A 113,408-nucleotide genomic window follows, 5' to 3' on the forward strand; every position below is an offset into this window, starting at 1 on the left:
GTTTTTACTTCCCTCGTACCTGCACGGCGCCAAGAGTCGAAAGCAGGCTTACATCGCCGGTTCGGCATTATCCGTGGCCTTTGTCGCTTTCTTTATCGGCGCCTTCTTTCCCCATGGCGAAATTACCCCTGCTGGCGACGTGACGTTTATCGAGAGCAAAAGCGACAATGTGCCTGCCGATTGGAGCGCCTATGGCCGCACGACGGAAGGAACGCGCTACGCGCCGTTCAATCAGGTGAACCGTTCAACCGTCAAAGATCTGAAACTCGCCTGGGTGTATCGCACCGGCGATTTCCGGCCGGGCGTGGACCAAAATACCCCGCTCGCGATTGATGATGTGGTGTATAGCTGCACGCCCAACGGTCTTATCACCGCTATCGATGCCGATACGGGTAAAGCGCGCTGGAAATTTGACTCGCATTCCACCTCCCCCGTTTGGCAACGCTGCCGCGGGCTTGGCTACTACAAAAATGAGGAGGTTGCGCCAGGCGCTCTGTGCGAGAAAACGATCGTTCACACCACGATCGATGCCCGCCTCATTGCGCTGGATGCCAAAACGGGCCAGAAATGCCCCGCCTTCGGTCAAAACGGTGAGGTGAATCTCGGCCAGCATATGGGGGAAGTCAAACCGGGTTATTACTTCCAAACCTCGGCGCCGACCATCGCCAGAGGGAAGATTATCGTCGGCGGCTGGGTTATCGATAACGTAATGAAAGGCGAGCCTTCCGGCGTCATCAGGGCGTTCGACGCCAAAACCGGCGAGTTGGACTGGGCGTGGGACTTAGGCAACCCGGGCATCACCAAGGCTCCGCCGGCCGGAAGCACCTATACGCGCGGCACGCCGAATATGTGGACCACCGCCGCCTATGACGACAAATTAGGCTTGTTGTATGCGCCGCTTGGCAATGCAACGCCCGACTATTACGGCATGAATCGCCCGGAAAATTCGGATGCGTACAACTCTGCCCTGGTCGCCATTGATATTGAAACAGGCCGTGAGCGCTGGAAATTCCAAACCACGCATCACGACATTTGGGATTATGACCTCGCGTCCCAACCCGCGCTGGTGGACGGTTTTGATGAGCAACATCGCCCGGTGCCCGCCCTTTTGCTCGGCACCAAACGCGGGCAGATTTTCTACCTGAACCGGGAGACCGGCAAACCGTTGGCGCAGGTTGAAGAGAAAGCCGTGCCGACGCAAGGCGCCGCAGAGGAAGAGCGCCTCTCGCCAACCCAGCCGTTCTCCGTCGGCATGCCGACCATTGGTGCCGAACGCCTGACCGAAGAAAAAATGTGGGGCACCACCCTGTTTGACCAGATGGCCTGCCGCATCCTGTTCAAACAGATGAATTACCAGGGCGACATGACCCCGATCGGCACCCGCCCAACGCTCGAGCAGCCCGGCAATTTAGGCGGACTCAACTGGGGGAGCATGTCGATTGATCCTGTGAACCATATGGCTTACATGAACGATGTGCGCATCCCGAATGTGTTTTGGTTAGTGGCGCGCGACAGCTATGAACGCGTCGCGAAGCAGTACCCGCAAAAAGTGATCGATGGCCACGGGCCTTCCCCCATGATCGGCACGCCATACGGCATGATCACGTTGATGTGGATGTCGCCGCTCGAAGTGCCTTGCAACCAACCCCCTTACGGCACGATCACCGCCGTCGATTACAAAAACAAAAAGATCGCCTGGCAGATACCGGCCGGCACCGCCGAAAAAATGGGGCCGCTGGGCATCAGATCGCACCTGCCGATGCCGGTTGGCATGCCCACCTACGCGGGCACCATGACGACCGCCGGCGGCCTGGTCTTCTTCGCCGGCTTCCAGGACTATTATCTGCGCGCCTATAACAGCAGCACCGGCAAAGAAGTCTGGAAATATGCGCTGCCGGTCGGCGCGAGCGCGACGCCGATGAGCTACGTTTCGCCTAAAACCGGCAAGCAATACATCGTTATTGTGGTCGGCGGCGCCGCGCATTCGTCAGAAACCGGCGATTACGTGATGGCGTTTGCGCTGCCTTAACCCTTTGCCCCGTTTGCCTGCGCCATCACACAGGCAAGCGGGGGCGAAGACCGGCCTTGCTCAACTGCGCTTTCTTTATCGACAGCGGCCGCCGTGGCCGCTGTTCAGCCTTGGCCGACGAGCCCGCCTGAGGGGCGGCATGCAGAAAAACCGTTTGATAACGGCGAGAAAAATTAAATCCACAAAAGGTTCACGATGGAAACATTCTTCACCATATTGATCTTATTGCTCACCGTCTCGTTGTCCGGCGTCGTGACGCGCATATTGCCCTTCCAGATCCCGCTTCCGCTGATGCAAATCATCGTTGGCGCCGTGTTGGCCTGGCCGCAGTTTGGGTTGCATATCGACTTCAATCCCGAGCTTTTCTTGATGCTGTTTATTCCCCCGTTGCTGTTCGCCGACGGTTGGAAAACGCCGGCGCAAGAGTTCATCCATTACGGCAGAGAAATCCTTTGTCTGGCCCTGGTGCTGGTGATCATCACGGTCGTCGGGGTGGGTTATCTGATTCACTTCCTGCTCCCGTCAATCCCCCTCGCCGCCGCGTTTGCCCTGGCCGCCGTTCTGTCGCCAACGGACGCCGTGGCGCTGTCCGGCATCGTCGGTAAAGGACGCATGCCCAAACCCGTGATGAGCGTAATTGAAGGGGAGGCGCTGATGAACGACGCCTCCGGGTTGGTTTCCCTCAACTTCTCCATCGCTGTCGCGCTCGGCGCGATGGCGTTTACCTTCGAGAGCGCCTTTCTGACCTTTCTTCAGGTATCGATTGGCGGGGTGCTGTGCGGCATCATTATTGTCTTTCTCTATAATCAAATGGTTAAGTTCATCCATAAATGGATGTATAACGATTCCGCCACCCAGATTATTTTCTCGCTGTTACTGCCCTTTTCCTGCTACCTGATTGCGGAAAGAATCGGCGTATCCGGCATCCTGGCCGCCGTCAGCGCCGGCATGATGATTGGCCAATCCAAAGTGAATCGCAGCATGCCGCTGGTGCGTTTACGCACCAATAATATTTGGGAAATGCTCGAGTTCGTGTTTAACGGCATGGTGTTTATTCTGCTTGGGCTGCAGCTGCCGGGCATCTTGAACTTCACCGTGGCGCAAACCGGTATCGATCATTCCATCAGCCTGAAGACGCTGCTGGCTTACGTGGTGATCATCTATTTTAGTTTGATCGCCGTGCGTTTGATTTGGCTGTGGCTGATGAAGGTCGGCAGCGCGACCCTGATGCGCAAAGATCCGCTGTTATTTTCGAAATTCAGCACGCGCGATCTGTTCGTCGCCGCCTTTGCCGGGGTGCGAGGGGCGGTGACCCTGGCGGGCGTGCTGTCAATTCCGCTGTTTCTATTGGATGGCTCGCCATTCCCGGGGCGGTATCAGCTGGTGTTTATCGCCTCGGGAGTCATCTTGCTGTCGATCGTCGTCGGCATCGTCACGCTGCCCTTCCTGTTGCGCGGCAATCTGCCGCCGGAAGAAGATCAGGAAGAGGCTTTCTCCGTTTCAGAAGCCTTGGCGAGCGCGGCGACCAAGGCCGTCAACGAAACCAAGGAAAAGCTGCTCGTCGCCCCGCCGGACGACGCCACGCCGGAACTGATTGAAGAAACGACGCGGCGGATGCTGGACGTGCTGCAACGTAAAATTCTGACCAAAGAAGACGTTAAGAATATCGTGGCGCTGAAGCGGCTGGAAAAGCAGCTGTACTTAGCCTCGTTGCACGCGGAAAGAGAAGAGCTGTACCGGCTGCGCCGCATGAAGAAAATCAGCCATGAGAAACAGAGAAAGCTGCTGCATCGCATTGATATTACTGAGGTGCTGATCGCTGAAGACAGCGTTTAAACGAGGAGATGAAGGCGGTTCGCCCCCCGCCTTCGGCGCGCGGTTGCCGGCCCAACGCCGCAATCGCGCGCCGCAATCGAACGGGAGCTCACGCCACGCCCGCCGTTCGGCTATCTGTGGTACCACGCCTTGAAATACTTCAAAAAGCTGTAGGACACCGCGTAAACGCCGGTCACGGCCCCGACCCGGCCCGCTTTCCAGGCACCGCTGAAAATGTACCACTTGAAAAATGCGCCGATGGCGCTAATCACCCCTCGGAGAATCGATGGCCTTATCGCCTTGTATTTCACCACGCGCGCCGTATAGCTGTTCAGCTTGGCAAACACTTCCTCGATTGAGAAAAAAGTGTCGTGTTTAACGTGCCCGGCCAGTATCAAGGTGGATGCGCCCCCTTCCGCCGCATCATCTACCGGCGCATCATTGAACTTCACCACCTGGCGATGAAAAAAGCGAATGGGGAAATCCGGTGACGAGACGGGATAAAGCGTTCTGACCGCCTGTCCCAACACAAACCAATCGCGACGAATGCGATAGGCGTTATTTTTGTCGGGGCCTGGGGTGCGCTTGAAAAGCCGCATCGCGTCAACCGCTTCATCATCCATGATCTCATCGCTGTCCAGGCACAAAACCCAGTCATGTCGCGCGCGGGATATGGCGTAATTCATTTGCCGGCCATGGGTTTCAAACGGGTGATAAAGAGGCTTGATATTGAAGCCGTCGCAAATGGCCAAGGTGCCGTCAGTACTGCCCGAATCCACCACGATGATTTCATCGGCGAACGCCGCCACAGGTTGCAACACGTCACGCAGCAGGCGCGATGAATTAAACGTCAATAAACACACGGAAATCCGGTTACAAAAATCCATTTTACAATCCACGACACTGAGAAAATGCAGTCCATGCCAAAAACGGCAGGCGCGCCGTGCAAAAGCGCGCACCCAAAGCGCTTCTCCTGCCCCGAGCGCCTCTTCAATTAAGTATTTAGAATATTGGCTGCCCTGTCATGCCCTGGATGATGGCATCTGACTATTTCATCAATTTCAATGAAATCAAATAGAAAGGCGGATTAAACGCGGGCGTTCACCGCACCGGCTCACGCGCCGGCGGGCGCCGAGCGCGAGAGCGGCGCTTGGCGGCGCTTTGGTTTTGTTATAACGTATCAAAAAAAGCAAAGGGAAGACGACGATGAAAATCCAGCTGTCGCTGCTGTTTCTCAGCCTGTTGGCCGGCAAGGCTGCGGCGTTTCAGTCAAAAGTGCCCGAGCCGCGCACCGAACAGGCGCGTGCGGCGGAACAGAACATCGAAAATCTGTTTTACGGCTTTCACGCTATGGACGCCCAGCCGGTGAATATCGGCCGCTGTGAGGCGGTGCCGGTGGCCGGATGTCAGTGCGCCTTCTGCACCCAGCTGCGGCAGGCCGGGCGCTGACGCTTTTATTCCAGCGCATACTGCACGATCAGCTGCCCTTTCTTCATCTTTACGCCGGTAATCGCGATCGCGCCCACCTCGCCCAACGTGGCGACATGCGTGCCGCCGCAGCCGTAGGCGGGCAGATCGCCGAAACCGATCTGGCGCATCCCGTCCACCGCCTGTTGGCGACGCGGCAAATCGGCGGCGATCAGGCGCGCCAGCTCCGCGTGTAAAAACGCCGCCTCCAGCGTCTGTACGTCCGGCCCCGGCGTGAACGTGATGCGCCCTTCTCCCGGCCAATGATGCGCTTTCATCGGCCGCCAACCGCGGGTTTCCCCCAGCCAGCCGATCAGATGGCCGCCGGAGTGCCAGCGGGCGTGCAGCCGGCGTTGCGCTTCGTCGACCTGCATATTGACCGGCCCGATCGGCAGCGGCGCCGCGGTATAGTGCAACACCCTATCCCCCTGCTGCTGCACCCGCAACACGGCGACGCCGTTCAACGCTCCCACGTCGGCCGGCTGCCCGCCGCCCTGCGGGTGAAACAGCGTGGCGTCCAGTTCCACGGCGTAAGCGCCCGCCTCGGCCGGCTCACAGCTCAATACCTGCGCCTGGCCCTGTAAATCGTCGCTGTAGTAATAACGTCGCTCGGTCATCATTTTTCTCCTCGGTTCGAAGAGCCATTATATTCATGTCATAATCGGAGCATAATCCGTCGCCATCACAATGGACCTTTGCGTCATGAGCACAAATCTTTCTTACGCGCTGTTGGCCGAAATGGCCGTTTTCGTCCAGGTCGTGGAGAGCGGCAGCTTTTCCGCCGCCGCCCGCAAACTGGGCGCTTCACCTTCCGCCGTCAGCCGCAGCGTGGCGAAGCTCGAACAGGCGCTGGCGCTGCAGCTGCTGCATCGCACCACCCGTAAACTGCGGCTGAGCGAAAGCGGCGAAGAGGCGTTTGCGCACTGCCGCACCCTGCTGGCGGCGGCCGACGCGGTGATGGCGATCGGCGGGCGCGGCGCCGCAGAGCCCGAAGGGCTGGTCAGCGTCAGCGTGCCCAAGGCGGTAGGCCGTTTCGTGCTGCATCCGCACATGCCGGAGTTCCTGCGACGTTATCCGAAGGTGGACGTGAGGCTGCGGCTGGAAGATCGTTATATGGATCTGATCGACGACCGCGTCGATCTGGCGCTACGCATTACCGATCGCCCGTCGCCGGGCTTGATCGGCCGTCAGCTGATGCGAATAGACCACCTGCTGTGCGCCACGCCGCACTATCTGGCGCAGCACGGCGCGCCGCAGCACCCGCACGATCTGGCGGCGCACAGCTGCATCTATCTGGGAGAAACGCCGAGCGACGCGCAATGGAAGTTCCGCCGCAGCGGCAAAACGGTGACGGTCAACGTGCGCGGCCGCTACGCCGCCAACCACACCGGCGTGCGGCTGGACGCGGTGAAACGGCATATCGGCATCGGCAGCCTGCCGTACTTTACCGCCCGCCAGGCGCTCGACGAGGGCGAGATCGTGCAGGTACTGCCGGAATGGGATTTCCTCAGCAGCTATCACGGCGGCCTGTGGTTGCTTTACGCGCCCAACCAGTATCTGCCGCCCAAACTGCGGGTGTTTATCGACTATCTCGTCGCCTGCCTGGCGCAGGAGCCGCAGCTAAAGCGCCTTGCGTAGCGTGATGTTGATGCGGTGCGGCCCCACCAGCGAGTGGTAGCCTTCCTTGACCGGCAGGATGCCGTGGAAACAGAGCCGCGACGGGCCGCCCCACACCACCACGTCGCCGTGCGCCAATGGGATGCGCCGCGCCCGGTCGCTGCGTTGCAGCCCGCCGAACTGAAACACTGCCGGCAACCCGAGCGACACCGAGACGATCGGCGCGCCGAAGTCGTGCTCGTCTTTATCCTGATGCAGCGACAGCTTGCTGCCCGGATCGTAACGGTTCATCAAACAGGAATCCGGCACGAAGGGGCCAAAGCCCGCCTGCTGCGCGGCTTCGTCCGCCAACGCCATCAGAATAGGCGGGATCGGCGGCCAGCGTTTGCCGCTGCGCGCGTCGCGTTCCGAGTAACGGTAGCCGCGGCTGTCGCTGGTCCAGCCGTTGCCGCACCAGCTCATCGCCACCGACATCACGTGCCCGCCGGGGGTGGTCAAATGCTGCCACGGCACCTGCGCCACCACGCCCTGCACCGCCGCCAGCAGTGCCGGCCCGTGATCGCGCACAAAGCCGTGCATCACCACCGCGCCGGGGGCGATCTCTTCACGCCACGGCGGCGGCAGCGCGTCTTCAAAAAGATCGATTGTCATCGCCAAAACCTGTATGAATACACAGCATTCATTGTAACCCGCCGCCGCCGATTGTCCAGCGCCCGGCTGCGCCATTGTCGTTGGCGGCAAATTTCTCTACAGTAGCCGCCATAAAATCAATCACTCACCAGGAATGCGTGTGATTAAGGGCATCACTCTTTCGGTCGTCGCCTCCATCTTGTTCGGCGCGATGTATTACTTCACCTCTACCCTCACCCCGCTGAACGGCGAACAGGTCTACGGCTGGCGCACGCTGCTGACGCTGCCGTTCCTGACGCTGTTCATGGCGCTGTCCGGCGATTGGCGCAAGGTGAGCGACACGCTGGTCGGGATAGGCCAACGGCCGCCGCGTCTGCTGGGCCTGCTGCTCACCTCGGCGCTGCTGGGGGTGCAGCTGTGGCTGTTCCTGTGGGCGCCGCTGCACGGCAAGGCGCTCGACGTGTCGCTCGGCTATTTTCTGCTGCCGCTGACCATGGTGCTGGCGGGCCGTTTGATCTACCGCGATCGGCTGTCGCTGCTGCAAAAACTGGCGGTGGCGTGCGCCGTGGCGGGGGTGGGCAATGAGCTGTATCAGGCGGGCGGCGTATCGTGGCCGACGCTGGTGGTGGCGCTGGGGTATCCGCTCTACTTTATTTTGCGGCGGCGTTTCGGCACCGACAATCTCGGCGGCCTGTGGTGCGAGCTGACGCTGATGCTGCCGGCGGCGGCCTGGTTCGCCTTCGGCGACGGCGGCGCGGCGGCCCTGCAGATCAATGCCGAGCTGTATTGGCGCATTCCGCTGCTCGGCGTCATCAGCGCCGTGGCGCTGGTGTGTTACATCCTCGCCAGCCGCATGCTGCCGTTCAGCCTGTTCGGCCTGCTGAGCTATGTGGAACCGGTGCTGCTGGTGCTTGTCGCGCTGCTGCTCGGCGAGAGCATCAGCCAAAGCGAATGGCCAACCTATCTGGCGATCTGGCTGGCGGTGCTGCTGCTGGCGGCGGAGGGCGCGCGGCACCTGCTGCGCCGCCAGCGGGTCTGACTCAGGCGGCCAGCGTGGCGCCGCCGTCGATCACGATGTCCTGCATGGTGATGTGGCTGGCCAAATCCGAGGCCAGAAACAGCACCGCGTTGGCGATTTCGTCCGGACGCGCGATTTTACCCAGCGGGATCCCCAGCTTGAACATCTCGGGGAAGCCGGCGATGGTGCGTTGCTGCGCATCGTCGGTCTGCCACATGCCGCGCTGCATCGGCGTGTCGGTCGAGCCCGGCGACACCAGATTGCACCGCACGCCGAACGGCGCCATCTCCAACCCCACGCAGTGGTTCAGGCTGGTCAGCGCCGCCTTGGAGGCGCAGTAGGCCGCCATCTGCGCGCGCGGCACGTGCGCGGCGTTGGAGCCGATGCTGACGATCGCCCCGCTGCGCTGCGCCTTGAAGTGCGGCAGCACGGCGCGGAACAGGTAAAACGCCCCCGAGGCGTTGACGTTGATGCACTGGTGCCAGTCATCCACGCTCAGATCTTCGGTATTGCCCATGCGCAGAATACCGGCGGCGTTGACCAACACGTCCAGTCGCGGGTTCTCCGCCAGCTGTTGGCGGCACACCGCCTCCACCTGCTCAGGCCGGCTGATGTCCAACGTCACGCAGGGGTAAGGCAGATCCGGATTGGCGAATTCTCGGTCAAACCCCACCACCTCGGCGCCCTGGGTTAAAAAGTGGCGGGCGATCTGCTCGCCGATGCCGCGCGCCGCGCCGGTCACCCACACGCGTTTGCCGGTGAAATCCATCTGAATGCTCATGCGCGCACCGCCATCCGGGCGCACCGCCGGGTCATGTTGTTGTTCATCGTTGTCTCCTGCGAAAGGCTATGACGCGGCGCGGACTGCGCCGCAAAGAGGCCTACAGCGCGCCGCTGTTCAGGCCGAAAGCGTTGAGCATGGTGCCCAGTTTGGCGGTGGTTTCCATCCACTCGGACTGCGGCGTCGAGGCGGCGACGATGCCCGCGCCGGCGAACAGCCGCACCCGGTTGCCGCGCAGCAGCCCGCTGCGGATGACGATCGCCCACTCGCCGTCGCCGTTGGCGTCGCACCAGCCGACAATGCCGCTGAACAAGCCGCGATCGTGCGGTTCCAGAGCGGCGATCAGCTGGCGGGCGCTTTCGGTCGGGAAGCCGCACAGCGCCGGCGTCGGATGCAGCAGGCAGGCCAGCTGCATCACGTTGAGATTCGGGTTCAGCAGCTCGCCGCGAATGCGGGTGGACAGGTGCCACATGGTGCCGGTGCTGAGCAGCGACGGGCCGCTGGGTACGCTCAGGGTGGCGCACAGCGGCGCCAGATGCCGACGAATATCGTCGATCACCAGCTTGTGTTCGTATTTGTCTTTGGTCGAGCGCATCAGGCGCTCGCTGCCGAGGCGATCCTGCTGCGGATCGTCCTGCCGGCGCGCCGAGCCCGCCAGCGGATTGGTGTGGATCTCGCCGCCCTGCTTGCGGATCAGCAGTTCAGGGCTGGCGCCGATCAACACGCTGCCATCGGCCAGCGGCAGGGAGAAGTGGTAACCGGTCGGGTTCTGCACCATCAGGTTATTGAGGATCCGGTGGCCGGCCACCGGTTGTTCCAGCTCGATATCGAGGATGCGCGACAGCACCGCCTTGTCCAGCTTGCCTTGTTTAAAGCGGCTGACCGCTTCCGCGACCGCGTGTTTGAATCGCGGTTCGTCTGGAATACTGGTGCAGGCGACCAGGCGATGCGGCTGTTGCAGCATCGGGCGCGCGGCGCGGATAAAGCTGTCGTTGGCGACGAATCGGCTTTCTTCAGGTATATACAGGCAGGAAGGCCGGCGCGTGTCGAACGGAATGGCGCCCACCACCACCGGGGCCGCCTGGCCGGCGGCTTTGGCGCGCGCCAGCGCCTGGCGAATATGCTGCGCCAGCGCGCTGCCTTCCTGCTCGCCGCCGAACGCCGGCGTCTCGATACGCTCAAACACGCCGTGGGCGGAGAGGGAACGGAATTCTGACCGGTACAAAAAGGTCGATTGTTCGGCGTACTCAAACCCGGAGAAGGTTTGGTTTTCTGTCGTCAGTGTCGCCACAAGACCACTCCTTTGTTGCGCCTCACCAATGATAATGTTTATGCGAATAATTATCATTAGCTGTAAAGGGTGGGTAAATTACACCGGATCCCCACCGTCGGTCAATCTCCGATGAATGAATCTTTCCGCACGCCGCGGCAAATTCGCGTTACGCCACAACAAGAAATAACACACTGTTATTATTGTGTTTTAGCAAAAAATAAAAGTCGTGACATCGTCACCTTCACGCCAAAACCGCCCGGCGAAACGCCGTCCGGCGCAGCAATGCGGCGTCAACGTGGTGAGCAGCGCCAATTCGAACGTCTGCCGCTGCGCATCCACCGCCACCATCCGCGCATCAAGAAAATCGAAATATCGGCGCACCTGCGGGTACAGCGCTTTGAACAGGCTCTCTTTGGCGGAAAACGTCAGCGTCAGCAGCTCGTTGAACGGCAGCGTTTCGCCCAGCAACGTCTCGCGCTCCGCCGGTGAAACGATCGCGCTCCACAGCTCCTCCGCTCGCGCCACGGACAGCAGCGTCTCCACATCCAGCCCAACGCCGCCCAGCCCGCTCTCTCGGTGTACGGCACACAGCGCGGTATGCGAATTATGGCTCAGCGCCCCGGCGATGCCCGTCGGCCACTGCGGCGCGCGATCTTCGCCGCGCGCCAGGGTGAAATCGGCGAAACCGAGCGGCGCCAGCAGCTGCCGCGCCAGCACACGCCCGGCCAGATACTCCGCACGGCGTTTCGGCACCGCGCGCGCCAGATGGTCCGGCAGCGCAAATCCCGCCTCGGGAAAACTGTCGTCGCGATACTCCGCCAGCGCAAACTGGCAGCGCGCCACCTGGCCCGGATAGCCGTCCGGCGTGAAAAATTCGATATTGCGGATAAAAGTGGGCAACGGCGGTATCCATGATAAGCAGGCAGGCTGAAGATGTTAGCCCCCGAAACGGCCTGCAACAATGACCCAGGGCAAAATAAATGGCGTTAAGTCCCGCGCGGAGGCGCGTTGGGCGAAGTGGGAAAAGGCCTCTCTCCCGCATTCGGGAGAGAGGCCGGGCATTACAAGATGCCTTTCATGGTCTTCTCGAAATCGCTCCAGGCGCAGAAGCCGTCTTTATCGATCGGGCAGCCTTTCAGCGCCAGCGTCACGCGCTGCGGCGGGGTTTGCAGCGTCAGCGGCGTCGCCTTGCGCAGCTGTTCGGTGGACTGATAGACGTACTCGATCTTCAGCAATTCACGGTCGTTCTGCGCGTCGCGCCAGCGCTGGAATACCAGTTTGCCGCCGATCGGCGTTTTCTCGTACTGCTGCGGCAGCTGATACGGCTGGAACTGCATGGCCGACAGCAGCGAGGCGATATTGGAGTCGTGGCCCACCAGCACCGTCAGCTTCGGCGCGTCCGGTTTACGCTCGCCCAGCAGCGCGTTGTTGATGTAGGTCAGCAGCGGCTTGGCGACGTTCTGCGCCACCACCGGCGAGGTGAACAGCGAATCCTGATAGCCGTCTTTCAACTGCGCCAGCTGCTGCCACTGGTGCGGCGTGGCGATTTTGCCCCAGGCCACCTCTTTCATCGGGAAACCTTCGTAGTACTGCAGCATAAAGGCGTCCACCAGCGAGTTGCCCACCCGCAGCGGGCCGGTGACGCCCGGCTCTTTGCCCGGCACCGCGCTCATCACGCTGGCTTCTTTGGTCAGGTCGCAGTGTTTGTCGGTCTTGCAGGCGGCGGAATCCTTGTAGTCGATGATCTTCGCCAACTGCTGATAAGAGGCATCCAGCTTCAGCGATCCCAGCGCGGCGTTCATCGCCGCCAGCGCCTGCTGGTTGAAGGCTTCGCTGGTGTCGGTGATGATCGGGTTGAAGGTCGGATCCATCTCGCCCATCTTGTCCTGATGGTGCACGCTGACGTCGCAGCCGGGGAACGCGCCGTTGCTGAAGAACTGCGCGGTGGCCACCGTGCGTTGCAGGCTGTTGGCGTAAACGTATACGCTGCCGGCGGTCGGGCAGCCTTCTTGCGGCAACAGGCCGGTCTGCTTCAGCCAGGCGTTGAAATAGTGCCCCATATACACTTCCAGCACCCCGCCCTTGGTGGTCAGCTGGCCGCCCGGCGTTTCCCAGGCCGGCCAGACCTTCGGCGTGGACTGCGCCAGCACGCTGCCGTTGTTGGCCAGCGGCGCGCGCAGGTTATGGCGGCTCATCACCAGCACCTGTTCCAGTTGATAACCGCCGGCGTCCGCCAGCGCGTTCCCGGTGAATATCAAAGGCAGGCACAGCAATAACGTTTTTTTTCTCATCCGCAGAGGCTCCCGGAAAATGATTATTTTTAAGGTGTTAGCGTTTGCCTGCGTATGATGGCGGGGTTAGTGTGACAAGTGTGTGACAGGGTTCACGGGAAAAGATCGTACCAGCGGCCACCGGGCGGCGGCCGCTGTGCGTCAACTCAGTACCACAGGCTCATGATTGGCCAGCCGATCAGCAGCAGCGCGGCGATGTACACCACGCCGAGAATGCCGCCCAGGCGCCAGTAGTCTTTCGACTTCACATAGCCGCAGCCGTAGATGATCACCCCCGGCCCGGTGGCGTACGGCGTCAGCACGCCCATGATGCCGATCGACAGCACCAACAGCATCGACAGCTGCTCCATCGGCACGCCCGGCAACCCTTTGCCGACCGCCAGGATCACCGGCAGCATGGTGGCGGTGTGCGCCGACAGGCTGGCGAACAGGTAGTGGGCGAAGTAGAACACCAGCACCAGCGCCACTACCGTCATGTTCGGCGAGAAGCCGTCCAGGTGGGTGCTCATGGTCTGGGCGAACCAATCGATAAAGCCGGAGCGCGTCAGGCCGTTGGCCATCACCACCAGCGTCGCCAGGTTAACCAGCGTATTCCAGGCGCTGGAGTATTTGGTAATGTCTTTCCACGACACCACGTGCAGCGCCAGCATCAGCGACACCGCCAACAGGCACACCGCGGTGGCGTCCAGCACCTTGCCGCCGAACACCCACAGGCACAGGCTGAGCAGCACCAGGCCGATCAGGGTGTACTCCTTGCGCGTCAGCTTACCCATTTCCCCCAGCGCGGTATTCGCCCAGGCGGCCACTTCGCTGCTGTGGGTCACGCCCGGCTTGTAGAGGTAGTAGGAGATCAGCGGCGCGATGATCAGCAGCAGCAGGCCGACCGGCAGGAACGCCAGGAACCACTGCATCCAGCTGATGTGCACCCCGGCTATCTTGCCGACGAACTCGATGCCCAGCACGTTCGGCGCGGCGCCGGTGACGAACATCGAGGAGCTGATGCTGGTGCCGACCACCATCATCCACATCAGGTAGCCGCCGATGCGGCGCGAAGAGGGATCGTTAGGGAAGGAATCGAACAGCGGCGGCAGGTTTTTCACCACCGGGAACACCGTGCCGCCGGTGCGCGCGGTGTTGGACGGCGTGAACGGCGCCAGCAGGATATCGATGATCACCACCGCATAGCCCAGCGTCAGCGTGCGCTTGCCCATGAATTTCACCAGGAACAGCGCGATGCGCCGCCCCAGCCCGGTGGCCTCGTAGCCCAGCGCGAAGATAAAGGCGCCGAACACCAGCCAGACGGTGGTGCTGGAGAAGCCTGCCAGCCCCCATTTCAGCGCCTCTTTACCGGCCTTGAAGCCCGGCTCCGCCAGTTCCTGCGCGCCGAACAGCACCCAGTTGGCGCTCAGCACGCTGACGGTCACCGCGATAAAGCTGATGGCGGTGGCCGGGATCGGCTCCAGAATCATGCCGACGATCATCGCCACAAAGATGGCGAAATAGTGCCACGCCTGCGGCGGCATGCCGTCGGGCACCGGTATCAATAACAGGATCGCGAGCACCGCCAGCGGCGCTATCGCTTTCCAGATCTTTTCCTGGGTTTGGGACATAGGGACTCTCCTGAAGGCTTGGTTATTATTCTTGGGCACCCAACTGCGCCAGCAGCCAGGTCACTATCAACAAGTCGGCGCTGCCGCCGGGGCTGAGATTGCGGGCAATGCAATCGGCATCGAAGCGCCGCAGGCGCGCCAGGCCCGCCTCCCCCGCCGAGCCGCCCTGCGCCAGCAGCAAAGCCGCCCGGCGCCGCAGCCAGCGCAGCCCGCGCAGGCCGCCGCGCGAGGCGACGTTGGTGTCATCGTTGTGGGCCATCAGCCACAGCAGGCTGTCCAGCAGCGCCCGCTGTTCGTCACCGCCGGCGGCCAGCCGTTGCCGATACAGCGGCAGCGCGCCGTCAAGCACCAACCGAAAACCGGATTCCGCCTCGCCGCGCGCGCCGCTGAGGCCATACGCAGCGAACAAGCGCTGGCCGGCGGTCTGCCCGGCGTTGTTGCATCGCAGCTCGCTGTCCACCAGCCCTCGGCACATCGCCGCCACTTCGGCGCATAACGATGCGGCGCTGATGGCCCGGCCCTGCTGCTGCAGGCGGCCGAAGGCGGCGCACAGCAACCCGAGTGAGAACACGCTGCCCTTATGGGTGTTAATGCCGCCGGTGGCGCGAAACATCTGGTTTTCACAGGCCAGGCCGAGCGGCCGCAGCCGCGCCAGCTGCCGCTCGGCCGGCAAAGCCGCGTCTTCCCGTCCGCGCTGGATAAAACGCGGCAGCCACACGCCGATGGCGCGGGCGCTGCGGTAGAAATGCCCAAGATCCATGTCGCGATGGGCACCGGTGTTATGGCGATCCACCAGCCCCGGTTTGGGCGTGAGGTTGACCTCCACCAACAGCGCGCGAAAGGCGGCGCGGGCGAAGTCGCATGCCGGCTCGGCTCGGCGGGCGGGTGGATTAATCGGCAGAGATCGCATCGTTGAACATCCTTTCCATTTCTTGCAGCAGCTGCTCGCTGCCATGCCGCCGCTGGCGGGCGCAGATCTTGGCCGGTTGGCCGCACAGCAGGCAGCGCCGCGCCGGCAGGCCGATGTCGCGGCGCGACAGGATTCGCCCCTGCGCATCCAGCACGTCGATATCCCACAGCCGGCCGATCGGGCGGCTCACCTCCAGCTGCATGGCGCAATCTTTTACCCGTTGGGCGTCGGCGCGCAGCGCCACAAACCCTTCGCAGCCGGTGGCGAGCGCCAGCGCCTCGGCCTGCGGGCTCGGCCAGCCCTGTTCGGCGCACAGCCGCAGCAGCGCCGCCCACCCGAGGTTGAAGATGCCGCGCGTCAACGCGCTGTCCTTCACCGGGCCGGGCACCACCAGCGTCAGCACCAGCAGCGTGCACTCGTGCTGCGCCAGCCACGCCTGCTGGCGCGCCTGACGGCATTCGCGGCTGGTGAGCAGCTCAGGCAGGCTGACCGCACGTTCGGCGGCCAGTTGAGGATCGACGGCGGCCATCGTTTACTCCGCCACCTGATGCACCACGTCGATCACCGAGCCGTCGCGGTAGCGCACCACCGCCACCACCTTGTCGGTAAACGCGATCGGCTGCGGTTCGCCGGTCAGCTGCAGCGCGCGGGCGCGCAGCCAGTCGATGCTCACCACCTCAAGCCCGGCCTCCCGCAGGCGCTGCGCCAGCTCCGGCCGCGCCGGGTTGACGGCGATGCCGTGGTCAGTCACCAGAATGTCGATGCTGGAGCCCGGCGTGACGCAGGTGGTCACCTGCTCCACCAGCGTCGGGATGCGCCCGCGCACCAACGGCGCGACGATGATCGCCAGCCGCGCGGCGGCGGCGGTGTCGCAGTGGCCGCCGGACGCGCCGCGCAGCACGCCGTCGGAGCCGGTCAGCACGTTAACGTTGAAGCCGGTGTCGATTTCCAGCGCGCTCAGCACCACCACGTCGAGCCGATCGACCGACGCGCCCTTGGAGCTGAAGTTGGCGTACTGATTGGCGCTGATTTCGATATGGCGCGGGTTGCGCGCCAGCGAGGTCGCCGCCGCCCGATCGAAGCTCTGCACGTCCAGCAGCTTGCCGATCAACCCTTTCTCGTGCAGATCCACCATGGTCGAGGTGATGCCGCCGAGGGCGAACGCGGCGCGAATGCCGCGGGTGCGCATCTTGTCCTCCAGGAACCGGGTCACCGCCAGCGAGGCGCCGCCGGTGCCGGTTTGCAGCGAGAACCCTTCGGTGAAGTAGCCGGAACCGGCGATCACCTCGGCGGCGCGGCGGGCGATCAACAGCTCGCGCGGGTTCGAGGTCATGCGCGTGGCGTCGGCGCCGATCTTGTCGGCGTCGCCCACCCGCTCCAGCTGCACGATCAGATCCACCCGATCCTGTGCCAGGCTGGCGGGATGATGCGGATACGGCACCAGCTGCTCGGTCAGCAGCACCACGGTGCCCGCCGCCTCGGCGTCCACCCGCGCATAGCCGAGCGAGCCGCAGCAGGCTTCTCCGCTGTAGCCGTTGGCGTTGCCGAACTCATCGCAGGCCGGCACGCCGAGGAAGGCCACGTCTATCTTCAGCTCGCCGGATTCGATCAGATTGACCCGGCCGCCGTGCGAGTGAATTTGCACCGGCTCCGCCAGCAGCCCGCGCGATACGGCGTCCGCCAGCGGGCCGCGCAGCCCGGAGGTGTAAATGCGGCTCACCACGCCGTGGCGGATATGCTCAACCAACGGCGCATGGCAGTCGGTCAGCGAGCTGGAGGCCAGCGTCAGGTTGCGGAACCCCATCGCCGCCAGCGTCTCCATCACCTGATTGAGCGCCAGATCGCCGCCGCGAAATGCATGGTGGAAGGAGATGGTCATGCCGTCCTGCAGCCCGCTGCGGCGCACCGCTTCCTGCAAGGAGTCGCACAGCTTGAGATCGCGCGGTTTACGCGCCTGCAGGTTGGCTTTGGACACGTCCTGATAGCCCGGCAGATCCGCCGGGTTGGCGAAGGTCATCAATCGTTGTTGGCGGTTCATCATGCTTCCTCCCCGTGCTGCGCCGGTTCTTCCCGTAAGCCGGACAGCGCGGCGCGCTCCAGCACCAGCCGGGCGCGTTCAATCACCGGGCTGTCGACCATTTTTCCGTTGAGCGACACCACGCCGCGCCCTTCCCGCTCCGCCGCTTCGGCGGCGTCCACCACCCGCTGCGCGTGCGCCACCTCTTTGGCGGTCGGCGCGTACAGGTTGTGCAGCAGCTCAATCTGGCGCGGGTTGATCAGCGATTTGCCGTCGAAGCCGAGCTGTTTGATCAGCGCCGCTTCCTGCAGGAAGCCGGCCTCGTTGTTGGCGTCGGAGTAGACGGTGTCGAACGCCTGAATGCCGGCGGCGCGCGCCGCCTGCAGCAGCGAGCAGCGGGCGAACAGCAGCTCGATGCCCTCCGGCGAGCGTTCGGTGCGCAGGTTGCGCACGTAGTCTTCCGCCCCCAGCGCGATGCCGATAAGACGCGGCGAAGCGTGCGCGATCGCCACCGCGTTGGTGATGCCCTGCGCCGATTCGATCGCCGCCAGCAGCCCGGTGCTGCCGACCGGCCGACCGCAGGCCGCCTCGATGGCGGCGATCTCGCGCTCCATGTCGACAACGTCCTGCGCGCTGTCGGTCTTCGGCAGGCGCACGATGTCCGCGCCGCCGCGCACCACCGCCTGCAAGTCCGCCAGGCCGTAGGCGGAATCGAGCGCATTGACGCGCACGATGGTTTCCACCTCCTGGTACAGCGGATGCTGCAGCGCGTGGTACACCAGCCGGCGCGCCGCGTCTTTTTCACGCAGGATCACCGAGTCTTCCAGATCGAACATCAGCGCATCGGCCTGATAGATAAAGGCGTTGCTGACCATCGCCGCGTTAGCGCCGGGAACGAACAGCATGCTGCGGCGCAGCCGGGTTTTATTCAGCGTTTTCATCTTTCGCCTCCCACGGCAGTTGGCCGCTCTCGCAGGCGCGCATCAGCGCGGTTTCCAGCCGGGCGCGCAGCACGCAGTCCAGCGCTCCTTTGTCGTCGACGATCACCTGCACCGGCTCCACCTCATAACGCTGCAGCACCTCCAGCAGGGTGCGGCGGATCGCCGCGCCGAACTGTTTTTCCACGCTGCTGGCGATCAACAGATCGTGCTGCGGCCCCTCGGCGGGCGCGATGCGCACCATGACATCGCTGGATTCCAGCGTGCCGGCCATTGCTTCTCGGATAATTTTCATCATTCACCTGATTGTGCGGACTCAAAAGGATGCGGGGCCGCCTTGGCCCGGCGCTGCGTTTGCAGATCCTGCAGGTAGTACAGGGTGTCCGGCGGCACCAGCGGCGCGGCGGCGTGGAAGTCCCCCGCCGCCAGCAGCTTGCGCACCCAGGAGGCGGAGATCGCCGTGCCCTGATATTGCAAACGCTCGATTTCCACCAGCGCGATCGGCGGGCTGGGCAGCGCCGGCGTTTCCAGCCAGTAGCGCATGTCGCGGTTGTACTTCGCGGTCACCGCGCAGAACGGCTCGTTGCCGACGAAGCGGTGGGTGATGCCCAGCGCGGGCGCCAGATACTGGCGGAAGATCTTCAGATCGATTTCGGTGTAACAGTCGTCGGCCACGCCCTGGTCCTTGATGAAGTAACAGGGGAAGGTGGCGCGCGAGATCACGTACTGCGAGCCTTCGTGTACCGTGAGGTTGGGGATATCGGCGGTGCCGGCCAGCACCAGCCGGCGCCGATCTTCATAGCTGAAGCGCGAGGTGTTTTCCTTCACCAGAAACAGGTGCAGCCAGTCGCAGCGCTTGGCCGCCTGACGCACCAGATACTGGTGCCCGCGGGTAAAGGGGTTGGCGTTCATCACGATGCTGCCGATGGTGTCGCCCGGCCGACGTTGGCTCGCCAGTTGGGCGGCGTAGCGCTTCAGGCGGCACGGGCTGTTTTCCATCAGCACCACGATGCCCGGCACGGTGGCGATCGGGTAGAAACCGCACTGGCGGAACAGCGGCTCGTTCTGCACCTTGGTGTAGATAAACAGCTGGGTGTGATGGCGCTCGTAAGCCAGGTTCACCAGCTCGGTCGCCAGCGCCAGCGCCAACCCTTCGCCGCGCATCAGCGGGCTGATGGCGACGCATTTGATAATATTGTCGGCGATGCCGCCGCAGGCGACCAATTTGTCGTGCTGGGTAACGGTAATAAATATTTCAACCGTGGTATCGATATTCAGATCGTTACTGCGCAAGAAGGCGCTTATTTCCGAAATCGCTTTATGATCCGATCGCTTTACCCGATTAAATACGGCATCGCCTAACATAACACGCTCTCTGGGTTAACTGGCAAACAACAAATGAAATACAAAAAGGCATTTTAATTAACATCAAAAATGGCAATTAAAACCTTAAAAACCATTAAGATAAAATCATCCTCTCGTTCGATAAACCCATGGTAAGCAGAAAAAAAACGCGGATTATTGACCTATTTCACAAACCGATCCCGGTTAATAAGTTATTTAATGTTCTTTATTTGCTTAATTAATCTTATGGTGTTTATTATTGAGATAATCTTTATTTGGCGCCGCAATTCACTTACATTCACTTAGCATTTTTATTGCAATTACGGGTCGCACTATGGAATGGCTGAACATCCTGATCGTTGAAGACGAAACGCCGCTGGCGGAGATGCACGCGGAGTTTATCCGCCAGAACGGCGGCTGCCGCCAGATTTGGCTGGCCGGCACGCTGGCGCAGGCGCGCGCCATGACCGAACGCTTCAAGCCGGATCTGATCCTGCTGGACAACTTTCTGCCGGACGGCCAGGGCATCACCCTGCTGCGCGAACTGACGCTGAGCGGGTATCGCGGCGGCATCGTGTTCATCACCGCCGCCAGCGACATGGCCACCGTGGCCGAGGCGTTGCGCTACGGCGTGTTCGACTACCTGATCAAACCGCTGGCCTATGACCGGCTGAGCCAGACGCTGCTGCGCTTCAGCCAGCGCCGCGAAGCGTTGAAGGACAAAGCGCGCCTCAACCAGCGCCGCATCGACGAGATGTTCAATACCTACGCCCGCGGCGAGCAGCAGGCGGCGCTGCCCGCCGGCATCGACGAGCTGACGCTGGGCAAGGTCCGCGCGCTGTTCGCCGAACCCGCCGCGCGGCACACCGCTGAAAGCGTTGCGCAAAAAATGGGGCTCAGCCGCACCACCGCTCGCCGTTATCTGGAGTTTTGCACCGCCGCGCAGCAGCTGCGCGCCGAGATCATTTACGGCAAGGTAGGCCGCCCACAGCGGATCTATCGCGCCGGCGAGCCGCATTAACGGTTATTTGATCGCCCTTGCAAGGTTGCGTGTAACCGCTTTACTTTTTATGCGCCGGTCAGCATCTTGGTGAGCATCACCTAGCCGACTGGACGATCGCCGATGCCTGCTGCGCCCCTAGCTTCCCTGACCGAGATCCTCGCCCGCCGTGACTGGCAAAACCCGGCCTGCACCCACTACCGCCGGCTGGAGGCCCACCCGCCGTTCGCCAGCTGGCGCACGGTGGAAGACGCGCGCGACGACGCCCCCAGCGCCAGCCGCCGATCGCTGAACGGCGAGTGGCGCTTCAGCTATTTCCCGCGCCCAGAGGCCGCGCCGGAGAACTGGCTGCAGCAGGATCTGCCGGACGCCGCCCCGCTGGCGGTGCCGGGCAACTGGCAGCTCGCCGGCTACGACGCGCCGATCTACACCAACGTGCGCTACCCGTTCCCGGTCGATCCGCCGCGCGTGCCGGAAGACAACCCGACCGGCTGCTACTCGCGCGCCTTCAGCGTCGATCCGGCCTGGCTGGCCGCCGGCCAGACGCGCGTCATCTTCGACGGCGTCAACTCGGCGTTCTATTTATGGTGCAACGGCCACTGGGTCGGCTATTCGCAGGATAGCCGCCTGCCGGCGGAGTTCGATCTCAGCCCGTGGCTGCGGCCGGGTGAAAACCGGCTGGCGGTGATGGTGCTGCGCTGGTGCGACGGCAGCTATCTGGAAGATCAGGACATGTGGCGCATGAGCGGCATCTTCCGCGACGTCAGCCTGCTGCACAAACCCGCCGCGCACCTTAGCGATGTGCGCATCACCACGCCGCTGCATGACAGCTTTACCCGCGGCGAACTGGTGGTGACGGCGCGCGCCAGCCGGCCCGGCCCGCTGCAGGTGCAGATTCAGCTGTGGCGCGACGGCGCGCGAGTGGCCGAACGCACCCAACCGCTCGGCAGCGAGATCGTGGACGAGCGCGGGGCCTATGACGATCGCGTCACCCTGCGGCTGCCGGTGGAGCGCCCGGCGCTGTGGAGCGCCGAAACGCCCGCGCTGTATCGCGCCACCGTCGCCCTGCTCTCGCCCGAAGGGGAGATTATCGAGGTGGAGGCCTATGACGTCGGCTTCCGCCAGGTAGAGATCAGCGGCGGGCTATTGAAGCTCAACGGGCAGCCGCTGCTGATCCGCGGCGTTAACCGCCACGAGCATCATCCGCGCCACGGCCAGGTGATGGACGAGGCGACGATGCGCCACGACATCCTGCTGATGAAGCAGCACAACTTCAACGCGGTGCGCTGCTCGCATTACCCCAACCACCCGCTGTGGTACCGGTTGTGCGACCGCTACGGGCTGTACGTGGTGGACGAAGCCAATATCGAGACCCACGGCATGCAGCCGATGAACCGCCTGACTGACGATCCGCTGTGGCTGCCGGCGATGAGCGAGCGCCTCACCCGCATGGTGCAACGCGATCGCAACCATCCTTGCATCATTATCTGGTCGCTGGGCAACGAGTCCGGCCACGGCGCGAACCACGACGCGCTGTACCGCTGGGTGAAAAGCCAGGATCCGACCCGCCCGGTGCAATATGAAGGCGGCGGCGCCGACACCGCCGCCACCGACATCATCTGCCCGATGTATGCGCGAGTGGATCAGGATCAGCCGTTCCCGGCGGTGCCCAAATGGGCGATCGGCAAGTGGATCGGCCTGCCGGAGGAGCCGCGCCCGCTGATCCTGTGCGAATACGCCCACGCGATGGGCAACAGTTTCGGCGGTTTCGAGCGCTACTGGCGCGCGTTCCACGCACATCCGCGCCTGCAGGGCGGCTTTGTCTGGGACTGGGTCGATCAGGCGCTGATCAAACGCGACGATCGCGGCGAAGAGTTCTGGGCCTACGGCGGCGACTTCGGCGATACCCCCAACGATCGCCAGTTCTGCCTGAACGGGCTGGTGTTCGCGGATCGCACCCCGCACCCGGCGCTGTTCGAAGCGCAGCGGGCGCAGCAGCTGTTCCGCTTCGCCTTCGATGCCGCCTCGCTGACGCTGACCGTCACCAGCGATTACCTGTTCCGCCACACCGACAACGAACAGCTCAACTGGCGGCTGGAGCTGGACGGCGTGGAGCGCGCCAGCGGCAGCCTCGATCTGGCGCTGCCGCCGCAGGGCAGTGCTAGCTTCACCCTGCTCGACCGCCTGCCGATGCTGCATCAGCCCGGCGAGCTGTGGCTGAACGTGGAGGTGGTGCAGCCGCAGGCCACCGACTGGTCCGAAGCGCACCACCGCTGCGCCTGGGATCAGTGGCGGGTGCCGCGCGCGCTGCATCCCGCGCCGCCGCCGGCGCAGGGCGTGCCGCCAATGCTGATTGAAGACGATCAGGGGCTGACGCTCACCCACGGCGACCAGCGTTGGCGCTTCGAGCGCAGCAGCGGCCACCTGACGCAGTGGTGGCAGAACGAGCAGCCACAGCTGCTGACGCCGCTGCGCGACGGTTTTGCGCGCGCGCCGATCGATAACGACATCGGCGTCAGTGAGGCGGACCATATCGATCCCAACGCCTGGGTCGAACGCTGGAAGCTGGCGGGCCTGTACCGGCTGGAGGAGCGCTGCACGCAGCTGCAGGCCGATGCGCTGCAAAACGGCGTGCGGGTGGTGAGCGAACACCAGTTCGGCGTGGACGGGCAGATTTTGCTGATCAGCCGCAAGCAGTGGCTGTTCGACGCGCTGGGCGCGGTGAGCGTGAACGTGGAGGTCGAGGTGGCCGACGCCCTGCCACCGCCGGCGCGCATCGGCCTGAACTGTCAACTGGCGACGGTGCAGCCGCAGGCGGAATGGCTGGGCCTGGGCCCGCACGAGAACTACCCGGATCGCCGCCTGGCCGCGCAGCACGGGCGCTGGCGCCTGCCGCTGGCAGATCTGCACACGCCGTATATTTTCCCCGGCGAGAATGGCCTGCGCTGCGACACCCGCAGCCTGCGCTACGGCGGCTGGCGCATCGACGGCCGCTTCCACTTCTCGCTCAGCCGCTACGGCCTGCAACAGCTGATGGCCCGCAGCCACCAGCATCTGCTGCAGCCGGAAGCAGGCACCTGGCTGCATCTGGACGGCTTCCACATGGGGGTGGGTGGCGACGATTCCTGGAGCCCGAGCGTGCACCGGGATTATCTGCTCACCGCCGGCGTTTACCGCTATCAGCTGCGCCTGCAGCGGGCGCCCGAGGGCTAAATCTGCCAAAAAACTCAACGGGTTGCGCATTCTGTAAGCAAACAGTCACAGAATGTGTAATCCGCCTTTGACATGCCGACGGCGCCTCGCTATTATTCGCCCCGTTCACACGATTCCTCTGTAGTTCAGTCGGTAGAACGGCGGACTGTTAATCCGTATGTCACTGGTTCGAGTCCAGTCAGAGGAGCCATATTTAGAGAAGCCCGCTCAGGGAAACCTGAGCGGGCTTTTTGCTGTTGGCGGGTTTGGGCTGCGGCAGGCAACCGGCTGTCTGAATGCCAACCGTATTGACAGCGAAAATACCCTTGCCCGACGAACGCCTGCGCCGCCGGCTATCACCCCGGCCCTTCACTGCCCGCGGCCAGCAGCGGCACCAGGATATCGCTAATCGGCGTAGGGATGCCCTGCAAGCGCCCATAACGCTGCACGACACCATTGCGTATGTCCCACTCCAGTGGCCGGTTGGCCTGCCGGTCGGCAAGAATAGAGGTGCCCAAATCCGCGGGCGCACGCTGAAAGCCGTCCACGATCGCCTCCGGCACGTTATCGTGAAGCACCGCACCCTGCGCGCGCGCGACGGCCAGGCATTCACGCAGATAAGCCAGGGCCAGTTGCGTTATGTCGGCGCGCGAAAACATGCCTGCGCGGCGATTGGCCAGCACCATCAGCCCCGCAGCCGCATTCTGCAACAGCTTACGCCAGGCAATCGAGAGAAAATCCGATGACAGCTCAACCGCACAGCGTGAACCGCTGAGCGCGTCGGCGATCGCTTGCGCCTGTGGCGCATCCGGCAGTGTCAGGCGCGGCGTGGCGCGTAGCCTGACGGACGCATCTTGCTCGCGCTGCGCCGGAAACCACACCACGGAGGGCAGCACCGTCGCCCCATTGACGTAAGGCGCCAGCAGAGATTGCTGCTCGACGCCGTTTTGCAGCGCACACACGACGGTGTTTTTATTGCACAACGCCGCCAGCCAGCCCGCGCTGTCGGTTACCTGCGTGGTTTTTACGGCGACAAAAACCAGATCGTAGGGATGGGCGACGGTACGCGGATCGCTTAAAACCGGCCCCGGCACCACCACTTCTCCCTCATCGTGGCGCAGAATTAATTGCGGATGGGCCGTACGCCCGCAAAGCAGCGGCGTGCGGCCCACTTCATGAAGCGCCGCAGCGATGGCGGTGCCGATGGCGCCGGGGCCAATAAGCGCAATAGTAGGGCGATCGGACATAGCGAGTCCTCCAGGTTGGATTAACCGTTCATCAGCCCGCGGTTTCTGTTACGCGCTAATGCTGATGCAGGATAAGCGGGCGCCAAGGTAAATGATACGGCGGCAAGGAGATAAACGCAGCTGTCGGAAACTATCCGGCCCCTTCCCCCAGCGAAACCCACTCTTTTACCTAAGAAGATTCCCAACCAAGCTGACGGAAATGCCTTCCTGACGCCAATACGCGGATTTACCCGCCGATTTACAGCAATAATTCTGTAAAAACAATCGATAAGCCAATCTCTCTCGCTCAGCAAGTTGCGTCTATCCTTTCGCTATGGGCGCCTGCCGCCCATCGTTCGCTGCAGATCGCGGCATGCGCGTTTCTGGCTGTTCGGGTTTCGGTTTTATTCCATCGCGCGCTTCCATTCATCATGTTGAATTTCACAGCAATCTCTCAGCAACAAGGAGTGTTTATATGGCTTACGTCATTACCGACCGAGAAAAACTGCAAGCGATTTGGGAGGCCGCCAAAGCCGGCGACTGGCCAGCGGTATATGCCGCATCCGTCGATGCGCTCACCGATCCCAACCATGCCAACCAACCTATTCAAGGCGTGGATATCGCGGTCTATACCTGGATCAAAGGCGCCTATGGCGTGAACTCGAATCAGGGGGCGTTTGCCCATTACATTCGCGACCAAACCAAGCTGCAGTATGAGCTGCGCACCGGGCATGTGCCCGATGACTGGGAGGCGCGCATTCAGAATGCCTCCGACAACATCGCCAAAAACTTCGCCAAAACGCTGTTTGGCGTCGATCTGAGCAGCGATCCCAACGCGCCGCTGCCGGATGCCCCGCCCACCAGCGCCAAAGTGCCGGACATTCACGAGGTCGGCCTGATCGACGCCGGCGCGGCGGCGTCCGAGGTGTTCACCGATGCTTCCTCGACCGGCGCCCCCAACTATTCCCCCTGGGCAGGCACCACGCTGTTCTCTTATTTAGGCGATACCTCGTTCTTTACCGAATGGGTGGCCACCAACGATACCTCGCCTTTTAAGGTCGAAAGCGGCACCTACGATTTGATTGCGGCGGCGCAGGTCTCCATGCAGATGAAAAACCTCAGTTACGTGGTTGAAACGCTGCTGGCGGGCGAAGTGCCCACCTATTTGACCACCCTCGGCATTGGCCACGAGACCATCCGCCTCGCCGCCGAAGCAGCGCGTGATTTCTACACCGAATCCTACGGCAGCAGCGTGACCGGCGGCGGCAGCCTCATTCCCGGCAAGCTGGATATCGGCTCGGCGATTTTCAACGACATTGCCGACGTGCTGTCCACGCCGAATCTGTACCGCGTCGGTACGCTGCATGACGACGATTTCACGCTGGCGTTCGGCAATATCGCCGTTAACACCGGCAGCGGCGACGACACCATCAGCGTGCCGCGCGGCTGGCAAAACAACGCCGGCAACTATGGCTGGACGGTGATCGACGGCGGCAGCGGCCACGATACGGTCGATTATTCCAGCCTGTCGCACGGGGTAAACCTGAAGTTTGACGCCCAGGGCAGCTACGGCGGACGCGGGGTGATCGAGAAAAACGGCATCGGGCTGTATGGCTTTAAGGACGGGCTGTACAACATCGAAGCGGTGAAACTGACCGACTTTAAGGACAACGTCACCTTTAACGATCGGGTGCTGACGCCGGCCAACGGCCTGGAGGTCAGCCTGGGCAAAGGCTCCAGCGAGATTCGTTTCGAGCACGGTTATACCACTGCGCCGGGAGGGAGCGCGCCGCAGGATTATCTCGGCGTGAACCTGAGCATGCTGTCCAACGATGTGCCTTTCCCCAACAGCCTGCTGAATATTCCCGTGAAGCAGACCCACAATATCTACATCGACGACAGCTTCGAGCTGGGCTTTTTACAGGCCTCCTCCCTGTCTATCGACAACCACCTGCTGGCCTTCGGCGCCGAAGGATCAAACAGCAGCTTCTCACTGAACTACAATGCGCAAACCCATACGCAGGATCTGTCGATATTCATGCAGGGCGAAAGCGCGCTCAATCAGCACGTCGTCAATATCTACAATTGGGATCAAGGATACTTTGGCATCAATCTGGAGCAGCCGGCCATTCAGCTTGTCGGTTTGCAAACCGTTACGCCGCAAGAACTGGCGGCCGCCTAAGCGAAGCCCGCCGGTTTACCGGCGGGTTGTTTACCTGCGGCGCGACGGCTCAGGCCCCATCCCGTTCCGCCACCCGCGCCAGCAACGCCCCCAGCAACGCCAGGTCGACCAGCAACGCCAGCGCGAAACAGCTCCCCCTCACGCCCGGCGCGGCGTAGGCTTGCACCAGCGAAGCGGCAATCACTACGGCCACGATAGTCACCACCGTCGTCAACCTGCACGCCACGGTGAACGCCGCTTTCACCTCCACCGCCGTGCGGTAGGCAACGCCCTGCCCCAGGCCGCCGAGGGCGAGGCCCGCCAGCAGAGCCGGCCAGTCATGGCCGCCGAACAGCATCAGCAATGTGAATAGCCATCCCACCGCCGCCAGCAAAAAGCCGTGGCGGAGAATCGCCAGCGCAGGCCGGTTCCGCAGCGGCTGCCAGCGGGCCAGTGCGGCGCCGCCGAGAAACGCCAGCGCCAATGCCGTCAGCAGCATCAGGGTCGCGCCGATGCCCTGCAGGCTCTCCGCCTCCAGCAGCAAAGCGCCCGCCGCGACCGGCACGCTGAGCGCCAGGGCGCTCGCCGCCGTTCCCGTGTGTGTCATGGCGCCCAGGGCGCCGTTGTTGATAGAAAGGCTCATCGCTCACTCCCGATAGGGTGGAAATGATGAAATAAATTCATTTCCCTGTTCACATATCAGTAGCCTATCTCTTGTATAATCGGTCAGACAAACTCATAGTTTTCAGCCTTAGATGAGAATAACTCAGCCATGAGAAAACCCCGTTTGCCGCCGCTGGGCGCGCTGCGCGCTTTCCACGCCGTGGCCGGCTGCCGCAGCTTCAAACTGGCCGCCGAGGCGCTGGGCGTGAGCGCGACGGCGGTCAGCCACCAGATCAAACTGCTGGAATCGGTGCTGGAATGCCGGGTGTGCGAGCGCAGCGCGCAGGGCGTCAGCCTGACCGAGACCGGCGAGATCCTGTATGCCGGCACCCAGCGCGCCTTTGCCGCGCTGGAACAGTCCGTCGCCCAAATCACTCGCGCCCGGCAGCCGCCGGCGCTGACCGTCACCACCACCTCCAATTTTCTCACCCACTGGCTGGTGCCGCGCCTGGCGGATTTCAAGGCGGAGTTTCCCGCCATCGATCTGCGCCTGCACACCAGCGTCGAACGGGTGGATCTCAGCCAGCGCACCGTGGACGTCGCCATCCGCTACCGCGAAACGCCGGAAAGCGATCTGCACTGCACCCTGCTGCATGAGGATCGCTTTATCGTGGTCGCCAGCCCGGCGCTGGCGCTGGCGCGCATCGAGGATTTGCAGCGGGTGACGTTGTTTCACGTGGCGCATCGGCAGGTGCCCGCCGACTCGCCGACCTGGGAGAACTGGCGGCGGCGCTACGGGCCGGAAGGGTTGAACGTGGAAGCCGGGCTGACCTTCAGCGACGAAACCCATGCGCTGCAGGCGGCGGTGGCCGGCCAGGGGGTGGTGATCGCCAGCCGGCTGCTGGCGCGCGATTTGTTGCAGCGCGGCGTGCTGGCCGCGCCGTTCGAGATGGCGTTACCCGGCGCCAACTACTATCTGGTGGCCACCGAAGAGACCGCGCAGCGCCCCGATATCATTGCGCTGCGCGAGTGGCTGCTGCGGCAAATGGCGGCAGGCTAACGGCTCTCGGGGGCAATTTCGCCCAGGCGGATCGCCACGCTGATCGCCTGCGCGGTGGTGGCGGCGCCAAGGCGCCGGCGAATGCGGCGCAGGTGGTTTTCCACCGTGCGTTCAGACAGGCCGAGCATCGCGGCGATATCCGCCTGTCGTCGGCCGATGGCGGTCCAGCTCAGCACCTCACGCTCGCGCGCCGACAGCCGGCCTTCTTCTTTGCCGGCCGCCGGTTCAAACAGCCGCCGCGCCGCCAAAAAGGCCGCCGTGCCCACCAGCGACAGCGCCAACCGCACCGGCGGCGAGGCGTCGATGCGCTCGCCTCCCAGGCTGACGGCGCCCTCCAGGCCGGCGGGGCCGAACACCGGGATTTGCACGCCGTGCAGGCCCGCGCCGCGCGGCGTGCGCACAATCCGGTAGCGCTCTCCCTGCTGCGCCCGGGTCTTGGTCCAGAAGAACGGCTCGCTGGCCCGCAGCATGTGGCGAGTCACCGGGCAGTGCCGCACGTAGGTCAGCGCATCGACCGCCTCCCCCTCGCCGAACCAGTCGCCTTCGACCCAATAGATATGCTCGATCCCCGCCTCCGCCGTGGCGGAAGCGGAAAACAGTACAAAGCGATCGAAGCCGAACGGCGCGGCGAAGGCGCGAACCCGCCCCTGAATGGCGGACAGGGTTCGCTCGTGGTCCATCGCCAACGCCGTCTGGAAAGCGCGCTGCGCGATCTCGTCGCTCATCGCGCGGCGACGTCGGCCAGCAGCGTCTCCGCCGCCAGTTTGCCGAGGTTGTTGGAAGCCAGCGGGCTGTCGCCGGTCAGCAGGCGCCGATCTTTATGCACCTTGCCGGTGATGTCGGCATTGACGATCTTCACGCCCAGCTCACGCAGGCGTTCGCCCACCAGCCAGGGCATCGGGCCGGGGATATAGCCGATGTCGATGTTGGCGCCGGTATCGAGAGCATCCGGGAACACGCACATCTCATAGCCGCGATAGAGGAAATCGTCTTTGCTCTCACCGATGCCCGCCGCCAGCAAACCGGCCGGCCCGTGGCACAGCGAGATCACGTAGCGATCGTTGTCATGGGCCCAGTGCAGCGTCTTTTTCACCTCTTCACTGAACGGGATATCATTGAGCACGCCGTGGCCGCCGGGAATGAAAACGCCGAGGTAGTTGCCGCCATCCAGATCCTTCACGACTTCCGTCAGCTTTTTCGGCTGCTTGAGTTGGCTGCGGTACTTCTCATAGGTGGCCTTGACCGCTGGGTCTTCATGCGGGAACGCCCACATCTCCAGCTTCACCGGATCGCCGGACGGCGTGGCGATGTCGATCTCGAAACCGGCCAGATCCAGGTGATACATCGGCAGCAGCATCTCGACCGGATGGTTGCCGGTGGAGAAGAACTTGCCGTTTTGCATCAGCAGGTAGCGCTCCTGCGAGGCGATCATCAGCACCTTCCACTTGCCGCCGCGATAGGCGTTCGGGTAGCTGGCGCCCGTGAAGTCGGTTTTGGACGAGGTGTACTGGCTGAGGGAGTAAGGTGATGGGAAGAACGCGTTGTCTTCCGCCACATCCGGGGTGGGATTACGATCGTTGGATACTGAATCAGTCATGATTATCTCCATATTCACCGTTGCATTTCTCTTTCAGCTTAAATAACCGCCGGCGGGGCCGCAATGAGGGATATCCCTCAATCGCCCTCGCACTGGCGGCGCTCAAGCGGGGTGCCGTAGCGCGACAATGAACGTTTCTTCGCTGACGCCGGCATATTCGTACCGGCACTTTCTCACCGGCACCTGGAAGTAGCGCTCCAGGATATCCTCTTGCAGCAAGGCGTTTTTATCGCCAAACACGCACTGTCGCTTATTCATCAGCAGGCACTTGTCGGAGATGCGATCGGCGTAATGCAGAAAATGCGTATTCAGCACGATCGTCATCTGCCGCTCTTTGGCGAGACGCCAGAGCATCTCGATCATTTTTGCCTGATTGTAAAAATCCAGGTTCGACTCCGGTTCGTCGAGGATCATGACGTCGGGGTCCGCCGCCAGCGCCTTGGCGAAATAACACATCTGTAGTTCCCCGCCGCTGATCTGATTGATGTTTTTCTGCGCCAGCGGCGCGATCTCCAGCGCGTGCAACACCGCCTGCGCCTTGGCGAAATCTTGCCGCCGCGGCCCGGCGAACCACCCCGCCTGGCGAGCGCAGCCGAAAGTGACAAAATCGAGCACGCCATACGCGAAATGCGGCGTTTTCGCCTGCGGCACATAGGCCAGTCGGGCGGGCCGATTGTCGATATGGCCGATCTGGCACACGCCTGACAAGGGCCGGCACAGGCCCGCGACATGTCTCAGCAGCGTGGTTTTACCGGCGCCGTTCGGCCCGAGCACGCTGAGGATCTCACCGCGTTTCAGATGAAAACTGACGTTGTCGAGAATGGGCTCACACCCTTTGAACCCCAGGGTCAACTGGCTAACGGTGATCATGTTTGCTGCTCATAATAAAAAGGAGGGCGAAAAGCGGCGCGCCGATCAGCGCGGTCAGGATGCCGATCGGGATTTCAGCGTAGGTGGCGCCTCTGGCGATATTGTCGATCACCAGCAAAAACAGCGCCCCGCTCAGCGCCGAAGCCGGGATCAGGCGACCGTGGTTATACCCCAATACGCTTCGCACCAAATGCGGGATCACCAAGCCGACCCACCCCACCACGCCGGCCAAGCTCACCGAGGCGGAAACCAGCAGAGAGGCGGCGATCAGCAACAGGATCTTCAGCCGGGGCGGATTCAGACCGGCGATGCGCGCCTCGTCGTCTCCCAGCGAGAGAATGTTCATATTCCACCTGAGCCGGTAGATAGTCAGGTAACACGCCGCAAACAGCGGGATCAGCCAATAAACTTGCGCTTTCGCTACCGAAGCGAAGCTGCCCATCAGCCAGAAGACGATCGCCGGCAAGGTATCCTGCGGATCGGCGACATATTTTATGACCGAGACAAACGCGATAAACAGCGACGCGATAATCATGCCGGACAAAAGCGTGGTGAGCGCATCCTGCCGGCGTTTGAGGCGGCAGATGCCGAGCACCAGCAACAGGCTCACCACGCCGAAAAGAAACGACAGCAGCGAACTCAGGGCAAAAGGCAAACTCAATAGAATGCCCAGCGCAGCGCCAAAGGCGGAGGCGGAAGACGTGCCCAGCACGTCCGGGCTGGCCAATGCGTTTTTCAGCACCGCCTGAAAGGTCGCGCCGGCGACCGCCAACCCGCCGCCCACCAGCATCACCGCCACTACCCGCGGCGCGCGCAGGTTAAAAATCACCGAATAGCGGGCCTGGTTTTCCCCCGGCATGTTCCCCTGCCATAAAATCTGCGCCACATCATGGGCCGACAAGGCGTAGCGGCCGGCAAACAGCGATGCGAAGGCGACTGCACACAGCGAAATGAACAATCCCGCCATGATCGCCGCATATTTTCCTCTGCCCGGCATCCCCAAGCTCCTCCAATGGATTAACGCTATTCAACCGTGGCGCTAGCGTTGCGCCAGCACCTCATCCAGCAACCGGTCCGGGATCGCGTAGGAGAACATCGTCCGATAATAACGACGCGTCTCCTGCCGCAGCGTCTTGTCGCTAATGTCTTCGGGCGCGTATCGGTTGATCATGAACAGCGGCAACAGTGACGTTTCCGCCGACAGGCCCCCCCAGTTGTGAATGCCCACCGGCGTCGAGAAAACCTTGCCGTTTTTCACAGCCCTGAGCGTCTCCCACGCCTGGCCGGGGATCCCCCCGTGCAGCAGCGCTTTTGCGCTGCCGAACACCACGAAAATCACATCCGGATCCCAGGCCATGATCTGCTCCATCGACACGTTGATGTACCTGCCGGCATCGCCCTTCACCGGCAAATCCCCGGCGACGTTATCCATGCCGGCCATTTTGAGATAGGTGTCGCCGTAGGTGTGCGGGCCGCTCACCTTCAGCTGCCTGCCGTCGCTTTCTTCCAGATATAACGCCCTGACGTGCTGCGCGCGGATGGCTGCGGCATAGGGGCGGATCTGCTTCAGGGTCCTTTCCCAGGCGTCTTTGAATTTATGCGTGCGCGGCAGGCCGAGGGTGTCGGCGAAGGTATTTTCCCAATACACCTGGGTGACCATCGGCTGGTATTTGGTCTTCCCGCCGGCGTCCAGATCGACCGTCATCACGCCCGCCCTTTCCAGCCGATCGTCCTGGCTTTTGCCGTAGTAATAAATGATGTCGGGCCGCAGATTCATTAACGACTCCATGTTGACCCGATAGTCCTTATTGATGAAATCGGACGTGATCCTGCCGATGTCAGGCTTCATGTCTTTCAACACATGCATATCGGCATGCATGAATGCCCAGGGGCCGACGCCGACGACGTGCCGATAGGCCGCCTCGTTGGCCAGGATCACGCCGAAGGGGCAGTTGCCGGTGATGACGATCCGCGGGTAGCTGCCGGGCAGCGTTTGCGCCGCCACGCTCTGCGGCAGCGCGGTCGCTTCCGGCTGGCTGGCGCCGGCGCAAGGCAGCATCGGCAAAGCGGCTATCGCCAGCAAGGCGGTGGCGATGAATGTCAGTTTTACGGCCATGAGGCCTCCTGCGCGCACGCGCAATGGCGCGCGTCGATGAGCGGTGTCAGGCCGAGGCGGCGATGCCGGCGGCCATGATGGTGATCCCGGCAACGAAAACGATCGCCGCGGTGGCGACCGCGCCGCCGCCGACCAACGCGGCGGTTTTTCCTTCGGAAATCTCTTTTCGCTGCAGGAAAGAGAGTTGCGACAGGGGAATGATTTTTCCGCTGTCGGCAACGATGTCTTTCGGTTCAACCTTCGCAACCGTCAGCTCGCCGCCGCTGCCGTCCTTCAGGCCGTATTTCAGCCGATCGCCGACATACACCGGCGGCTGCAACAGATAATACGGGCTATTGAGCCCCGCCTCTTTTTGTTGCAGCGCCACGTCGTGGTAGGTCGAGCAGCCGCTGAGGGAAAACGCCGCCATCCCGATAATGAGCGGCACCAGGTGGATGAATCGCATGGGAAACCTCGAACGTGCTTATTTGCTGGTTTTTAACGTAACGGCGGACTTGAAGCGCATATAGCTCACGGCCAGAGAGAGAAACGAGAACGCCGCCCCCGCCATTAAGCTGATAGTCGTCGCTTGCGCGCCGCGCATATTGAAGAAAATCGCCACTAACGCCGAACCGACGATTTGCCCGATCAACCGGGAACTGCCCAACAGACCGCTGGCGATGCTGCTGTTTTCATGAGAGACCGAGGTCATGATCAGCAGGTTGTTCGGTGATTGAAACAGGCCGAAACCGATGCCGCACAGCGCCACACGCCATACGATCGCCCCATTCGACGGATCGGCCGGCAGGTTGGCCATCAGCAGCATGCCGGCCAACAAGCAGGCGAGGCCTGACAGGGCGACGAGATTGGGATCGTATTTCTTGGTCAAATCGCCGGAAATCAACGACGACACCATGGTGGCCAGCGGCCAGGCGGTCAGCAGCAGACCGATTTCCACCACGTTTCTTTGCAGGACATTGTGGAAATAAAAAGGCAGCGATACAAAAGCCAAAAGCTGGGTGCTGTAAGACAGCATCGACATCAGCAAAGACAATGACAGCGTCGGGTTATGCAGCATCGCGACCGGGATCAGCGCGGCGTTGGCCTTTCTTTTCTGATTGATGTACAGCCACCCGGCCAGTCCGGCGAATACCGCAAAGCTCAGCGCCGCCGCCGGCAGATGGCGGGTGGTCATGCTCATCGTGCTGAGCGAGAAAGCGATAAACAGCACAAACACCAACAGGGCGCCCCCGCTGTCGAAGCCAACGCTGCGCCGCTCGCGGGAGCCCAGAAATATCATGCTCAGCAGCAGCGACAGGCAGGCGATGGGAACATTGATGGTGAACAGCCAGTTCCAGCTCGTTTGAGAAAGTATCGCCGAGGCGATGGACGGCCCGGCGGCGGCGGAAACCGACACCACCATCACGTTAATCCCCAGGCCGCGCCCCAGCAGCCTTGCCGGGTAGATCTCCTTGATCAGCGCCGCATTGACGCTGAGCACCGCCGCCGCGCCGAAGCCCTGTATCACTCGGAACGCCGTCAGCATCGCCAGCGTGTCGGAAAGCGCGCAACCCAACGAGGAGAAAGCAAACAGCACCACCCCGGCCATAAAGATTTTTTTATTGCCCACCGCTCTGCCCAGCGCCGCAAAGGGCATCAACGACGCGACGACGGCAAACTGGTAGGCATTGATAATCATGATGGAAGCCGATTCGGAAACGGCGAAATCTTTCGCGATCACCGGCAGCGCTACGTTGGCGATGGTGCTGTCGAGCATGGCGATGACCGTGCTTAACGAGACGGCGAGAACCGCGAATAGATTTAGCGTCTCTTTTTCCTGGTGTTTAAAAGTCATGTTAACGCTCCAAAAACGTGGGTGTCTTTATGCCGGCATGCCGGCGGCAAAGACGCCGTTTTTATCAATTTTTGTAATTACGTTATAACATATCATTACTGGATGGTAATAAATCTCATTTGAAATATTGGATTGCATAGTGTTTCAAAATAAGAATTAACAAATGCAATACAAATAAATCACAATATAAATACCCAATTAAATAACCATACTCGGTATAAAAAACCGGTTTATTTATAGAATGACATTAAAAGTAACAGGCGCTAACAGACAACGATGATGCCGGCATAAATTGTTATGTTATAACAAATCAACCTTCCCTTTATGCGGGTTAACCTTATGGCTAAGAAGGACCTTTTGAACACGCGCTTGTCCCGCCGCAGAATGATGCTGGCCGGGCTGGCGGCTCTGGCGCTCAATAGCGCCGTTTCTCCGCTGGCTAGCGCCCACGGCTTGCCACGCCCCAAAAAACAGGCGGGCCCTCAGGGTGCGCGAAAACGATTCCTGGTCATGTTGGATCCCGGCCATGGCGGCATCGACTCCGGCGCCATTGGCCACACCGGTTCGCTGGAAAAACATGTCGTTCTGGCGATCGCCAGAAACGTGCGGGCGCAGCTCGATCGACACGGCATCGATGCCCGCCTGACGCGCGACAGCGACGTTTTTATTCCGCTGTACGATCGAGTGGAGATCGCGCACCGGCACGGCGCGGATCTTTTCATGTCGATTCACGCCGACGGCTTTACCTGCCCCAGCGCCTGCGGCGCTTCGGTCTTTGCGCTTTCCACTAAGGGCGCCAGCAGCGCGATGGCGAAATACTTATCGAACAGTGAAAACGCGGCGGACGATCTCGCCGGCCCCCACGTCATCAAGAAAGATCGCTATTTGCAGAAGATACTGTTTGATTTGGAACAAACGGAAACCATCAAAGAAAGCCTGACGCTGGGCTCGCACCTGATCCAACATATTGCGCCCATCCATCATTTGCATGCCAAAAATACCGAACAGGCGGCCTTCGTGGTGTTGAAATCCCCGTACATTCCTTCGGTATTGGTGGAAACCTCGTTCATCACCAACCCCGAGGAAGAAAGGCTGCTGGGCACCCCTGCATTCCGAAATAAAATCGCCACCGCCATCACGCAGGGGATCGTCAGCTACTTTAAACACGTCACGCACGCTTAAGCTTCACCAGGACGGCAAGCCGGCCGGCTTGCCGCGCACAGGGACGGCGTCATCATGATAAAATGCAATCCTCGCGCTTTTTCGGCGAGCCTGTGGCTCCCGCTGCTGGCCCTGTTGCCGCGCAGCGCCTTCGCCGTGCCGCTGACGGTATCGCAACACAGCAGCCTGAATTTCTACGGCACGATTATCGCCAGACGCTACAGCGGCCAAAGCGAACGCGACGACGGCGACCGCAGCTATCTCTATTTCGGCCTGATCGGCAAAAAAAAGATCGCGCCGCGCTGGCGGGCCTACGCCCATTGGGAATATACCGTCAGCTTCGCCGACGCCACCCGAAACAGCACCCGGCTCGCCTACCTCGGCGTGCAGAACGCCGCTCTGGGCAGCCTCGATATCGGCCGCAACTGGGGCGTGCTCTATGATGTGACCGCCCTGACCGATCGCTCCCCGCTGTTCAGAGAAATGGCCTACAACTACATCGACAACTTTATGCGCGGCCGGGCGCACAACCTGCTCACTTACCGCAAACCTTTCAGCCTGTTTCAGCGGCACGCCGCCCTCGCGCTGCAGTATCAGTTCAAAGACGGCGACGATCGACAGGCGCTGGGCAAACAAAACGGCAACGGGTTCGGCGCCTCCTTCCGCTATGCGCTGACGCCGACGCTCAGCCTCATCGCCGCCGCTTCGGCGTCTCAAACCACGCAGCGGCAGCAACGCGCCGCCGGCTATCGTCGGCGCATCGATACGCTGGCCGAGGGGGTTCTCTATGCGTCGAAAAAAATCTATCTCGCGGCCGTGTTCACCCAAAGCGACAACGCCATCAGCCCGCAACAAACCGCTAACCGCGGCTCGGCGTCCAGTTATGAAGCGCTCGCCAAATACCGGCTGACGGACCATATTCAGCCCAACATCGGCTATACCCGTTTGATACAGGCCCGGGCAGGCCGCAACACCGACTTATTGAACTACGAGGAGTTGGGCGTGACCTGGTTGCTCAATAGCAACATGCAGGTGTTTATTAACTATGAATTCAATAACCTTTCTCGGCACGCCCCCGGCGTCGATGCGTCGGACAAACTCGATATGGGCATCAGCTATCACTGGTGACGCGCTGCCGCAGCCAATAAAAAGCCCCGCCCGGTGAAGGGCGAGGCTCGCTCGCGCCGATCGAGACGGTGCGAGAGGATCATGAGGGCAGAGTGATGACAGGGTGCCGAATGCGCCTGCTCATGGCGCGACGGACGCCTCAGCGCGGCGCTTGCGCGTTTTTCCACTCCCGCCAAATCGTTTCCAGCCCGGCGCGATACGTCGTGACGGCGAAGTCGGGAAAACGCTGTTTGAACTTGGTCGAGTCGAACAGGTTATCGTGCTCGTAGCGCGGCAGCAGCTCGCGCATCTCTCGCGCCCCGGACGAAACCAACCCCGCGGCGATCAACGCCCATTTGCCGATAACGGAATATGAAATGTCCTTCCCAAACACCTCGCAGGCCAACGCGGCGAACTGCGCATAGGTGAGCCGCTCGTCGCAGCACGGGAGATGCCACGTCTGGCCGAACGCGTCGGGCGTATTGCCGAGCCGGGCTAACCCACGGCTGGCGTCGGGCGTCCAGATCAGCGTGCGCAGCCTGTCGTCGCGAACCGGCACGCGCGGTTTTTCCCCCGCTTTCAGCCTGTCGACGATCAGCGCATTGGTGAAGCTCTGCGTTTTTCCCGGCCCATAAAACTCGGGCGCACGGCCGATCAGCACGGGGATCTGCTTGCGCTCCATCTCGTCGAGCACCTTCTCGGTCATCAGGGCGCGCACCCGTCCCTTGCGCCCCCGAGGCGCGAACGGCGTCGATTCCGTCTGCGGCTCGCCGTTCTGCGGATACATATAGGTATTGTCGAAATAAACAAAGGGCACGCCCGCGGTACGGCTGGCGTCCAACGCATTCTGCAGCATGGTCGGAAATTGCCGCTCCCACAGCGCCGAATCCGGCGGCAGGCCGGCGGCGAAATACACCACGTCGCTGCCCTTCACCGCCGCCAGGGTCTGCTGTGCATCGAGCAGGTCGGCCGCGACCAGCGTATCGCTGTCGTTGACCTTCCTCGGGTTGCGGCTGACCAATCTTAAATCATCGGTGTACGCGCGCTTCAGTTCACGCGCCAGCTCTTGGGCGATCTGGCCACTGGCGCCCAGGATCGTTTGCATTGGCGTTCCTCATCGCAATGAAAAAAACTCCGCCCACTCAGGGCGGAGCAAAAGTGCTTGTTCGCGCTTAACTGTTCACGAACGCCAGCAGATCGGCGTTGACCTGATCGGCATGGGTGGTCGGTATGCCGTGCGGCGCGCCCTTATAGGTATGGAGCGTGCCGTTTTGCACCAGCTTGGCCGACAGCGCGCCGGAATCCTGATAAGGCACCACCTGGTCGTCGTCGCCGTGGATCACCAGCACCGGAATGGCAATCTTCTTGAGATCTTCGGTGAAATCGGTCTGCGAGAAGGCGACGATGCCGTCATAGTGCGCCTTGGCGCCGCCCATCATGCCCTGCCGCCACCAGTTCCAGATAATGGCCTCCGACGGTTTGGCGCCCGGACGGTTATAGCCGTAGAACGGGCCGGCGGGCACGTCGTAATAGAATTGCGCCCGGTTGGCGGCCAGCTGCGCCTGGAAATCATCGAATACCGATTTTGGGGTGCCCTGCGGGTTACTGTCCGTTTTCACCATCAGCGGCGGCACCGCGCTGATCAGCACCGCTTTGGACACCTTGTCCTCGCCGTGGCGCACGATGTAGCGCACCACCTCGCCGCCGCCGGTCGAGTGGCCCACGTGCATGGCGCCCTGTACGCCGAGGTGTTTTACCACCGCGGCGACATCATCGGCGTAGTGATCCATGTCGTGCCCTTCCCACACCTGGCTGGAGCGGCCGTGGCCGCGGCGATCGTGCGCAACCACGCGGAACCCTTTGTTCACGAAGAACAGCATCTGGGCATCCCAGTCATCGCTGGACAGCGGCCAGCCGTGGTGGAAGTAGATAACCTTGCCGTTTTTTGGGCCCCAATCCTTGTAGAAAATCTCGACGCCATCGCTGGTCGTTACATAACCCATGTCGTTTCTCCCATTTACACTATGGTTAAAAAAGAAGGTTTATACTGCGCACGGCGCCGGGATCTCTGGCTCCCTCATCCCGGTTGGCCGACGATCTTGCGTTGATCGTTTAACGAGTATAGGTTTAAAGTTCACTTTAAGGTCAAACACAATTCGGCAAACCGCATTCCCGCTTTCACTCGGCATCAGGAGAATTCAAGTGCAGGGAGATGACATCCTCATGACGATGGAGCCGCGGCTTGCCGCCCAGCGCCACGCCTTCCTGCGCGACGGCGCGCCGACGATGCAACAGCGCAAGGCCGCCCTGCGCCGCTTGCGGAGCGCCATTCTGGCCCAGCGCGCCGCGCTGGCGGCGGCCGTCAGCGCGGACTTCGGCCACCGTTCGCCTTACGAAACCGACATTCTGGAGATTCTGGTCACCGTTCAGGCGATCGATTACCTGCTACGCAACCTGAAACGCTTCATGAAGCCGGAGCGCCGCCACGTCGCCCTGCCGTATCAGGCCGCACGCGCCTATGTGCAATATCAGCCCAAGGGCGTGATTGGCATCATGGCGCCGTGGAACTACCCGTTTTCGTTGACCTTCATCCCGCTGGCCACCGCCCTGGCCGCCGGCAACCGCGTGATGCTGAAACCTTCGGAGCTCACGCCGCATACCAGCCGCCTCATCGAAACGATGCTGGCGGCGCTGTTTCCCACCGATGAGGTCGCCGTCGTGACCGGCGGGCCGGACGTCGGGGCCAGATTCAGCGAGCTGGCGTTCGACCATCTGGTGTTCACCGGCAGCACGGCGATCGGCCGTCAGGTCATGCAGGCGGCCGGCAAACATCTGGTGCCGTTAACGCTCGAACTGGGCGGTAAAAGCCCTGCCGTCATGGCGCGCGGCGCGGTTAACGCCAGAAACGTCAAGAGCGTGGCGTTCGGCAAGCTGTCGAACGCGGGCCAAACCTGTATCGCGCCCGATTACCTGCTGGTTCATCAGGACGATCTGGCAAGCTTCATGGCGCTCTATGACGCGGCGGTTAAAAGCTTTTATCCCGACGGGCCAACCGGCGACGACTACGGCGCCATCATCAACGACAGGCACTACCACCGCTTGCAAGCGCTGCTTGCCGACGCACAGGCGCGCGGCGCGCAACTCCATCCGGTCGGCCACCGACCGGACTCGGCGTCTGAACGGCCGAACACGCTGGCCCCTACGCTTATCGTCGGCGCCCCCGATGACAGCGCGATCATGCAAGAAGAGATCTTCGGGCCGCTGCTGCCGGTGCGCACCTACGCCGCCTTTGATGAAACGATCGACGTTATCAACGCCGCGCCCCGCCCGCTCGCGCTCTACTACTTCGGCCCGCCGGGCGAGGATCGGGACCGGCTGCTGGCGCGCACCGCCTCCGGCAACGTCAGCATCAACGCCACCCTGCTGCACTTCGCCCAGGACGATCTGCCGTTCGGCGGCATCGGCCCCAGCGGCATGGGAGCCTGTCACGGCATCGAAGGATTTCGGGCGCTGAGCCACGCCAAAGGCGTTTTCATCCAGAGCCGCTGGCGCTTTACCGACCTGCTGCGCGCGCCGTTCGGCAAGCTGGCGGACGCGGTGCTCGCGTTCATGTTGCGGCGCCGATAACGCGGCGCGTTGACTATCAATAGCACACCCATAAATCGCCGCAAGCTATCACAATATTCACTCATTCCTATTTTATCTCTCCGCCGCCGCTGACTAAGCTTAGCCCTATGTCCCCCTTTGCCCGTTGGCGGCGAGGGTGACGTAAATCGATTGAGTTCAGTTATTTAGCGCAACACCCGACGCAAGCCTTACCCACATGCCTTGTTAACCGCTCCACGCCCGGCGGCTGGAGCATCTTTACGGAAGCAGAGAGCGCATTATGACAACTGAAAGCAAATGCCCGTTTTCGGGCGGCAAGCAGCCCGCACCGCAGAACGGCCCCACCAATCAGGATTGGTGGCCTAATCAGCTCAGCCTGAAACCACTGCACCAGCACTCCCCCCTGTCCGATCCGATGGATAAAGACTTCAACTACGCCGATGCCTTCAACAGCCTCGATCTGGCGGCGGTCAAACAGGATCTGCACGCCCTGATGACCGACTCGCAGGAATGGTGGCCGGCGGACTTCGGCCACTACGGCGGCCTGTTCATCCGCATGGCCTGGCACAGCGCCGGCACCTACCGCATCGGCGACGGCCGCGGCGGCGCAGGCGAAGGCCAGCAGCGCTTCGCCCCGCTCAACAGCTGGCCGGACAACGTCAGCCTCGACAAGGCGCGCCGTTTGCTGTGGCCTATCAAGCAGAAATACGGCCGCAACATCTCCTGGGCCGACCTGATTATCCTGACCGGCAACGTGGCGCTGGAATCGATGGGCTTCAAAACCTTCGGCTACGCCGGCGGCCGCGCCGACACTTGGGAGCCGGACGACGTCTACTGGGGCTCTGAGAAGATCTGGCTGGAACTGAGCGGCGGGCCGAACAGCCGCTACTCTGGCGACCGCGATCTGGAAAACCCGCTGGCGGCGGTGCAGATGGGCCTGATTTACGTCAACCCGGAAGGCCCGGACGGCAATCCCGATCCGGTGGCCGCCGCGCGCGACATCCGTGAAACCTTCGCCCGCATGGCGATGAACGACGAAGAAACCGTGGCGCTGATCGCCGGCGGCCACACCTTCGGCAAGACCCACGGCGCCGGCCCGGCGTCTCACGTCGGCGCCGATCCGGAAGCCGCCGGACTGGAAGCGCAGGGCCTCGGCTGGCACAGCACCTTCGGCACCGGCGTCGGCAAAGACGCCATCACCAGCGGCCTGGAAGTCACCTGGACCACCACCCCGACCCAGTGGAACCACGACTTCTTCCGCCACCTGTTCGAATACGAATGGGAGCTGAGCCAAAGCCCGGCCGGCGCGCACCAGTGGGTGGCGAAAGACATCGGTGAAACCATTCCCGACGCCTTCGATCCCAACAAAAAACGCCGCCCAACCATGCTGACCACCGACCTGTCGCTGCGCTTCGATCCGGCCTACGAGAAGATTTCGCGCCGCTTCTATGAGCACCCGGAGGAGCTGGCCGACGCCTTCGCCCGCGCCTGGTTCAAGCTGACCCACCGCGACATGGGGCCGCGCGCGCGCTACCTCGGCCCGGAAGTACCGCAGGAAGCGTTGATTTGGCAGGATCCGATCCCGGCGGTCGATCATCCGCTGATCGATGAGCAGGACATCGCCGCGCTGAAAAACGCCGTGCTGGCTTCCGGCCTGTCGGTGTCGGCGCTGGTCTCCACCGCCTGGGCTTCCGCTTCCAGCTTCCGCGGCTCAGACAAGCGCGGCGGCGCCAACGGCGCGCGCATTCGCCTGGCGCCGCAAAAGGACTGGGCGGTCAACCAACCTGCGCAGCTCGCCGCGACGCTGGCCAAGCTGGAGAGCATCCAACGCGCCTTCAACGATGCACAGACCGGCGGCAAGCGCGTCTCGCTGGCGGACCTGATCGTGCTGGCCGGCGCGGCGGGCGTGGAACAGGCGGCGAAGAACGCCGGTTTCACCCTGACGGTGCCGTTCGCCCCGGGCCGCATGGACGCCTCGCAGGAACAGACCGACGTGGACTCCTTCGAGGCGATGGAGCCGCTCGCCGACGGTTTCCGCAACTTCCTGAAGGGCAAATACCGCGTGCCGGCCGAAACGCTGCTGGTCGACAAGGCGCAGCTGTTGACCCTGACCGCGCCGGAAATGACGGTGCTGATCGGCGGGCTGCGCGTGCTCGGCGCCAACGTCGGCGGCACGCAGCACGGCGTGTTCACCCATCGCCCGCAGGCGCTGACCAACGACTTCTTCGTCAACCTGCTCGACATGGGCACCACCTGGCACCCGGTCGGTGAAGACGGCCTGTTCGAAGGCCGCGATCGCCGCAGCGGCGCGGTTAAATGGACCGGCACCCGCGTCGATCTGGTGTTCGGTTCGCACGCGCAGCTGCGCGCGCTGGCCGAAGTCTACGGCAGCGCCGACGGGCAAGAGAAGTTCGCCCACGACTTCGTCGCCGCCTGGAACAAAGTGATGAACCTCGATCGTTTCGATCTGGCGTAACTTAGCGACAGCACAAAGCCCGCCACGGTAAGTCGGCGGGCTTTTTTATTTGAGGGTAAAAACCGACGACACAACACATAAAAATGACTAACTGATTGATAAAATTTATAACCCCATGATAGGTTAGGCGATTAAATGTATACGAAGACAATTTAAAAATATTAAAAATCAATAAAATAGGAGTAATCATGGACGATATTAATGTTTACGGAGAAACAGGAATATTTATCATTAAAGAACAAATTTTCAGCAAAAATGGACTCCCGTCCATAGGACACTTCTCTCCTTCTGCTGTACAAATCCAGCGCTACGTCTACCAATTGCGTAAGGAACAAGAGGTTTTATGGGAGGGGCGAAAGATCGACTATACACAGCTCGGCATTTGGGAAAAATTTAAGATACTGATGGGCAACGACTTGGTCAGTAGAGACAAACAAGGGGGCAGCACGCTCTATTCACTGGAGTTCGCCGGATTTGAAACAAGAATAACACCTCTGGATGGAGCAAAAGCACCCCTCCCCGAATTTTTAGGAAAGTCCTATAAGATTAACGTACCCACACCTTACATTTATGGCCAAGATCCTATCCCAGAGATGAAGCTCTATGGCAGGAAAGACGTCTCATTCATTATGAGCAACGGTGGACAATCAGCCCCTACTGCAATGGCAAAATACAACAAGACGACCAAGAATCTGATAATGATTCGTACTGAACTAGAAATGAAAAATTTGATGTTATCCTTGAGCAGCGCCAAGGAGCTAAAAAAATGAAGAAAACGATGCTGTTCATTAGTCTGATAGTCATTTATGGTTTTATTGGTTATTTTCTGCACCTCCCAATGGCAAAGCTCTACTTTGCCGGGAAAACATTGTTTGTTTCTGACGTTGCAGCAACGGTCGTTACCCAGTTTAAGGCCGCCGGGATTTTCATTTTGTGCGGTGTCATCATCCTGACGCAGATCGTACTGACAAAAAAATCAAAATCCCTTAGACGATATGCCGTTATCTATAGCACTTGGGTGGGTATCCACTTCGTCTACCTTCTCGTCATCTTGATACTTAAGAGCAAGTTCCTGGAACCTCTCAACAAAATCCCGATGGATGCAATTGCTATTGAACAGTTTAACCTTGCTGGCCCAGCGCTTATTTCTCTGGTTTTAACCTGTTCGTCGCTATGGCTCGTCAACAAGTCAGGACAATCAGCACGCAATGTCTAAACAACCGAGAATCCTGAATAGTCTACTCAACTGTTACAAAAAGACCTTCACCTACTCAGGCCGCGAAAGCCGTGGGCCTTACTCAATGCTGCTTTTGTGCCAGCACGTTTGGTTTCTGCTTTATCTCGCTGTTATCGCCAGCAAGATGAATGAGATTTCCATTTTCGCGCTTGCAGCGTTTTTGCTGCCTATGCTAGCGGCCAATGTGCGCCGTTTGCACGATGCGGGTTACTCCGGTGGTTGGTGCCTGACCTGGTTCTGCTTCACACCCTATGTGATGCTGATCTTCGCGCTGTTCCTTCCCGCAAAGAACCTCAACAACCCTTACGACGATCGCCCAAACCTGGCGTAAGCCCCCTCAACGGCCTGCTTCGGCGAGCCCTGTCAGGCGCCGCGATATTCTCTTTTCCCGCTTATTCGTATTTACTCAACAAGTCATATAAAAATTTGATGGGCGGCAATTCTTTTAATGCTGTATTTATATTTAGAGGGCAATGAAGAGCGTAAACTCACATCGTTAATGCGATATATCCCATCAAGGAGATGACCGTTATGGATTATCCTCGATACACCTCAACACGCGGCGAGGCGGGTCTCATCATCGCCGTCCCTTAGCGGCAGCGGGTTTGGCCGGCAAAGGCGCCCCATCGTTTTACGCCATAAAAATAGATGTTATGCACCTGCGCGATATTCGCCTGGGCGCCTGACGTTCGCCCTTCGTTAATGTTTCACGGCGCGCATTGCGCTTTTCGTTTTTATTTTTCAGCCGACGGGAAAGCTCATGGGAAATTACGCTTCACTCAGGAAAATAACCGCTACCTGGAGGTCAACATGCAACATATTATCGGCATTTCTTCTCGTCGGCTGAGGATATCGGCCCTTGCGCTGCTGCTCCCGGCGATGTCATGGGCGGCCGATACGGCGTCTGTCGCCGTAGGGCCGCAGTATGACACCACCCATGTCTACGTCGAACGCGGCAAGATGGATGCCTTTGTCGACAGCATCCTGAAAACCTTCGGCGGCACCAGCACCGAACGCGTGCTGGTCAACGTCACGCCCACGCCCAGCGAAACCTACTCCCAGCTGATACTGACGCCGGCCGGCAGCTTCTCGGTGTTCGATTTCAAAACGCCGATCCCGCATCCGTTTGGCGCTGAGCGCAACGGTTTTCTGGTCAGGGATATGGACGCCGCCATTCGGCAAGCCAAGGCCGCCGGCGCCGATGTGCAGGTCGAACCCTTCGACGATCCGATTGGCCGCGACGCGGTGATCCAGTGGCCCGGCGGCGTCAACATGCAGCTTTATTGGCACACCAAAGCGCCCAACTACAAGCCGCTGCTGAGCGTGCCGGAAAACCGCCTGTACCTCTCCGCCTATCGCGTCGACGACTTCCTGAACAGCTATCGGGCATTCTCGCACGCCAAGGTGGCGAGCGACGCGCAAGTCAGCGATGCGGCGATCGGCCGTAACGGCAACGGCAAGATCCGCCAGATCGAACTGGACTCCCGCTTCGGCAAAACGCGCATTTTCGTCACCGACGGGCATCTGCCTTATCCGTTCGGCCATGAGCGCACCGGCTATGGCGTCGACGATCTGTCGGCCACGTTGGCCAAAGCGACGGCCAGCGGCGCGCAGGTGCTGTGGCGTTCGACGGCGGCGGAACGCCGCGCCTCGGCGCTGGTGAGTTTCCCCGGCGGCTATATCGCAGAAATTCACCAGACGGCTAAATAAACCCAAGGCGCGCTGCGGCGCGCTTTTTTCTTCGGATATCCATGATGAAACGCACGCTACCCGCACTGTTGCTGTTCTCCACGCTCCCCGCGCTGGCGGCGGAGCCCGCCGCTTCCCCCTGGAAAAACATCCCGTTGGGCGATGCGGCCACGTTGTCTTTCGACGGTTCACTGCGCGAGCGCTATGAATGGACGGATCAGCGGGATCTGAACGGCGGACGCGACGACACCTTCATGCAGCGCTTGCTGGTTGGCGCGCGCCTCGACTACGGCGACTATGTCGGCGCCTATGTGCAGGTGGGATCGTCGCTGGCCACGCCGCGCGACCGCGGGCGCAAGCCGACCGACGAAGATCATGCCTACCTCGGCCAGGGCTATGTGGATATGAAACTGCCCACCGCCTACGGCCTCGGCACCCTGCGGATCGGCCGCCAGGAGATTGCGCTGGGCTCGCTGCACCTGCTGGGCACCCGCGACGGGCCCAACGTACGCCGCTCCTTCGACGCTATCCGCGCCAGCTGGGTCAAGGACAAAAACCGCCTCGACGCCTTTATCGGCCACCCCATTACGCTCAAAACCGGCAGTTTCGACGACGATACCGACAACAGCCAAAAGGTATGGGGGCTGTACGGCACCACACCGCTGACGCCGCTGGCTTCCTCGCTCGATCTTTATACCTTCGGCTTTGAAGATAACGACGCCCACTACACGCAGCTCAGCGGGCAAGAGCGGCGCTACACCGTCGGCGCGCGCATTTTCGGCGCGGCGCAGGGCTTCGACTGGGACAATGAGGCCGCCTGGCAGTTCGGCAGCGCGGAACAGCGCAACATCCGCGCCTGGTCGGCGTCGGCGCACGCCGGCTATACGGCGAACGGCTGGCGCTGGCGGCCGCGCTTCGGCGGCAAGATTGGCATCGCCAGCGGCGATAAAAACGGTCACGACGGACAACTCAATACCTTTAACGCCATGTATCCCAAGCTGCCCTACCTGACCGAGAACGGGCTGGTGGCGCCGGCGAACCTGATCGCCATCCATCCTTCGGTCACGATCACGCCGTGGCAAACCCTGTCCATCGACTTCAGCTGGGACGCGCTATGGCGGCAACGCCGCGAGGATGCCTTCTACCTCGGCCCGATGCGCCCGGTGAAAGGCAGCGCGCAGGGCTCGCGCTTTATCGGCAACCAGTATCAGGTCGAAACAACCTGGACACCGCGCAGCGATCTTCAGTTCAAGGTGGCCTATGTTTACTTCGACGTCAGCAACAGCCTGCAGCACCATGCCGGGCTGAAAAGCATGAACTTCGTCCTGGCGCAGGGCACCTACAGTTTTTAAGCATCAGGCAAGTTAATCGGTGTACGCGGGCGCCCTCAATAATCCCGTATCCGATTAATGACGACAGCCGGCGTGCGGCCGCCTCTATGCGTTACGGCAATGGCAGCTACTCACCGCATTTCACAGATAAAAAGCTGGAAAAGCAGAAAGATAAATCAGCGACGCAAACGACGCGCGCCGATTACAGAGAAATATTAAATAAAGATTTAATTCCAACGAGTTATTTAAACACGTCTTTTACTCATATCTTATGTAAAAGATTCATATAAGAATAACTCATTAATAAAATAATTGTGTTTATACTGCTTTAACTCAATCACAGTGCACAATTAATTCCTCACCGTGATTAATGATAAGGATATATTCCGCTTGAACGCAATATTCAAGCCAGACCAAGGAGGCAAGCCAATGATATCACTTTAATTACCCCTGATTTTCAAACCTGTGTACGAGCATATAGAGCGTTAGGTGCAATATTGTCAACGTCCAAAGGAGTTTGATATGTCATTAGCGACCGATAAAATTTCCGATTATTTAACCCATTATGAAAGAGGCGATCACGCGGGGAACAGTAAACCGTCATATACCACGCAAGAGGTTTCAGATCTGCTGCTGAGGAGCCATTATTCCGCCAATGGCAAAGGCGTGACCGACCATGCGGCTACCTTGACCTACTCTTTCCCCGTCTATACGGGCAGCGACAAGACGGGCGCCGCGCAGCTTACCGCCGCCCAGCAAGCCCAAACCAAGCTTTCATTGCAATCCTGGTCGGATGTGGCCAACATCACGTTCACCGAGGTTAAAGGCAACGACGCGAAAAATGCAGATATAAAGTTTGGTTTTTATAAGGCGGCCAGCGGGGGCAATTACACCTCGTATGAAAGTACGCAGAGCAATCTCAAAAGCACCATTTGGATCAGCGGCAATAACGGCTACGACGCCTCCAATCCGCAAACCAATAATTACGCCAGGGATACACTCACCCATGAAATAGGGCATGCGTTGGGGCTTTCTCATCCCGGCAATTATGATGCGTCAAATGCCACCTACCCCACCTACGCCAACTCGGCGAAGTATTATGAAGACGACCATCAATATTCTTTGATGAGCTATTTTAACGAACAATACACCAGCGCTGACTATAAAGGCGTTTGGCCATCGGGGCCGCAGCTGGATGATATTACCGCCATACAGAAGCTTTACGGCGCGAATACCACCACGCGCACCGGCGATACCACCTATGGTTTCAACTCGAATACGGACAGAGACTTTTTGAGCGTTAAGGCGTCCACGGACAAAATCGTGGCGGCTATCTGGGATGCCGGCGGCAATGACACGCTGGATTTTTCAGGCTACAGCCAGGATCAGCGCATCAACATTAACGAAGGCGCATTCTCTGATGTAGGCGGCTTGAAGGCGAATATCGCCATCGCCTACGGCGCGCAGATTGAAAATATCATCGGCGGCAGCGGCGCCGACATTCTTGTGGGCAACGCGCTGAACAATACGTTAAAAGGCGGTGCAGGCAACGACATCATTTACGGTGCCGGCGGCGCCGATCAGCTCTGGGGCAATGCAGGCGCGGACACCTTCGTCTTCCGCGAAGCCGGCGACAGCCAAGCCGCCGCGCCGGATTGGATCCGCGATTTCCAGACGGCGGTGGATAAAATCGACCTGTCGTGGCTCAACCAGACGGCTAAGGCCGAAGGGAGCGAATTGCACTTCGTGGATAGTTTAAGCGGCTCGTTGTATGAAGCGGCGCTGAATTATGACGCGCAGCAGAATGTCACCGATCTGGCCATCAATCTCTCCGGCAATCAATTGCCTGATTTCCTTGTCAAAATCGTTGGGCATGTCGACGCTTCCGCCGATATTCTCGTCTAGCCAAGGCAAACCCGCAGTCCGGCCTTCACGCCGGACTGTTTATCTCTCTCAGGCCTCACCCCGGCGTCTTTTTACATTGCCACAGCAATAAATCGCGCCGACGAGGTCACACCGCTTCCAGCTCCGCCGCCAGCGTGGCGACCAGCTCCGCCGCCGGCATCGGCCGCGCCAGGCCTACGCCCTGCCCGGCCCACAGCGACATAAACTCCGCGCGTCCGGCCTTGGCCGCCGCCTGGCGAATATCGCCGGTGAGCGCGTTCTGCACCGGATAAGGCAGGATCTGCGCCTCTTCCGCGCGCATCTGCCGCATGAAATCATTGACGATGCCGCGCGCCGGGCGGCCGCTGAAGGCGCGCGTCAAGCGCGTGCTGTCATCGCCGGCGTTGCGCAGCGCCGCTCGCCAGGCTTCGGCGATGCCCGACTCCGGGCTGCACAGAAACGCGGTGCCCAGCTGCGCCGCCTGCGCGCCCAGCAATTGTGCCGCCGCGATGCCGCGCCCGTTCATGATGCCGCCTGCGGCAATCGCCGGGATCTTCACCGCCGCCACCACCTGCGGCAACAGGGCCATCAGGCCGACGCAGGACTGTTCGATATCGCCAAGGAAGGTCGGGCGATGCCCCCCCGCCTCCGCGCCCGAGACGCAGACGAAGTCGGCGCCCGCCTCTTCCCAGGCGCGGGCTTCCGCCACCGTGGTGGCGGTGCCGATCACCCGCGAGCCGGCCTTCTTGAACTGCGTGACCGTGGCGCGCGGCAGCACGCCGAAGGTGAAGCTGACCACCGGCGGCGCAGCCTCCAGCAGGGCCGCGATCTGGTCGCGGTTGTTTTCGGCGAATTGGGCCGGCATGGGCGGCTCGCTCAGCCCCAGCGCTTCGCGGAACGGCCGCAGCAGGTGCTGGGCGCGCTTGAGCTCGGCGAGATCCGGGTGCTGCTCATCGAGCAGAAACAGATTGATGTTGAACGGCGCGGCGGTCTGCGCGCGGATCTGCTGCACGCGCTCGAGGATCACCGCCGGGGAAAACAGCGCCGCCGCGCACGATCCCAGCGCCCCGGCGTTGCTCACCGCCACCGCCAGCGCCGGCGGCGACGCGCCGTTCATCGGCCCCTGAACGATCGGATAGCGCAGCCCAAGCTCGCGGGCAAAAGCAGAAGGTGCCGTCATCAATATGTCTCCCTGTGCTGACTACATTCGTCTTACGGCGGCCGCGCCGCCGAACCGACCAAAAGCATAGCACCTTCTCACCGCCTGGCCGTGCAGTTAATGCTTCACCTGACGCCGGTCGAGCGACAGGAAGTGATGCACCACCGGTTTCTCAGGGCCGATATGGAAGCGCAGCGCCTCCTGCTGCAGATCGGCGTCGGCGTGCGATACCCGCTGGTGCTGCCGCAGATGCTCCGCCCAGGACTCCACCAGGAACCACTCCATGATGCATTCCGGATCGCCGGTGTGCTCGGTGATGCCCCAGGCGTAAGCGCCATCGCGGCGACGCGCCCGCTCCAGCATCAGCAGCGTGCGCAAGAACTGCGGCCGATCCTGCTCGCGAATGCGGTACTCCACCTGAATCATCACCGGGCCGCGATCGTTCTCGACCGGCGTGTTAACCAACGGCTCCGGCCAATGGTTCGACGGCTGCAGATCGGCCTCGCCGGTCGGCAGACGCAGGCGGTGGAACAGCAGCCCCGCCGCCAACAGGCCGACGCCGCCGACCAGCAGCGTGGCGGCCACGCCCAGCTCCTGCGCCACCAGCCCCCACAACAGGCTGCCCGCCGCCATCGCGCCGTTGAACACCATCAGATAGATGGCCAGGCCGCGGCCGCGCACCCAGTTAGGCAGCACGCCCTGCGCCGCGCCGTTGAGCGTGGTCAGCGCAATGATCCAGCCGGCGCCCAGCACCAACAGCAGCACCACCGCCAGCCACTGCGGCGGCGCCAACGACAGGGCCGCCATTACCGCCGCCGTCAGTACCGCCGCCAGCAACACCAGCCCGTCGGCGTTTAGCCGCTGGCGCAGGCGCGGCAGCACAATAGCCCCGATGATCGCCCCGGCGCCTACCGCCCCCAGCAGGACACCGTAAAAACCGGCGCTGCCGCCCAGCATGCGGCGCGCCACCAGCGGCAGCAGCGCCCAGACCGAGCTGGAGAAGGCGAAGAACACCGCCGCCCGCAGCAGCACCACGTGCAGCTCGCGGCTGGAACGGGCATAGCGCAGCCCGGCGCGGAAGGCGCCGAAGAAGTGTTCCGACAGGCCGCTGTCCTCAACCTTCGGCCGCTTCCACCACAGCAGCGCCGCGATCACCAGCACATAGCTCATCACGTCCGCGCCGTAGGCCGCGCCGGCGCCGAAGCTGGCCAGCAGCAAACCGCCGGCCGCCGGGCCGATGGAGCGGGCGATGTTGATGCCCAGCGAGTTCAGCGCCACGGCGTTTTTCAGCTCGGCGCGCGGCACCAGCTCCGGCACGATCGCCTGCCAGGTCGGCCCCATCAGCGCCGCGCCGATACCGCCGACGAAGGTCAGCGCCAGCAGGTATTCCACCGTCAGCGCGCCGGTCTGCGACAGCACCAGCAGGCTGCCGCTGACGCAGGCCAGCAGAATTTGCACGAAGATCAGAAAGCGTCGCCGGTCGAGAATGTCCGACAGCACCCCGGCCGGGATGGCCAGCAGGAACACCGGCAGCGTGGCGGCGGTTTGCATCAGCGCCACCGCCGAAGGGTTGCTCGACAGGTCGGTGATCAGCCACGAGCTGGCGACGTCGCGCATAAAACTGCCGACGTTGCCGAGCACCGTGGCGCCCCACAGCACCGCAAATAATGGAATTTTCAGCGGCGCGAAGCCGCCCGCCGCCGCCTTGTTCTCCGTCTGTTCAGCCATCCGTTCGCTCCTTCAAATCGTTAAATGCCACCAGCAACAGCGCGCCGGCCAGCCCGAGGTGTTCAAAAAATCCGTTCATCATCTGGCCGCGCTCCGCCCCGTCGAACTGCCAGAACGGATTGGCCATCAGCGTCGCCATCAGGGTAAAACCGGCCAGCGCCAACGCGCCGAGCCAGCGATAAAAACCGCTCAGGATCAGCGCCGACGCCGCCAGTTCCAGCAGCGTCACCAGCACGGCGAACAGCGCCGCCGGCTGCAGGCCGAAGTGGGCCATCTCGGCGATGGCGCCCTCAACGTTCAGCGCCTTGACCAGCCCGCCCTGAATATAGGCGGCGCAGATCGCGAGCAGCAACACCCAGCGCACCGCAGGCGCGTGCAGCCGCTGCGCGCAGCGGGCGGCGATAACAGTCAGGTTCATCGCGCCCCCTTAAAACGGCGAATTCTGGATGAAGGCCAGCAGATCGGCGTTGAAGCGATCGGGATCGGCCTGCGCCAAACCGTGAGAGCCGCCGGCGTAAACATTCAGCTCCGCCTGTTGCATAAGCTTAGCGGCTTTCAGCGCCGAGGCGCCGATCGGCACGATCTGATCGGCGTCGCCGTGCACCAGCAGCGTCGGCTTGTCGATCGCCAGCAGATCGGCGGTGTAATCCACTTCGGAGAACGCGCGCACGCAGTCGTACTGCCCTTTCACGCCGCCCTGCATGCCCATCAGCCAGAAGCTGTCGATCAGCCCCGCGTTGCTCTCCACCTCGTCGCACTGGAAGCCGTAGAACGGCACCGCCAGCTCTTTGAAGAACTGCGAGCGGTTGCCCGCCACGCCGCTGCGAATGCCGTCAAACGCCGCCATCGGCGTGCCCTCTGGGTTGACCGGCGTCTGCAGCATCAGCGGCGGTACGGCGCCGACCAGCACCACTTTCGCCACCCGATCGCTGCCGTGACGGCCGATGTAGCGCGCCACTTCGCCGCCGCCGGTGGAATGGCCGACCAGGATCAGATCGCGCAGATCCAGCGTTTCGATCAGCAGGGCCAGATCGTCGGCGTATTGGTTGATGTCGTTGCCGTGCCAGGTTTGATCAGAACGGCCGTGGCCGCGGCGATCGTGGGCGATCACGCGGAACCCGCTTTGGCCGAAAAACAGCATCTGGTTGTCCCAGGCATCGGCGGACAGCGGCCAACCGTGCGAGAACAGGATCGGCTGGCCGCGGCCCCAATCCTTATAGAAAATGCGTGCGCCATCGGGCGCGGTAAGAGTGCTCATGACGTGTTCCCCGCTCGGTATCGAATTGGATTTTGGACGGGTTAACAGTACGGCAGGCGCAAAGGCAGTGATAACGGAATAATTTTCGCATGATCGCGAGTTTTTTTGCTGAAGAGGCCGGCGCAGCCGCCGGCTCAGGAAGACAGGGAAACGCGGCCGCTTAACGGCTGTGGTGGTGCTGCAGCCGTTCGCTGCGGTAGGCGCTCAGCAAGCACCAGCCAAGGGCGATCAGCGCCAGCGGCGCGGCGACGAAGCCGATGTTGCCCATGCCCAGATGCAGGCTCACCTGGTTGCCCAGCAGCGCGCCGCTGCCGATGCCGAAGTTGTACAGGCCGGAGAAGATCGCCATCGCCACGTCGGTGGCGTCCGGCGCCAGGCTCAAGACCCTGGCCTGCATCGACAGACCGATCGCCATGATCGCCATGCCCCAGAAGATGCACAGCACCGTCAGATGGCTTTCGCTGCCGGCGGCCGGCAACAGCAGCAGCAGGCTCAGGGCCAGCAGCGTAATGGCGCCGATAAAGAAGCCGGAAGGAAAACGCTCGCTGTAGCGGCTGAACAGCAGGCTGCCGACGATGCCGGCGGCGCCGAACAGCAGCAGCATCAGCGTGGTGAAGTTCTCCGACAGCCCGGCCACGGTCTGGATAAACGGCTCGATGTAGCTGTAGGCGGTGAAGTGCGCCGTCACCACAATGATGGTCAGCATGTACAGCGCCACCAGCGCCGGGCGCTTGAACAGCAGCGGCACGCTGGCCAGCGAACCGGAGTGCTCGCTTTTCAGCACCGGCAACAGGCGCCACAGCAGCACCAGCGCCAGGGTGGCGCACACCGCGATGCCGATAAAGGTCATGCGCCAGCCGAGCAACTGCCCCACCACCCGCCCGAGCGGCAACCCGAGCACCATCGCCAGCGCGGTGCCGCCCGCCAGCAGGCTCAGCGCCTGGGCTTTCTTGCCCGGCGGCGCCACGCGGATCGCCAGCGAGGCGGTGATCGACCAGAACACCGAGTGCGCCAGCGCCACGCCGGCGCGCGAGATAACCAGCGTGGTAAAGTTCCAGGCCACAGCGGTCAGTATGTGGCTGGCGATAAACAGCATGAACACGCCGATCAACAGTTTGCGGCGCTCGATCTTGCTGGTCAGCAGCATGCACGCCAGCGAGGCGGCGGCAACGATCCAGGCGTAAATGGTAATGATCAAGCCGACCTGTTCGGTTTGCATCGAAAAGCTGGCGGCGATATCGCTCAGCAGACCGACCGGAATAAACTCGGTGGTGTTGAATATAAAGGCCGAGACGGCGAGGATGACCACGCGCAACCAGGCGGTTGAGCGGGAAACGGGAGCGTGTTCCATGGTAAAAAAATCCGGACAGGTGCGGGCAAGTCGCGATATTTTAACCAACCGGCCCGCTAAATGCGATACGCGTCACATTTTAATTGTGTGGTTTTTTTCACCGCCCATCGACACGCCCACCGACGCACGGTTGCCAAAATGCTGTGCTAATCTATTGAAGCGTACCAATTTTTCCTGCCGCTCTTCCCCGGCCGTCCACGCGCCGCGCCGAAGACCCGCGCAGTGTCCCTTTGGCATTTCCTGAGGCGAGGTCATTATGATGTCCGCGATTTATGATTGGTCCGTACTTGCCCTGCGCAATGTTTACGATCGCCGCATCCAGGGCCAGCCGGTGCTTGACAGCGCGGCCCTCTTCCCCGACGCCGAACGCTTTACCGCCCAATGGCGGCAGATCCGCGAAGAGGCGCTGACGGTCGCCCACGATCTGCACAATATCCCGCGCTTCCACGAGATCATGAGCCAGCAGGCGTCCATCTCCGCCAACGACGCGCGCGACTGGCGCATGTTCATCATGAAGGCCTATGGCCAGCCCATCCCCCGCAACCTGGCACGCTGTCCGACGCTGGCGGCGCTGATCGCCTCCTCGCCGGACGTGCTGTCCGCGTCGCTCTCCTTCCTGGCGCCCGGCAAACAGGTGCCGCCCCATCGCGGCCCGTTCCGCGGCATTCTGCGCGGCTATCTGGTGCTGGACATGCCCAAACGCGCCGACGGCGCGCCGGCGGCGGTGCTGAAGGTGGACGGCCGCGAATACCGGCTGCACGAGGGGGAGTTCATGCTGTGGGACGATACCTTCGAGCACGAGGTATGGAACGACAGCCCGCAGGTGCGCACCGTGCTGCTGCTGGATATTCGCCGCCGCGACATGCCCGGCGGGCTGCGGCTGCTCTCCAGCGCCATCATCGCGCTGGTGCGGCTGAACGTGCGCTGGATGCAGCGCCAGTTCTGACTGCGGCGCACAGGCGATTAACCGCCCTGAGAAGCCAGCCACTGGCCGGCGGTAGTGACGGCCATGCCCTGGCGCGCATTGAAGGTGTTCGCCTTATCCCAGGCCACGCCGTCGGGTCGGGCGAAAGCCAGCCGGTATTTTGCGCCAACGTCATGCGGATGATTCCGCACCTCCGCCTGCAGCCGCTTTTTGTCCAACAGGACTCTGTTGACCTCCACACCCCAGTGCGCCTGCATAAGATCGGCAAGCTCACGGTAGGTCAGCGTGTCCCCGGCGATATAGACCACCTGGTTGCGAAACGCGGGCCGATGGAAAAAAATCGCGGCCGTCAGCCGGCCAATGTCCTCGGGAGTGGTCAGCGTCACCGCATACTGCCAGTCGCCCAGCGCGCGCACGGTTTTGCGTTCCGCATCCACCACGCCAAAACCCGAGTCAAACAGGTAGCTGGTGAAAATGCCCGTGGAAACAATCACCCACTCCGTTGCGCTCTGCGCGCGCAGCAGGTGACGCACCTCGAGCTGTTCATCCCACACCGGCTGCCCGCTGCCTTTGCCGACAACATCGTAGTCCACGCCGAACTGCCACGGGAAGTAGCGCGCCACGCCCGCTTGCAAGACGGCCTGGGTGATCTTTATCTGCGTGCCCGCCCCGCCGACAAAGCCGCTGCAGTTGATCACCGCGTCGAAGGAACGGAATAGCGCACTCAGCGCCTCCACGCCGTTTTGCTGCAGATCGCCTTCCACCACGGCGATCCCGAGCCGCGCCAGCTCATCCCGCCGCGCCCGGAGCGGGCCGCTCACGGCGCGGGCGGCCTCCGGCCGGAGCAGTACGCTGATTTTTAAAGATGGAGATAACCGAGCCTGCCGGCTCATCGCTCGCAGTACCGGCAGCCCCAGTTCGCCGGCGCCGAGTATGAGCACGGTATTGATGGATGGATTGGTGGATTTCATGCTTGCCTCCTGTCTTGACACTGCGTCATCCTGACAGCTGACAAAAACGGGTTCAATTAGGTACACGCGTGATACCGGGGAGGAATATGACGAGCGATCGGGAAGCGCTGCTGCAATTTTCGCAAGCGTTCTGTGAAGCATTGAGCAACGACGATGAAGGGCTGAAGCGCGAGATCCTCGCGCATGCGGGCAACCGTTGGTCGCTGGGCGTATTGCATCTCCTGGGTACCCACGGGCCGCTGCGCCACGGCGAACTAGGCCGCCAATTAGCGGGCGTGACGCAGAGAATGCTGACGCGGACGCTGCGCCATCTCGAGCGGGATGGGTTGATATCGCGCTGCGATTATCAGGAAAAACTGCCCCGCGTGGTTTACACCATCACCGAGGCCGGGGAAGAAATGCTGCTCAACATGCTGCCGCTCTGGTCGTGGATTATCTCCTCCGCCGACGCCTTCAGGGCAGCCCGCTCGCAGTACGATGGCCAAGAGCGCGACGCCGAAAAATGAACGCGGGCTTCCCTGCCCGCAGGCGGCTGTCAGCCGCCGCCCAGATACGCCTTTCTCACCTGCGGATCGTTCAACAGTTCTTCCCCGCTGCCGGTGAGGCGGATCTGGCCGTTGACCATCACATAGCCGCGATCGGACAGTTTCAGCGCATGGTTGGCGTTCTGCTCCACCAGAAACAGCGTCATGCCGCTGCGGGTCAGTTCACGCAGCACCCCGAAGATCTGCCGCACCACGATCGGCGCCAGCCCCAGGCTCGGCTCGTCCAGCAGCAACAGCTTCGGCCGGCTCATCAGCGCGCGGGCGATCGCCAGCATCTGCTGTTCGCCGCCGGACATGGTCATCGCCCGCTGGTTGCGCCGCTCTTTCAGGCGCGGAAACAGTTCGAACATGCGCGGCAAATCCTCTTCCAGGTAGCGATTGCCGACGGTGATGGTGCCCATCAGCAGGTTCTCCTCCACGCTCATGTCCGGAAAGATGCGCCGCCCCTCCGGCGCCTGCGCGATGCCGCTGCTGGCAACAAAGTGCGTGGAGCGGCGGCTGATGTCCTCGCCGCCAAACAGGATCTGCCCGCCGGCGATGCGCGGCTGGCCGAAGATCGACATCAACAGCGTGGACTTGCCCGCGCCGTTGGCGCCGATCAGCGCCACCGTCTCCCCGGCGTTCACCTGCAGCGACACCTGGCGCAGCGCCTGGATCGGCCCGTAAAACACGTCCACTTCGCGAAATTCCAACATCGCTTCGCTCATCCCGCCAGCTCCTCTTCGTCCGCGCCCAGGTAGGCGGCGATCACCGCCTCGTTGTGCTGGATCTCTTGCGGCGTGCCGCGGGCGATCACATCGCCGTGATCGAGCACGATCACCCGATCGGAGATCTCCATTACCATGCCCATGTCATGCTCGATCAGCAGCACCGTGATGCCGTGATGCTGGCGCAGGAAGCGGATGATGCGACTCAGCGCGGCCGTCTCCACCGGGTTCAGCCCGGCGGCCGGTTCGTCGAGGCAGATCATCTCCGGCGCGGTGCACATGGCGCGCGCGATCTCCAGCCGCCGCTGCTGGCCGTAGGACATCTCCCCCGCCAGCCGGTTGGCGCAGTCCGCCAGATCCACCACCTCCAACCAATAGAAGGCGTGATCGAGCGCGGCGCTTTCCGCCCGGCGGTAGCCCGGCGTATTCAGCACCCCGGCGATCAGGTTGCGGTTGCTCTGCATGTGCTGCGCCACCAGCAGGTTCTCCACCACCGACATTTCGCGGAACAGGCGGATATTCTGGAAGGTGCGCGCCAGCCCGGCGCGGTTGACCAGGTGGGTGCCGCCGAACATCTTGTAATAGAGGCGCGAACCGAGCCGCTTCGGGCGTATCCAGTCGCCGGCGCGGAACTTCTGCCCCAGCACCTGGATCACGTCGGTCGGCCGCTTGTGGGTATTGAGCAGGATCGCACCGCCGGTGGCGCGATAGAAACCGGTCAGGCAGTTGAACACCGTGGTCTTGCCGGCGCCGTTGGGGCCGATCAGGGCGGTGATGGAACCGCGCTCCACCTCCAGATTGACGTCGTTCAGCGCCTTGATGCCGCCAAAGCGCATCATCAGGTGTTCCACCCGCAAAATGGCGTCGCTCATGGCGCCACCCCCTTGCGTTCCGCAAAGCTGGCGCGGCTGATGCGCACCAGCCCGCGCGGCCGCCAGATCATCATCGCCACCATCAGCACGCCAAACAGCAGCACCCGGTATTCGGCGAAGCTGCGCAGCAGCTCCGGTGCCACCGTCAGCACAAAGGCCGCCAGCACCACGCCGAGGGTGGAGCCCATGCCGCCCAACACCACGATCGCCAGAATCAGGGCCGACTCGAAAAAGGTGAACGAGGTCGGGTTGACGAACCCCTGGTAAGTGGCGAAAAACACCCCCGCCAGCCCGGCGGTGGAAGCGCCCAGCATAAACGCCGACAGCTTCACCAGCACGTGGTTCAGCCCGAGGGAGCGGCAGGCGATCTCGTCCTCGCGCAGCGCCTCCCAGGCGCGGCCGATCGGCATGCGCGTCAGCCGGTGCTTGATGTACAGCACCAGCAGCACCACCAAAAACAGCATCGCGTAGATGAAGATGAACTTGAGATTGGGATTGTAATCGATGCCGAGAAACTCGTGGATCGGCACCCCGCCGTCTTTAGCGCGCCGGCCGAACTCCAGGCCGAACACCGTCGGCGCCGGCACCGAAATGCCGTTCGGCCCGCCGGTGAGCGACATCCAGTTGTTCAGCACCAGCCGGATGATCTCGCCGAACCCGAGCGTGACGATGGCAAGATAGTCGCCGTGCATCCGCAGCACCGGAAAGCCCAGCAGCGCGCCCGCCAACGCCGCCATCAGCGCCCCGAGCGGCAGCATCGCCCAAAAACCGAGCCCGAGATACTGGTAGCCCAACGCCAGCCCGTAGGCGCCGATGGCGTAAAACGCCACGTACCCCAGATCGAGCAGCCCCGCCAACCCGACCACAATGTTCAGCCCCAGTCCGAGCAGCACGTAGATCAGGCCGAGGATCGCCACCGTCAGCAGGTATTTGGTGGCGACGAACGGGAACAGCAGCGCGATCGCCGCCATCAGCGGCAGGAACCAGCGCAGATTGGATTTATACCCCAGCGGACGCACGTACACGCCGTCGTTGCCGCCGTCGAAGCGCGCCAGCACCTTGCGACCCGGCGCGGTTTGCAGGAACAGGCTCAGCAGCAGCCGCCCGGCCATCACCGCGACGATGATCCACACCAGCCGGTGCGGCTCGAAGTTAAAGCTGTAGCCGTTCAGCACGATGCCGACGATCGGCCCGAACACGATCAGGGCGATCAGCCCGGCCAAAACGGCATCCAGCAGGCTGCGTTTGACGTTCAGCCCGCCGTTGATTGCGGATTGCGACATGGCGTTCTCCTTAAACCTTGGCGACCAGCGGCCTGCCGAGCAGGCCCTGCGGGCGGAAGATCAGGATCGCCACCAGCAACCCGAAGGAGAACACGTCCTTGTAATCCGAATTCACCATGCCGGCGAACTGCGCCTCCGCCACGCCGAGCAGCAGCCCGCCCAGCATCGCGCCCGGCAGCGAGCCGATGCCGCCCAACACCGCGGCGGTGAAGGCCTTGATGCCGATGATAAAGCCGACGTAAAAATCGAAGGTGCCATAGTTCATGGTGATCAGTACCCCGGCCAGCCCGGCCATGGCGGCGCCGATCACGAACACCAGCGAGATCACCCGATCGGTATTGATGCCGAGAATCGAGGCCATTTTGCGATCCTGCTGGGTGGCGCGGCAGATGCGCCCCAGCCGGGTGCGCTGAATGATGTAGGTGAGGATCGCCATGCCGAGCAGCGACGCCACCAGAATGAACACCTTGGTATAAGTGATCTGCACCACGCCGCCGTCGAATTCCAGGCGGAACACGCCGCTCAGCAGCGTCGGGATGCCCTGCTGGCGCGGCCCCTGGCTTATCTGCGCATAGTTTTGCAGGATTAACGACATGCCGATGGCGGAGATCAGCGGCGCCAGGCGGGTGGAGTTGCGCAGCGGCCTGTAGGCGATACGCTCGATCACCCAGCCGTACACCCCGGTGATGACGATGGTGAATACCAGCGTGCCGAGGATCAGCAGCGGGAACGATTGCAGCCCGAAGAACGACAGCAGCGCCAGACCGATGGCGCACAGGTAGGCGGAGATCATGTACACCTCGCCGTGGGCGAAGTTGATCATGCCGATGATGCCGTAAACCATGGTGTAGCCGATGGCGATCAGGCCATACACCGCGCCGAGGGTCAGGCCGTTGATCAGCTGTTGCAGAAAGAATACATCCATAATGAGCAGTCTCGCCTGGTAAGGCCGCCAACGCAGTCCGACGCGGCCCAAAGGTAGTCGCGGAACGGGCGCGCCAAGGCGGCGGCCCGTCGGTCATAGGGTCACACCCTCAATGTTCGGCCGTTTACAGTTGGTGATATTTGCCCTTGTCATCCCATTGATAGACCACGTAATCCGAGACCTTCAGATCGCCCTTCTGATCCCAGGCTTTTTTACCCATCACGGTGTCAACATCGTGCGACTTCAGCCATTCGGCGGCCTTGGCGCTGTCTTTGCCGCCGGTGGCGTTGAAGGCGGCGGCGATCGCCTGGATCGAAGCGTAGGAGTAAAGGGTGTACCCTTCCGGCTCAAAGCCGCTGGCGCGGAACTTGGCGATCACCGCCTTGCCTTCCGCGATCTGGCGCGGATCGTTGCCGAAGGTCATCAGCACGCCGTTGGTGTACTGCGGCCCGCCGGCGGCGGTCACCAGCTCTTCGGTCACCACGCAGTCGCCGGAGAAGAACTTGGCGGTCACGCCCTGCTCGCGCATCTGGCGCACCAGCGGCCCGGCTTCGGGATGGCAGCCGCCGAAGTAGACCACGTCCGGCTTGACCGAGGCGATCTTGGTCACCAGGGCGTTGAAGTCTTTCTCGCCGCGCGACAGCCCCTCATACAGCACCTCTTTAACCCCGCGCTTGTTCATTGCCGCCTTGGCGGCGTCCGCCAGCCCCTGGCCGTAGGTGTCTTTATCGTGGATCACCGCGATGCGTTTGGCCTTCAGGGTATCCAGCATGTAGTTGGTGGCGATGACGCCCTGCTGATCGTCGCGCCCGCACATGCGGAACATGGTCTTCATGCCGCGCTCGGTGATTTGCGGGTTGGTGGAGCCGGGGGTAATGGCGATGATGCCGGCCTCGTCATACACCTCGGAGGCGGGCATGGTGGATGAGGAACAGAAGTGGCCGACCACCGCCGACACCTTGTCCTGATCCACCAGCCGGTTGGCGACCGCGACCGCCTGTTTCGGTTCGCAGGCGTCATCCCCCTGCACCAGTTTGATTTTTTCCCCTTTGATCCCGCCGGCGGCGTTGATGTCCGCCGCCGCCTGCGAAGCCCCGCGCCAATACTGATCGCCATAGGTGGCGTTCGGCCCGGAGAACGGCCCGGCAACGCCGATGACGATATCGGCCTGCGCGGAAAAAGCCGTACCTAGACAACCGATGAGCAAAGCAGCGAGCGGACTTTTTATCAATTTCGATGACATTGTTATCTTCCTCAGCACTGTTGTAGCGAAACGCCCTGGGGCGCGGATCAGTCACTTTATGTGTAGACGGGGAAAATAATTTTCTTGAGAGCGCAGTCGCATTCCCCAAAAATGGGTAAGCAAAAATCCAGCCATTGTGACGACGAATACATATTGTTTGCTTATTCATCCTACATATCAGTTGCGGCGCGGCGTGTGGCGGCGTTAACCAGGATCTGGCCAATACGGTTAGCGCGAGTGGAAGTATGGGTGGGAGAACGGCCCTGCACCATCGCCGTGCAAAGGCGTGTGCAAGCGGCGTCAAAACGATTGGGGATGCAAAAATCAACGCATAGCGATGGAAAATGCCGAAAAACAGCGCAAGGTGCTCATTCCCTCAGCAAACGCGCTTTTTTTGCAGTTTAGCGCTTTGACAAACCCCGGATGCCCCGCTATTATTCGCCCCGTTCCAACGATTCCTCTGTAGTTCAGTCGGTAGAACGGCGGACTGTTAATCCGTATGTCACTGGTTCGAGTCCAGTCAGAGGAGCCATATTTAGAGAAGCCCGCTTAAGGAAACTTAAGCGGGCTTTTTGCTTTAACGCTGAATGCATGGACAGGCAGCGTTACTCCTTGGCTATCGGCGCGTCATTCTCTTCAATTTTTACCTTGCCCTGAATATCCGCAATCTTCTTCTCCAGATCCGCCACCTGCGCTTTGCTGTGCAGCAAGGTATAGGTCAGATCAAACTGCGCACTGGCGCCAGGCTGCAGCTGCTTAACGCGTTTTTGTTCGCGCTCAATAGTGACCGGGTAGGCATAGCTGGTGCCCGGCTCAATCCCCGTCACATACCCCTGTTTTAACGTATCGGTATTCTTCCACAGCGTCAGGACGGGCAGCTGGCGGGTATCGAACTGAATTGCCACCCCTTTGTCGCCTGCGTTATTGACCAGCGCCGCCAGCGTTTGATGATTCGGATCCGATAATGGCTTAATGTTAAAGACCATTTCATCGAACCCTTTGGTTGGACCGGCATAGGTTCCCCAGGTCTTCAGCCCGGCTTTGGCATAGTCGTTAAACGGGCTGATGCTGGCGATCGGCGCCAGGAAGCGGGCACCATTTTCCAGAATCGGCGCGCCGAAATTGCTGTGATAAATAATCTGGTAGTCATGGGGATAATCCGCCCGATTGGTTAACACATCATGCAGGCTGAAACTGTTGCTGCCGGGCACATAGCGCAATTCGGTCAGGGTTTGCAGATCGGCTTTTTTGAATGTGCTCTCTTTGATCAGGCCGCGAATACGAATTTCATACGGCGCCGTATCCGCTACCTCAACCTCAACCCGCGAGGCCGGCGTATTGCCCGCTTTGCCGTGCAACGTGTAAATTTGCCCTGCGTCGGTCACCGGATGCCCGGTCCACTCATAGCCACAACGCACCATCATCTCATTGAAACCTTCCAGCCAGCCGAGCCCATTGCGGCTTTCCAGGTTGATAAAGGCGGGGTTGACCACCTCTTTGACCGGAGAATCCCATCCCATTTTCGCGCCAAATCCTTCTGCCCGCAGGAGGTTCATGCCGCGGGTGGGGCTCAGCGTGATGGTCAGGCCATCCTCGCTGCGGATAATGACGACTTTGCTGCCTTCTTGCTTGCCGCCGTGCAACACTTTCTGCTCAATGCTGAACGTTTTATCCTTCACCTTCAGCGCCTCACTCGAAATCTTCCAGTTTCCTTTCTCCACCCCATCTTCAGCGCTGGTCAGCACCCAACTCTGCGCCGCCGCCTGCCCTGAAATCAGGGCCGAAAACACCGCCATAACCCATGCCTTTTTCATTTCCCTTCCCCTTTAGCTGAATCGATTTTTTTCTAAACAAGGAAAATCTACTGTTAAGCAGGTTAAAGAAATGTGATGAGCTTCACCGGGTGAGTATTTGAAGAAATAGCGCGATAAAAATACGAATTCCATCGCAGTTTTAATGAAAGACGTTGAGTTTTTGCACATGAAACGAGCTACTTATCAACATAATTTGTATCGTTTCAGCTAAGGAGCAAGGAGACAGTTACGGGCAAGCAAGACATCGCGAAGGGAGTGCGGGTGGCTTGTTTAACGCTATCCGGCCCAAAACGAAAGCGCTCAGACAGCCTGCCCGTCTTGAGCCTCTTTGCTTTGACGGCCGCCTGCTTGTGTCAAAGGAGCCCTGGTGCACAAAGCCCGCACCGGGGAATCTGAGCGGGCTTTGTGCCTTTCTGCCGTTAGCGCTTACAGCACAAACTCGTAGTGAGAGCCGTCCGGCAGTTCAATGTCCAGGCGCAGTTTGCCGCCGGCCGCCTCAACATAGCGTTTAAGCGAAGACAGTTTCAGATCGCGGCCCGGTTTTTCCATCACGGCAACGGTCGGTTGCCTGATCCCCAGCGCCTGCGCCATTTCAACCTGCGTTTTCTGTACTTTTTCACGCAGCTCGGCAAGGTGAATGTTCAGCATGATGTCCGCCGCCAGCGCCTGCGCTTTGGCCACGACCTCGGGCTTTTCATCCGCAATAAGCTGTTCCAACGTTCTGCCCATCGCGTCACTCCTTCTCGTTTAATGTGTTCAGCCAGTTCGTGAATTCCCGATCGGCAACCTGGATCATCCGATCGTAAAAACGCTTTTCATTACCGGCTTTATTGCCCGCGCAAAGCACAATGCCAATACGGTACGGATCGAAAGCGAAGAATGCCCGCAACGGTTCGCCTCGGCACTGAATGCGCAACTCTTTCATATTGCTGTAACGTGAGCCTTTAACCGTATCGGCATAGGGTCTGGGCAGCCCCGGCCCCTTTTCCCGCAGGACCATCAATGCGGCAAGTACGCCGGCCCGATCGGCATCGCTGAGCGATCTGAACCCATGATCAAATGCATCCGTTGTTTTAATTTCCCACACGGGATCTCCCTAAAATATAGATCAGTAACTATATAGATGTAAAGCTATAGCAGAGAGGCACTGGGATAGCATGCAAAGGCATGCGTGGATACTGCAAGGCTGAACGTACATCCACGTATTTTGCAAACGCAGTGCGAGGTATTCATCTTTTTACGCACGGTATCGAACAATCATTCAGAGGCACGGGGCGCTTCCCCGCCGCCCCTTTATGAACCCTGTCACAAAAAGCGCATAACGTTTTCGGCGTTCTGCGCAGCGGGCGATGAGCGACAAACTTGTTAACGCCACGTTACATCGGGTTAGGCAACATTGTTAACGCCGATTGATGCGTCAAACGCATCACGCCATGAGTTTATTGCGCTTATTTACTTTATTTTCCTGAGCGAGTCTTCAGCAACAGGCGCGGCGTCAAGCGCCAATAACAAACTGGAGATAAAGATGCATTCCTCTACCTCACCCATGACCACCCGGGCCAGAACCGGCGCGATACTGCGCGTCACCTCCGGCAACTTTTTAGAGCAGTTCGATTTTTTCCTGTTCGGCTTTTACGCTACCTACATCGCACACACCTTTTTCCCGGCCAGCAGCGAGTTCGCCTCGCTAATGATGACCTTCGCGGTATTCGGCGCAGGTTTTCTGATGCGCCCGATCGGCGCCATCGTGCTGGGCGCTTACATCGATAAAGTCGGCCGCCGCAAAGGGTTGATCGTGACCCTGTCGATCATGGCCGCGGGCACCTTCCTGATCGTGCTGATCCCCTCTTACCAAAGCATCGGGCTTTGGGCGCCGCTGCTGGTGCTGTGCGGGCGTCTGTTGCAAGGCTTCTCGGCGGGCGCGGAGCTGGGCGGCGTGTCCGTCTATCTGGCTGAAATCGCCACGCCGGGCCGTAAAGGCTTCTACACCAGCTGGCAGTCCGGCAGCCAGCAGGTGGCTATCATGGTGGCGGCGGCCATGGGCTTCGCGCTCAATGCGGCGCTGGAAGAAAGCGCCATTCGCGAATGGGGCTGGCGCCTGCCTTTCCTGTTCGGCTGCCTGATCGTTCCCTTTATCTTCTTCCTGCGCCGCAAGCTGGAAGAGACGCAGGAATTTACCGCTCGCCGTCACCACCTGGCGATGCGCGACGTGTTTAAAACCCTGCTGAAAAACTGGCCGGTGGTGATCGCCGGCATGCTGATGGTCGCCATGACCACCACCGCGTTTTACCTGATCACCGTCTATGCGCCGACCTTCGGCAAAAAGGTGCTGCTGCTCAGCGCTTCCGACAGCTTGCTGGTCACCCTGCTGGTGGCGATCTCCAACTTCATCTGGCTGCCCATCGGCGGCGCGCTGTCGGACCGTTTCGGCCGCAAACCGGTGCTGGTCGCCATGACGTTGCTGACGTTGGCCACCGCCTACCCGGCGCTGAGCCTGCTCGCCGCCGCCCCCAGCTTCAGCATGATGCTGGCCGTGCTGCTGTGGCTGTCCTTCATTTACGGCCTCTACAACGGTGCCATGATCCCGGCCTTGACGGAGATCATGCCAACGGAAGTGCGAGTGGCCGGGTTCTCGCTGGCCTACAGCCTGGCGACGGCGGTGTTCGGCGGCTTTACGCCGGTAGTCTCCACCGCGTTGATCGAATACACCGGCGACAAGGCTTCACCGGGCTACTGGATGAGCTTCGCCGCGCTGTGCGCCCTGCTGGCGACGCTGTATATGTATCGCCGCATCGCCATGCCGCTGCAAACCGCGCGCTAAGCCGCCATCTCAAAAGGAATGATGCCATGCAAAAACTCACTCGTTCGATCCTCGCCGCGCTGGTGTGCGCCTCCTGCAGTACGGCGGCGCTGGCCAAAGACGTGACCGTCATGATCTCCGGCGGCTTCAAAGCCGCGCTGGAGAAGCTGGCCCCGGAGTATGAAGCCCAAAGCGGCGACAAAATCATTCTGGTGTCCGGCCCCTCGATGGGCAAAACGCCGCAGGCGATCCCCGCACGGCTGGCGCGCGGAGAGCAAGCCGATGTGCTGATCATGGTGGGCGACGCGCTCACCCAACTGGAAAAAGAGCGCTGGACCCAGCCGGATTCGCGCGTGGAGCTGGCCGATTCGCCGATCGGCATGGTGGTCAAACAGGGCGCGCCCAAGCCTGTGATAAAAACGGATGCCGACCTGCGCAATATCTTGCTGCAGGCGGACTCTTTCGCCTATTCCGACAGCGCCAGCGGCCGCTATGTCAGCGGCCAACTGTTCAAAAAGCTGGGCATCGAGGAACAGGTGAAAGGGAAAGCGCATAAGGTTGAGCGCATTCCGGTGGCCTCTGAAGTGGCGCAGGGGAAATACGCGCTGGGCTTCCAGCAGGTCAGCGAATTGCTGCCCGTGGCGGGCGTGACCTTTATCGGCGAGCTGCCTGAAAACGTTCAGTACATCACCCGTTTCGCGGGCGCGGTGACCGCCAGGGCGGAACACCGCCGCGAAGGCAAAGCGCTGCTGGACTTCCTCGCCTCCTCTCAGGCGCAGCCGACCATTCGCGCGACCGGCATGCGAACCGTACCGGCGCCGCAGCCGGTCAGGCAGAGTGATACTGTTCAGTAATCAGCTTTTCCAGCTCGGCGGCGACGAAAGACTGCATGCGGCCGCCGCGTCTGATGAGGCCTACGGTGCGTTTCACCACCGGATCGACCAGCGGCACCGACGTCAACACCGAGTGCTCTGAAGCGGGCATCGACATGGCGGGCACGGCGGCAATGCCGATGCCCGCCTCAACCATGCCCAGCATGGTCGTCACATGGCGAGTTTCACACACGCTGGGGCGTTCCGGCACGAGGTGTTCCAGGCGCTGATCGAGCAGATTGCGATTGCCGGAGGTTTTATCCAGCGACACGTAATCCTGCTGATAAAACTCCCGCCAGGTGAGGCTCTTTTTACCGGCGAGCGGATGGTCTCGCCGGCAGGCGGCCACGTAGACGTCCCCCACCAACGGCACAAACTCAAGATTAGGCTGCAGCCGCCCGGCGAAGCAGATGCCGAAATCGGCCTGGCCGCCGGTGACCGCCTCGATGACATTGCCTGCGCTGCCGTCGATCAGTTTAACGCGCACGCGCGGATAGCGAAGCCGGAAACGGCGTATCACGTCGGGCATGAAATAGTAGGCCGCCGACGGCACCGTGGCGACGGTGACCAGCCCCACCCGCTCCTGGCTGACCTTATCGATATCAGCCATCACCGCTTCGACGTTCATCAGCAGCTGCTCCGAACGTTCGGCGAAGGCCTGCCCGTACAGCGTCAAGGTCACGCGCCGGGTGGTGCGATCGAACAGTTTGATGCCCAGCGCGTTTTCCAGCTTCTCAATCCTGCGGCTCAATGCCGACTGCGACAGGCAGATGGACTCTGCGGCCAGCCGAAAATTGCCGTACTCCACCAGCGCGCGAAACGCATAAAGATCGTTGAGATCAAAATTCACGGGCATAACGGCAACCTATCCTTACCATGGCGCCAAAGGCGTAAAGCAACGATAATAGCCGCTTATTTAGCCGCAGCAACCGGTTTAACGCCGGAGCGCGCCTCGCCGTTATCCCCCCAGCAGCACCGTCCCCCAAATAATGATGGTCATTATCACCGCCACCAGCTGCGCTGCGCCGCCCAGATCTTTGGCGCGTTTGGATAACGGATGCAACGCCAGCGAAATGCGATCGACCACGGTTTCAATCGCCGTATTCAGCAGCTCAACCACCAGTAGCAGGAAACTGCAGGCGATTAATAACAGCCGCTCCATTTTTGTAATATCCAAAGTAAATGTAACAACCAGTAAAATGGCGTTAATAACCAATAATTCACGAAACGCATTTTCGGTCAGCGCGGCGTCAATAAAGCCGGCCCAGGAGTTCCTTATGCTGTAGGTTAATCGGCTTATTCCCTTTTTCTTTTCCACAGGCATGCATTCTGCTCTCTTCAGCATCACGGCGATCGCGGTTCAATAAATCACGCGCCGTGAATTTATCTCGGGTTTATTAATTAACGGCCTTAACCGTTCCACTCTGGGGACAATGCTTTCACTCACGCTCAGTCACCCCAAACGAACGGCGCCGCACGCAATGCGCTTATTATCCTGATGGCGTTAAAAGGCGATGCGATATCAGTCGATCAAAGCGTCTTTTCGTACAAACGGTAGCGCTTATAAGGCACCGCGCCGATACGTTCTAAAATCGTCCGCATGCCGGTATTGGTTTCCAGGATCCAGGACATTTCCAGCGCGTCGATATTGCGCTTGGCGAACGGCTCGCGCAGCGCCTCAATCAACAGCAATGCAATAATCGGCCCGATGCGGCTGAATTGATATTCCTGGCGAACGCCCATCAGCGGCACGCGCGCGGTGCGAACGCCGCTGACTTTCAGCCGCCACAATAACTTCGCCCAACCGAACGGCAATAACCGCCCCTGCAGATCGGCAATCGCCTCATTAATGTTCGGCAACCCGACGATAAAGGCGCAGGGCGCGCCATCCACCTCGGCGATATGGATCATATCGTCGGGCACCAGGAACTTCAGCTGATCCCCCATGGTGGCGAACTCATGCTCGGTGAACGGAACAAACCCCCAGTTATGCTGCCACCCCGAGTTGAACACCTCGCGCAGCACCTGCATCTCCTCGCGAAAGCGCTTGCGGTTGAGGCGGCGAACGGTCACCTTTTTGCGCACCTGATCCATCATCCGGGTCAGCGACGGCGAAAAATGCAGGTCGGTTCTTTTCATCCAATAAGCAAGCAAATCAATCCCTTCGCTATACCCTTGCTGCGCTATCTGGGCCGCGTAGTAAGGTTTGGCATGGGTCATCAGGGCCGACGGCGGCGTGTCGAACCCTTCGACCAGCAGGCCGCTTTCCTGATTGATATTGAGGCTGAACGGCCCGGTGATTTTCCGCGTGCCCTTGGACCGCAACCACTCCTCCGCCGCCGTGAATAACGCGCTGAACACGGCGGGATCGTCAACGGCGTCGATCATGCCGAAGTGACCGGAATCTTCTCCGTGCAGCGCCCGGTGCAGAGAATCGATTTGCGCGGTGATGCGCCCGACGACCTTCCCCTGCTTTTTCGCCACCCACGCCTGCCATTCGATATGATCGGTGCCGGGATTCTTCTTTGACAGGTGCTCTTCGCGCTCTAAATACAGCGGCTCAATCCAGTTCGGGTCATCACGAAACAGTAACGAAGGGAAAGCAATAAATTCTTTAAGTTCGCGTTTATCCAGAACTTTCTCAATACGGATCATAAATAGCCTTACGTTTTAATAAAATAATTAAATATGAGCGCGACAACGCCTTTAGCATTTTTTATGCTGTTCTCTTTTATTGGATTGTGTATCGCCTCCGGTTCAACGATAAGAAAAACCGAATATTCCCCCCTGTGAACCAGCGCATTATTTGCCTATCACGCGCACTGAGGCGGCGTGATTAAACAAAAAAAGGAAAGCCCAAAGCGGCGCTGACATGCTACGCTATGCGTGCTCTTTTATTATTTAGTGCTATTTGGGCGAAAGAAACCCGCCGCTTTAAGTGTACCGACTTTAATCAGGTGGCGCGCCGCCATTTTTACCACTTAATGCTCTTTTTAAGAATCAACTTAAATGAGGCATTCACTTTTTGATTTCTTGCGGCATACTGTTTAGGAAGTGTTTAAGTTCGAAGATAGCCATGCATGAGGTCATAACCTATGAGCAGACAGGTATTTCCTGCCCGACAGATGCAGACTAAAGAACGGCGAACCTCGGGTATTACAATCACCTCTCGTATATCTCCAGGTCGCCGCTCAAGGCTGATAATGCAGGCCGCTCACGCGCTACCGGGTTAATAACCGGCGTGCCGCTCAAGTACGGCAATATACGCAATTCGCGGAATGAAGATGGTTGAATAACAAACTTATTCAAAACCTATTCATAGTAAAACATCAATTACCTCGCCAAGAGTGATTTAACTCTTTTGGTGATTTTTAATCTATGGCTAAGTTTGTCTATGTCTGAAACAAGTTCCGTTCATTCTCTTCCCATGCGCTATGCGGACTTCCCCACTTTAGTGGACGCGTTGGATTACGCGGCGCTCGGTAATACGGGAATGAATTTTTACGATCGGCGCAATCAACTCGTGACCGTTCTCGATTATCGCACGCTGCAGCAAAAAGCGATCTCGGGCGCGCGGCGTTTATTGTCCCTGAAGCTCAAGAAAGGCGATCGCGTGGCGCTTATCGCCGAAACCAGCGCGGGGTTCGTCGAAGCCTTTTTCGCTTGCCAATATGCCGGCCTGGTGGCGGTGCCGTTGGCGATCCCGATGGGCGTGGGCCAGCGCGACTCCTACACCGCCAAACTGAAAGGGCTGATCGCCAGCTGCAACCCGGCGGCTATCATCAGCAGCGAAGAGTGGACGCCGCTCATCGCCTCCGCCACGGAAAACGCGTCAGCGATGCACATCCTCAGCGACGCGGATTTCAACGCATTGCCGGAGCCGGAGATCGCGCTGCCGGCGCCTTCGCCCGACGATATCGCCTATCTCCAATACACTTCGGGCAGCACCCGCTTCCCGCGCGGCGTGATCATCACCCAGCGGGCGGCGATGGCGAACCTGAATGCGATCAGTCGCGACGGCATCAAGCTGCGCGCGGGCGATCGCTGCGTGTCGTGGCTGCCCTTCTATCACGATATGGGCCTGGTCGGTTTCCTGCTGACGCCGGTGGCGACCCAGCTGTCCGTCGATTATCTGCGCACGCAAGATTTCGCCATGCGCCCGATGCAGTGGCTGAAACTGATCGCCAAGAATCGCGGCACGGTGTCCGTCGCCCCGCCGTTCGGCTACGATCTGTGTCTGCGCCGCAGCAACGCCAAAGAGCTGGCCGATCTGGATCTCTCCAGTTGGCGGGTCGCCGGCGTGGGCGCCGAGCCGATCCCGGCCGAGCTGCTCAGCCAGTTTGGCGAACACTTCAGCAGCATCAACTTCGACAGCAAGGCCTTCATGCCGTGCTACGGGCTGGCCGAGAACACCCTGGCGGTGAGCTTTTCCGATCCTTGCTCCGGCCCGCAAACCAACGCGGTCGACCGCGATATTTTGGAGTACGAGGGTAAAGCGGTCGCGCCGGGCAAAAAAACCCGCGCCGTCTCGACCTTCGTCAACTGCGGCCGTGCGCTGCCTGGCCACCGCATCGAGATCCGCAGCGAAACCGGGCAACCGCTGCCGGAGCGCCAGGTCGGCCATATCACGATTTCCGGCCCCAGCCTGATGAACGGCTATTTTTGCGATGCTGAGTCCCAGCAGCAAATTCAGGTGACCGGCTGGATGGATACCGGCGATCTGGGCTACCTGCTGGACGGCTATCTGTACGTCACCGGCCGCAAGAAGGATTTGATCATCATTCGCGGCCGCAATATCTGGCCGCAGGATATCGAGTACGTCGCGGAATCCGAACCGGAAATCCGTTCCGGCGATGCGATCGCCTTCGTGACCGAAGAACACGACGAAGCGGCCAGGATCATTTTGCAGATCCAATGCCGAGTCAGTTCGGAAGAGCGCCGGGAGCAGATCGTGCATTCGCTGAGCGCGCGCATTCAAAGCGAATTCGGCATCGCGGTGGACATCGAGCTGCTGCCGCCGCACAGCATTCCCCGCACGTCGTCGGGCAAACCCGCCCGCGCCGAAGCCAAGAAACGCTGGCTGAGCGCTTCGCTCTACCCGCAAATGCCGCAGTTGGCCGGTTTCGCGCAATGAGCGGCACCGTGGCGGTGACGGGCGCGACCGGCTTTATCGGCCGGCATATCGTCCGAGAACTGCTGGCGCAGGGGTTTAGCGTGCGCGCCCTGACGCGGCAAGCCGACAAAGCCGCCGCGGACAACCTGCAGTGGATCCCCGGCGCGCTGGAAGATCGGCCTTCGCTCACCGAACTGGTGCGCGGCGCCGAGTGCGTCGTGCACTGTGCGGGCCAGGTGCGCGGACATGCGGAAGCGGTGTTCACCCGCTGCAACGTGACCGGTAGCCTGAACCTGATGCAGGCGGCCAGGCAAAACGGCCGCTGCAATCGTTTCTTGTTCATGTCATCGCTGGCGGCGCGCCATCCGGCGCTGTCGTGGTACGCCCATTCAAAACAGGCCGCCGAGCAGCAGTTGATCGCCGCCTCGGGCGAGATCGCGCTGGGGATTTTCCGCCCGACGGCGGTTTACGGGCCGGGCGATAAAGAGCTGAAACCGCTGTTCAACGGCCTGCTGCGCGGCGTGCTGCCCCGGCTGGGCGCGCCTGACGCCAGACTCTCTTTTCTGCACGTGAGCGATTTGGCGAAGGCGGTCAGCCAATGGTTATTGGCGCAGCCCGCGCAGCCGAATATTTACGAACTGTGCGACGGCGTGGCCGAAGGCTATGACTGGCTGCGCCTGCGGGACATCGGCGCCGCCGTGCGTCACGGGCCGGTGCGGCTGGTGGGCATTCCGCTGCCGCTGCTGAAAGCCCTGGCGGATATCAGCGTGGTGTGGAACCGCCTGATAAAACAGGAACCGATGCTGACGCGCAGCAAAATACGCGAATTAACCCATCAAGACTGGTCCGCCAACAATCAGGCGCTGTCGCAACAGATTAATTGGTTTCCACAGGTGAGTTTGGAACGCGCGCTGCGTGAAGGGCTGTTTTAATTATTCCAAGTAGAGGTGTGTCAACGTTCTTATGCTAAATCGCGATGCTGTAATGGATTATATCCTGACGTGTTTGCAAGGTATCGTCGAAGGCGGAGTGGAAATAAAACCTGATAGCGATCTCGTCAATGATCTTGGCCTGGAATCCATCAGAGTTTTGGATCTGCTGATGATGCTGGAAGATGAATTAGATATCTCCATTCCGATCAATATATTGCTTGATGTCAGAACGCCTGAGCAACTGCTTGACGCGCTGCGCCCTTATCTGGAGAAAAACCATGGGACTGTATGATAAGTTTGCGCGGCTCGCGGGCGATCGCGAACAGTTTCAAACCTCCGGCCTGAATCCGTTCGGCACCTGCATCGACGAAGTCTATTCCGCCACTCAGGGGCGCATCGGCGATCAAAAGATTGTCCTCGCCGGCACCAATAACTACCTTGGCCTGACGTTCGATGCGCAGGCGATCGCCGCCGGCCAATCAGCCCTGGCCGCACTCGGCACCGGCACCACCGGCTCGCGCATGGCGAACGGCAGCTACGGATCGCACCTGGCGCTCGAACGGGAGCTGACGGCATTCTTCGATCGCCCGAGCGCCATCGTGTTCTCCACCGGCTACACCGCCAACCTGGGCGTCATCAGCACGCTGGCGGGGCCGGGATCCGTGGTGTTGATCGACGCGGACAGCCACGCGAGCATTTACGACGCCTGCGCCCTCGGCGGCGCGGAGATTATTCGCTTTCGCCACAATGACGCCGCCGATCTGGAGCGCCGCATGGTGCGCCTGGGCGAACGCGCGCGCGAGGCGCTCATTATCGTGGAAGGCATCTACAGCATGCTGGGCGACGTCGCCCCGCTGGTGGAAATCGTCGATATCAAGCGGCGGCTGGGCGGGTATCTGCTGGTCGACGAAGCGCATTCCTTCGGCGTAATGGGCGAAAACGGCCGCGGCCTGGCCGAAGCGCTGGGCGTCGAGCAAGACGTGGATATCATCATGGGCACCTTCAGCAAAAGCCTGGCTTCGATCGGCGGTTTCGCCGTCGGCGGCAAGGGGATGGACGTGCTGCGCTACAGCAGCCGGCCGTATATCTTTACCGCTTCGCCGTCGCCGTCCAGCATCGCGTCGGTGCGCACGGCGCTGCAAAAAATCGCGCGCCATCCCGAGCTGCGGGAAAAACTGTGGAGCAACGCACACCGCCTGTATCACGGCCTCGCCGAGCTGGGCTATACCCTGGGGCCGCGCATCAGCCCGGTAGTGCCGGTGATGATCGGTTCGAAGGAGGACGGCCTGCGTTTCTGGCGTGAGCTGATCGCCCACGGCGTGTATGTGAATCTGGTGCTGCCGCCGGCCGCGCCGGCGGGCGTCACCCTGCTGCGCTGCAGCGTCAATGCCGCGCACAGCGATGAAGAAATAGACACCATCGTGCGCGCCTTTGCGGCGCTGAAAAAATAAAGCCTTCCCTCTCGGCCGCGGCGGCGGCGAAAACGCCATCGCCGCCCTGCCGAATTGCTGCGCCTCAGCGCGCAGCCGGTGATGCCCCATCAGCCGAATAGCGATACCCCTGCACCGCCATAAATTCCGAGATGGCTTTTTCCGCCGCCGAAAGCACCTCCTCGATCGGCCGATCGGCATCGAGATCCACGATGTCGGCGCCTTCGAAGGTCAATAACGGCGTGACGGCGATCTTCTTCTCCAGCGCCGCTTTGCGGTGATCGGGTTTACGGGCGCAGGCCACGTCCAGACTGACATTCAGCTTGAGCACCAGATCCGGTTTTTGCTTCGCCATCCACTGGAACGCCGCCCGCTCCCGCGCCGCCAGCCAACGGACGAAACGGCTGCCTTCAACATCGACGGGAAATACCGTGCCGTCATAAGCGCCGGGGATTTGCGCCTGCGGAAAACGGTCGGTCAGCACGATATACCCCTGCCGCCGAAACGCCAGCATGCGGCGAAACCGCAGCAGCCGCCGCCCCACGAAGGCGATGATCACCGCCGACGGCAACAGGCCGATGCGGGATTTCTTCGTTTTGACTTTTTTGGTATTGCTTTCGATAGCCTTGCCCACCGAACGCCCGAGCAGCGGCAGTTTCGCCGCCGCCCGCCCGACGTTGCCCGCCTGTTTGCCCAGATGCACCTGCACCGCCGGGCCATAATGTTTCACATATTCGATCAGATGTTCACAAACGGTGGACTTACCCGATCCGTCGCTGCCGATAACCGCAATCAGCGGCGGAAATTTTGCATTCATAATCAGACTCTCTTTCAATACACCAGAAACGGCATGCCCTATTTGAAACGAAATATCGCTCACGGCCGCGACGGCAGCGCGAAGATAATTGCCATGACGCCGCGCCAAACCGCACAAAAGATTAAGCGAAAATGGAAAACCTCTGCTTTTTTTTCGCCGTCAGCCAGGCCGAAAGTTAACATAAAAAGCGAAACCAGCTCACGCCCGGCCAATTAGCACAAAATAACAAGAACGAACGCCATAAATATCAATTCAAATAACAAACAGGAATACCGAACCCATTATTTTATCGCAGCAAAGCACAATAAATATCTTGAACCCAAGGCGTATTGGAATACAATAGTTTTTTTCGCATTGGATTAATTATTGTGAGTCAGCAGATAAGACCTTCATCTGATCGCTCGCCCGTGCGCGTAATAGCGATAACCGGCTGTGACGGCTCGGGAAAATCCACCCTGGCCGCCAGTCTGGTCGATGCCTTATCGGCGCAAGAACCTGCCGAACTGCTTTATCTCGGCCAGTCTTCCGGGCGTATCGGCGAATGGATCAGTTCGCTGCCGATTATTGGCGCGCCCTTCGGGCGTTATTTGCTGAAGAAATCGCAGCGCGTGCACGATCGCCCTGCTACGCCGCCTGATAATGCCACGGCGCTGGTGATCTTTTTACTTTCCTATTGGCGCGTTTTTAAATTCCGCCGCATGCTGAAGAAAAGTCGCCGCGGCGCATTGCTGATTACCGATCGTTATCCGCAGGCCGAAGTGGCGGGATTTCGTTTCGATGGCCCGCAGCTGGCGAAAACCGCCGGCGGCAATCGCTGGATACGCTGGCTGAGAAAACGCGAACAACGTCTGTACCACTGGATGGCGTCTTATCAGCCCTTATTATTAATTCGGTTGGATATTGACGAGCAAACGGCCTATTCACGCAAACCCGATCACTCGTTGGCGGCGTTGCGTGAAAAGATCGCCGTCATCCCGCACCTGACGTTTAACGGCGCTAACATATTGGATTTGGACGGCCGCGAGCCGGCCAAGCATATTTTCGATGCTTCGCTGCGCGCCGTTAAAATATCGCTGAGGGCCGCCAATGCCTAGCCGCCAAATAACCTTTTCGTACCGAAACAGATGAAAAAAAATAAACTCACTGCCGAGCAGGATACCTCTCACAGCTGCATCACCGGGCTGATTGCCGTGGTGGGCAGCGACGGCACGGGCAAGTCCACGCTGACCGCCGATCTGGTGAAAAACCTGCAGCAGCATCGCCCCACGCAGCGCCGCTATTTAGGGCTGATCTCCGGCGAAGACGGCGACAAAATCAAGAAATTGCCGTTCATCGGCGTGTGGCTGGAGCGGCGCCTGGCGGCCAAATCAGATAAAACCCAGCGCATGAGCAACAGGCCGCCGGCGCTGTGGGCGGCGCTGATCATGTACGGCTTTTCGCTGTGGCGCGCCGCCAACCTGCGCAAGGTGCGGCGGCTGGCGCAGAGCGGCGTGCTGGTGATCAGCGATCGCTACCCGCAGGCGGAAATTTCCGGTTTTTACTACGATGGGCCCGGCATCGGCGTGGAACGCGCAAAAGGCCGGCTATTGCGCCGCCTGGCGGCGCGCGAACGCCGTTTATATCAACGCATGGCCGTCTATCGGCCGGAGCTGATCATTCGCCTGGATATCGACGTCGATACGGCGTTTACCCGCAAGCCCGATCACAGCTATGAAGAGCTGAAAGACAAGATTTCCGCCATGGTGCGCCTGCAGTACAACGGCGCGCGCATCATCGAGCTGGATGCCAGAGCCCCTTACGACGAGGTGCTGAGCAACGCGCTCAACGCCATTTCCGCCGTAGTGAATCCCGCGAAGCGCCCACAGAGCGACATCGGGCAACCCGGCGAAAACGCCGGTAAAGAAACTCAGGTTTATTAAAAAGAGACAGGGCAAGCGCATGAGTGCGGAACACAAGATGCACAAAAATAACGATGATGGCTGGTTTAAGTTATGAAACGATGGTTTTCCGATGGCGCGTTTCGTTCCATTTTACGTAATGCCGCCTATTTAGGCTCCGGCAGCGTCGCCAGCGCACTGCTTGGCCTGCTGGCGCTCTCCTGCGCCGGTAAAGGCATGTCGCCTGAAATGTTCGGCGTGCTGGTGGTGATCCAGGCCTATACCAAAGCGGTCAGCGATTTCATCAAATTCCAGACCTGGCAGTTTGTGGTGCAATTCGGCACCCCGGCGCTGGAGCATCAAAATACCGGGCGCTTCCGCGACGTCGTCGCGTTCTCCTTCGGCCTGGATATCGCCAGCGGCGTCATCGCCGTGCTGGGCGGCATGATCATGCTGCCGTTCTTGTCACACGCCCTGGGGCTGGATAGCGAAAGCTTCTGGCTCGCCATGCTGTACTGCACCCTGATCCCGTCGATGACCTCGTCCACGCCGACCGGCGTGCTGCGCGCCTTCAACCGCTTCGATCTCATCGCCATCCAGCAGGCGATCAAGCCGTTCCTGCAGGCGGTGGGCAGCGTCATCTCCTATTATTTCGATCTGGGGTTCCCCGGCTTTATCGTCACCTGGTACGCCTCTAACCTGATCGGCGGCACGCTGTTTTGGTGGTTCACCGCGCGCGAGCTGCGCCGCCGCGATATCCACGGCGCGCTGAGACCGCGCCTGTTCAACGTCGCGCGCCGCATCGAGGGCGCCTGGAACTTCGTCTGGACCACCAACATCGCCCACACCATCTGGGCCGCGCGCAACTCCTGCACCACCGTGCTGGTGGGCGTGGTGCTCGGGCCGGCCGCCGCCGGGCTGTTCAAGATCGCCATGACCTTCTTCGATGCGACCGGCACCCCGGCCAAGCTGCTGGAGAAAAGCTTCTATCCCGAGATCATGCGTCTGGATCCGCGCACCAAGACCCCGTGGCTGCTGGGCCTGCGCTCTTCGCTGCTGGCCGGCGGCATCGGTCTGGCCGTCGCGGTGTTGATGTTGCTGGTGGGCAAGCCGCTTATTTCCGCGGTCTTCGGGCAGCAATACCTGGAAGCCTATGACCTGATTCAAATCATGCTGGGCGCGATCATCGTCTCGATGATGGGCTTCCCGCAGGAATCCTTGCTGTTTATGGCGGGCAAGCAGCGCGCTTTCCTGATCGCGCAGGCGACGGCCTCGGCGGCCTACATTGCGCTGCTGGTGTCGATGGCGTATGCCTTCGGCGTGCAGGGCGCCGCCTTCGCTTATTTACTGGGGCAATGTTTAGACGTGCTGTTATCCCTGATACCGACGATCGGCGCCTACCGCAATCGCTTTATGTTGGGGCTGAATGTGCCCAAAGAGAGTAATCAATGACCGCTAACACGAATTGGAAGAAGTTCTCCGCCGAAACCACCCAGGCGCTGTTTGTCGCCGTGGAAGAGGATGACCTGGTCGAGGCGAATATCAGCCTGCCGCAGCAGATCGATCTGGAATGCTCCCCCGAGAGCATCCGGGACAACTACGCGCTGTGCCTGCAGTTTTGGGAAGACGGCTTTTCCCGCCGCGAGCTGCTGCAACTGGTGAACGGTTTCCTGCAAGACCCGCAGTTGGCGGCGGCAACGCGCATGCGCTACAAATATATCCGCGCCCGCTATAAGCACCTGCGCTTCGCCCAGCAGCTGTACGGCGCGCCCCACCGCGCCAACCGCCTGTTCCACACCACCACCGTGGTGCTCGGCCATTTTCAGGACGCGTTTCGCAACGGCAACCAGAAGAACCTGACGCTGTACGGCAACCTGCTGCGGCTGCTGCTCAGCAAGCCGGTATGGTCTTACGTGCGCTATGCGCTGCGCCACACCCGTCTGGAAAGCGCACAGGGCTTTATCGCCTACCGCCAGGAGCAGATGCGCCAGCTGCAGACGCTGATCGCCGGCCCGGCGCTGACCGGGCATCAGTTCCACGACGTGCGCAAAATCGTCAGCCGCCAGGTGTCGTTTTACGACACGCTGAGATCGATCGATCCGGACAACCGCGAGGCCCGGCAGATCTCGCGCTTCCTGGCGGCGATTAACGGCCTGATGGGCGACCGGCACGACGTGATGGTGGCGGACAAGCTGGCCGGCGGCGATATCTATGACCGGCCGGCGACGCTGGACATCGACATCCGCCAGCGCCTGGAGCTGCTGCTGGCGCGTTTTCCGCTGTCGTTTTCCCCGTCGGCCGTCGCGGCCGGCAGATAAGCGCGTTGCCCGTAGCCATGATGACGTTACCTCGCTTGCTGGCCCTTGCGCTGCTGCTGTCGCCGCTGGCGGCGCCGGCGCATAACTTCGTGCATGGCCGGCCGGTGGCGCCGATCGCCATCGCCGATCGCGGCGAGCTGCTGCTGCGCAACGGCGATTTCAGCTACCGGCCGTGGAACAGCGCAAAACTGGCGGGCAAGGTGCGGGTGATCCAGTACATCGCCGGGCGCACCTCCGCCAAAAAGAAGAACTCGCTGCTGATCAACGCAGTCAATGACGCGAACCTGCCGGGCGACCGCTTCCAGCCCACCACCATCGTCAACACCGACGATGCGATACCGGGCTCCGGCTTCTTCGTGCGCGGCAAGATCGAGAAAAACAAACGGCATTATCCCTGGGCGCAATTTATCGTCGACAGCGACGGGCTGGGGCGCATGGCCTGGCGGCTGCCGGAGGAGAGCTCAACCATCGTGGTGCTGGACAAGGCCGGGCGCGTGCAGTGGGCGAAGGACGGCGCACTCACCCCGCAGGAAGTTGACCAGGTGATCGCCCTGCTGCGCGCGCTCATCGCGCAGGAGGCGCCATGAAGCGCACGCCGCCGGGAGCCGATGACGCATGCCTTTGATTGAACGCTATATCACGGTTGAGATCCGCCGCCTGGTGATGATGATCGCCGGGTTTCTGATCTTCATGTTCGCCAGCTACTCCGCCCAGCGCTACCTGACCGACGCCGCCAACGGCACGCTGGCGCTGCGGGTGGTGGCCGACGTGGTTTTCTATAAGTCGCTGATCGCGCTGGAGATGATATTGCCCGTCGCGCTGTATGTCTCGGTGGCGGTGGCGCTGAGCCAGCTGTACAGCGATGCGGAGATCACCGCCATGCTGGCCGCCGGCGCCAGCCCGTTGCGGCTGTACAAGGCGGTGCTGCTGCTCGCCGTGCCGCTGGCGATAGCGGTCACGCTGCTGTCGCTGTATGGCAGGCCCTGGGCGTACGCCAATATTTATCAGCTGCAACAACAGTCGCAGTCGGTGCTGGACGTGAGCCACCTGCAGGCCGACAAATTCAACGTCAGCGGCAACGGCCGCATGATCCTCGCCAGTCACGTCGATAAAACGGCCAACCACCTGACGGACGCCCTGATTTATGTGCGCGGCGGCCATCACACCAACCTGTATCGCGCGCAGTCGGTGGAGGTGCTCGACGCCTCCCCCGCCAGCCCCGCCGTGCGGCTGAAAACCGGCACCGCCTATGTGCTGGATCGTGAGGGCGCCGACGACAACGGGCAGAACTACGACAACTTCGACATCGCGCTCAAACCGTTCGTACCCAGCGCCGAGAGCCGGCACAAGTCGGCCTCGCCGGCGGAGCTGGCGCGCTCCGCCGATCCGGGCGACGCAGCCGAACTGCAATGGCGCGAGAGCCGCGGGCTGACCACCGTGCTGATGGTGCTGCTGGCGATCCCCTTTAGCCGCATCAAGCCGCGACAGGGACGCTACGCCGCGCTGCTGCCCCTGACGGTGCTGTTTACCGTGATTTTCTATGGCGGCAACATTTGCCGCACGCTGGTGGCCAACGGCTCTCTGCCGACGATCCCCGGCGTTTGGCTGGTGCCGATAGCGATGGCTGTCGGCATCGCCCTGCTGCTGGCGCGCGACTTATCCCTGCTGCGGACACCCTCCCGATGACTATTTTTAGCCGTTACCTGATCCGCAACGTGTTCATCGGCTTCGCCGCCGCGGCCGGGCTGCTCATCCCGCTGTTCACCACCTTTACGCTGATCAACGAGCTGGAGGACGTGACCCCGGGCGGCTACCGCTGGCAGCAGGCGCTGCTGGTGACCGTGATGACCCTGCCGCGCAGCCTGGTCGATCTGGGGCCGTTTATCGCGCTGCTCGGCGGCATCGTCGGGCTGGGACAGCTGTCGAAAACTCTGGAGCTGACCGCGATCCGCTCCGTCGGGATGTCGATATTCCGCATCGCGCTGGTGATGCTCGCCGCCGGGCTGCTGATGAACCTCTCGCTCGGCGCCCTCGATGAATGGGCCGCTTCGCCGCTGCAGCAACGCGCGCTGCAGATGAAGAACAACGCGCTGGCGCAGTCGAACAGTAATGATGTTACCGTTAACCCGCTGTGGGCGCGGCGCGGCAACGAGTTTGTTACGGTCAAAACCGTCGATGAGAACGACCAGCCCCACGGCATAGAGATCTTCCGTTATCAGGCCAACCGCGCGCTGGAATCTTACCTTTACGCCGACAGCGCCAGCACCGCCGCCGACGGCAGCTGGCTGCTGCACAACGTGATGCAGAAACGCTGGCAAGGCGGAAAGGAGACGATTGAGCGGCAAAGCAGCCTGCCGTGGCGCTCGCTGTTCGCCGTGCCGAGCCTGAAAGAGCTGACCCTGCCGGCGGGCAGCTTCTCGCTCCAACAGCTGGATCGCTATATCGATTACCTGCAGGGCTCAGGGCAGCCCAGCACCGAATACCGCCTGGCGCTGTGGAAAAAACTCGGCCAGCCCCTGCTGGTGCTGGCGATGATTCTGCTGGCCATCCCGTTTACCTTCACCGCCCCGCGCGCGCCCGGCATGGGCAGCCGATTAGCGCTCGGCGTCATCATCGGGCTGCTGACCTACATCGCTTACCAGATCGTCCTCAATCTGGGGTTGCTGTTCGCCCTCAACGCGCCCTTCACCGCCCTTGCCCCGCCGCTGTTGCTCCTGGCGTTGGCGCTGGCGCTGGTTTATCGGTTTGATCGGCGGGGTTAAAAACCCACAGCAGCCTTTGGAAAACAAGAACTTTCCGGTTAACATTTGGCCGGCTTTACAAATTGGCTTGAGCCGTTATCATCCCTTATCTGGTGTCCTATGCGCCGTTAGCTACCGCTGACTGCCGTTCGATAACATGCCCACTCAGGGCCCATCGAGTGCAAGGAGTGCGAGCGCCCGCCTGAACAGGCCAAGGTGCAGCAAGCAAAGGAAGAGACACGCAATGTTTTCCAGTTTGAAACTGCTGTATATCGCCGATGATATTATTTCACCTGATGAATTCCCCCGTATAGTCAGCCCTTCCCGCGCCTGTCACGGCCTTTCATACATGCCGGACAAAGACATTCTGTCGCTTTTTTCTGGTTTTCGCGGTGGTGAGCGGATCCGCCGTGAAGTTGGCGTTACGCAAAACGGAATAAGCTCTAACTTGCGCGCAAGAGTGCAGAGCGACCTGATGAGCGGCGTTGTCGTAGCGGTCGAAACCCGGCCCGGCGTGTTGGCGACGATGGGGCCATTTTACGCCGACATCGACGGCTACCTGATACCGCAGGAGAAACAAGAGCCAAACTACCCGGTGGACAAGATAGTGAGGCGGTACGAAGAGGCCGTGAAGTCTTACGGTGGCCGCCGGGCGCGCCCGTCCGTCTTCCCCGCACAAGTCACGCGGGCCAAACCGGCCCTTGGCCCGGATATCCCGGCGCAAGGTGGAAGAGCTTCACAGCAGGTCGTGTCTGGGCCCTTGACCAAGGCGCAACGCTGGCAAGAGCGAAAATACCTCATTGGCCGCGGGCAACGGAGTATCTACCCGGACGCCCGAATCGCCTCGGAACGCTTGGCGGCAAATAATGTCGCCGTCGAGAAGGCAAAGCTGGCGGAGAATATCTACAAGACCACGAATCCGCTAAAGGAGACTCCCGGCGTTCCTGAGGGCTGGAAAGATATCAGTAACGATAATGCGGCCCTCAGTAAAATTGGGCTAAACAGAAATATGCTCTTCGACAGAGATGAATCGCCGGATTTTTTGGCAAGGGTATATCAACCGGATAGCCGTGTTTTTGGTAAAGAGATGAATCCGACGGTCGTGTTCAGAGGTTCAAGAGCGCCAGAATTCCCGGAGGGAATCGGCAGCGCCGCCAAAAAGGCCCTTAGGGGCGATTTGTCAGGAATTAAGAATGTGAATGACTGGATAAATAATGGCGCGCAGGGGATGGGGGCGAGCTCTGATTATTATAAGCAGGCGGTTAAAATAGGATTACAAGTAAAGCACTCCTCCGGCGTCGATATTTCTGGTCATTCATTGGGCGGGGGAATGGCCTCAGCTGCATCAATGACCAGTGGGAAACCCGCCTGGACGTTTAATGCAGCCGGACTCCATCATGGAACTGTAGGGAAATACGGAGCTGAGATGATTGGTTCAGCCAAGAACATACAGGCCTATCGAGTGGAAGGTGAGCTGTTAACCACGTTACAGGAGGTTAATAACGAAAGTGATTATGAGCTTATAAAAAATGCCCTGCCCGACTCTTTGCAAAAACCCTGGGGCGTAGCATTGCCTTTCACCTTGAAAGAGTGGTCATCGCTGGCGATGCCTGATGCCGCCGGCATACCGCACACGCTTGCCGGTGGGACAGGAACCCTGCTCGATAAACACGGTATAGACCAGACAATAAAGTTGATTGAAGATCAGAAAGACGAGGACGTCGCCACTATCAGGGGGAGAATATGAGCAAGTTGATGATGGCCATGGCGTTACTGTTTACTGTTCTCATGATGCAAGGATGCAAAAAAAACATGGAATATGAGCCACAGGATTTTTTTGAAGGCCGTCAACTGGAAGTCGCGCAGCTGATTTATGATGGCGATGAAGTGAAACTGAAAGAGAAACTTCCCTCTGTCAGCAAGGAAGAACTGAACCGACAGGTTAAGGCGGACATGACCCTGCTGTTTTGGTCGGTGTTGAACTCAATCTACGATAAAAACACGCCGGAAAGGCTGAAAATAATAACCGACCTGGTAAAAGCGGGCGCAGACCCGCTGCAACCCAGACCAGAAGGGGGAAGCAGCCCAGCGGAGTTCGTCATGAAAGCCGACAAGGGGATTTGGGTCAAAGCCATGCTCGACGGCGGTTTACCGCCAAACGCAAAAGATAAGGTATTCAATGAACCCATTGTATTCCAAACAATCAAAGCCAAAAACACTGAAACGTTAAAGGTGATGCTGGAGTACGGAGCGGACATAAATATCAGAGACTCTTTGCAACAAACCTTATTAATGGATGCTTTTTTTAGCTCAGCCTTTGAGCACATGACCCTACTGCTCAATCGGGGTGCGAATCCTAACCCAGTAAATATAAACAATCTTTCGCTGTTAACAGCAGTGAATCGGCAAATAAAAGACAGCCAAGATGGCTCAGAATACAATGAACAGTGTAAGAAAATACTCGAACTCATGCTTTTGAAAGGGGCAAAGGAAACGCAGTAATTTCACCAACTCGGTTCTGACAGCTGCCGGGTATTTATACCGGGGCTGTCAGATTGCATCTGTTTTCCGATACACACGCTATAGACCACACAAATAAAACTGATTGAAGAGACGAGGGTGTCACCATTCTCAGGGGGAGAGTATGAGCAAATTGATAATGGCAATAGCGCTACTGTTTACTGTCCTCATGGTGCAAGGATGCAACAAAAGCATGGAATATGAGCCACAGGATTTTTTTGAAGGCCGGCAGCTGGACATCGCACAGCTGATTTATGATGGCGATGAAGTGAAACTGAAAGAGAAGCTTCCCTCTATAAGCAAGGAAGAACTGAATCGACCAGTGAAAGCAGACATGACCCTGCTGTTTTGGTCGGTGCTAAACGCAATCTACGATAAAAATACGCCAAAAAGACTGAGGATTATTACTGAGTTGGTTAAAGCGGGTGCAGACCCGTTGCAGCCCAGACCGGAAGGGGGAAGCAGCCCGGCGGAATTTGTCATGAAAGCCGACAAGGGAATTTGGATCAAGGCCATGCTCGACGGTGGTTTACCGCCAAACGCAAAAGATAAGGTATTCAATCAACCCATTATATTCGAAGCGTTAGAAGCGAAAAACCCTGAAACGTTAAAGGTGATGCTGGATTATGGTGCGGATATAAATACAATGGATTCATTGGGGAATACCTTGTTAATAAACTCCCTAGACTATCGCTCGTTTGATCATACGATTCTTTTATTGGAAAGAGGTGCAGATAATAAAATCAAGGGTAAGTTTGGTTGGACTATGGGCAATCAGCTCCAACGCTTTATAGATAGAGGGGTAGGCGATGCCGAGGATAAGGAGAAAATTAACAAGATAAAAGAGTTATTAATTAAAAACGGTGGAGACTGGCCTCCTCTACCTGTAGAGAATTGATACTCCCCTACCCTACGGCATGGATAGGTCGACGTCGAAGACATGTAATATACCGCTCAGGGGCGAAATGGCAACCGCCCCTGCTCGCTCTGCCGATAGTTGCCGACGTTAACGCAACTCCTTCGCTATCGCGCTAAACATCAGCGACGCCTCCAGCGGTTGCGCGCTGAAAGAAGGCTCCGCCTGCGGCCAGGTGGACCACTGGACGATCACCAGATTCTCCGCCTGATTCACCATGATCATCTGGCCGAAGATCCCCAGCGCCCACAGGGAATGCTTGAGGGACGCCTGCGGAGCGGGTTCTACATTAGTCGCATTGGCCGGCACTTCGTTGTTCCACCATTGGAAGCCGTAAATGCCGTTGGGATGCGCCGCCGATACCGAGCCCGCCGCCCGCGTCCAGTTGGACGACTGGGCTACCCAATCGGCCGGCAGGATCTGTTTGCCGTTCGGCAACGTCCCGTTATGCAGAATGAACTCACCGAAGCGCCCCCAGTCTTCCAGCGTGGCGTTGAACCCGTGCGCGCCCACGTCGTGCTGGCCTTTGGCGTAGGCATGCCACACGCCGTCGCTGGCCATGCCGTACGGCTGCCAGATGCTTTGCTCAAGATAGGCCGCCAGCGGCATGCCGGTGGCGCGTTCCAACACGTCGCCCAGCAGCCAGGCACCGCCGGAGGAGTAAGACCAGTTCTGCCCGGCCGGATGCGCACGCTGCAAACCGGCCACCAGCTTGCGCACGCAGGCATAGGCGCCGGGCCTGGCTTCACACTCGGTCAGCTGCGCGAAGTCCGATTTCGGGTTAGTGTAATCCTCATTCCACGCCACGCCGGAGGTGTGGGTAATCAGCTGCCTGAGGGTCACGCCATCCCACGCGGTGCCTTTCAGATCGGGTTCGTATTGCGTGATGAGATCGTCGAGCGAGCGGATCTTGCCCTGTTTAATCGCCACGCCCACCAGCGTGGCGACCACGGATTTGCCCACCGAGCGCGACGTCCACAGGGTGGCGTCGGTATTGCCCTGCCCCAGATATTTCCAGGCGATTTTGCCGTCTTTCAGCACCAGCATGCCGCTGACGTTCTGGCGCTGCAGGTAATCCTGCAGGTGGTAGGTTTTGCCATTCACCCGATAGCTGGCGTCCGTTAGCTGTTTAGCGGCAGCCACCAGCGGTATGGCATTGCCGTGATGAAACACATCCCCGGCATAGTTGCGGTAGTCGTTACGAAAACCGATCACCCGGTCGCTCTGGCTCCAGGTGAGCATCTTGTGCGCGTCCGGCAATTGCGCATCGAAAGGCGCGGGACAGGCGCTGAGTTCGGTACCCGCACAGGCGGCCAGCGCGGCGGGTGCCAGCAGGCCGCTGCAGAGACTGATGACAACGCCCGCCAGCAGGCTGCGGTTAAACACTTTGCTTTTCATATTTTTTCTCGCTTAGCTCAGGAAGGCGTTCAGCTTAAAAAAACGCGGCCTATAATAAAAAACGCCTGATGGGGGAAAATCCCCCGCAAAATCGACGGGGGAACCGCGTGCCGAGCCTGATTTATTCCTTTGCCCAACTGGAAGCCTTCACCGCCGTGGCCGAGCACGGCAGCCTGGCGAAAGCCGCGCTCAAGCTGGGCAAAGACCGCACGACGCTGCGCGATTTGATTGATTTTCTCGAGGATGGGCTGGGCTATGCGCTGTTCCTGCGCGAGGGGCGCAGCCTGCACCTGACGCCGGAAGGCGAACAGCTGCAGCGCCAGGCGCACCTGCTTATGCGCCAGGTGAAAGCGTTTGAGGCATTTGCCAAAGACGTGCCCAAGAGCGCGGCGCAGGAAATCTCGCTGGTCTACGATCCCTTTACCCCCCGCGCGTTGCTGCAGGCGCTGATTGCCGCTATGGCCCAGCGCAACACGCGCCTGAGCCTGATTAACGCCTCGCGCGACGAGGCGGAAAGGCTGCTGGCAAGCGGCCAGGCCGATCTGGGCATCTGCCAGGCGCGCCACCGCAGCGTGGGCGACACCATGGAGTGGCGCGCCTTAGGGGCGATAGAGATGGATTTTTACGCCGCCGAAACGCTTTTCCCCGGCGCGGAACAGCCGCTTTCACTGCTGGAGCTCTCGCTCGCGCCGCAGGTGATCATGCACCCGGATTCTGACGAACCGGTGGCGCGCCGCCTGCAAATTTCCGGGCACACAATATTTACCAACGAGCTGGAAATGCTGCGCGCCCTGCTCGAACAGGGCTGCGGCTGGGGATTCCTGCCGACGCATATGCATGCCGAACAGTGGAAAAACGTCAACACGCTGCGCACCGAAGTCGGCAGCCAGGGGATCAGCCAAACCATGGTGACCATCTGGAAGCCGGGCAATGACCGGCGGGCGCTGATTGATGAGACGCTGGCGCTGTTGCCGGGGTTGTGGCGGGGGTTGGGGGTGAAAAGTCGCGGCTAGATTAGCGGTGTTTTTACTGGTAATCGAGAGTAGAGCTCATCAGCTGCGTTGTTTATCCGAACGTTCTTAAGCGGGGCACGCTGTTTTCCCCAATGAGAGTCCCTCACCACCATCGCTCCAGCGCTACTGGCGCTGGTTTATTGATTTGATACGCGGCATTAGAGGGGCGGCTTTGAGCGAGGAGCAGACGTTGTTAACGTCCTTTTTTGTTGAGGAGATTATGGTCGAGCCATAAACGACTCCTCAATGATTCATCAAATATTTGGCAATTTAGAACGCCTTATAAAACTATTGTAGGTCTATATATATTCTTATAATTCTTCCTTTATATTGCTCTCCCATTATCCTATATGCACCATCGCCAAAAACAGTTTTTATACATAGGGCTGCACCTAAATTCCCATTATCAAATGGGAGAATATCAAAACCTGCATTTGTAAGAGTAGCGTATGCTGCACCTGCATAAGAATACGATAATTGACGATTTTCTTTTATTAAAGATAGACTCCCGTCTTTTATTAGCTGATTTATATCTTTGTTGTACGGCGAGAGAATTTCATCAAACCTATTAAAATCACGTCCAAATTTAAATACATCTCCAGATTGAGGGTCTATATATGAATCCTCTCTAACATATTCAATATTTTTCCATTCCGTATCAATATAGCACGGATCTGTAATCATTAGAGAGCCAGAGTCAACAAAAACTTCACCTAAATCTATCAATTCAACTTCTGATTCTGGGATTATAACTTCATCATCAATATCTAAGTCATAGTAGGTTAGTGCTCTACTAAAATATTTTGCTTTTTCAAGTTCTGAATTTAGTTTGTCTAATTGTCTGTTTTTATCTTCAATTTCGCTCTTGTTTTTTATCGTATCTTCATTTAACCTTAATAATTCTTGCTCTCTTAGTTTTATTCTATTAGCCAATACTCCCTCAAAAAACTCAGGAGACTTTTTCTCTAATTCGGTAGCTTTGTCTTTCCAAAAAATCAAGTTTTTTTCTGAAACTTTGATTTGTTCATCTTTTAACTTTATTTCTGCTTTTATATTTTTTACATAAGCAAGATAAAGCCAGCCCAAAACAGTCAAAACTATTCCATTTGTTCCTAGTTGCAAATAATCAATTAGGACCTTCATGCACACCCCTCTAATTTTCTATGCTTTAAAATTGGTTTTTGGCATTTAATAACACTCATTATTAAATGATATCATAACCGTTTTTATGCTCCAATGAAAAAATGATATAACATTAACGAAGTATCTTGGTTTTGATTCAACATGATTACTTACAAAACCTTGATTTAATTTCACGTAAACGAATGACCTTCGTTAATATACAGCCTAACTAAGAATAATATGACTTCTATAGTCTATAGTTAGCTTATATGTGCAACAGTTATGATTCCACGTTACTTTTCTGCTAACCCGTTGATTATGTGAGCTCTTGGCACAGGGCTGCTGTTGCAGCCCTGACAACCTTAGACTTCGATTGATTCAGAGATCTCTAATGCATCATCGACTTCAATGCCCAGATAACGGACTGTGCTTTCCAGTTTCTTATGGCCCAACAGAAGTTGGATCACCCGGAGATTCTTGGTTTTCTTGTAGATTAGGTAAGGTTTTGTTCTTCTCATGGAATGTGTGCTGTAAAGTGAATCATCAAGACCAAGCTTTTCTACCCACCCATGAAAAATTCGGTTGTATTGCCGGGTTGATATGGACTGGTTAGTTCCGACTCGGGACCGAAACAAGAAGTCTTTACTATGCAAATTGTCATGCTTTATCAATGCAGCAACAGCTTCTCTTGTCCCTTTGGTTATCTCAAATTGCACAGGGCTACCGGTTTTCTGTTGCAACACCGTAGCTCTGCTTGAAACAGAGCTACCATATGCAACATCAGATACTTTGAGTTTGAACAGATCACAGCCTCGGAGCTTACTGTCCAAGGCCATATTGAACAGAGCCAAATCGCGCGTTTTACCTTCCAGTTCAAGCCGTATTCGGATCCCCCAGATATGAGATAACTGAAGTGGTCTTTTTTGGCCGATGATACGGTCTTTGTTCCACGGTGACGTGTTCATACTCAAATCTCCTGCAATGTGGGAGATTTGAGTATGGTTGTCCCTTATGAGCGAACATCGGAAGTTCACAGTTGATCTTGCAGCCAAATAGTCGCATTACTAACACTGCTGCGTGTTAATCAACGGGGAGCAGGTCACCTGACGGGTGTCAGATGACGCTAGCTAGAAGTATTGCGTTACTTTAATAGTTAAATCACTGAAGCGATTGTTTTTTATTCACTCTAATCGTGTATTAAAGTGATACAAATAGAACATCATATTAAATATTTGAAAATCCACCTTCTATATACCATCTTTCGTTAATTAACTTGCTAAATAATGCATACTCCCAAGAGTCAGGTCGACGACTGACCATTCTTTGTTGATCAATAAGTTCCTCATAAACCGAATCCCAATCATTAATTTCCAGAAGCGGCTGGAAGTTGTTTTTCATATCCTCTAATCTGACTATTGCATTTGAAGAATAAAGCTCATCTAGTTTCAAACGTCTGAAATGGCTTTTAAGTTTCTCGTCTGCACCGTTTCCTAAGTGAAGGTTATTTTTACATACGTAAGTCAACTCAATAGGGTTAATGCTTGTGAATCTAACTTCAAACCATTGTGCTTGTGAAAAGTCATCATAATAAGGATGAATGAATTGTTTATTCAGTTGGTTAGGCATCGTGTGTTTTTTAGCTTCGTTACATCTGGAGCAGATAGGCACGAGGTTTTTTGGGAAGACAGAATAAAGAAAATAACTTGATTTGGGCACATGATGGTCTAAGGCTGTTACTATACTTTCCGAACACATAGGACATTTTTTTCTTGGCGCCGAAGCCAAAATTCTATCATAGTCATCGCGGCAACGGCCTGTTTTGCCTACAAGTTGTTTGGTGTAAAGACTTTTCATAAAATCTGCGTTCAGATTTCCATATGCCAGTGAACGCGGGATCGTATAGCCCGTACTCGCAGTCATCAAACGATCATAGTCTTGATAAATCTGTGTGAAATATGGAATTGCACCCATCAATTCCTGTGCTAATAAATCATCAGTACAAACTAAAGCACAGTTAGTAAGTATGTTTATATCATTGATTGTTGGCTTATTTATATTAATCATCGCTATCCCTTTTTTTATTATTTATAAGGGACCGGGCTAACGCTCGTGCTTCTCCACCTAATTTATTGCTAAAATAATTATTTACTTCATCAAATGTAGCAGATTTTTCACAGGCGTCCGCTATCATTTTATAAAAGCCAGTGTTCACGACTTCATGGCTGAATACTTCACGTGTCAGAGTTCCGACATTTTCCCCAAACGTCTCAATTTGCGGCCGGTCGGCACTGACATACTGACCTGTCCTGTTTAATATCCATACACAGTCTGAGCGAACCTCCTGAAGAACTACCGGAGAGTGTGTAGCAACAATTGCTACTCCGTTTCTTTCACTCATAAGATGTGACACAGCACGGATATAAGCAGAAATCAACGGAGGGTGCAGGTGAGCCTCTGGTTCGTCAATGAGAGTCAGGGATCTGTCTTCTGTTACCTCAACCAATTTAGTGATGCTGAGTAGCGTAACAAGATGACCTGAGCTCAACTTATTCAAAAATGTTTTTACAATCTCTCTCCAGTCCTTTGTATAGTCTTTATCCTCGAATTGCGCGAGTTTCGAAACCCCTGCTTCAGAAAAAAGAGGGTCATTCTCTAAAATATTTAGACATTCCTCCCATCTTTTCCTTCGTACTCCTACTAAACATTCCTGCATACTACTGCAAAACTCTACGTGCAGTTCATCTGAACTTTTCGGTCTTAGTTTCTGTTCTTTATCATTCCCTCTCAAGTCTAGTACCATCAAGCCTATATACTGATATTTAACGCCAGAGGGTAGTATATTCGATCCTACAGGACCAAATCTGTCAAATGGGCTATATGAACATAAGTTGAGGGAGTTAAAATAAGTACTATTATCCTCCCACGTGACACCTTCCTTTACTTGAAGTGAGCCAACAGGATTTTCATTGCCTGTATTAAGTTTTATTATACCTTTAATAAATCCTGAAAATAAGGTGGTTTTCCCTACTCCGTTTCTGCCAATTACAGCTTGGATATTGCTCTGTGGCATGTCTTTATTATTTACGCTAAATTCCAATCTAATTTCACTCTCATTGACATCTTTGTTTGGGAAAAGATATGAGAAGTTGAAAGGCTTATTGTGATCTTCTTCATAAGCTATTGCGTGCAAAGATTCTTTAATATTTCTTTCACTGACGTCCCTTAAAAGAGACTCCTTCATGGCAGGGTGAGATTTGTAATTTTCATAAATCCCCAAATTATAAGCACAATCCCTAATGCCCTTTAATATTTCAATTCTTATATTGATTGAGATCTGATTGAGTGTTTCATAAAAGTTCTCGCTCTGCCCTAGAGAGAAAAAATTTTCATCTAATGAAGGGAATTCCTCAGGTAAGTCAGGTGTATAAAAAGGCTGTCCCTTTTCATCTTCTGAAAGAGCAGATAACTCCTTCATACCTTTGCTAGCTATTTTTGTGTTACCAATTTTGTATAATTCACCCGTATCATTACTATAAAACATAGTAAAAAGAGTTTCCCAGTAAAACCAGTCATTCCAAGAGTCTTTAACTAGGTAAACCGTGTCTTTTTCTGACTTATCTGGCATGTTTTTTACTTTTCTAAATTTCATAACCTCCCCCCGCTATAATGAGATGTATTTCGAATCTATTGTATAAAGCACTGCATCTTTACAAATTTCATCAAATAGATTAAAACTAATAAATTAGATTATTAAGAGTCTCGGGATAGCTTTCTGAACTTATATAGGCCAGAAAGCTCGTCCTGATCAAAGCTCGTCGAAAGTATCAAGCTTGCAAAAGCTCACCAAGATATTATCATGTTTTCTCTTGAAGTCTTCGCTTACGGCAGTCTGTGACTCAGCAAACAGAAGTACAAAGTGATCATCACCCCATTGCTTAAGTCGGCCAAAGGTAAGCCCTCCATCAAAGCTAAGCTCGGTTTCATCTGAGAGCCCTGACAGCTCATGTCGCAAGTCACCCACAGTAAATTTCATGCCCATCTATATTGCTCACTTTAGTTAAGTTGAGAATTTATTGTAACGGCATATATAAAACATGCATCCTCTGTCAACTGTAACCTGTTCCCCGCAGATTAGTACATCTTGGTGTTAGCAATGTCTGCTCCTGGCACAAAGCTGCCATTGATACCTAGCTTCGAACATGAAACACACCTTATCAAATTCCCCCGCAACAAAATATAGCCACATAAAATGATTAAATTCATAATTAATAAACCAACGACATTATTACATATATTTTTATTCCATTATTTTCCCTCCCCCCCACTCCCCCCTAGCACCGCCCCCGCCCTTTCCCTACAATAAGGGATCTGTTGAGGCATAACGCAAGGAAAGACGGTGTCGAAAGCCAATCCCAATGCCACTATCGTGGATATCGCCCGCCGCGCCAGGGTGACCAATATCACCGTTTCCCGCGCCTTCAATAAGCCCGAGCTGGTCAAGCCGGAAACCCGCGAGCGCATTCACGCCATCGCCAAAGAGCTGAACTATGTGCCCAACGCGTTCGCACAGGGGCTGAAAAGCAGCAGCAGCCAGATTATCGGCATCGTCACCAGCAGCATGTACAACCCGTTCTATTCCGGCCTGATCAAGACCGTGTCGCGCATTGCGCGCCAGCAGGGCTACCAGATCATGCTGTTCGACACCGACGGCAGCGAAGAGGCGGAAATGCGCGCCATTCAGGCGCTGTTCGGCTATAAGGCGCGCGGCATCCTGCTGTCGGCGGTGCGCGACGACAAGCGCTACCGCCCCGCCTATCTCGAGCTGGCCGAGGTGTACGGCGTGCCGCTGATCCTGATCGACCGCGATCTCTACGATCAGCAGCTGAGCGGCGTGTTCCTCGATAACCGCGAGATCGGCGTGCTGGCCGGGCGCTATCTGGCGGAACAGCCGGAGCAGAAGTTGCTGATTATCGGCGGCCCGGCGGATTCGGAGATCACCTTAACGCGCACCGCCGGCATCGTCGCGGCCTTGCAGGGCAGCGGCCGTGAGATTCATATCATCAACGGCGACTACGATTTCACCTCGCAAGAGAGCGAAGTGCGCGCCTATCTGGCGCAGCCGGAGAACCGCCCGGATTACATCATCGGCCTGAACGGCATCATCACGCTGGGCGCCATCGCCATCTGCCACGAGATGGGGCTCTATCAGCAGGTGAAGTTCTTCTCAATAGACGAGCCGCCGCGCGCCGGCGCTTACGGCCTGCACATTCCGGGGGTGTATCACGATACGCAGAAACTGGGGGAGATCGCCGCGGAGCTGCTGTTCAGCGCCATTAACAGCCCGCGCGGCGAGTTGCCGGTGCGCAGAGAGTTCTTCACCGGCTCGCTGTTGAATCGCTGACGGGCGCTATTGCCCGTAGTAGGCGTGTTTGCCGTGCTTGCGCAGGAAATGTTTGTCCAGCAGCTCCGGCTGCATCGGGGCGATGGCCGGTGCCAGCTGGCGCGTCGCCATCGCCATGATCGCCACCTCTTCCAGCACCACCGCGTTGTGCACCGCATCCGCCGCGTCCTTGCCCCAGGCGAACGGGCCGTGGGAGTAAACCAATACCCCCGGCACCTGCTGCGGATCGCGCCCCGCCTGATTGAAGGTCTCGATAATCACCTTGCCGGTTTCCCCCTCGTAATCCCCGGCGATCTCCGCCTCGCTCATCGGCCGGGTACAGGGAATGTCACCGTAAAAGTAGTCGGCGTGGGTGGTGCCCAGCGCCGGGATCGGCTGCCCGGCCTGCGCCCAGATGGTGGCGTTGCGGCTGTGGGTGTGCACCACGCCGCCGATATCGGCAAAGGCGCGGTACAGCGCCAGGTGGGTGGCGGTGTCGGATGAGGGCTTGCGGTGCCCTTCGCGCACCTTGCCCTCCAGATCCACCACCACCAGATCCGCCAGCGTCATCGCCTCGTAGGCGATGCCCGAAGGCTTGATCACCACCAGCCCGCTCTGGCGATCGATCGCCGAGACGTTGCCCCAGGTAAAAGTCACCAGCCCGTATGCCGGCAGGCTGAGGTTGGCGGCCAGCACCTGCCGCTTGAGTTCGTTCAGCATGCGATGCCTCCCTCATTCATCTGTTGTTCGATCCAGGCCTTGGCCTGGGCGATGCGTTGCTTGTCCTGCCCGTCTTCGCGCGCCCACATCTCCAGCAGGTAGGGGCCGCGATAGCCGAGCGTGTTGAGCACGGTAAAGGCGTGGGCGAAATCCACGCAGCCCTCGCCGAACGGCACGTCGCGAAACTGCCCGGCGCTGCCCGGCCCCACCGCGACGGTGTCTTTGAGGTGTATAGCGGTGATGCTGCCGATGCCCAGCGCCAGCTCGGCGGCGACGTCGTTGCCCCAGGCGCTGAGGTTGCCGAGATCGGGATACACCTTGAACCACGGGCTGTTGACGTGGCGGGCGATGTCGCGCCATTTGCTGATGCTGTTGATGAACGGCGTGTCCATCACCTCCACCGACAGCATCACCTGCGCCCTGGCGGCCTGCGCCGCCGCCCACTGCATGCCCTCGATAAAGCGCTCGCGGCTGTGGCGATCGGCAGGTTCGTAATAGACGTCGTAACCCGCCAGCTGGATGTTACGGATGCCGAGATCCGTCGCCAGTTCCAGCGCCTTGCTCATCAGCACCCGCGCCCGTTCGCGGATGGCGGCATCATGGCTGCCGAACGGATCGCGCCGGTGCGCCGACAGGCACAGGCTCGGCACCGTCACCCCGCTGTCGAGCCGCGCCTGGATAAACGCCAGCCGCTGGCGGCGATCCCAGTCCAGCCGCTGCTGGCGCGCCGGCTGTTCGTCTATAGACATCTCCACAAATTCAAAGCCCAGCTCGGCGGCGGTGGCCAGCCGCTGCGGCCAGCTCAGATCGGCGGGCAGCGCCTTTTCATACAGCCCCAGACAGGCGGCGTTAGTCGTTTGCATCAGTCACCTCACTCAAAGCCTGAGCGACCGCCAGATAGCGCGCCTGCTGGGCGCGCAGGCGCCGATGGGCGGCGGTCGCGGGATAATAACAGCGCAGTTTGGGCGGCGCGGCGGCGATCGCTTCGGCGAACCCGGCGTACTCCCCGGCGCCGACGGCGGCGCACAGGGCGGCGGCGCGGCAGCCGCTCTGGCGCGTTTCCACCACCTCGAGCGGCAGGTTGCCGGCGTCGGCGTACATCTGCATCCAGACCTCGGACTGCGTCGGCCCGCCGGTCATGCGCACCCGCTCGATACGCGGGTTCAGCTGCACCATGCGCTCCTGATGGATCAGGTGCGAGAACACGATGCCCTGGTAGATCGCCTGCACCACGTCCGCCATCTCGTGGTGGGCGCTCAGGCCGATCAGCCCGCCCGGCGTGTTGCCGCCGAGGTTGGAGCCGTACAGATAAGGCAGGAACAGCAGCCCGCTCGGCTGCTCGCGGCGCTCGGCCACCCAGGCGTTGAACTGGGCGTAGCGCTGCCGGTCGTCGGCGCAGAACTGGCGCAGGAACCAGGCCAGGTTGCCGGCCGAGGTCGGGCTGCCTTCGTGCACGAAATAGCGGCCGTCGATGCAGTAGCGCCCCCAGGCGTAGGGGTAATCGGCGGGAATGATGCGCTCGGTCACGCAGGTGGCGATCGACCAGGTGCCCGCCACCGCGCTGAGCGTGCGATCGTCGGCCACGCCGGAGCTGAGCGCCGCGCCCACCACGTCGAACAGGCCGCCGTACACCGCGGTGCCCGTTCGCAGGCCGCACTGCGCCGCCGCCGCGGCCGTCACCCGCCCGGCCAGCTGCGCCGAGCCGATCGTTGGCGCGGTCTTCTCCTGCGCCTCTTCGATGCCGAAAGCCGCCATCAGCGCCGGATCGTAAGCGCCGCTGCGCTGGTTAAACAGGTTGCTGCCGGAGATGTTGGTCACTTCGGCCGCCGCCTCGCCGGTGAGGCGAAAGCGCAGGTAGTCGTGCGCCATCAGGATGCGATCGACGGCGGCGTACTGCGCCGGTTGCCGCTGCTTCAGCCAGCGCAGCAGCAGCGCCGGGTGGCTGGGCCACAGCGGCTGCAGGCTGCGCGGGTAGGTCTGCGCGTCCACCCCGGCGCGGCGCAGCTCAGCCACTGTTGCCGCCGCGCGGTTGTCCGAAGAGAGGATGCCGTTGCCGACCGGTTTGCCATGGCGGTCGATGGCGTACAGCCCTTTGCCGTGCGCCGAAAAGCTGACGCCGCGCACCTGCCCGGCCGCCAGCCCCGCCGCATGCAGCGTCTGGCGGATCGCCGCGCAAACGTCATCCCACAACGCGTCCATATTGCGTTCGCTGAAGCCCGGCTGGGCGGCAATCGCCGCGCCGTCGCGCTCGGCGATCGCCAGCTCTTCGCCGCTTGCCCGGTACAGCCCGGCCTTGATCACCGTGCCACCGACGTCTATGCCAAGAAAGACTGACATCGCGCCTCCTATTTGCGCCGCACGGAGCTGAGGTAGATGGCGGCCAGGATGATGCCGCCCTTCACCACGTTCTGGATATACGGCGATACGTTCATCAGATTGAGGCCGTTGTTGAGCACCCCGAGCATCATCGCCCCCACCAGCGTGCCGACGATGGCGCCGCGCCCGCCGGAAATCGCCGCCCCGCCCAGCACTACGGCGGCGATAGCGTCCAGCTCGAAGCCTTCGCCGGCGTTGGGCTGCCCGCTCATCAGGCGCGAGGTCAGCACCAGCCCGGCCAGCGCGGCGGTCAGGCCGCTGATCACGTACACCAGCATCTTGTAGCGCGGCACGCGGATGCCGCTCAGGCGCGCCGCCTCTTCGTTGCCGCCCATGGCATAGACGTAGCGGCCGAACGGCAGCTGGTTGAGCATCAGCCAGGCCAGCACGTACACGCCGAGCATGATCAGGATCGGCACCTGGATGCCCAGCAGCGTGCCGCGGCCAAAGAAGGAGAAGACGTCGGGCAGGCCGGAGATCGGGTAGCCGCCGGTATAGAGCAGCGCCAGGCCGCGGGCGATGCCCATCGACGCCAGGGTGACGATGATCGGCGGCATGCGCAGGTAGGCAATGCAGGCGCCATTGGCCAGGCCGAACAGCGCGCCAACCGCCAGCGCCACCACCATCGCCAGCGGGATGGGCACCGCCGCCAGCATCAGCCCGGCGGCGACCGAACCGGCCAGCGCCATCACCGGCCCCACCGAGAGATCGATGCCGCCGGTCAGGATGGCGCAGGTCATGCCCACCGCGATGATGGCGTTGATAGACACCTGGCGCGCCACGTTGGTCAGGTTGTTGACGCTGAGGAAGCTGTCGTTCAGCAGGCTCATCAGCACGAACAGGACAACGAAGCCGATAAACGGCAAGACCGCAGGGTGATGCAGCAGTTTTTCCCAGCGCTTGCCGAGGCTGGGGCCGGCGGCGCGGCGCGCCACGGCGGGTTGTTCAATTCCGATCATAAGGCACTCCCGGTCGCGTGAAGCATGATGTGGTTGGATTCGATGCCGTCGCCGGTCAGCTCGGCGACGATGTGGCCGCCGCGAAACACCAGCACGCGGTCGCACACGCCGATGATCTCCGGCAGTTCGGAAGAAATCATGATGATGGAGATGCCCTGCTGGGTCAGTTGCTGCATCAGCTGGTAGATCTCGGCCTTGGCGCCCACGTCGATGCCGCGCGTCGGCTCGTCGAAGATCAGGATGTTGCAGTCATTGTTAAGCCAGCGGGCGATCACCACCTTCTGCTGGTTGCCGCCGCTCAGGGTGCTGACGGCGGTCTCGGCGTCCGGGGTTTTCACGCCCACGGCGCGGATCAGTCGCTGCACCACGTCGCGATCCTTGCGGGCGCTGACGAAGATCTTGCCGCGCCGGTGGTGCCGGTTGAGGGTGATGTTCTGCGCCACCGAGAACGGCAGCACCAGGCCCTCGGTTTTGCGGCTCTCCGGCAGCAGGCCGATGCCCTGCGCCAGCGCCTGCGCCGGGGAGCGCAGCGCCGCCGGTTGGCCGCCGAGGCGGACGCGTTTGCGGTGGCAGCGGCTGGCGCCGATCAGCGCCGAGACGGTCTCGGTACGCCCCGAGCCCACCAGCCCGGCGAAGCCGAGGATCTCGCCCTTGTGCAGGTGGAAGCGGTCGGTCGCGCCGTGCTTCTCGCGCTGGATCTCCGCCTCCAGCAGCACCGTCGCGGTATCGACCGGGTGCTGTTTCACCGGGAAGGCGTTCTCGATTTTGCGCCCGACCATCAGCCGCACCAGCTCTTCCACGTTGGTGTCGCCGGTGGCCAGCGTTTCGATGTAGGCGCCGTCGCGCAGCACGGTGATGCGATCGCAGATGGTGAAGATTTCGTCCAGGTGGTGCGAGATAAACACCATGCCGACGCCCAGCAGCCGCAGATCGTTCATTACGCTGAACAGGTGTTCGGCCTCGCCCGGCATCAGCGTGGCGGTCGGTTCATCCAGCACCAGCACCCGCGCCTCCAGCGACAGCGCCTTGGCGATCTCAACGAACTGCTGCTGCGCCACGCTCAGATGCTCCACCGGGCAATCGAGATCGATAGCCACCGTCAGCCGCTTGAAGATCGCCTCGGCCTTGCGCCGCATCGCCCGGCGATCCAGCAGGCCCCAGCGGTTCCTGATCTCCCGGTTGAGGAAGATGTTGTCGATGGCGCTCATGTACGGAATCAACGAGAATTCCTGAAAAATAATGCCGACGCCGGCCTCGATCGCCTGGCGATAGTTGTTAAAGCGGCGCTGCTCGCCGTCGATAAAAATATCGCCCTCGTCCGGCTGATAGATGCCGCACATGATTTTCACCAGCGTCGATTTGCCGGCGCCGTTTTCGCCCAGCAGGGCGTGCACCTCGCCGCGTTGAATGGCCAGATCGATGCCGTCCAGCGCCTTCACGCCGGGAAAGCTTTTCTTGATTCGCTTCAGTTCCAGTAAAGGTGTCACCGCATTGCCCTCCGCGCCGAACGCCCCGCCGCAGCGGGGCGAACCCGGCCGCTGTTACCAGCTAAAGCCGGCCGCATTGCTGCGGTCGATCAGCTTCACTTTGACCGGCACGGTTTTCGGCACCGTGGCGCCCCAGTAGCGGGCCAGCGCAATGCCGAGCGCAATGCGCAGCTGGTCGCGCGGGAACTGCGCCGAAGTGGCGATGAACGGCGAATTCGGCTTGAGGATCTCTTTGATGGCTTCCGGCTGGCCGTCGACGCTCACCAGCTTGACCTTGGCGCCGTTGCTTTCGATCGCCGCCAGGGCGCCGAGCGCGCCGACGTCGTTGACACTGAAGATGCCCGCCAGATCCGGCGCCGACTGCAGCATGTTTTCGGTCACGGTCAGCGCGGTGTCCCGCTCCTGCTTGCCGTTTTGCTTGGTGACGATCTTGATGTCGGGGTATTTCTTCATCGCCGCTTCAAAGCCGCGCACGCGCTCCAGGATCGGCACCACCGGGATGCCGTCGAGGATCGCCACCTTGCCTTTGCCGCCCAGCGCTTTCGCCAGGTACTCGCCCGCCTGGAAGCCGGCGTCGTAGTTTTCCGAGCCGACGAATGAATCCAGCGGCCCTTCCGCCTGCGCGTCGATCGCCACCACCACCGCGCCGGCCTTATGGGCGGAGATCACCGCCGACTGCACCCCCACCGAATCGGTCGGGTTGATCAGCAGGATATCCACCTTCTTCTGCAGCATGTCCTCCACGTCGCCGATCTGTTTGGCGACGTCATGGCGCGCATCGGCCACGTACACCTTGGCGCCGATATCCGCCGCCGCCTGATCCAGCGCCTGTTTCATGGTGACGAAGTAGTCGTTGTTCATTTCCTGGAACGACATACCGATCGTGATTTGCTTGGCCAGCGCCACCTGGCTGGCCGCCAACATTCCACCGGCGACGATAAAAGGCAGGGTCTTTTTGAATAATGAAAACATAGCCAATTCTCCTGTAGGGAAGCTTCTTGTTGTGGTTATCAGAGCAACAGCATGTCTTTACGTTTGGCCGACCGGCCGGCCCCCATTGCGAGCGGGCCGACGGTCGTGACTGCAACAGCGGTACGGCGGGAGGGTCAGGGAACCAGGATCACCTTGATGGAGTCGGTCGAGTCCGCCAGGGCGAAGGCTTCGTCCCAGTCGTTCAATGAATAGCTGTGGGTGACCACGCCGTTGGAAGTCACCAGCCCGCGTTCGAACAGATCGATGGCGATTTCGTAGCTGTAGGGCGCCAGGTGCGCGCCGCGAATGTCCAGCTCCTTGCGATCGCCGATGATGGACCAGTCGACGGTGGTTTCCTTGCCGAACACGCTGAACTCCACGAAGCGGCCCAACTTGCGGATCATCTGCAGCCCCTGGGTGACGCCGATCGGCGCGCCGGTGGCCTCGATATACACGTCGCAGCCGTAGCCGCCGGTTAGCGATTTGACGATCTGGTCGGCGTCTTCCTTCAGCGGGTTGATCACCACGTCGGCGCCGAATTCCTTCGCCAGCGCCAGTCGCTCGTCGATGGCGTCGATCACGATCAGTTTCTTTGGCGTCTTCAGGCGCGCCACCTGCACCATGCACAGCCCGAGCGGCCCGGCGCCGGCCAGCACCACCACGTCGTCCAGCTGGATGTCGCCGCGCGCCACGGTGTGGATGGCGCAGGCCATCGGTTCGATCAGTACCGCGTCTTCATGGCTCAGGCTTTCCGGGATCTTGTGCACGATGGCGTTCTCGGAAAAGCGCATGTACTCCGCCATGCCGCCCTCCGCCACGTCTTTTTGGAAACCGTAAATGTTATGCGTCTCACACATCCAGTAGCTGCCGGATTTGCAGTAGCGGCACTCCCAGCACGGCACGATCTGCTCGGCGATCACCCGCTCGCCGATCCGGTATTTGCCTTCCGCGCCCTCGCCCAGCGCGGCGATGCGGCCGTAGAACTCGTGGCCCGGCACCACCGGCGGTTTAACCCACGGGTTCTCCCCCCAAAACATCTGCGCACCGTTCTTGCATTTGCAGTCGCCGGCGCAGATGCCGCAGCCTTCCACCTTGATCACCAGCTCGCGCGCCTTCGGCAGCGGCGTAGGCACCTGTTCGAAACGATAATCCTGCGGGCCATGGCAAACGACCGCGCGCATTTTTTCCGGCAACTGGCTCATCTCTTCCTCCAATACATTCGTTAAACGTTTGAATTTTATTAATGTTGACGTTGTCATTTTTATTCAACAAAAAATGAGTAACGACACAACATGTTAAATTTCAATGAATTAATCATCACACATCCCGAAAACTCAAAATGACAACGTGAACATTGATCGACATATAACCAAAGCTGCAAAAAGAATTGTTTGAGCAAAATCACAGTTCGTTAACATTGCGGCTAAAAATGCTACAAATGCGGATCGCGATCCCATTTACAGGATCGATGAGGATCGGGAGATGATCGAAACGGCGGGAAGAGAATGATTGGCAGGAATGCGGGCCAGGCATCGCGCCCGGCCCGATAAAGCGGGTTACTTCACTTCGCCCATCGCTTTCAGCTTTTTGGACAGCTCGCGGCGCTCTTTGGACAGATCGGCATTTTTGATGATGTAGTCATCAACGCGATCTTCGTAGTCGCTGCGCATGTTGGCGATGATGCCCTGAATGTCTTCAATGCTCATGCCGGGCTTGATGTACTCACTCAGGTTGTCGAGCAGCAGCACGCGCTTCTGGTTATCACGAATTTTCTTTTCGTTGTCGACGATCTCGCGTTGCAGTTTGTTTTTGCGGCGGAACATACGCACAAACTCCAGCACGTCCTGGAAACTCGGCTTATTTGCATTATCCATCTTTATACCCTTGCTTTAGTAATACACAGATTCATTTGCTTACGGCCACATGGCACCAAGATACAGGTTTGTGGCGGTCCGGCACAACAGTGATTGGCTTATCTTACCCACTTTGCCCCGGCGGCCAAAACCCAAAGCGCCGCCTTCATGATCTGACCCCTTATTCGCGCCCGGCGGCGGTGCAAACCTGGAGCAAATCCCCCAACTCTTCCAACTGCTGCGCCAGCTCCATGCTGAGCCAAACGTAGCCGTAAATCGGCGCTTCGCCGTGTTGGCCGACGCTGACTTCCTGCATCAGCGTTTTCAGCTCGCCGGCGATTTCCGCCAGCTGCCCCGCCGCCGCCTGGCGCTGCGCCTGCGGCCCTTCGCGCATCAGCACCGCCAGCGACTCCAGCGAGCTCAGCGTCAGCAGCTGGGTGCTGCGCAGCGTGCGGGCATTCAGCATGATGAAGTGCGTTTCGCGCGAGGCCCAGTAAGCATCGGCCATCAGCTCCAGCGTGCACACCAGATTGCGGCTGAGGGTTTGCACCGCTTCGAACACCGCTTTGGGGATGCGGGTTTCCTTGCTGGCGGGCACGATCAGGCTGCGCAACTTCACCACCTGATTCAACAGATCCTTGAGCTGCGGCTCCAGCCGCGGCCGCTCGATAACGTTCGGCGAAAAATACGCGCCGTAGAGGCGGGCGGCGGTTTGCAGGCAGTCCGCCATTTGCATGCGCCACAGAATGTAGGCGCGTTGCGGGTAGATGCTGGTGAACAGCAATGCCAACAGCGAGCCGAAGATCACGTCGCCGCTGCGCCACAGCGCGGTGTGCATGTCGCCGGCGCCCGCGCCGCACACCACCGCCAGCGTGATCCCCACCAGCAGCGCCATATACGGCCGTTTGCCGAGCGTCAGGTAACCGCAGACGAACATCACCACGCCGCACCAAACCAGCATCAGCGGCAGCGAATAGAGCTCCAGATACAGGGCGATCAGGCCGGAGGCGGCGCCGAACACCGTGCCGGCAATGCGTTGCAGCGCGCGCTGCAGCACGTTGCCCCAAAACGAGATCGGCCCCATCACCACCACCAGGGTGATCAGCGGCCAGGTGCCTTCGGGCACCGCCAGCAGGCGGATCAGCAGAAAGGTCAGGATAAACGCCAGCCCGATGCGCACGCCGTGTACGATGCGATAGTGGCGATAGGTCAGCAGTTCAAGGGAAGAGATTTTTCGATCGAGGCGCACAGTGCCTCCGATAAAGACCAGCCAGGCCGCTATTTTAGCGGAGGAAGCCCGGCGAGGAAAAGGCGAATGAGGCGTCCCCCATTCACCTTCAGGCTCAGGCGACGTACTTGTCGACCAGCGCGCGCAGAACGGCGGCGGTTTCAACATCCATCACGCCGTCATACTTCTGCTGACGGAAGTGCAGCTGGAACGCGCGCACCAGCTGGCGATAGCCTTCTGCGGTGTTCGCCGCCGAGGTGTCGTAGCCATATTGGGCGAACAGTTTCAGCAGATCGGCCTGCGCCGGCAGGCCCTGGCTGCAGTATTCCTGCTGGCGCTGCTGCTTGGTCGCTTCGTCATACCAGGCGCCGACGCCGGCCTGATACAGCTGCTGCCACGGGAACTGCGGGCCCGGATCGCTCTTGCGGCCCGGTGCGATGTCAGAGTGCGCCACCACGTTCACCGGCGAGATGTCCGGATAACGCTGCAGGATGTTCTGCGCCAGCTGGGTGACGGCCTCGATCTGCTGCGGATTGAACGGCGGGAAGGTGATGTTTCCACCGTCGCCGCTCGCCAGGTTGACGATCTCGATGCCGATCGAGGTGTCGTTGATATTGCTGCGGGTGCCCCATTGGCTGCTGCCGGCATGCCAGGCGCGCTCATTCTCGTCCACCAGGTTGAAGATGCGCACACCGCTGAAGCCGGCCGCCTGATAGGTCGCCTCGGTCGGATCCGGCACCAGATAGTGCGCGCTGACCGATTTTCCGGTCAACGACTTCACCGAGTCGGCGAAGTTTTGCGCCGTGTAGTGCAGCACCAGAAAGCGCACGCGGTGGCCGAAGCTGGCGACCGATCGGTAGCTATTGTAATCAATCTTGTACATCGTAAAGTCCCTCTCTCGTTTGATTTCACTGAGCGGCCCCTCATCATGACAGACCGCCCCGCACGGGTGAACCCTTGGCTCACCCTTTTTGTTTTAGCTAATTGCTAAATAATGCGCAAGTCTTTTTTAGCAAAATCGTTATTTACCTTTTTGCTAAAGAGTGCGATCATTGCACGATGGAAACTAAAGAAATCAGGCGCAACAATCTGCGCGAATTGATGGCCCGCTACGCCCGGCAAGGCGTCAACCAGAATGAATTCGCCACGCTGGTTGAGTCTTCCGCGCCGACGCTGAGCCAAATCATCGGGGAGAAATCCTCCCGCAATCTTGGCGACAATCTGGCCAGGCGGATCGAGGCCAAGCTGAATTTGCCCAAGGGCTGGTTCGACGTGTTTCATGAAAAGCAGCTGGTGCGCCCGTTTGACAACGTGGCGGCGGAGTCGGACTTCCAACCCGCCCGCTTGAAACCGGTGGTATGGGAAGATACCGAACAAGACAAGGAAGAGTTTGTGGAGATCCCGCTGCTGGATATCGATTTTTCCGCCGGCGACGGCTGCTACGAAATCGTCGATCGCGAGGAGTTTTCGCTGATCTTTCGCCGTTACTATCTGCACAAGATGGGGGTGGCGGTCAACGCCGCGCGCATTATCCGCATCTCCGGCTCCAGCATGGAACCGCGCCTGCAGGACGGCGACGTGGTCGGCATCAACACCGACGACACGCGCATCCGCGAGGGCAAGACCTACGCCATCCGCCACGGCAATTTGCTGCGGGTGAAGGTGCTTATCGAGCAGCCGGACGGCGGCGTCATCATCCGCTCCCTCAACCGGGAAGAGTACCAGGACGAGCATCTCAGCTATCAGCAGCGCAAAGAGCAACTGGTGGTGCTCGGCCGCGTCTTCTGGTCATCTTCGTCCTGGTAACGGACCACAGCGTCGGGCGCCCAGGGCGCCCGGCGGTTATTTGAAGTCCACCACCATCTGTTGCTGAATGGACAACCCGCGGGTCGACTGCACGCAGCCGGCGATGTAGTCGGTGAAGCGCGGCGGTTTCGGCATGCCCAGCTTGAGGATTTTCTCGTTGCTGAAACGCACGTTGAGCATGGCGAACGATCCGTACAGGCGCATCGCTTTGAGCATCAGCCGCTCGTTGCACGGGCCGAAAATGTCTTTCAGCTGACGGCGCATTTTCACCAGCGCGTCATACGTCACCTGCGCATACTCATCGCTCACCGGCGCCTTTTCCAGCGCCGCCGCCATGGCGCGGTCGATTTCGGCAAAGCTGACGCTGCTCTCCTCACCGGCGGAGATATGATAAACGTCGTTCTCGAGCGTTTCGCTGTTCATCAACATCACCAACGCATCCGCACAGTAGTCCGCCGGGATCACATCGATATTGTCCTGCAGCGAACACATGAACTTGCGCAGCATCAGCGCCATGCCGAACACCCAGAAAATGCTGCTGGAAGGCTGGCAGCCCAGGCGAGTGTGGCCAACGACGATCGACGGACGGGCGATGGTCAGCGGCATGTGCGGGCAGCGCTGGCGCATCAGCTGTTCGATGGTGGATTTGGAACGCGTATATTCCACCAGGTGCTCGGCGTCTTCCTCAAACTCGCCGCTCTCCGACACCAGCGAACCCGGCTCCGGCGAACAGGACATGGCGGTACCGACGTGCAGGAAGCGTTTTAATCCCGGCACCTGCGCCATTCTTTCGGCAAAGGCCAGTGTGCCTTCTACGTTTACCTTCCAAATGAGCGGGTTATTACCGAAAGAAGCAACGGCCGCGCAGTTAATAACGTGCGTGACTTTGTTAATGCGTGCGTCAGTTAAAAAGTCGGCCGGCTCGGAAAGGTCGCCCAACAATATATTTTCTATCGTAATTTTAGACAGCAGATTCGCGTCGATATTAAATTTTTCCATATTCGCGCGAATACGGGCCAGCCCTTGCTGCGCATCGTCGGCGCGCACCAGTAAAAGATAATTAATAGACTGATTTTCAATCAATAATTTTTCAAGAACCGCACCACCGAGAAAGCCGGTAGCGCCGGTCAACAGCAGCGTTTTCATAATTGTCACCCACATTGGCATTGAATGTGGAAGATTGTATCTGCGGATAATTAAACAATTATTAAATAGAATTACGGCGCCCTTAAACACTTTTCTTAATATTATCTTAAGGAATCTTTTGAAACATCCATCATGGGTTTAGTAACAAAAGAGTCGGGACAAGATTACGATTAATCCCTGCTGTTTAAATACCATTGATGTAACCCCTGATTTAATTTAACGGTCAATGTTATTTCTCTTTTCGTCCGTGGAGGACTTATGACCTATAACCAAAAAATCTGGTTGGGGGTTTTGCTGCTATGCACCCTGTTTTGGGTGGCGGTGATCGGCGGCGCCTGTTCGCTGTATCAACGCGTGGATCGCTTCCAGGCACATCACGCAGAGAGCGAGTTCGCCGCCCGCCACGGCCAGGCGCCTTGCGCGCAACCCGGCGCTCAGGCGTCGACTGCCCCCCGGAATGGGTAGGGACAATATCCGCTAACGATCCTATTATGCCCTAAGGTTAACAGGGAGATAACGATGGCTCGAAAGCTGGATAGCTTACCGCAGGCGCAACGCGAGAAAATAGAAACCGATTTGCTGGCCATCAGCGTGATCTACAACGAACGCTACGGCATCGCCTCCACTCAGGCGGAAACAGAACAACAGGTCCCCGACCACCTGCTCCCCTACTTTCATCAACGGCTGAATTATTATCGCCGTGCGTAATTGCGCGCATTTCGCTAACCGCCGCTTGGCATCGCTCCCCACGCCGTTACAATAGAGGCATATTGTATCCGCCACTGAAGAGACGCGATTTTGAGCAGCAAGGCAACGGCCACATTTTACATTCACGATTACGAGACCTTCGGCAAGAGCCCGTCGCTGGACCGCCCGGCGCAGTTCGCCGGCGTGCGCACCGATATGGATTTCAACATTATCGAAGAGCCGCTGGTCATCTACTGCGCCCCGGCCGACGATTACCTGCCGGAACCGGAGGCGGTGATGATCACCGGCATCACGCCGCAGGTGGCGCGCGCCAAAGGCGTTAACGAAGCCGAATTCACCCGCCAAATCCATCAGGCCTTCAGCGTGGCCAGCACCTGCATTCTCGGTTACAACAACATCCGCTTCGATGACGAAGTGAGCCGCAATATCTTCTATCGCAACTTCTACGATCCCTACGCCTACAGCTGGCAAAACGGCAACTCGCGCTGGGATCTGCTGGATGTGATGCGCGCCTGCTACGCTCTGCGCCCGGACGGCATCGTTTGGCCGGAAAACGAAGACGGTTTCCCCAGCTTCCGCCTGGAACACCTGACGCGCGCCAACGGCGTCGAGCACACGCAGGCTCACGACGCGATGTCGGACGTTTACGCCACCATCGCCATGGCCAAGCTGGTCAAGCAGGCGCAGCCGCGGCTGTTCGATTTCCTGTTGCAGCACCGCAATAAACACAAGCTGAACGCCCTGATCGACGTCGCCGACATGACGCCGCTGGTGCATGTCTCCGGCATGTTCGGCGCGGCGCGCGGCAATACCAGCTGGGTGTCGCCGCTGGCCTGGCACCCGGACAACAAGAATGCGGTGATCATGTGCGATCTGGCCGGCGACATGACGCCGCTGTTGACGTTGAGCGCCGAGCAGCTGCGTGAGCGGCTGTACACCCGCCGCGACGATCTGGCGCCGGATCAGGCGCCGGTGCCGATCAAGCTGGTGCACATCAACAAATGCCCGGTGCTGGCGCCGGCCAAAACCCTGCTGCCGGAGAACGCCGAGCGGCTGGGCATCGATCGTCAGGCGTGCCTGCAAAATCTGCAGCTGCTGAAACAGCATCCGGAAGTGCGCGAGAAAGTGGTCGCGCTGTTCGCCGAAGCCGAGCCGTTCAAAGGTTCCGAGGACGTCGACGCCCGCTTGTACGACGGTTTCTTCAGCGACGCCGACAAGGCGGCGATGAGGATTATCCAGCAGACCAAGCCGCAGAACCTGCCGGCGCTGGATCTGGCCTTCAGCGACGGCCGCATGAAAGAGCTGCTGTTCCGCTTCCGCGCGCGCAACTACCCGAATACGCTGGACGACGCCGAGCAGCGCCGCTGGCTGCAACATCGTCAGGAAGCCTTGAGCGCGGAGCGCGTGCAGAGCTATCTGCTGCAGCTCGAATCGCTGTATAACCTGCACGAAGGCGACAAAGAGAAAACCGCCCTGCTGAAAGCGCTGTTCGATTACGGCAAAGAGTTGGTGGGATAAAATCCGCCGCAGCAGAAAAGGAAAAGGCCGCGAAAGCGGCCTTTTTTGTGGCTGAGGAGACGGCTCGCGCTTAGGCGGCGTCTTCGCTCGCTTGCGGCACCGGCAGACGGAAGCTGCGGGTGACGAAGGCCAGGTAGATCAGGCCGATGGCCGCCCAAACCAGGCCCAGCGTCATCGAGCTGGCTTCCAGGTTGATCCACAGCGCGCCGACGGTCAGTGCGCCCATCACCGGCAGGATCAGGTAGTTGAACGTGTCCTTCACGGTGCGGTTCATCTTGTCGCGAATATAGAACTGCGAGATCACCGACAGGTTAACGAAGGTGAAGGCCACCAGCGCACCGAAGTTGATCAGCGCGGTCGCGGTCACCAGGTCAAACGACACCGCGGACAACGCGATGGCGCCTACCAGCAGCACATTCAGCGCCGGGGTACGCCACTTCGGATGCACATAGCCGAAGAAGCGAGTCGGGAACACGCCGTCGCGGCCCATCACGTACATCAGACGCGAAACGCCCGCGTGCGCCGCCATGCCCGACGCCAATACCGTCACGCAGGAGAACACCAGGATCACCGACTGGAAGAACTTGCCCGCCACGTACAGCATGATTTCAGGCTGCGACGCGTCCGGATCCTTGAAGCGCGAAATGTCCGGGAAGTACAGCTGCACGAAGTAAGACACCACGATAAAGATGATGCCGCCGATCAGCGCCGTCAGGAAGATGGCTTTCGGGATCACTTTTTCCGCGTCTTTGGTCTCTTCGGACAGCGAGCTGATGCCGTCGAAGCCCAAGAACGAGAAGCACAGGATGGTCGCGCCGGTAATCATCGGCACCACGTGAGCGTTATCGGACCAGAACGGGCGGCTGCTGACCAGCGTACCGGCGCCTTCGCCGTGGTAAATGCCGTTGATCACCAGGCCGAGGAACACGATCATGATCGCCACCTGCACCACCACGATGATGGAGTTCAGGTTAGCCACCAGCTTGATGCCGCGCAGGTTGAAAATCGTCATCAAGCCGACCAGCACCGCCACGAAGATCCAGGACGGTACGCCCGGGAAGATCGCTTCCAGGTAAATCTTGGCCAGCAAAATGTTGATCATCGGCATGAACAGGTAGTCCAGCAGCGATGACCAGCCCACCATAAAGCCGACGTGCGGGCTGATGGCTTTCTGGGCGTAGGTGTAGGCGGAACCGGCGGAAGGGAACTTCTTCACCAGCTTGCCGTAGCTCAGGGCGGTAAACAGGATCGCCAGCAGAGCGAAGGCGTACGCGGTCGCGACGTGACCATCGGTCAGGCCGGATACGATGCCGAAGGTATCGAAAATGGTCATTGGCTGCAGGTAAGCCAAGCCCATCATCACTACCGGAACTAAAGTCAGGGTTTTACGCAGCTGAGTGCGCTGAGCCGGAGCGGCGTTGATAGTGTTATCGGACATTGTTCAGCCCCCCCTTACCTTGAGCCTTGCGGATGGCGGACACGCCAAGACTTAAGGTTGCGGGGAAACTTCGCAACGAGCGACTTAATTCTAAAAGAAGGGGGTTGTAAGCTGGATAACGGGTCGAGGTAACCTCGGCTGCTCCATAGTCGCTGCGGCCACAGCGGAAACCGGCGGGCACCGGCGCTAAAGTGAAAAATTGCCCCATCTTTCTAATCCTCATGAGTCACGACCATAAAGTTTTGTTTGATCGTGCACGAAACTATTTATCTATCCGGATCGGTGTCCGGCCTCGCTTGGTGTATGAAACGCTACGTTGGTAAAACATAATGCAAAAAAAATAACCGACGCTTTCAAAACGTCGGCTATCTGCATTTGAGATATTTTGCACCAGAATGCCTCCGAATGACAAGATCCGGAAACCCTCAAATACAAATTCTTTTTGTCGATCGCACGGAAAACCAGCCCGGCAGGCGAATTAATCCGCTGCCGGCAGGCCAGTCGCCCGCACATACCTCTTACTTTATACGCCTATTCAGGCATTTTTCAACATCCAGTCGATCTCGGTTTCCGTCACTCGCCGTTCAAACTGCAGCAGTTCGTCGGTCTTGCAGGCGTGATAAACGCGGGTGAAACGCTCGCCGAGATAGTGCGTCAGCGCGTGCTGATGTTCAAACTCGTACAGCGCGTCGCTCTGGCGGATCGGCAGCGGCAGCCCCTCTTGCTCCAGCCCGTTGCCGGTCACCGGCTCAGGCAGCGGCAGTAGGTTGTCCAGCCCGTACAGCATGCCGGCCAGGATCGCCGCCATCACCAGATACGGATTGGCGTCGGCGCCGGCCACGCGATACTCCACCCGATGGTTCTCCGGTTCGCCGCAGGGAATGCGCAGCGCCACGGTGCGGTTATTGTGGCCCCAGGCGGCCTGGATCGGCACATACATCCCCGGCTGGAAACGCCGATAGGCATTGACGTTCGGCGCCAACAGCGCCATCGACGCCGGCATCAGGGTGATCATCCCGGCCAGCGCCTGTTTCAAGAGCGGCGAATCCTCGCCTTCGCCGTCGGCGAACAGGTTGTTGCCCGCGCCATCCTGCATGCTGACGTGCACGTGCATGCCGCTGCCGGCGTAATCCTCATAGGGCTTGGCCATAAAGGTGGCGTGCATGCCGTGGTTCTCGGCCACCAGCCGCACCAGCCGCTTCAGCGCCAGCGCGTGGTCGCAGGCCTGCAAGATATCGTCGGTATGGCGCAGGTTGACCTCGAACTGCCCCGGCGAG

At 59.7% G+C, this 113,408-nt stretch carries 105 protein-coding genes and 2 tRNA genes (2 of these 107 running past the window's edge); 45 read left to right on the forward strand and 62 right to left on the reverse strand.

Features of this window, described 5'->3' with window-relative positions:
• Together ACJ8IP_RS07540 and ACJ8IP_RS07545 are read left to right on the forward strand one after the other, a co-directional pair.
• Positions 1-2,029 carry the 3' portion of a membrane-bound PQQ-dependent dehydrogenase, glucose/quinate/shikimate family gene (locus ACJ8IP_RS07540; protein ID WP_273974244.1) on the forward strand. Its footprint begins 311 nt before the window's first position, so only the last 2,029 of its 2,340 coding nucleotides appear in the window; its start codon lies beyond the left edge, outside the window; its stop codon occupies positions 2,027-2,029.
• A gap of 195 nt (positions 2,030-2,224) precedes the next feature.
• Positions 2,225-3,865: a Na+/H+ antiporter gene (locus tag ACJ8IP_RS07545; RefSeq protein WP_442524353.1), complete on the forward strand. Its 1,641-nt coding sequence runs from the start codon at positions 2,225-2,227 to the stop codon at positions 3,863-3,865.
• 110 nt (positions 3,866-3,975) lie between these two features.
• Here the strand turns inward: ACJ8IP_RS07545 and ACJ8IP_RS07550 are convergent, their stop codons facing one another.
• On the reverse strand, positions 3,976-4,731 hold the full coding sequence (locus tag ACJ8IP_RS07550) for a glycosyltransferase family 2 protein (RefSeq protein ID WP_273974246.1): 756 nt from the start codon (positions 4,729-4,731) through the stop codon (positions 3,976-3,978).
• Positions 4,732-5,050: 319 nt separating this feature from the next.
• Between ACJ8IP_RS07550 and ACJ8IP_RS07555 the strand changes: the two genes are divergently transcribed.
• A complete protein-coding gene (locus ACJ8IP_RS07555) occupies positions 5,051-5,293 on the forward strand; it encodes a hypothetical protein (protein WP_015378427.1) in 243 nt (80 codons plus the stop codon).
• A gap of 5 nt (positions 5,294-5,298) precedes the next feature.
• Here ACJ8IP_RS07555 and ACJ8IP_RS07560 read toward each other — a convergent pair whose 3' ends face one another.
• Complete coding sequence (locus tag ACJ8IP_RS07560) at positions 5,299-5,928, reverse strand: serine-tRNA(Ala) deacylase AlaX (protein ID WP_033651838.1); 630 nt, start codon at positions 5,926-5,928, stop codon at positions 5,299-5,301.
• An 85-nt stretch (positions 5,929-6,013) separates the two neighbouring features.
• On the opposite strand from ACJ8IP_RS07560, the gene ACJ8IP_RS07565 reads away from it, so the two are divergent.
• Positions 6,014-6,949: a LysR family transcriptional regulator gene (locus ACJ8IP_RS07565; RefSeq protein WP_033651839.1), complete on the forward strand. Its 936-nt coding sequence runs from the start codon at positions 6,014-6,016 to the stop codon at positions 6,947-6,949.
• Here the strand turns inward: ACJ8IP_RS07565 and alkB are convergent.
• Entirely contained in the window at positions 6,932-7,579 is a 648-nt protein-coding gene (gene alkB / locus ACJ8IP_RS07570) for a DNA oxidative demethylase AlkB (RefSeq protein ID WP_033643703.1), read from the reverse strand. The genes ACJ8IP_RS07565 and alkB overlap by 18 nt on opposite strands.
• A gap of 139 nt (positions 7,580-7,718) precedes the next feature.
• On the opposite strand from alkB, the gene rarD reads away from it, so the two are divergent.
• Entirely contained in the window at positions 7,719-8,597 is an 879-nt protein-coding gene (rarD, locus tag ACJ8IP_RS07575) for an EamA family transporter RarD (RefSeq protein ID WP_033643705.1), read from the forward strand.
• A gap of 1 nt (position 8,598) precedes the next feature.
• On the opposite strand, the gene dhbA is transcribed toward rarD, so the two are convergent.
• The 11 genes from dhbA to citC all read right to left on the reverse strand — a co-directional run bounded on the left by dhbA (position 8,599) and on the right by citC (position 19,761).
• Positions 8,599-9,357 (reverse strand): 2,3-dihydro-2,3-dihydroxybenzoate dehydrogenase, encoded by a 759-nt coding sequence (gene dhbA / locus ACJ8IP_RS07580; protein WP_039565253.1) that lies wholly within the window; start codon positions 9,355-9,357, stop codon positions 8,599-8,601.
• Positions 9,358-9,457: 100 nt separating this feature from the next.
• Positions 9,458-10,648: an isochorismate synthase gene (locus ACJ8IP_RS07585; protein ID WP_103100979.1), complete on the reverse strand. Its 1,191-nt coding sequence runs from the start codon at positions 10,646-10,648 to the stop codon at positions 9,458-9,460.
• 189 nt (positions 10,649-10,837) lie between these two features.
• A complete protein-coding gene (locus ACJ8IP_RS07590) occupies positions 10,838-11,530 on the reverse strand; it encodes a 4'-phosphopantetheinyl transferase family protein (protein WP_197762199.1) in 693 nt (230 codons plus the stop codon).
• A 161-nt stretch (positions 11,531-11,691) separates the two neighbouring features.
• Positions 11,692-12,921 carry a bifunctional glucose-1-phosphatase/inositol phosphatase gene (agp, locus tag ACJ8IP_RS07595; protein WP_089191992.1) on the reverse strand — a complete coding sequence of 410 codons (1,230 nt, stop codon included), beginning with the start codon at positions 12,919-12,921 and terminating at the stop codon, positions 11,692-11,694.
• Between the two features lie 146 nt (positions 12,922-13,067).
• Complete coding sequence (locus ACJ8IP_RS07600) at positions 13,068-14,531, reverse strand: anion permease (RefSeq protein ID WP_033643712.1); 1,464 nt, start codon at positions 14,529-14,531, stop codon at positions 13,068-13,070.
• A 25-nt stretch (positions 14,532-14,556) separates the two neighbouring features.
• Positions 14,557-15,441, reverse strand: coding sequence for a triphosphoribosyl-dephospho-CoA synthase CitG (citG, locus tag ACJ8IP_RS07605; RefSeq protein ID WP_089191993.1), 885 nt, complete (start codon positions 15,439-15,441; stop codon positions 14,557-14,559).
• Positions 15,422-15,970, reverse strand: coding sequence for a citrate lyase holo-[acyl-carrier protein] synthase (gene citX, locus ACJ8IP_RS07610; RefSeq protein WP_033651845.1), 549 nt, complete (start codon positions 15,968-15,970; stop codon positions 15,422-15,424). The genes citG and citX overlap by 20 nt, the downstream gene beginning before the upstream one ends.
• Before the next feature lie 3 nt (positions 15,971-15,973).
• Positions 15,974-17,479: a citrate lyase subunit alpha gene (gene citF / locus ACJ8IP_RS07615; protein WP_089191994.1), complete on the reverse strand. Its 1,506-nt coding sequence runs from the start codon at positions 17,477-17,479 to the stop codon at positions 15,974-15,976.
• Positions 17,479-18,399, reverse strand: a complete 921-nt coding sequence (gene citE, locus ACJ8IP_RS07620) for a citrate (pro-3S)-lyase subunit beta (RefSeq protein ID WP_016927085.1) — start codon at positions 18,397-18,399, stop codon at positions 17,479-17,481. The genes citF and citE overlap by 1 nt, the downstream gene beginning before the upstream one ends.
• The gene (citD, locus tag ACJ8IP_RS07625; protein WP_046687418.1) at positions 18,383-18,691 is read right to left on the reverse strand and encodes a citrate lyase acyl carrier protein; all 309 of its coding nucleotides are present in this window, start codon (positions 18,689-18,691) and stop codon (positions 18,383-18,385) included. Before citD ends, citE begins: the two co-directional genes overlap by 17 nt.
• Positions 18,691-19,761, reverse strand: a complete 1,071-nt coding sequence (gene citC / locus ACJ8IP_RS07630; protein ID WP_004940809.1) for a [citrate (pro-3S)-lyase] ligase — start codon at positions 19,759-19,761, stop codon at positions 18,691-18,693. The genes citD and citC overlap by 1 nt, the downstream gene beginning before the upstream one ends.
• Before the next feature lie 313 nt (positions 19,762-20,074).
• Between citC and dpiA the strand changes: the two genes are divergently transcribed.
• The 3 genes from dpiA to ACJ8IP_RS07645 all read left to right on the forward strand — a co-directional run bounded on the left by dpiA (position 20,075) and on the right by ACJ8IP_RS07645 (position 24,143).
• Positions 20,075-20,761, forward strand: coding sequence for a two-component response regulator DpiA (gene dpiA / locus ACJ8IP_RS07635; RefSeq protein WP_033654924.1), 687 nt, complete (start codon positions 20,075-20,077; stop codon positions 20,759-20,761).
• Between the two features lie 102 nt (positions 20,762-20,863).
• A complete protein-coding gene (locus tag ACJ8IP_RS07640) occupies positions 20,864-23,953 on the forward strand; it encodes a beta-galactosidase (RefSeq protein WP_089191995.1) in 3,090 nt (1,029 codons plus the stop codon).
• Between the two features lie 114 nt (positions 23,954-24,067).
• A tRNA-Asn gene (locus tag ACJ8IP_RS07645) sits at positions 24,068-24,143 on the forward strand.
• A gap of 145 nt (positions 24,144-24,288) precedes the next feature.
• Here ACJ8IP_RS07645 and ACJ8IP_RS07650 read toward each other — a convergent pair.
• Positions 24,289-25,179, reverse strand: coding sequence for an oxidoreductase (locus ACJ8IP_RS07650; protein WP_089191996.1), 891 nt, complete (start codon positions 25,177-25,179; stop codon positions 24,289-24,291).
• A gap of 454 nt (positions 25,180-25,633) precedes the next feature.
• Here ACJ8IP_RS07650 and ACJ8IP_RS07655 point away from each other — a divergent pair, with 454 nt between their 5' ends.
• Positions 25,634-27,340: a hemolysin gene (locus ACJ8IP_RS07655; protein ID WP_147838507.1), complete on the forward strand. Its 1,707-nt coding sequence runs from the start codon at positions 25,634-25,636 to the stop codon at positions 27,338-27,340.
• 49 nt (positions 27,341-27,389) lie between these two features.
• Here the strand turns inward: ACJ8IP_RS07655 and ACJ8IP_RS07660 are convergent, their stop codons facing one another.
• The gene (locus tag ACJ8IP_RS07660) at positions 27,390-27,962 is read right to left on the reverse strand and encodes a hypothetical protein (RefSeq protein WP_108681436.1); all 573 of its coding nucleotides are present in this window, start codon (positions 27,960-27,962) and stop codon (positions 27,390-27,392) included.
• Positions 27,963-28,091: 129 nt separating this feature from the next.
• Between ACJ8IP_RS07660 and ACJ8IP_RS07665 the strand changes: the two genes are divergently transcribed.
• Complete coding sequence (locus ACJ8IP_RS07665) at positions 28,092-28,982, forward strand: LysR substrate-binding domain-containing protein (protein WP_089191999.1); 891 nt, start codon at positions 28,092-28,094, stop codon at positions 28,980-28,982.
• On the opposite strand, the gene ACJ8IP_RS07670 is transcribed toward ACJ8IP_RS07665, so the two are convergent.
• The 7 genes from ACJ8IP_RS07670 to ACJ8IP_RS07700 all read right to left on the reverse strand — a co-directional run bounded on the left by ACJ8IP_RS07670 (position 28,979) and on the right by ACJ8IP_RS07700 (position 35,399).
• Positions 28,979-29,707 (reverse strand): PA1136 family autoinducer-binding transcriptional regulator, encoded by a 729-nt coding sequence (locus ACJ8IP_RS07670; protein WP_042784996.1) that lies wholly within the window; start codon positions 29,705-29,707, stop codon positions 28,979-28,981. The genes ACJ8IP_RS07665 and ACJ8IP_RS07670 overlap by 4 nt on opposite strands.
• A complete protein-coding gene (hchA, locus tag ACJ8IP_RS07675) occupies positions 29,704-30,579 on the reverse strand; it encodes a glyoxalase III HchA (RefSeq protein WP_033643728.1) in 876 nt (291 codons plus the stop codon). Before hchA ends, ACJ8IP_RS07670 begins: the two co-directional genes overlap by 4 nt.
• A gap of 102 nt (positions 30,580-30,681) precedes the next feature.
• Entirely contained in the window at positions 30,682-31,449 is a 768-nt protein-coding gene (locus ACJ8IP_RS07680) for an ABC transporter ATP-binding protein (protein ID WP_108681440.1), read from the reverse strand.
• Complete coding sequence (locus tag ACJ8IP_RS07685) at positions 31,436-32,446, reverse strand: FecCD family ABC transporter permease (RefSeq protein WP_033643730.1); 1,011 nt, start codon at positions 32,444-32,446, stop codon at positions 31,436-31,438. Before ACJ8IP_RS07685 ends, ACJ8IP_RS07680 begins: the two co-directional genes overlap by 14 nt.
• A gap of 42 nt (positions 32,447-32,488) precedes the next feature.
• Positions 32,489-33,565: an ABC transporter substrate-binding protein gene (locus ACJ8IP_RS07690; protein WP_255443898.1), complete on the reverse strand. Its 1,077-nt coding sequence runs from the start codon at positions 33,563-33,565 to the stop codon at positions 32,489-32,491.
• A 46-nt stretch (positions 33,566-33,611) separates the two neighbouring features.
• Positions 33,612-34,010: a hypothetical protein gene (locus ACJ8IP_RS07695; RefSeq protein ID WP_223524788.1), complete on the reverse strand. Its 399-nt coding sequence runs from the start codon at positions 34,008-34,010 to the stop codon at positions 33,612-33,614.
• Positions 34,011-34,028: 18 nt separating this feature from the next.
• Positions 34,029-35,399 (reverse strand): MFS transporter, encoded by a 1,371-nt coding sequence (locus ACJ8IP_RS07700; RefSeq protein ID WP_042785000.1) that lies wholly within the window; start codon positions 35,397-35,399, stop codon positions 34,029-34,031.
• Positions 35,400-35,738: 339 nt separating this feature from the next.
• On the opposite strand from ACJ8IP_RS07700, the gene amiA reads away from it, so the two are divergent.
• A complete protein-coding gene (gene amiA, locus ACJ8IP_RS07705) occupies positions 35,739-36,581 on the forward strand; it encodes an N-acetylmuramoyl-L-alanine amidase AmiA (protein WP_033643732.1) in 843 nt (280 codons plus the stop codon).
• Between the two features lie 54 nt (positions 36,582-36,635).
• Positions 36,636-37,688 carry a porin gene (locus ACJ8IP_RS07710; protein ID WP_033651859.1) on the forward strand — a complete coding sequence of 351 codons (1,053 nt, stop codon included), beginning with the start codon at positions 36,636-36,638 and terminating at the stop codon, positions 37,686-37,688.
• A gap of 139 nt (positions 37,689-37,827) precedes the next feature.
• Here ACJ8IP_RS07710 and ACJ8IP_RS07715 read toward each other — a convergent pair whose 3' ends face one another.
• Together ACJ8IP_RS07715 and ACJ8IP_RS07720 are read right to left on the reverse strand one after the other, a co-directional pair.
• Positions 37,828-38,772, reverse strand: coding sequence for an NAD-dependent epimerase/dehydratase family protein (locus tag ACJ8IP_RS07715; RefSeq protein WP_046687430.1), 945 nt, complete (start codon positions 38,770-38,772; stop codon positions 37,828-37,830).
• Positions 38,773-38,839: 67 nt separating this feature from the next.
• Complete coding sequence (locus tag ACJ8IP_RS07720) at positions 38,840-39,670, reverse strand: alpha/beta fold hydrolase (RefSeq protein ID WP_033643735.1); 831 nt, start codon at positions 39,668-39,670, stop codon at positions 38,840-38,842.
• A 220-nt stretch (positions 39,671-39,890) separates the two neighbouring features.
• Here ACJ8IP_RS07720 and ACJ8IP_RS07725 point away from each other — a divergent pair, with 220 nt between their 5' ends.
• From ACJ8IP_RS07725 to ACJ8IP_RS07760, 8 genes are all read left to right on the forward strand, one after another.
• The gene (locus ACJ8IP_RS07725; RefSeq protein WP_223524784.1) at positions 39,891-41,294 is read left to right on the forward strand and encodes a coniferyl aldehyde dehydrogenase; all 1,404 of its coding nucleotides are present in this window, start codon (positions 39,891-39,893) and stop codon (positions 41,292-41,294) included.
• Positions 41,295-41,553: 259 nt separating this feature from the next.
• Complete coding sequence (gene katG, locus ACJ8IP_RS07730; RefSeq protein WP_187048194.1) at positions 41,554-43,749, forward strand: catalase/peroxidase HPI; 2,196 nt, start codon at positions 41,554-41,556, stop codon at positions 43,747-43,749.
• A 188-nt stretch (positions 43,750-43,937) separates the two neighbouring features.
• Positions 43,938-44,519: a hypothetical protein gene (locus tag ACJ8IP_RS07735; RefSeq protein WP_049866697.1), complete on the forward strand. Its 582-nt coding sequence runs from the start codon at positions 43,938-43,940 to the stop codon at positions 44,517-44,519.
• Complete coding sequence (locus ACJ8IP_RS07740) at positions 44,516-44,965, forward strand: hypothetical protein (RefSeq protein WP_164106622.1); 450 nt, start codon at positions 44,516-44,518, stop codon at positions 44,963-44,965. The genes ACJ8IP_RS07735 and ACJ8IP_RS07740 overlap by 4 nt, the downstream gene beginning before the upstream one ends.
• Complete coding sequence (locus tag ACJ8IP_RS07745; RefSeq protein ID WP_046896410.1) at positions 44,958-45,317, forward strand: DUF805 domain-containing protein; 360 nt, start codon at positions 44,958-44,960, stop codon at positions 45,315-45,317. The genes ACJ8IP_RS07740 and ACJ8IP_RS07745 overlap by 8 nt, the downstream gene beginning before the upstream one ends.
• A gap of 479 nt (positions 45,318-45,796) precedes the next feature.
• Positions 45,797-46,696 (forward strand): VOC family protein, encoded by a 900-nt coding sequence (locus ACJ8IP_RS07750; RefSeq protein ID WP_033651863.1) that lies wholly within the window; start codon positions 45,797-45,799, stop codon positions 46,694-46,696.
• Between the two features lie 44 nt (positions 46,697-46,740).
• Complete coding sequence (locus ACJ8IP_RS07755) at positions 46,741-48,027, forward strand: alginate export family protein (protein ID WP_442524354.1); 1,287 nt, start codon at positions 46,741-46,743, stop codon at positions 48,025-48,027.
• Between the two features lie 501 nt (positions 48,028-48,528).
• The gene (locus ACJ8IP_RS07760; protein WP_042785007.1) at positions 48,529-49,911 is read left to right on the forward strand and encodes a serralysin family metalloprotease; all 1,383 of its coding nucleotides are present in this window, start codon (positions 48,529-48,531) and stop codon (positions 49,909-49,911) included.
• 106 nt (positions 49,912-50,017) lie between these two features.
• Here the strand turns inward: ACJ8IP_RS07760 and ACJ8IP_RS07765 are convergent, their stop codons facing one another.
• From ACJ8IP_RS07765 to ACJ8IP_RS07785, 5 genes are all read right to left on the reverse strand, one after another.
• Positions 50,018-51,070 (reverse strand): NAD(P)H-dependent flavin oxidoreductase, encoded by a 1,053-nt coding sequence (locus ACJ8IP_RS07765; RefSeq protein ID WP_042785008.1) that lies wholly within the window; start codon positions 51,068-51,070, stop codon positions 50,018-50,020.
• Between the two features lie 96 nt (positions 51,071-51,166).
• The gene (locus ACJ8IP_RS07770) at positions 51,167-52,777 is read right to left on the reverse strand and encodes an MFS transporter (protein ID WP_164106616.1); all 1,611 of its coding nucleotides are present in this window, start codon (positions 52,775-52,777) and stop codon (positions 51,167-51,169) included.
• Positions 52,770-53,195 carry a DoxX family protein gene (locus ACJ8IP_RS07775; protein WP_164106614.1) on the reverse strand — a complete coding sequence of 142 codons (426 nt, stop codon included), beginning with the start codon at positions 53,193-53,195 and terminating at the stop codon, positions 52,770-52,772. The genes ACJ8IP_RS07770 and ACJ8IP_RS07775 overlap by 8 nt, the downstream gene beginning before the upstream one ends.
• 9 nt (positions 53,196-53,204) lie before the next feature.
• Positions 53,205-54,035, reverse strand: a complete 831-nt coding sequence (locus ACJ8IP_RS07780) for an alpha/beta fold hydrolase (RefSeq protein WP_033651868.1) — start codon at positions 54,033-54,035, stop codon at positions 53,205-53,207.
• Positions 54,036-54,195: 160 nt separating this feature from the next.
• Entirely contained in the window at positions 54,196-55,386 is a 1,191-nt protein-coding gene (locus tag ACJ8IP_RS07785; RefSeq protein WP_042785012.1) for a sugar transporter, read from the reverse strand.
• Positions 55,387-55,645: 259 nt separating this feature from the next.
• Here ACJ8IP_RS07785 and ACJ8IP_RS07790 point away from each other — a divergent pair, with 259 nt between their 5' ends.
• Positions 55,646-56,332, forward strand: coding sequence for an aspartyl/asparaginyl beta-hydroxylase domain-containing protein (locus tag ACJ8IP_RS07790; protein WP_028127723.1), 687 nt, complete (start codon positions 55,646-55,648; stop codon positions 56,330-56,332).
• A gap of 17 nt (positions 56,333-56,349) precedes the next feature.
• Here the strand turns inward: ACJ8IP_RS07790 and ACJ8IP_RS07795 are convergent, their stop codons facing one another.
• Complete coding sequence (locus tag ACJ8IP_RS07795; protein WP_442524355.1) at positions 56,350-57,282, reverse strand: aromatic alcohol reductase; 933 nt, start codon at positions 57,280-57,282, stop codon at positions 56,350-56,352.
• 86 nt (positions 57,283-57,368) lie between these two features.
• Here ACJ8IP_RS07795 and ACJ8IP_RS07800 point away from each other — a divergent pair, with 86 nt between their 5' ends.
• The gene (locus ACJ8IP_RS07800; protein ID WP_033651871.1) at positions 57,369-57,788 is read left to right on the forward strand and encodes a winged helix-turn-helix transcriptional regulator; all 420 of its coding nucleotides are present in this window, start codon (positions 57,369-57,371) and stop codon (positions 57,786-57,788) included.
• 29 nt (positions 57,789-57,817) lie between these two features.
• Here ACJ8IP_RS07800 and ACJ8IP_RS07805 read toward each other — a convergent pair whose 3' ends face one another.
• From ACJ8IP_RS07805 to ACJ8IP_RS07825, 5 genes are all read right to left on the reverse strand, one after another.
• Positions 57,818-58,534: an ABC transporter ATP-binding protein gene (locus ACJ8IP_RS07805; protein WP_197755859.1), complete on the reverse strand. Its 717-nt coding sequence runs from the start codon at positions 58,532-58,534 to the stop codon at positions 57,818-57,820.
• A complete protein-coding gene (locus ACJ8IP_RS07810; RefSeq protein WP_033643750.1) occupies positions 58,531-59,406 on the reverse strand; it encodes an ABC transporter ATP-binding protein in 876 nt (291 codons plus the stop codon). The genes ACJ8IP_RS07805 and ACJ8IP_RS07810 overlap by 4 nt, the downstream gene beginning before the upstream one ends.
• On the reverse strand, positions 59,403-60,689 hold the full coding sequence (gene livM, locus ACJ8IP_RS07815) for a high-affinity branched-chain amino acid ABC transporter permease LivM (RefSeq protein WP_042785016.1): 1,287 nt from the start codon (positions 60,687-60,689) through the stop codon (positions 59,403-59,405). Before livM ends, ACJ8IP_RS07810 begins: the two co-directional genes overlap by 4 nt.
• Positions 60,690-60,699: 10 nt before the next feature.
• Complete coding sequence (locus ACJ8IP_RS07820; RefSeq protein ID WP_033643752.1) at positions 60,700-61,614, reverse strand: ABC transporter permease subunit; 915 nt, start codon at positions 61,612-61,614, stop codon at positions 60,700-60,702.
• Between the two features lie 124 nt (positions 61,615-61,738).
• On the reverse strand, positions 61,739-62,857 hold the full coding sequence (locus ACJ8IP_RS07825) for a branched-chain amino acid ABC transporter substrate-binding protein (protein ID WP_016927040.1): 1,119 nt from the start codon (positions 62,855-62,857) through the stop codon (positions 61,739-61,741).
• Between the two features lie 456 nt (positions 62,858-63,313).
• Between ACJ8IP_RS07825 and ACJ8IP_RS07830 the strand changes: the two genes are divergently transcribed.
• Positions 63,314-63,389: transfer RNA gene (locus tag ACJ8IP_RS07830), tRNA-Asn, on the forward strand.
• 73 nt (positions 63,390-63,462) lie between these two features.
• Here ACJ8IP_RS07830 and ACJ8IP_RS07835 read toward each other — a convergent pair.
• From ACJ8IP_RS07835 to ACJ8IP_RS07845, 3 genes are all read right to left on the reverse strand, one after another.
• Entirely contained in the window at positions 63,463-64,671 is a 1,209-nt protein-coding gene (locus ACJ8IP_RS07835) for an aldose 1-epimerase family protein (RefSeq protein WP_089192011.1), read from the reverse strand.
• Between the two features lie 426 nt (positions 64,672-65,097).
• Entirely contained in the window at positions 65,098-65,400 is a 303-nt protein-coding gene (locus ACJ8IP_RS07840; protein ID WP_016927038.1) for an XRE family transcriptional regulator, read from the reverse strand.
• A 4-nt stretch (positions 65,401-65,404) separates the two neighbouring features.
• Positions 65,405-65,758, reverse strand: a complete 354-nt coding sequence (locus tag ACJ8IP_RS07845; RefSeq protein WP_089197226.1) for a type II toxin-antitoxin system RelE/ParE family toxin — start codon at positions 65,756-65,758, stop codon at positions 65,405-65,407.
• Between the two features lie 438 nt (positions 65,759-66,196).
• Between ACJ8IP_RS07845 and ACJ8IP_RS07850 the strand changes: the two genes are divergently transcribed.
• Positions 66,197-67,492 (forward strand): MFS transporter, encoded by a 1,296-nt coding sequence (locus ACJ8IP_RS07850; protein WP_033643756.1) that lies wholly within the window; start codon positions 66,197-66,199, stop codon positions 67,490-67,492.
• Positions 67,493-67,518: 26 nt separating this feature from the next.
• Positions 67,519-68,325 carry a substrate-binding domain-containing protein gene (locus ACJ8IP_RS07855; RefSeq protein ID WP_047025353.1) on the forward strand — a complete coding sequence of 269 codons (807 nt, stop codon included), beginning with the start codon at positions 67,519-67,521 and terminating at the stop codon, positions 68,323-68,325.
• Here ACJ8IP_RS07855 and ACJ8IP_RS07860 read toward each other — a convergent pair.
• The 3 genes from ACJ8IP_RS07860 to ACJ8IP_RS07870 form a co-directional block, all read right to left on the reverse strand.
• Positions 68,300-69,199 (reverse strand): LysR family transcriptional regulator, encoded by a 900-nt coding sequence (locus ACJ8IP_RS07860; RefSeq protein ID WP_046896395.1) that lies wholly within the window; start codon positions 69,197-69,199, stop codon positions 68,300-68,302. The two genes, ACJ8IP_RS07855 and ACJ8IP_RS07860, sit on opposite strands and share 26 nt — an antisense overlap.
• A gap of 102 nt (positions 69,200-69,301) precedes the next feature.
• Positions 69,302-69,667 (reverse strand): diacylglycerol kinase, encoded by a 366-nt coding sequence (locus ACJ8IP_RS07865; RefSeq protein ID WP_033643759.1) that lies wholly within the window; start codon positions 69,665-69,667, stop codon positions 69,302-69,304.
• Between the two features lie 206 nt (positions 69,668-69,873).
• Positions 69,874-70,998 (reverse strand): DNA-binding protein, encoded by a 1,125-nt coding sequence (locus ACJ8IP_RS07870; protein WP_033643760.1) that lies wholly within the window; start codon positions 70,996-70,998, stop codon positions 69,874-69,876.
• Between the two features lie 739 nt (positions 70,999-71,737).
• Between ACJ8IP_RS07870 and ACJ8IP_RS07875 the strand changes: the two genes are divergently transcribed.
• Genes ACJ8IP_RS07875 through spt form a run of 4 tightly spaced genes read left to right on the forward strand, consistent with a single transcriptional unit; the run spans position 71,738 to position 75,839 of the window.
• Complete coding sequence (locus ACJ8IP_RS07875) at positions 71,738-73,477, forward strand: fatty acyl-AMP ligase (protein WP_033643761.1); 1,740 nt, start codon at positions 71,738-71,740, stop codon at positions 73,475-73,477.
• Positions 73,474-74,388 (forward strand): NAD-dependent epimerase/dehydratase family protein, encoded by a 915-nt coding sequence (locus tag ACJ8IP_RS07880; RefSeq protein WP_273974252.1) that lies wholly within the window; start codon positions 73,474-73,476, stop codon positions 74,386-74,388. The genes ACJ8IP_RS07875 and ACJ8IP_RS07880 overlap by 4 nt, the downstream gene beginning before the upstream one ends.
• A 31-nt stretch (positions 74,389-74,419) precedes the next feature.
• The gene (locus tag ACJ8IP_RS07885; protein WP_015378483.1) at positions 74,420-74,680 is read left to right on the forward strand and encodes an acyl carrier protein; all 261 of its coding nucleotides are present in this window, start codon (positions 74,420-74,422) and stop codon (positions 74,678-74,680) included.
• Positions 74,667-75,839, forward strand: coding sequence for a serine palmitoyltransferase (spt, locus tag ACJ8IP_RS07890; protein ID WP_442524356.1), 1,173 nt, complete (start codon positions 74,667-74,669; stop codon positions 75,837-75,839). Before ACJ8IP_RS07885 ends, spt begins: the two co-directional genes overlap by 14 nt.
• 64 nt (positions 75,840-75,903) lie before the next feature.
• On the opposite strand, the gene ACJ8IP_RS07895 is transcribed toward spt, so the two are convergent.
• Entirely contained in the window at positions 75,904-76,635 is a 732-nt protein-coding gene (locus ACJ8IP_RS07895; protein WP_042785026.1) for an ATP-binding protein, read from the reverse strand.
• Positions 76,636-77,003: 368 nt separating this feature from the next.
• Here ACJ8IP_RS07895 and ACJ8IP_RS07900 point away from each other — a divergent pair, with 368 nt between their 5' ends.
• From ACJ8IP_RS07900 to ACJ8IP_RS07945, 10 genes are all read left to right on the forward strand, one after another.
• The gene (locus tag ACJ8IP_RS07900; protein WP_144236209.1) at positions 77,004-77,729 is read left to right on the forward strand and encodes a hypothetical protein; all 726 of its coding nucleotides are present in this window, start codon (positions 77,004-77,006) and stop codon (positions 77,727-77,729) included.
• Positions 77,730-77,759: 30 nt separating this feature from the next.
• The gene (locus ACJ8IP_RS07905) at positions 77,760-78,554 is read left to right on the forward strand and encodes a hypothetical protein (protein WP_442524357.1); all 795 of its coding nucleotides are present in this window, start codon (positions 77,760-77,762) and stop codon (positions 78,552-78,554) included.
• 72 nt (positions 78,555-78,626) lie between these two features.
• Complete coding sequence (locus tag ACJ8IP_RS07910; protein WP_004935553.1) at positions 78,627-79,964, forward strand: lipopolysaccharide biosynthesis protein; 1,338 nt, start codon at positions 78,627-78,629, stop codon at positions 79,962-79,964.
• The gene (locus ACJ8IP_RS07915; RefSeq protein WP_033643767.1) at positions 79,961-80,830 is read left to right on the forward strand and encodes a hypothetical protein; all 870 of its coding nucleotides are present in this window, start codon (positions 79,961-79,963) and stop codon (positions 80,828-80,830) included. The genes ACJ8IP_RS07910 and ACJ8IP_RS07915 overlap by 4 nt, the downstream gene beginning before the upstream one ends.
• A gap of 20 nt (positions 80,831-80,850) precedes the next feature.
• Positions 80,851-81,417, forward strand: coding sequence for a YtfJ family protein (locus ACJ8IP_RS07920; protein ID WP_442524385.1), 567 nt, complete (start codon positions 80,851-80,853; stop codon positions 81,415-81,417).
• Between the two features lie 28 nt (positions 81,418-81,445).
• Positions 81,446-82,516 carry an LPS export ABC transporter permease LptF gene (gene lptF, locus ACJ8IP_RS07925; protein WP_442524358.1) on the forward strand — a complete coding sequence of 357 codons (1,071 nt, stop codon included), beginning with the start codon at positions 81,446-81,448 and terminating at the stop codon, positions 82,514-82,516.
• A complete protein-coding gene (gene lptG / locus ACJ8IP_RS07930) occupies positions 82,513-83,592 on the forward strand; it encodes an LPS export ABC transporter permease LptG (RefSeq protein ID WP_442524359.1) in 1,080 nt (359 codons plus the stop codon). The genes lptF and lptG overlap by 4 nt, the downstream gene beginning before the upstream one ends.
• A 223-nt stretch (positions 83,593-83,815) precedes the next feature.
• Entirely contained in the window at positions 83,816-85,318 is a 1,503-nt protein-coding gene (locus tag ACJ8IP_RS07935) for a phospholipase (protein WP_442524360.1), read from the forward strand.
• The gene (locus tag ACJ8IP_RS07940) at positions 85,315-86,073 is read left to right on the forward strand and encodes an ankyrin repeat domain-containing protein (protein WP_182264157.1); all 759 of its coding nucleotides are present in this window, start codon (positions 85,315-85,317) and stop codon (positions 86,071-86,073) included. Before ACJ8IP_RS07935 ends, ACJ8IP_RS07940 begins: the two co-directional genes overlap by 4 nt.
• A 142-nt stretch (positions 86,074-86,215) precedes the next feature.
• Entirely contained in the window at positions 86,216-86,989 is a 774-nt protein-coding gene (locus tag ACJ8IP_RS07945) for an ankyrin repeat domain-containing protein (RefSeq protein WP_101453905.1), read from the forward strand.
• Positions 86,990-87,097: 108 nt separating this feature from the next.
• On the opposite strand, the gene ACJ8IP_RS07950 is transcribed toward ACJ8IP_RS07945, so the two are convergent.
• The gene (locus tag ACJ8IP_RS07950) at positions 87,098-88,405 is read right to left on the reverse strand and encodes a serine hydrolase domain-containing protein (protein ID WP_442524361.1); all 1,308 of its coding nucleotides are present in this window, start codon (positions 88,403-88,405) and stop codon (positions 87,098-87,100) included.
• Positions 88,406-88,512: 107 nt separating this feature from the next.
• Here ACJ8IP_RS07950 and ACJ8IP_RS07955 point away from each other — a divergent pair, with 107 nt between their 5' ends.
• Positions 88,513-89,418, forward strand: coding sequence for a LysR family transcriptional regulator (locus ACJ8IP_RS07955; protein WP_442524362.1), 906 nt, complete (start codon positions 88,513-88,515; stop codon positions 89,416-89,418).
• Between the two features lie 288 nt (positions 89,419-89,706).
• On the opposite strand, the gene ACJ8IP_RS07960 is transcribed toward ACJ8IP_RS07955, so the two are convergent.
• The 5 genes from ACJ8IP_RS07960 to ACJ8IP_RS07980 all read right to left on the reverse strand — a co-directional run bounded on the left by ACJ8IP_RS07960 (position 89,707) and on the right by ACJ8IP_RS07980 (position 94,579).
• Positions 89,707-90,561 carry a hypothetical protein gene (locus ACJ8IP_RS07960; RefSeq protein ID WP_369605870.1) on the reverse strand — a complete coding sequence of 285 codons (855 nt, stop codon included), beginning with the start codon at positions 90,559-90,561 and terminating at the stop codon, positions 89,707-89,709.
• Between the two features lie 341 nt (positions 90,562-90,902).
• A complete protein-coding gene (locus tag ACJ8IP_RS07965) occupies positions 90,903-91,505 on the reverse strand; it encodes a site-specific integrase (protein ID WP_197761561.1) in 603 nt (200 codons plus the stop codon).
• 259 nt (positions 91,506-91,764) lie between these two features.
• Positions 91,765-92,604, reverse strand: a complete 840-nt coding sequence (locus tag ACJ8IP_RS07970) for an HNH endonuclease (protein ID WP_369605871.1) — start codon at positions 92,602-92,604, stop codon at positions 91,765-91,767.
• The gene (locus tag ACJ8IP_RS07975) at positions 92,597-94,189 is read right to left on the reverse strand and encodes an AAA family ATPase (protein WP_197797337.1); all 1,593 of its coding nucleotides are present in this window, start codon (positions 94,187-94,189) and stop codon (positions 92,597-92,599) included. Before ACJ8IP_RS07975 ends, ACJ8IP_RS07970 begins: the two co-directional genes overlap by 8 nt.
• A gap of 156 nt (positions 94,190-94,345) precedes the next feature.
• Complete coding sequence (locus tag ACJ8IP_RS07980; RefSeq protein WP_197797336.1) at positions 94,346-94,579, reverse strand: hypothetical protein; 234 nt, start codon at positions 94,577-94,579, stop codon at positions 94,346-94,348.
• A gap of 357 nt (positions 94,580-94,936) precedes the next feature.
• On the opposite strand from ACJ8IP_RS07980, the gene ACJ8IP_RS07985 reads away from it, so the two are divergent.
• Positions 94,937-95,941, forward strand: coding sequence for a LacI family DNA-binding transcriptional regulator (locus ACJ8IP_RS07985; protein WP_004935582.1), 1,005 nt, complete (start codon positions 94,937-94,939; stop codon positions 95,939-95,941).
• Between the two features lie 6 nt (positions 95,942-95,947).
• Here ACJ8IP_RS07985 and araD read toward each other — a convergent pair whose 3' ends face one another.
• The 10 genes from araD to ACJ8IP_RS08035 form a co-directional block, all read right to left on the reverse strand.
• Positions 95,948-96,640 (reverse strand): L-ribulose-5-phosphate 4-epimerase, encoded by a 693-nt coding sequence (gene araD, locus ACJ8IP_RS07990; RefSeq protein WP_021505898.1) that lies wholly within the window; start codon positions 96,638-96,640, stop codon positions 95,948-95,950.
• Entirely contained in the window at positions 96,634-97,503 is an 870-nt protein-coding gene (locus ACJ8IP_RS07995; RefSeq protein WP_442524363.1) for an L-ribulose-5-phosphate 3-epimerase, read from the reverse strand. The genes araD and ACJ8IP_RS07995 overlap by 7 nt, the downstream gene beginning before the upstream one ends.
• On the reverse strand, positions 97,490-98,977 hold the full coding sequence (locus tag ACJ8IP_RS08000) for an FGGY-family carbohydrate kinase (RefSeq protein ID WP_442524364.1): 1,488 nt from the start codon (positions 98,975-98,977) through the stop codon (positions 97,490-97,492). Before ACJ8IP_RS08000 ends, ACJ8IP_RS07995 begins: the two co-directional genes overlap by 14 nt.
• A gap of 8 nt (positions 98,978-98,985) precedes the next feature.
• Positions 98,986-99,975: an ABC transporter permease gene (locus ACJ8IP_RS08005; protein ID WP_142002699.1), complete on the reverse strand. Its 990-nt coding sequence runs from the start codon at positions 99,973-99,975 to the stop codon at positions 98,986-98,988.
• A complete protein-coding gene (locus ACJ8IP_RS08010; RefSeq protein ID WP_442524365.1) occupies positions 99,972-101,462 on the reverse strand; it encodes a sugar ABC transporter ATP-binding protein in 1,491 nt (496 codons plus the stop codon). The genes ACJ8IP_RS08005 and ACJ8IP_RS08010 overlap by 4 nt, the downstream gene beginning before the upstream one ends.
• Positions 101,463-101,516: 54 nt before the next feature.
• A complete protein-coding gene (locus ACJ8IP_RS08015) occupies positions 101,517-102,434 on the reverse strand; it encodes an ABC transporter substrate-binding protein (protein WP_016927010.1) in 918 nt (305 codons plus the stop codon).
• 134 nt (positions 102,435-102,568) lie between these two features.
• Entirely contained in the window at positions 102,569-103,636 is a 1,068-nt protein-coding gene (locus ACJ8IP_RS08020) for an erythritol/L-threitol dehydrogenase (RefSeq protein WP_016927009.1), read from the reverse strand.
• Between the two features lie 354 nt (positions 103,637-103,990).
• Entirely contained in the window at positions 103,991-104,308 is a 318-nt protein-coding gene (gene tmaR, locus ACJ8IP_RS08025; RefSeq protein ID WP_004935612.1) for a PTS system regulator TmaR, read from the reverse strand.
• Positions 104,309-104,468: 160 nt separating this feature from the next.
• A complete protein-coding gene (locus ACJ8IP_RS08030; protein ID WP_033643781.1) occupies positions 104,469-105,536 on the reverse strand; it encodes an FUSC family protein in 1,068 nt (355 codons plus the stop codon).
• 94 nt (positions 105,537-105,630) lie between these two features.
• On the reverse strand, positions 105,631-106,398 hold the full coding sequence (locus tag ACJ8IP_RS08035) for an N-acetylmuramoyl-L-alanine amidase (RefSeq protein WP_033651900.1): 768 nt from the start codon (positions 106,396-106,398) through the stop codon (positions 105,631-105,633).
• 176 nt (positions 106,399-106,574) lie between these two features.
• Between ACJ8IP_RS08035 and ACJ8IP_RS08040 the strand changes: the two genes are divergently transcribed.
• On the forward strand, positions 106,575-107,321 hold the full coding sequence (locus ACJ8IP_RS08040; RefSeq protein ID WP_033643785.1) for a S24 family peptidase: 747 nt from the start codon (positions 106,575-106,577) through the stop codon (positions 107,319-107,321).
• Between the two features lie 36 nt (positions 107,322-107,357).
• Here the strand turns inward: ACJ8IP_RS08040 and ACJ8IP_RS08045 are convergent, their stop codons facing one another.
• Positions 107,358-108,467, reverse strand: a complete 1,110-nt coding sequence (locus ACJ8IP_RS08045; RefSeq protein WP_442524366.1) for an SDR family oxidoreductase — start codon at positions 108,465-108,467, stop codon at positions 107,358-107,360.
• 258 nt (positions 108,468-108,725) lie between these two features.
• Here ACJ8IP_RS08045 and ACJ8IP_RS08050 point away from each other — a divergent pair, with 258 nt between their 5' ends.
• The 3 genes from ACJ8IP_RS08050 to sbcB all read left to right on the forward strand — a co-directional run bounded on the left by ACJ8IP_RS08050 (position 108,726) and on the right by sbcB (position 110,693).
• Positions 108,726-108,932, forward strand: a complete 207-nt coding sequence (locus ACJ8IP_RS08050; protein WP_033643786.1) for a hypothetical protein — start codon at positions 108,726-108,728, stop codon at positions 108,930-108,932.
• Between the two features lie 54 nt (positions 108,933-108,986).
• Positions 108,987-109,175, forward strand: coding sequence for a DNA polymerase III subunit theta (locus ACJ8IP_RS08055; RefSeq protein WP_033643787.1), 189 nt, complete (start codon positions 108,987-108,989; stop codon positions 109,173-109,175).
• A 90-nt stretch (positions 109,176-109,265) separates the two neighbouring features.
• Positions 109,266-110,693, forward strand: a complete 1,428-nt coding sequence (gene sbcB, locus ACJ8IP_RS08060; protein WP_273974263.1) for an exodeoxyribonuclease I — start codon at positions 109,266-109,268, stop codon at positions 110,691-110,693.
• 70 nt (positions 110,694-110,763) lie between these two features.
• On the opposite strand, the gene ACJ8IP_RS08065 is transcribed toward sbcB, so the two are convergent.
• Positions 110,764-112,131, reverse strand: coding sequence for an APC family permease (locus ACJ8IP_RS08065; RefSeq protein WP_025303526.1), 1,368 nt, complete (start codon positions 112,129-112,131; stop codon positions 110,764-110,766).
• 535 nt (positions 112,132-112,666) lie between these two features.
• Positions 112,667-113,408, reverse strand: the 3' portion of a protein-coding gene (locus tag ACJ8IP_RS08070; protein ID WP_033643789.1) for a glutamine synthetase family protein. 677 nt of this gene lie beyond the right edge of the window; 742 of the gene's 1,419 nt are visible here — the last part of the coding sequence; its start codon lies beyond the right edge, outside the window; the stop codon is at positions 112,667-112,669.

The organism is Serratia sp. CY52157, assembly GCF_052168495.1.
GTDB classification, from domain to species: Bacteria; Pseudomonadota; Gammaproteobacteria; order Enterobacterales; family Enterobacteriaceae; genus Serratia; species Serratia ureilytica.

What these genes read in the sequence shown, in the direction of transcription:
- ACJ8IP_RS07735 (WP_049866697.1), top strand. Translation starts at nt 43,938, where the DNA reads ATGGACGATATTAATGTTTACGGAGAAACAGGAATATTTATCATTAAA.
- ACJ8IP_RS07940 (WP_182264157.1), top strand. Translation starts at nt 85,315, where the DNA reads ATGAGCAAGTTGATGATGGCCATGGCGTTACTGTTTACTGTTCTCATG.
- ACJ8IP_RS08000 (WP_442524364.1), bottom strand. Translation starts at nt 98,977, where the DNA reads ATGTCAGTCTTTCTTGGCATAGACGTCGGTGGCACGGTGATCAAGGCC.
- tmaR (WP_004935612.1), bottom strand. Translation starts at nt 104,308, where the DNA reads ATGGATAATGCAAATAAGCCGAGTTTCCAGGACGTGCTGGAGTTTGTG.
- ACJ8IP_RS07720 (WP_033643735.1), bottom strand. Translation starts at nt 39,670, where the DNA reads ATGGGTTATGTAACGACCAGCGATGGCGTCGAGATTTTCTACAAGGAT.
- lptF (WP_442524358.1), top strand. Translation starts at nt 81,446, where the DNA reads ATGCCTTTGATTGAACGCTATATCACGGTTGAGATCCGCCGCCTGGTG.
- ACJ8IP_RS07560 (WP_033651838.1), bottom strand. Translation starts at nt 5,928, where the DNA reads ATGACCGAGCGACGTTATTACTACAGCGACGATTTACAGGGCCAGGCG.
- ACJ8IP_RS07885 (WP_015378483.1), top strand. Translation starts at nt 74,420, where the DNA reads ATGCTAAATCGCGATGCTGTAATGGATTATATCCTGACGTGTTTGCAA.
- ACJ8IP_RS07655 (WP_147838507.1), top strand. Translation starts at nt 25,634, where the DNA reads ATGGCTTACGTCATTACCGACCGAGAAAAACTGCAAGCGATTTGGGAG.
- ACJ8IP_RS07555 (WP_015378427.1), top strand. Translation starts at nt 5,051, where the DNA reads ATGAAAATCCAGCTGTCGCTGCTGTTTCTCAGCCTGTTGGCCGGCAAG.
- ACJ8IP_RS07965 (WP_197761561.1), bottom strand. Translation starts at nt 91,505, where the DNA reads ATGAACACGTCACCGTGGAACAAAGACCGTATCATCGGCCAAAAAAGA.
- ACJ8IP_RS07870 (WP_033643760.1), bottom strand. Translation starts at nt 70,998, where the DNA reads ATGATCCGTATTGAGAAAGTTCTGGATAAACGCGAACTTAAAGAATTT.
- ACJ8IP_RS07855 (WP_047025353.1), top strand. Translation starts at nt 67,519, where the DNA reads ATGCAAAAACTCACTCGTTCGATCCTCGCCGCGCTGGTGTGCGCCTCC.
- ACJ8IP_RS07760 (WP_042785007.1), top strand. Translation starts at nt 48,529, where the DNA reads ATGTCATTAGCGACCGATAAAATTTCCGATTATTTAACCCATTATGAA.
- ACJ8IP_RS08045 (WP_442524366.1), bottom strand. Translation starts at nt 108,467, where the DNA reads ATGAAAACGCTGCTGTTGACCGGCGCTACCGGCTTTCTCGGTGGTGCG.
- ACJ8IP_RS07550 (WP_273974246.1), bottom strand. Translation starts at nt 4,731, where the DNA reads ATGGATTTTTGTAACCGGATTTCCGTGTGTTTATTGACGTTTAATTCA.
- ACJ8IP_RS07915 (WP_033643767.1), top strand. Translation starts at nt 79,961, where the DNA reads ATGACCGCTAACACGAATTGGAAGAAGTTCTCCGCCGAAACCACCCAG.
- alkB (WP_033643703.1), bottom strand. Translation starts at nt 7,579, where the DNA reads ATGACAATCGATCTTTTTGAAGACGCGCTGCCGCCGCCGTGGCGTGAA.
- ACJ8IP_RS07790 (WP_028127723.1), top strand. Translation starts at nt 55,646, where the DNA reads ATGTCCGCGATTTATGATTGGTCCGTACTTGCCCTGCGCAATGTTTAC.
- ACJ8IP_RS07670 (WP_042784996.1), bottom strand. Translation starts at nt 29,707, where the DNA reads ATGAGCGACGAGATCGCGCAGCGCGCTTTCCAGACGGCGTTGGCGATG.
- ACJ8IP_RS07970 (WP_369605871.1), bottom strand. Translation starts at nt 92,604, where the DNA reads ATGATTAATATAAATAAGCCAACAATCAATGATATAAACATACTTACT.
- ACJ8IP_RS07775 (WP_164106614.1), bottom strand. Translation starts at nt 53,195, where the DNA reads ATGAACCTGACTGTTATCGCCGCCCGCTGCGCGCAGCGGCTGCACGCG.
- ACJ8IP_RS07895 (WP_042785026.1), bottom strand. Translation starts at nt 76,635, where the DNA reads ATGAATGCAAAATTTCCGCCGCTGATTGCGGTTATCGGCAGCGACGGA.
- ACJ8IP_RS08035 (WP_033651900.1), bottom strand. Translation starts at nt 106,398, where the DNA reads ATGTACAAGATTGATTACAATAGCTACCGATCGGTCGCCAGCTTCGGC.
- citF (WP_089191994.1), bottom strand. Translation starts at nt 17,479, where the DNA reads ATGAACCGCCAACAACGATTGATGACCTTCGCCAACCCGGCGGATCTG.
- ACJ8IP_RS07765 (WP_042785008.1), bottom strand. Translation starts at nt 51,070, where the DNA reads ATGACGGCACCTTCTGCTTTTGCCCGCGAGCTTGGGCTGCGCTATCCG.
- ACJ8IP_RS07690 (WP_255443898.1), bottom strand. Translation starts at nt 33,565, where the DNA reads ATGGCCGTAAAACTGACATTCATCGCCACCGCCTTGCTGGCGATAGCC.
- ACJ8IP_RS07545 (WP_442524353.1), top strand. Translation starts at nt 2,225, where the DNA reads ATGGAAACATTCTTCACCATATTGATCTTATTGCTCACCGTCTCGTTG.
- ACJ8IP_RS07805 (WP_197755859.1), bottom strand. Translation starts at nt 58,534, where the DNA reads ATGAGCGAAGCGATGTTGGAATTTCGCGAAGTGGACGTGTTTTACGGG.
- citE (WP_016927085.1), bottom strand. Translation starts at nt 18,399, where the DNA reads ATGAAAACGCTGAATAAAACCCGGCTGCGCCGCAGCATGCTGTTCGTT.
- ACJ8IP_RS07700 (WP_042785000.1), bottom strand. Translation starts at nt 35,399, where the DNA reads ATGACTTTTAAACACCAGGAAAAAGAGACGCTAAATCTATTCGCGGTT.
- hchA (WP_033643728.1), bottom strand. Translation starts at nt 30,579, where the DNA reads ATGACTGATTCAGTATCCAACGATCGTAATCCCACCCCGGATGTGGCG.
- ACJ8IP_RS07975 (WP_197797337.1), bottom strand. Translation starts at nt 94,189, where the DNA reads ATGAAATTTAGAAAAGTAAAAAACATGCCAGATAAGTCAGAAAAAGAC.
- ACJ8IP_RS07755 (WP_442524354.1), top strand. Translation starts at nt 46,741, where the DNA reads ATGAAACGCACGCTACCCGCACTGTTGCTGTTCTCCACGCTCCCCGCG.
- ACJ8IP_RS08005 (WP_142002699.1), bottom strand. Translation starts at nt 99,975, where the DNA reads ATGATCGGAATTGAACAACCCGCCGTGGCGCGCCGCGCCGCCGGCCCC.
- ACJ8IP_RS07835 (WP_089192011.1), bottom strand. Translation starts at nt 64,671, where the DNA reads ATGAAAAAGGCATGGGTTATGGCGGTGTTTTCGGCCCTGATTTCAGGG.
- ACJ8IP_RS07995 (WP_442524363.1), bottom strand. Translation starts at nt 97,503, where the DNA reads ATGCAAACGACTAACGCCGCCTGTCTGGGGCTGTATGAAAAGGCGCTG.
- citG (WP_089191993.1), bottom strand. Translation starts at nt 15,441, where the DNA reads ATGCGATCTCTGCCGATTAATCCACCCGCCCGCCGAGCCGAGCCGGCA.
- ACJ8IP_RS07905 (WP_442524357.1), top strand. Translation starts at nt 77,760, where the DNA reads ATGAAAAAAAATAAACTCACTGCCGAGCAGGATACCTCTCACAGCTGC.
- ACJ8IP_RS07910 (WP_004935553.1), top strand. Translation starts at nt 78,627, where the DNA reads ATGAAACGATGGTTTTCCGATGGCGCGTTTCGTTCCATTTTACGTAAT.
- agp (WP_089191992.1), bottom strand. Translation starts at nt 12,921, where the DNA reads ATGAGAAAAAAAACGTTATTGCTGTGCCTGCCTTTGATATTCACCGGG.
- dpiA (WP_033654924.1), top strand. Translation starts at nt 20,075, where the DNA reads ATGGAATGGCTGAACATCCTGATCGTTGAAGACGAAACGCCGCTGGCG.
- ACJ8IP_RS07945 (WP_101453905.1), top strand. Translation starts at nt 86,216, where the DNA reads ATGAGCAAATTGATAATGGCAATAGCGCTACTGTTTACTGTCCTCATG.
- ACJ8IP_RS07950 (WP_442524361.1), bottom strand. Translation starts at nt 88,405, where the DNA reads ATGAAAAGCAAAGTGTTTAACCGCAGCCTGCTGGCGGGCGTTGTCATC.
- citX (WP_033651845.1), bottom strand. Translation starts at nt 15,970, where the DNA reads ATGGCCGCCGTCGATCCTCAACTGGCCGCCGAACGTGCGGTCAGCCTG.
- ACJ8IP_RS07680 (WP_108681440.1), bottom strand. Translation starts at nt 31,449, where the DNA reads ATGATCACCGTTAGCCAGTTGACCCTGGGGTTCAAAGGGTGTGAGCCC.
- ACJ8IP_RS07880 (WP_273974252.1), top strand. Translation starts at nt 73,474, where the DNA reads ATGAGCGGCACCGTGGCGGTGACGGGCGCGACCGGCTTTATCGGCCGG.
- citC (WP_004940809.1), bottom strand. Translation starts at nt 19,761, where the DNA reads ATGTTAGGCGATGCCGTATTTAATCGGGTAAAGCGATCGGATCATAAA.
- ACJ8IP_RS08040 (WP_033643785.1), top strand. Translation starts at nt 106,575, where the DNA reads ATGGAAACTAAAGAAATCAGGCGCAACAATCTGCGCGAATTGATGGCC.
- ACJ8IP_RS07745 (WP_046896410.1), top strand. Translation starts at nt 44,958, where the DNA reads ATGTCTAAACAACCGAGAATCCTGAATAGTCTACTCAACTGTTACAAA.
- ACJ8IP_RS07600 (WP_033643712.1), bottom strand. Translation starts at nt 14,531, where the DNA reads ATGTCCCAAACCCAGGAAAAGATCTGGAAAGCGATAGCGCCGCTGGCG.
- ACJ8IP_RS07960 (WP_369605870.1), bottom strand. Translation starts at nt 90,561, where the DNA reads ATGAAGGTCCTAATTGATTATTTGCAACTAGGAACAAATGGAATAGTT.
- ACJ8IP_RS07935 (WP_442524360.1), top strand. Translation starts at nt 83,816, where the DNA reads ATGTTTTCCAGTTTGAAACTGCTGTATATCGCCGATGATATTATTTCA.
- amiA (WP_033643732.1), top strand. Translation starts at nt 35,739, where the DNA reads ATGGCTAAGAAGGACCTTTTGAACACGCGCTTGTCCCGCCGCAGAATG.
- ACJ8IP_RS07825 (WP_016927040.1), bottom strand. Translation starts at nt 62,857, where the DNA reads ATGTCATCGAAATTGATAAAAAGTCCGCTCGCTGCTTTGCTCATCGGT.
- katG (WP_187048194.1), top strand. Translation starts at nt 41,554, where the DNA reads ATGACAACTGAAAGCAAATGCCCGTTTTCGGGCGGCAAGCAGCCCGCA.
- ACJ8IP_RS07750 (WP_033651863.1), top strand. Translation starts at nt 45,797, where the DNA reads ATGCAACATATTATCGGCATTTCTTCTCGTCGGCTGAGGATATCGGCC.
- ACJ8IP_RS07920 (WP_442524385.1), top strand. Translation starts at nt 80,851, where the DNA reads ATGACGTTACCTCGCTTGCTGGCCCTTGCGCTGCTGCTGTCGCCGCTG.
- ACJ8IP_RS07860 (WP_046896395.1), bottom strand. Translation starts at nt 69,199, where the DNA reads ATGCCCGTGAATTTTGATCTCAACGATCTTTATGCGTTTCGCGCGCTG.
- ACJ8IP_RS08065 (WP_025303526.1), bottom strand. Translation starts at nt 112,131, where the DNA reads ATGTCCGATAACACTATCAACGCCGCTCCGGCTCAGCGCACTCAGCTG.
- ACJ8IP_RS08015 (WP_016927010.1), bottom strand. Translation starts at nt 102,434, where the DNA reads ATGTTTTCATTATTCAAAAAGACCCTGCCTTTTATCGTCGCCGGTGGA.
- ACJ8IP_RS07770 (WP_164106616.1), bottom strand. Translation starts at nt 52,777, where the DNA reads ATGGCTGAACAGACGGAGAACAAGGCGGCGGCGGGCGGCTTCGCGCCG.
- dhbA (WP_039565253.1), bottom strand. Translation starts at nt 9,357, where the DNA reads ATGAGCATTCAGATGGATTTCACCGGCAAACGCGTGTGGGTGACCGGC.
- ACJ8IP_RS07660 (WP_108681436.1), bottom strand. Translation starts at nt 27,962, where the DNA reads ATGAGCCTTTCTATCAACAACGGCGCCCTGGGCGCCATGACACACACG.
- ACJ8IP_RS07785 (WP_042785012.1), bottom strand. Translation starts at nt 55,386, where the DNA reads ATGGAACACGCTCCCGTTTCCCGCTCAACCGCCTGGTTGCGCGTGGTC.
- ACJ8IP_RS07780 (WP_033651868.1), bottom strand. Translation starts at nt 54,035, where the DNA reads ATGAGCACTCTTACCGCGCCCGATGGCGCACGCATTTTCTATAAGGAT.
- ACJ8IP_RS07840 (WP_016927038.1), bottom strand. Translation starts at nt 65,400, where the DNA reads ATGGGCAGAACGTTGGAACAGCTTATTGCGGATGAAAAGCCCGAGGTC.
- ACJ8IP_RS07725 (WP_223524784.1), top strand. Translation starts at nt 39,891, where the DNA reads ATGACGATGGAGCCGCGGCTTGCCGCCCAGCGCCACGCCTTCCTGCGC.
- ACJ8IP_RS07850 (WP_033643756.1), top strand. Translation starts at nt 66,197, where the DNA reads ATGCATTCCTCTACCTCACCCATGACCACCCGGGCCAGAACCGGCGCG.
- ACJ8IP_RS07980 (WP_197797336.1), bottom strand. Translation starts at nt 94,579, where the DNA reads ATGGGCATGAAATTTACTGTGGGTGACTTGCGACATGAGCTGTCAGGG.
- ACJ8IP_RS07715 (WP_046687430.1), bottom strand. Translation starts at nt 38,772, where the DNA reads ATGCAAACGATCCTGGGCGCCAGTGGCCAGATCGCCCAAGAGCTGGCG.
- ACJ8IP_RS07820 (WP_033643752.1), bottom strand. Translation starts at nt 61,614, where the DNA reads ATGGATGTATTCTTTCTGCAACAGCTGATCAACGGCCTGACCCTCGGC.
- citD (WP_046687418.1), bottom strand. Translation starts at nt 18,691, where the DNA reads ATGAAAATTATCCGAGAAGCAATGGCCGGCACGCTGGAATCCAGCGAT.
- livM (WP_042785016.1), bottom strand. Translation starts at nt 60,689, where the DNA reads ATGTCGCAATCCGCAATCAACGGCGGGCTGAACGTCAAACGCAGCCTG.
- ACJ8IP_RS07710 (WP_033651859.1), top strand. Translation starts at nt 36,636, where the DNA reads ATGATAAAATGCAATCCTCGCGCTTTTTCGGCGAGCCTGTGGCTCCCG.
- ACJ8IP_RS08055 (WP_033643787.1), top strand. Translation starts at nt 108,987, where the DNA reads ATGGCTCGAAAGCTGGATAGCTTACCGCAGGCGCAACGCGAGAAAATA.
- ACJ8IP_RS07740 (WP_164106622.1), top strand. Translation starts at nt 44,516, where the DNA reads ATGAAGAAAACGATGCTGTTCATTAGTCTGATAGTCATTTATGGTTTT.
- ACJ8IP_RS07665 (WP_089191999.1), top strand. Translation starts at nt 28,092, where the DNA reads ATGAGAAAACCCCGTTTGCCGCCGCTGGGCGCGCTGCGCGCTTTCCAC.
- ACJ8IP_RS07650 (WP_089191996.1), bottom strand. Translation starts at nt 25,179, where the DNA reads ATGTCCGATCGCCCTACTATTGCGCTTATTGGCCCCGGCGCCATCGGC.
- ACJ8IP_RS07865 (WP_033643759.1), bottom strand. Translation starts at nt 69,667, where the DNA reads ATGCCTGTGGAAAAGAAAAAGGGAATAAGCCGATTAACCTACAGCATA.
- ACJ8IP_RS07875 (WP_033643761.1), top strand. Translation starts at nt 71,738, where the DNA reads ATGTCTGAAACAAGTTCCGTTCATTCTCTTCCCATGCGCTATGCGGAC.
- spt (WP_442524356.1), top strand. Translation starts at nt 74,667, where the DNA reads ATGGGACTGTATGATAAGTTTGCGCGGCTCGCGGGCGATCGCGAACAG.
- ACJ8IP_RS07685 (WP_033643730.1), bottom strand. Translation starts at nt 32,446, where the DNA reads ATGCCGGGCAGAGGAAAATATGCGGCGATCATGGCGGGATTGTTCATT.
- lptG (WP_442524359.1), top strand. Translation starts at nt 82,513, where the DNA reads ATGACTATTTTTAGCCGTTACCTGATCCGCAACGTGTTCATCGGCTTC.
- ACJ8IP_RS07795 (WP_442524355.1), bottom strand. Translation starts at nt 57,282, where the DNA reads ATGAAATCCACCAATCCATCCATCAATACCGTGCTCATACTCGGCGCC.
- ACJ8IP_RS07810 (WP_033643750.1), bottom strand. Translation starts at nt 59,406, where the DNA reads ATGAGCGACGCCATTTTGCGGGTGGAACACCTGATGATGCGCTTTGGC.
- araD (WP_021505898.1), bottom strand. Translation starts at nt 96,640, where the DNA reads ATGCTGAACGAACTCAAGCGGCAGGTGCTGGCCGCCAACCTCAGCCTG.
- ACJ8IP_RS08020 (WP_016927009.1), bottom strand. Translation starts at nt 103,636, where the DNA reads ATGAGCCAGTTGCCGGAAAAAATGCGCGCGGTCGTTTGCCATGGCCCG.
- ACJ8IP_RS07695 (WP_223524788.1), bottom strand. Translation starts at nt 34,010, where the DNA reads ATGCGATTCATCCACCTGGTGCCGCTCATTATCGGGATGGCGGCGTTT.
- ACJ8IP_RS07640 (WP_089191995.1), top strand. Translation starts at nt 20,864, where the DNA reads ATGCCTGCTGCGCCCCTAGCTTCCCTGACCGAGATCCTCGCCCGCCGT.
- ACJ8IP_RS07565 (WP_033651839.1), top strand. Translation starts at nt 6,014, where the DNA reads ATGAGCACAAATCTTTCTTACGCGCTGTTGGCCGAAATGGCCGTTTTC.
- ACJ8IP_RS07800 (WP_033651871.1), top strand. Translation starts at nt 57,369, where the DNA reads ATGACGAGCGATCGGGAAGCGCTGCTGCAATTTTCGCAAGCGTTCTGT.
- ACJ8IP_RS08050 (WP_033643786.1), top strand. Translation starts at nt 108,726, where the DNA reads ATGACCTATAACCAAAAAATCTGGTTGGGGGTTTTGCTGCTATGCACC.